Annotated in this window: 112 protein-coding genes (1 of these 112 running past the window's edge); 66 read left to right on the top strand and 46 right to left on the bottom strand. The window is 67.3% G+C overall.

Translation table 11 applies throughout. The features are described from left to right. Positions 1–308: 308 nt before the first annotated feature. On the top strand, positions 309–998 hold the full coding sequence (gene aqpZ / locus FHT36_RS06265; RefSeq protein ID WP_029556870.1) for an aquaporin Z: 690 nt from the start codon (positions 309–311) through the stop codon (positions 996–998). Positions 999–1,097: 99 nt separating this feature from the next. Here aqpZ and FHT36_RS06260 read toward each other — a convergent pair whose 3' ends face one another. Continuing rightward, entirely contained in the window at positions 1,098–2,603 is a 1,506-nt protein-coding gene (locus FHT36_RS06260) for a catalase (RefSeq protein ID WP_169121664.1), read from the bottom strand. Positions 2,604–2,726: 123 nt separating this feature from the next. Between FHT36_RS06260 and FHT36_RS06255 the strand changes: the two genes are divergently transcribed. The 3 genes from FHT36_RS06255 to purN are packed head-to-tail and all read left to right on the top strand — an operon-like array spanning position 2,727 to position 5,427. Beyond that, positions 2,727–3,656, top strand: a complete 930-nt coding sequence (locus FHT36_RS06255; protein ID WP_169121663.1) for a hydrogen peroxide-inducible genes activator — start codon at positions 2,727–2,729, stop codon at positions 3,654–3,656. 41 nt (positions 3,657–3,697) lie between these two features. Then, positions 3,698–4,771 carry a phosphoribosylformylglycinamidine cyclo-ligase gene (gene purM / locus FHT36_RS06250; RefSeq protein ID WP_169121662.1) on the top strand — a complete coding sequence of 358 codons (1,074 nt, stop codon included), beginning with the start codon at positions 3,698–3,700 and terminating at the stop codon, positions 4,769–4,771. Continuing rightward, the gene (gene purN / locus FHT36_RS06245) at positions 4,768–5,427 is read left to right on the top strand and encodes a phosphoribosylglycinamide formyltransferase (RefSeq protein ID WP_169121661.1); all 660 of its coding nucleotides are present in this window, start codon (positions 4,768–4,770) and stop codon (positions 5,425–5,427) included. The genes purM and purN overlap by 4 nt, the downstream gene beginning before the upstream one ends. A 66-nt stretch (positions 5,428–5,493) precedes the next feature. Here purN and FHT36_RS06240 read toward each other — a convergent pair whose 3' ends face one another. The 5 genes from FHT36_RS06240 to FHT36_RS06220 form a co-directional block, all read right to left on the bottom strand. Beyond that, positions 5,494–7,614, bottom strand: a complete 2,121-nt coding sequence (locus FHT36_RS06240; protein ID WP_169121660.1) for a molybdopterin-dependent oxidoreductase — start codon at positions 7,612–7,614, stop codon at positions 5,494–5,496. Between the two features lie 66 nt (positions 7,615–7,680). After that, positions 7,681–8,424 carry a TerC family protein gene (locus FHT36_RS06235; protein WP_169121659.1) on the bottom strand — a complete coding sequence of 248 codons (744 nt, stop codon included), beginning with the start codon at positions 8,422–8,424 and terminating at the stop codon, positions 7,681–7,683. A 170-nt stretch (positions 8,425–8,594) separates the two neighbouring features. Beyond that, positions 8,595–9,302 carry a TerC family protein gene (locus tag FHT36_RS06230; protein WP_169121658.1) on the bottom strand — a complete coding sequence of 236 codons (708 nt, stop codon included), beginning with the start codon at positions 9,300–9,302 and terminating at the stop codon, positions 8,595–8,597. A 180-nt stretch (positions 9,303–9,482) separates the two neighbouring features. Then, a complete protein-coding gene (ndk, locus tag FHT36_RS06225) occupies positions 9,483–9,905 on the bottom strand; it encodes a nucleoside-diphosphate kinase (RefSeq protein ID WP_169121657.1) in 423 nt (140 codons plus the stop codon). Positions 9,906–10,032: 127 nt separating this feature from the next. Beyond that, positions 10,033–10,641: a TetR/AcrR family transcriptional regulator gene (locus FHT36_RS06220; protein ID WP_169121656.1), complete on the bottom strand. Its 609-nt coding sequence runs from the start codon at positions 10,639–10,641 to the stop codon at positions 10,033–10,035. Between the two features lie 141 nt (positions 10,642–10,782). Here FHT36_RS06220 and FHT36_RS06215 point away from each other — a divergent pair, with 141 nt between their 5' ends. From FHT36_RS06215 to FHT36_RS06205, 3 genes are all read left to right on the top strand, one after another. Then, positions 10,783–11,769: an aldo/keto reductase gene (locus FHT36_RS06215; protein ID WP_169121655.1), complete on the top strand. Its 987-nt coding sequence runs from the start codon at positions 10,783–10,785 to the stop codon at positions 11,767–11,769. A 193-nt stretch (positions 11,770–11,962) separates the two neighbouring features. Continuing rightward, positions 11,963–12,985 (top strand): sulfate ABC transporter substrate-binding protein, encoded by a 1,023-nt coding sequence (locus tag FHT36_RS06210; RefSeq protein WP_210257602.1) that lies wholly within the window; start codon positions 11,963–11,965, stop codon positions 12,983–12,985. A 195-nt stretch (positions 12,986–13,180) separates the two neighbouring features. Further along, positions 13,181–13,534, top strand: a complete 354-nt coding sequence (locus FHT36_RS06205) for a ferredoxin (protein ID WP_169121654.1) — start codon at positions 13,181–13,183, stop codon at positions 13,532–13,534. Between the two features lie 24 nt (positions 13,535–13,558). On the opposite strand, the gene FHT36_RS06200 is transcribed toward FHT36_RS06205, so the two are convergent. From FHT36_RS06200 to FHT36_RS06190, 3 genes are read right to left on the bottom strand one after another with little or no spacing between them, the layout of a single operon-like run. Further along, positions 13,559–14,668 carry a histidine kinase dimerization/phosphoacceptor domain -containing protein gene (locus tag FHT36_RS06200; protein WP_229646331.1) on the bottom strand — a complete coding sequence of 370 codons (1,110 nt, stop codon included), beginning with the start codon at positions 14,666–14,668 and terminating at the stop codon, positions 13,559–13,561. Positions 14,669–14,679: 11 nt separating this feature from the next. Continuing rightward, positions 14,680–15,117 carry a response regulator gene (locus tag FHT36_RS06195; protein WP_024277276.1) on the bottom strand — a complete coding sequence of 146 codons (438 nt, stop codon included), beginning with the start codon at positions 15,115–15,117 and terminating at the stop codon, positions 14,680–14,682. Beyond that, a complete protein-coding gene (locus tag FHT36_RS06190) occupies positions 15,110–16,627 on the bottom strand; it encodes a CHASE3 domain-containing protein (RefSeq protein WP_169121652.1) in 1,518 nt (505 codons plus the stop codon). Before FHT36_RS06190 ends, FHT36_RS06195 begins: the two co-directional genes overlap by 8 nt. Positions 16,628–16,914: 287 nt before the next feature. Here FHT36_RS06190 and FHT36_RS06185 point away from each other — a divergent pair, with 287 nt between their 5' ends. Then, on the top strand, positions 16,915–18,318 hold the full coding sequence (locus FHT36_RS06185; RefSeq protein WP_169121651.1) for a glutamine synthetase family protein: 1,404 nt from the start codon (positions 16,915–16,917) through the stop codon (positions 18,316–18,318). 107 nt (positions 18,319–18,425) lie between these two features. Beyond that, positions 18,426–19,532 carry a polyamine ABC transporter substrate-binding protein gene (locus FHT36_RS06180; RefSeq protein WP_169121650.1) on the top strand — a complete coding sequence of 369 codons (1,107 nt, stop codon included), beginning with the start codon at positions 18,426–18,428 and terminating at the stop codon, positions 19,530–19,532. An 87-nt stretch (positions 19,533–19,619) separates the two neighbouring features. Here the strand turns inward: FHT36_RS06180 and FHT36_RS06175 are convergent, their stop codons facing one another. Beyond that, the gene (locus tag FHT36_RS06175; protein WP_169121649.1) at positions 19,620–20,774 is read right to left on the bottom strand and encodes a DegT/DnrJ/EryC1/StrS aminotransferase family protein; all 1,155 of its coding nucleotides are present in this window, start codon (positions 20,772–20,774) and stop codon (positions 19,620–19,622) included. 98 nt (positions 20,775–20,872) lie between these two features. Continuing rightward, a complete protein-coding gene (locus FHT36_RS06170; RefSeq protein WP_169121648.1) occupies positions 20,873–21,880 on the bottom strand; it encodes a Gfo/Idh/MocA family protein in 1,008 nt (335 codons plus the stop codon). Between the two features lie 218 nt (positions 21,881–22,098). Between FHT36_RS06170 and panD the strand changes: the two genes are divergently transcribed. Next, positions 22,099–22,548: an aspartate 1-decarboxylase gene (panD, locus tag FHT36_RS06165; protein ID WP_169121647.1), complete on the top strand. Its 450-nt coding sequence runs from the start codon at positions 22,099–22,101 to the stop codon at positions 22,546–22,548. A 65-nt stretch (positions 22,549–22,613) separates the two neighbouring features. Here the strand turns inward: panD and FHT36_RS06160 are convergent, their stop codons facing one another. Together FHT36_RS06160 and FHT36_RS06155 are read right to left on the bottom strand one after the other, a co-directional pair. Beyond that, complete coding sequence (locus FHT36_RS06160) at positions 22,614–23,309, bottom strand: outer membrane protein (RefSeq protein ID WP_169121646.1); 696 nt, start codon at positions 23,307–23,309, stop codon at positions 22,614–22,616. A 246-nt stretch (positions 23,310–23,555) separates the two neighbouring features. Further along, positions 23,556–24,161: an outer membrane protein gene (locus FHT36_RS06155; protein ID WP_169121645.1), complete on the bottom strand. Its 606-nt coding sequence runs from the start codon at positions 24,159–24,161 to the stop codon at positions 23,556–23,558. 280 nt (positions 24,162–24,441) lie between these two features. Here FHT36_RS06155 and uvrC point away from each other — a divergent pair, with 280 nt between their 5' ends. From uvrC to FHT36_RS06135, 4 genes are all read left to right on the top strand, one after another. Then, on the top strand, positions 24,442–26,718 hold the full coding sequence (uvrC, locus tag FHT36_RS06150; protein ID WP_169121644.1) for an excinuclease ABC subunit UvrC: 2,277 nt from the start codon (positions 24,442–24,444) through the stop codon (positions 26,716–26,718). 100 nt (positions 26,719–26,818) lie between these two features. Beyond that, entirely contained in the window at positions 26,819–27,460 is a 642-nt protein-coding gene (gene pgsA / locus FHT36_RS06145; protein WP_210257646.1) for a CDP-diacylglycerol--glycerol-3-phosphate 3-phosphatidyltransferase, read from the top strand. After that, a complete protein-coding gene (moaD, locus tag FHT36_RS06140) occupies positions 27,457–27,708 on the top strand; it encodes a molybdopterin converting factor subunit 1 (protein WP_169121643.1) in 252 nt (83 codons plus the stop codon). The genes pgsA and moaD overlap by 4 nt, the downstream gene beginning before the upstream one ends. A 5-nt stretch (positions 27,709–27,713) precedes the next feature. Beyond that, complete coding sequence (locus FHT36_RS06135) at positions 27,714–28,184, top strand: molybdenum cofactor biosynthesis protein MoaE (protein WP_169121642.1); 471 nt, start codon at positions 27,714–27,716, stop codon at positions 28,182–28,184. Between the two features lie 2 nt (positions 28,185–28,186). Here FHT36_RS06135 and FHT36_RS06130 read toward each other — a convergent pair whose 3' ends face one another. After that, a complete protein-coding gene (locus tag FHT36_RS06130) occupies positions 28,187–29,032 on the bottom strand; it encodes an N-acetylmuramoyl-L-alanine amidase (protein WP_169121641.1) in 846 nt (281 codons plus the stop codon). Between the two features lie 240 nt (positions 29,033–29,272). Between FHT36_RS06130 and FHT36_RS06125 the strand changes: the two genes are divergently transcribed. From FHT36_RS06125 to FHT36_RS06115, 3 genes are all read left to right on the top strand, one after another. Continuing rightward, a complete protein-coding gene (locus FHT36_RS06125) occupies positions 29,273–30,040 on the top strand; it encodes a glucose 1-dehydrogenase (protein ID WP_169121640.1) in 768 nt (255 codons plus the stop codon). 107 nt (positions 30,041–30,147) lie between these two features. Then, on the top strand, positions 30,148–30,861 hold the full coding sequence (locus FHT36_RS06120; protein WP_024277290.1) for a CoA transferase subunit A: 714 nt from the start codon (positions 30,148–30,150) through the stop codon (positions 30,859–30,861). Continuing rightward, entirely contained in the window at positions 30,861–31,505 is a 645-nt protein-coding gene (locus tag FHT36_RS06115; RefSeq protein WP_169121639.1) for a CoA transferase subunit B, read from the top strand. Before FHT36_RS06120 ends, FHT36_RS06115 begins: the two co-directional genes overlap by 1 nt. Positions 31,506–31,623: 118 nt before the next feature. On the opposite strand, the gene FHT36_RS06110 is transcribed toward FHT36_RS06115, so the two are convergent. Beyond that, positions 31,624–32,472 carry a ChbG/HpnK family deacetylase gene (locus tag FHT36_RS06110; RefSeq protein ID WP_169121638.1) on the bottom strand — a complete coding sequence of 283 codons (849 nt, stop codon included), beginning with the start codon at positions 32,470–32,472 and terminating at the stop codon, positions 31,624–31,626. Beyond that, positions 32,469–33,503 carry a glycosyltransferase family 2 protein gene (locus tag FHT36_RS06105; protein ID WP_169121637.1) on the bottom strand — a complete coding sequence of 345 codons (1,035 nt, stop codon included), beginning with the start codon at positions 33,501–33,503 and terminating at the stop codon, positions 32,469–32,471. The genes FHT36_RS06110 and FHT36_RS06105 overlap by 4 nt, the downstream gene beginning before the upstream one ends. 343 nt (positions 33,504–33,846) lie before the next feature. Here FHT36_RS06105 and FHT36_RS06100 point away from each other — a divergent pair, with 343 nt between their 5' ends. Further along, positions 33,847–34,677: a universal stress protein gene (locus FHT36_RS06100; RefSeq protein WP_169121636.1), complete on the top strand. Its 831-nt coding sequence runs from the start codon at positions 33,847–33,849 to the stop codon at positions 34,675–34,677. Positions 34,678–34,767: 90 nt separating this feature from the next. Here FHT36_RS06100 and FHT36_RS06095 read toward each other — a convergent pair whose 3' ends face one another. Beyond that, entirely contained in the window at positions 34,768–35,472 is a 705-nt protein-coding gene (locus tag FHT36_RS06095) for a DUF1013 domain-containing protein (RefSeq protein ID WP_169121635.1), read from the bottom strand. Between the two features lie 254 nt (positions 35,473–35,726). On the opposite strand from FHT36_RS06095, the gene ispH reads away from it, so the two are divergent. The 6 genes from ispH (at position 35,727) to FHT36_RS06065 (ending at position 44,375) form a co-directional block, all read left to right on the top strand. Beyond that, complete coding sequence (ispH, locus tag FHT36_RS06090) at positions 35,727–36,728, top strand: 4-hydroxy-3-methylbut-2-enyl diphosphate reductase (protein ID WP_169121634.1); 1,002 nt, start codon at positions 35,727–35,729, stop codon at positions 36,726–36,728. Positions 36,729–36,731: 3 nt separating this feature from the next. Continuing rightward, positions 36,732–37,697 carry a homoserine kinase gene (gene thrB / locus FHT36_RS06085; protein ID WP_169121633.1) on the top strand — a complete coding sequence of 322 codons (966 nt, stop codon included), beginning with the start codon at positions 36,732–36,734 and terminating at the stop codon, positions 37,695–37,697. Further along, positions 37,694–38,149 (top strand): ribonuclease HI, encoded by a 456-nt coding sequence (gene rnhA, locus FHT36_RS06080; protein WP_169121632.1) that lies wholly within the window; start codon positions 37,694–37,696, stop codon positions 38,147–38,149. Before thrB ends, rnhA begins: the two co-directional genes overlap by 4 nt. A gap of 72 nt (positions 38,150–38,221) precedes the next feature. Next, a complete protein-coding gene (gene murJ, locus FHT36_RS06075; RefSeq protein WP_169121631.1) occupies positions 38,222–39,781 on the top strand; it encodes a murein biosynthesis integral membrane protein MurJ in 1,560 nt (519 codons plus the stop codon). Positions 39,782–39,956: 175 nt separating this feature from the next. Beyond that, on the top strand, positions 39,957–41,183 hold the full coding sequence (locus tag FHT36_RS06070) for an efflux RND transporter periplasmic adaptor subunit (protein ID WP_169121630.1): 1,227 nt from the start codon (positions 39,957–39,959) through the stop codon (positions 41,181–41,183). A gap of 12 nt (positions 41,184–41,195) precedes the next feature. Beyond that, a complete protein-coding gene (locus tag FHT36_RS06065) occupies positions 41,196–44,375 on the top strand; it encodes an efflux RND transporter permease subunit (RefSeq protein ID WP_169121629.1) in 3,180 nt (1,059 codons plus the stop codon). Between the two features lie 73 nt (positions 44,376–44,448). On the opposite strand, the gene FHT36_RS06060 is transcribed toward FHT36_RS06065, so the two are convergent. Both FHT36_RS06060 and FHT36_RS06055 read right to left on the bottom strand, forming a co-directional pair. After that, the gene (locus FHT36_RS06060) at positions 44,449–44,856 is read right to left on the bottom strand and encodes a response regulator (protein WP_169121628.1); all 408 of its coding nucleotides are present in this window, start codon (positions 44,854–44,856) and stop codon (positions 44,449–44,451) included. Positions 44,857–44,880: 24 nt separating this feature from the next. Continuing rightward, complete coding sequence (locus FHT36_RS06055) at positions 44,881–45,258, bottom strand: response regulator (RefSeq protein WP_169121627.1); 378 nt, start codon at positions 45,256–45,258, stop codon at positions 44,881–44,883. Positions 45,259–45,447: 189 nt separating this feature from the next. Between FHT36_RS06055 and FHT36_RS06050 the strand changes: the two genes are divergently transcribed. Together FHT36_RS06050 and FHT36_RS06045 are read left to right on the top strand one after the other, a co-directional pair. After that, complete coding sequence (locus FHT36_RS06050) at positions 45,448–45,909, top strand: type II 3-dehydroquinate dehydratase (protein ID WP_169121626.1); 462 nt, start codon at positions 45,448–45,450, stop codon at positions 45,907–45,909. A gap of 23 nt (positions 45,910–45,932) precedes the next feature. Further along, positions 45,933–46,868, top strand: coding sequence for a glyoxylate/hydroxypyruvate reductase A (locus FHT36_RS06045; protein WP_169122183.1), 936 nt, complete (start codon positions 45,933–45,935; stop codon positions 46,866–46,868). Here the strand turns inward: FHT36_RS06045 and FHT36_RS06040 are convergent. Beyond that, positions 46,862–47,296, bottom strand: a complete 435-nt coding sequence (locus tag FHT36_RS06040; RefSeq protein WP_169121625.1) for a YciI family protein — start codon at positions 47,294–47,296, stop codon at positions 46,862–46,864. The genes FHT36_RS06045 and FHT36_RS06040 overlap by 7 nt on opposite strands. A gap of 167 nt (positions 47,297–47,463) precedes the next feature. Here FHT36_RS06040 and FHT36_RS06035 point away from each other — a divergent pair, with 167 nt between their 5' ends. Next, positions 47,464–47,952: a hypothetical protein gene (locus tag FHT36_RS06035; RefSeq protein ID WP_169121624.1), complete on the top strand. Its 489-nt coding sequence runs from the start codon at positions 47,464–47,466 to the stop codon at positions 47,950–47,952. A 6-nt stretch (positions 47,953–47,958) separates the two neighbouring features. Here FHT36_RS06035 and FHT36_RS06030 read toward each other — a convergent pair whose 3' ends face one another. Next, on the bottom strand, positions 47,959–48,897 hold the full coding sequence (locus FHT36_RS06030; RefSeq protein WP_169121623.1) for a LysR family transcriptional regulator: 939 nt from the start codon (positions 48,895–48,897) through the stop codon (positions 47,959–47,961). Between the two features lie 226 nt (positions 48,898–49,123). Between FHT36_RS06030 and FHT36_RS06025 the strand changes: the two genes are divergently transcribed. The 7 genes from FHT36_RS06025 (at position 49,124) to FHT36_RS05995 (ending at position 55,805) form a co-directional block, all read left to right on the top strand. Then, on the top strand, positions 49,124–50,578 hold the full coding sequence (locus FHT36_RS06025) for a 4-hydroxyphenylacetate 3-hydroxylase family protein (protein ID WP_169121622.1): 1,455 nt from the start codon (positions 49,124–49,126) through the stop codon (positions 50,576–50,578). Next, positions 50,575–51,090, top strand: a complete 516-nt coding sequence (locus FHT36_RS06020; protein WP_169121621.1) for a flavin reductase family protein — start codon at positions 50,575–50,577, stop codon at positions 51,088–51,090. The genes FHT36_RS06025 and FHT36_RS06020 overlap by 4 nt, the downstream gene beginning before the upstream one ends. A gap of 11 nt (positions 51,091–51,101) precedes the next feature. After that, positions 51,102–51,521, top strand: a complete 420-nt coding sequence (locus tag FHT36_RS06015) for a RidA family protein (protein WP_169121620.1) — start codon at positions 51,102–51,104, stop codon at positions 51,519–51,521. A 229-nt stretch (positions 51,522–51,750) separates the two neighbouring features. Then, positions 51,751–52,782, top strand: coding sequence for a PotD/PotF family extracellular solute-binding protein (locus FHT36_RS06010; RefSeq protein WP_169121619.1), 1,032 nt, complete (start codon positions 51,751–51,753; stop codon positions 52,780–52,782). 182 nt (positions 52,783–52,964) lie between these two features. Continuing rightward, positions 52,965–53,816 (top strand): ABC transporter permease, encoded by an 852-nt coding sequence (locus FHT36_RS06005; protein WP_169121618.1) that lies wholly within the window; start codon positions 52,965–52,967, stop codon positions 53,814–53,816. Beyond that, positions 53,816–54,658, top strand: a complete 843-nt coding sequence (locus FHT36_RS06000; protein ID WP_169121617.1) for an ABC transporter permease — start codon at positions 53,816–53,818, stop codon at positions 54,656–54,658. Before FHT36_RS06005 ends, FHT36_RS06000 begins: the two co-directional genes overlap by 1 nt. Further along, positions 54,648–55,805: an ABC transporter ATP-binding protein gene (locus FHT36_RS05995; protein WP_169121616.1), complete on the top strand. Its 1,158-nt coding sequence runs from the start codon at positions 54,648–54,650 to the stop codon at positions 55,803–55,805. The genes FHT36_RS06000 and FHT36_RS05995 overlap by 11 nt, the downstream gene beginning before the upstream one ends. 40 nt (positions 55,806–55,845) lie before the next feature. Here FHT36_RS05995 and FHT36_RS05990 read toward each other — a convergent pair whose 3' ends face one another. Next, on the bottom strand, positions 55,846–56,499 hold the full coding sequence (locus FHT36_RS05990) for a DUF1028 domain-containing protein (RefSeq protein WP_169121615.1): 654 nt from the start codon (positions 56,497–56,499) through the stop codon (positions 55,846–55,848). 44 nt (positions 56,500–56,543) lie between these two features. Here FHT36_RS05990 and argE point away from each other — a divergent pair, with 44 nt between their 5' ends. From argE to leuB, 7 genes are all read left to right on the top strand, one after another. Next, entirely contained in the window at positions 56,544–57,716 is a 1,173-nt protein-coding gene (gene argE / locus FHT36_RS05985) for an acetylornithine deacetylase (RefSeq protein ID WP_169121614.1), read from the top strand. 11 nt (positions 57,717–57,727) lie between these two features. After that, on the top strand, positions 57,728–58,156 hold the full coding sequence (locus FHT36_RS05980; RefSeq protein ID WP_407077060.1) for a GlcG/HbpS family heme-binding protein: 429 nt from the start codon (positions 57,728–57,730) through the stop codon (positions 58,154–58,156). Positions 58,157–58,279: 123 nt separating this feature from the next. Then, on the top strand, positions 58,280–59,521 hold the full coding sequence (gene argJ / locus FHT36_RS05975; RefSeq protein ID WP_169121612.1) for a bifunctional glutamate N-acetyltransferase/amino-acid acetyltransferase ArgJ: 1,242 nt from the start codon (positions 58,280–58,282) through the stop codon (positions 59,519–59,521). Next, positions 59,518–59,922, top strand: coding sequence for a (deoxy)nucleoside triphosphate pyrophosphohydrolase (locus tag FHT36_RS05970; protein WP_168462312.1), 405 nt, complete (start codon positions 59,518–59,520; stop codon positions 59,920–59,922). The genes argJ and FHT36_RS05970 overlap by 4 nt, the downstream gene beginning before the upstream one ends. A gap of 19 nt (positions 59,923–59,941) precedes the next feature. Then, entirely contained in the window at positions 59,942–60,796 is an 855-nt protein-coding gene (locus tag FHT36_RS05965; protein WP_169121611.1) for a DMT family transporter, read from the top strand. A 27-nt stretch (positions 60,797–60,823) separates the two neighbouring features. Continuing rightward, positions 60,824–61,675: an SDR family NAD(P)-dependent oxidoreductase gene (locus FHT36_RS05960; protein WP_169121610.1), complete on the top strand. Its 852-nt coding sequence runs from the start codon at positions 60,824–60,826 to the stop codon at positions 61,673–61,675. A gap of 136 nt (positions 61,676–61,811) precedes the next feature. Next, entirely contained in the window at positions 61,812–62,924 is a 1,113-nt protein-coding gene (leuB, locus tag FHT36_RS05955) for a 3-isopropylmalate dehydrogenase (RefSeq protein WP_169121609.1), read from the top strand. 133 nt (positions 62,925–63,057) lie between these two features. Here leuB and FHT36_RS05950 read toward each other — a convergent pair whose 3' ends face one another. Next, entirely contained in the window at positions 63,058–63,399 is a 342-nt protein-coding gene (locus FHT36_RS05950) for a rhodanese-like domain-containing protein (protein WP_169121608.1), read from the bottom strand. A gap of 277 nt (positions 63,400–63,676) precedes the next feature. Between FHT36_RS05950 and FHT36_RS05945 the strand changes: the two genes are divergently transcribed. The 3 genes from FHT36_RS05945 (at position 63,677) to FHT36_RS05935 (ending at position 66,629) form a co-directional block, all read left to right on the top strand. After that, on the top strand, positions 63,677–64,009 hold the full coding sequence (locus FHT36_RS05945) for a glycine zipper domain-containing protein (protein ID WP_169121607.1): 333 nt from the start codon (positions 63,677–63,679) through the stop codon (positions 64,007–64,009). A gap of 147 nt (positions 64,010–64,156) precedes the next feature. After that, the gene (gene meaB / locus FHT36_RS05940; RefSeq protein ID WP_169121606.1) at positions 64,157–65,134 is read left to right on the top strand and encodes a methylmalonyl Co-A mutase-associated GTPase MeaB; all 978 of its coding nucleotides are present in this window, start codon (positions 64,157–64,159) and stop codon (positions 65,132–65,134) included. A 124-nt stretch (positions 65,135–65,258) separates the two neighbouring features. Beyond that, positions 65,259–66,629, top strand: a complete 1,371-nt coding sequence (locus tag FHT36_RS05935; RefSeq protein ID WP_246702065.1) for a cell wall hydrolase — start codon at positions 65,259–65,261, stop codon at positions 66,627–66,629. Between the two features lie 184 nt (positions 66,630–66,813). Here FHT36_RS05935 and FHT36_RS05930 read toward each other — a convergent pair whose 3' ends face one another. Further along, on the bottom strand, positions 66,814–67,431 hold the full coding sequence (locus FHT36_RS05930) for a YqgE/AlgH family protein (protein ID WP_169121605.1): 618 nt from the start codon (positions 67,429–67,431) through the stop codon (positions 66,814–66,816). A gap of 170 nt (positions 67,432–67,601) precedes the next feature. Between FHT36_RS05930 and FHT36_RS05925 the strand changes: the two genes are divergently transcribed. Both FHT36_RS05925 and FHT36_RS05920 read left to right on the top strand, forming a co-directional pair. After that, entirely contained in the window at positions 67,602–68,507 is a 906-nt protein-coding gene (locus FHT36_RS05925) for a protein-disulfide reductase DsbD domain-containing protein (protein ID WP_169121604.1), read from the top strand. Between the two features lie 95 nt (positions 68,508–68,602). After that, a complete protein-coding gene (locus FHT36_RS05920) occupies positions 68,603–69,088 on the top strand; it encodes a peroxiredoxin (RefSeq protein ID WP_024277331.1) in 486 nt (161 codons plus the stop codon). Positions 69,089–69,179: 91 nt separating this feature from the next. Here the strand turns inward: FHT36_RS05920 and FHT36_RS05915 are convergent, their stop codons facing one another. Further along, positions 69,180–69,386, bottom strand: a complete 207-nt coding sequence (locus FHT36_RS05915) for a YdcH family protein (RefSeq protein ID WP_169121603.1) — start codon at positions 69,384–69,386, stop codon at positions 69,180–69,182. Positions 69,387–69,564: 178 nt separating this feature from the next. Here FHT36_RS05915 and FHT36_RS05910 point away from each other — a divergent pair, with 178 nt between their 5' ends. Further along, positions 69,565–69,744: a YdcH family protein gene (locus FHT36_RS05910; RefSeq protein ID WP_024277333.1), complete on the top strand. Its 180-nt coding sequence runs from the start codon at positions 69,565–69,567 to the stop codon at positions 69,742–69,744. A 139-nt stretch (positions 69,745–69,883) separates the two neighbouring features. After that, on the top strand, positions 69,884–71,713 hold the full coding sequence (locus FHT36_RS05905) for an ABC-F family ATP-binding cassette domain-containing protein (protein ID WP_169121602.1): 1,830 nt from the start codon (positions 69,884–69,886) through the stop codon (positions 71,711–71,713). A gap of 6 nt (positions 71,714–71,719) precedes the next feature. Here the strand turns inward: FHT36_RS05905 and FHT36_RS05900 are convergent, their stop codons facing one another. The 11 genes from FHT36_RS05900 to FHT36_RS05850 form a co-directional block, all read right to left on the bottom strand. Next, the gene (locus FHT36_RS05900) at positions 71,720–72,205 is read right to left on the bottom strand and encodes a MaoC family dehydratase (RefSeq protein WP_169121601.1); all 486 of its coding nucleotides are present in this window, start codon (positions 72,203–72,205) and stop codon (positions 71,720–71,722) included. Beyond that, positions 72,202–72,666, bottom strand: a complete 465-nt coding sequence (locus FHT36_RS05895) for a MaoC family dehydratase (RefSeq protein WP_169121600.1) — start codon at positions 72,664–72,666, stop codon at positions 72,202–72,204. Before FHT36_RS05895 ends, FHT36_RS05900 begins: the two co-directional genes overlap by 4 nt. A gap of 86 nt (positions 72,667–72,752) precedes the next feature. Beyond that, entirely contained in the window at positions 72,753–73,097 is a 345-nt protein-coding gene (locus FHT36_RS05890; protein ID WP_169121599.1) for a DUF6968 family protein, read from the bottom strand. A 187-nt stretch (positions 73,098–73,284) separates the two neighbouring features. Further along, entirely contained in the window at positions 73,285–73,617 is a 333-nt protein-coding gene (locus FHT36_RS05885; RefSeq protein WP_169121598.1) for a DUF6968 family protein, read from the bottom strand. 1,060 nt (positions 73,618–74,677) lie between these two features. Continuing rightward, positions 74,678–75,139: a hypothetical protein gene (locus FHT36_RS05880; protein ID WP_169121597.1), complete on the bottom strand. Its 462-nt coding sequence runs from the start codon at positions 75,137–75,139 to the stop codon at positions 74,678–74,680. Then, positions 75,127–75,729 carry a DUF433 domain-containing protein gene (locus tag FHT36_RS24820; protein WP_169121596.1) on the bottom strand — a complete coding sequence of 201 codons (603 nt, stop codon included), beginning with the start codon at positions 75,727–75,729 and terminating at the stop codon, positions 75,127–75,129. Before FHT36_RS24820 ends, FHT36_RS05880 begins: the two co-directional genes overlap by 13 nt. 100 nt (positions 75,730–75,829) lie before the next feature. Beyond that, positions 75,830–76,774, bottom strand: a complete 945-nt coding sequence (locus FHT36_RS05870) for an IS1595 family transposase (protein WP_169121595.1) — start codon at positions 76,772–76,774, stop codon at positions 75,830–75,832. Between the two features lie 105 nt (positions 76,775–76,879). Further along, entirely contained in the window at positions 76,880–77,338 is a 459-nt protein-coding gene (locus tag FHT36_RS05865; protein ID WP_169121594.1) for a MaoC/PaaZ C-terminal domain-containing protein, read from the bottom strand. A gap of 9 nt (positions 77,339–77,347) precedes the next feature. Then, complete coding sequence (ychF, locus tag FHT36_RS05860) at positions 77,348–78,445, bottom strand: redox-regulated ATPase YchF (RefSeq protein ID WP_169121593.1); 1,098 nt, start codon at positions 78,443–78,445, stop codon at positions 77,348–77,350. 150 nt (positions 78,446–78,595) lie between these two features. Then, entirely contained in the window at positions 78,596–79,204 is a 609-nt protein-coding gene (gene pth / locus FHT36_RS05855; RefSeq protein ID WP_169121592.1) for an aminoacyl-tRNA hydrolase, read from the bottom strand. A 78-nt stretch (positions 79,205–79,282) separates the two neighbouring features. Further along, positions 79,283–79,885 carry a 50S ribosomal protein L25/general stress protein Ctc gene (locus FHT36_RS05850; protein ID WP_024277343.1) on the bottom strand — a complete coding sequence of 201 codons (603 nt, stop codon included), beginning with the start codon at positions 79,883–79,885 and terminating at the stop codon, positions 79,283–79,285. A 177-nt stretch (positions 79,886–80,062) separates the two neighbouring features. On the opposite strand from FHT36_RS05850, the gene FHT36_RS05845 reads away from it, so the two are divergent. Continuing rightward, entirely contained in the window at positions 80,063–81,124 is a 1,062-nt protein-coding gene (locus tag FHT36_RS05845; RefSeq protein WP_246702063.1) for a c-type cytochrome, read from the top strand. A 3-nt stretch (positions 81,125–81,127) separates the two neighbouring features. Here the strand turns inward: FHT36_RS05845 and FHT36_RS05840 are convergent, their stop codons facing one another. From FHT36_RS05840 to FHT36_RS05830, 3 genes are all read right to left on the bottom strand, one after another. Then, complete coding sequence (locus FHT36_RS05840) at positions 81,128–81,265, bottom strand: hypothetical protein (RefSeq protein WP_168462333.1); 138 nt, start codon at positions 81,263–81,265, stop codon at positions 81,128–81,130. A gap of 82 nt (positions 81,266–81,347) precedes the next feature. Then, positions 81,348–82,475, bottom strand: a complete 1,128-nt coding sequence (locus FHT36_RS05835) for a zinc-dependent alcohol dehydrogenase family protein (protein ID WP_024277344.1) — start codon at positions 82,473–82,475, stop codon at positions 81,348–81,350. A 154-nt stretch (positions 82,476–82,629) separates the two neighbouring features. Then, complete coding sequence (locus FHT36_RS05830) at positions 82,630–83,265, bottom strand: TetR/AcrR family transcriptional regulator (protein ID WP_024277345.1); 636 nt, start codon at positions 83,263–83,265, stop codon at positions 82,630–82,632. 220 nt (positions 83,266–83,485) lie between these two features. Here FHT36_RS05830 and FHT36_RS05825 point away from each other — a divergent pair, with 220 nt between their 5' ends. The 9 genes from FHT36_RS05825 to cynS all read left to right on the top strand — a co-directional run bounded on the left by FHT36_RS05825 (position 83,486) and on the right by cynS (position 91,812). Beyond that, on the top strand, positions 83,486–84,052 hold the full coding sequence (locus FHT36_RS05825) for an OsmC family protein (RefSeq protein ID WP_169121591.1): 567 nt from the start codon (positions 83,486–83,488) through the stop codon (positions 84,050–84,052). Between the two features lie 93 nt (positions 84,053–84,145). Beyond that, the gene (locus FHT36_RS05820; protein ID WP_169121590.1) at positions 84,146–85,279 is read left to right on the top strand and encodes an acyl-CoA dehydrogenase family protein; all 1,134 of its coding nucleotides are present in this window, start codon (positions 84,146–84,148) and stop codon (positions 85,277–85,279) included. Between the two features lie 89 nt (positions 85,280–85,368). Then, entirely contained in the window at positions 85,369–86,232 is an 864-nt protein-coding gene (locus tag FHT36_RS05815) for a sulfurtransferase (RefSeq protein ID WP_169121589.1), read from the top strand. Between the two features lie 22 nt (positions 86,233–86,254). Further along, on the top strand, positions 86,255–86,881 hold the full coding sequence (locus FHT36_RS05810; RefSeq protein WP_169121588.1) for a 2-hydroxychromene-2-carboxylate isomerase: 627 nt from the start codon (positions 86,255–86,257) through the stop codon (positions 86,879–86,881). Next, the gene (locus tag FHT36_RS05805) at positions 86,878–88,056 is read left to right on the top strand and encodes an FAD-dependent oxidoreductase (protein ID WP_169121587.1); all 1,179 of its coding nucleotides are present in this window, start codon (positions 86,878–86,880) and stop codon (positions 88,054–88,056) included. The genes FHT36_RS05810 and FHT36_RS05805 overlap by 4 nt, the downstream gene beginning before the upstream one ends. Before the next feature lie 73 nt (positions 88,057–88,129). Further along, positions 88,130–89,494, top strand: a complete 1,365-nt coding sequence (locus FHT36_RS05800) for a CmpA/NrtA family ABC transporter substrate-binding protein (protein WP_169121586.1) — start codon at positions 88,130–88,132, stop codon at positions 89,492–89,494. Between the two features lie 4 nt (positions 89,495–89,498). Then, on the top strand, positions 89,499–90,338 hold the full coding sequence (gene ntrB / locus FHT36_RS05795) for a nitrate ABC transporter permease (protein ID WP_169121585.1): 840 nt from the start codon (positions 89,499–89,501) through the stop codon (positions 90,336–90,338). Between the two features lie 5 nt (positions 90,339–90,343). Next, entirely contained in the window at positions 90,344–91,279 is a 936-nt protein-coding gene (locus tag FHT36_RS05790; protein ID WP_169121584.1) for an ABC transporter ATP-binding protein, read from the top strand. A 44-nt stretch (positions 91,280–91,323) separates the two neighbouring features. Further along, positions 91,324–91,812 carry a cyanase gene (cynS, locus tag FHT36_RS05785; protein ID WP_051678988.1) on the top strand — a complete coding sequence of 163 codons (489 nt, stop codon included), beginning with the start codon at positions 91,324–91,326 and terminating at the stop codon, positions 91,810–91,812. Between the two features lie 81 nt (positions 91,813–91,893). On the opposite strand, the gene FHT36_RS05780 is transcribed toward cynS, so the two are convergent. The 5 genes from FHT36_RS05780 to FHT36_RS05760 all read right to left on the bottom strand — a co-directional run bounded on the left by FHT36_RS05780 (position 91,894) and on the right by FHT36_RS05760 (position 99,343). Beyond that, positions 91,894–93,045, bottom strand: coding sequence for a DUF4167 domain-containing protein (locus FHT36_RS05780; RefSeq protein WP_169121583.1), 1,152 nt, complete (start codon positions 93,043–93,045; stop codon positions 91,894–91,896). Positions 93,046–93,617: 572 nt separating this feature from the next. Further along, positions 93,618–94,556 (bottom strand): peptide chain release factor N(5)-glutamine methyltransferase, encoded by a 939-nt coding sequence (prmC, locus tag FHT36_RS05775; RefSeq protein WP_348644383.1) that lies wholly within the window; start codon positions 94,554–94,556, stop codon positions 93,618–93,620. 3 nt (positions 94,557–94,559) lie between these two features. Next, on the bottom strand, positions 94,560–95,642 hold the full coding sequence (prfA, locus tag FHT36_RS05770; RefSeq protein WP_169121582.1) for a peptide chain release factor 1: 1,083 nt from the start codon (positions 95,640–95,642) through the stop codon (positions 94,560–94,562). A 77-nt stretch (positions 95,643–95,719) separates the two neighbouring features. Beyond that, positions 95,720–97,987, bottom strand: coding sequence for a phosphoenolpyruvate--protein phosphotransferase (ptsP, locus tag FHT36_RS05765; RefSeq protein WP_169121581.1), 2,268 nt, complete (start codon positions 97,985–97,987; stop codon positions 95,720–95,722). Positions 97,988–98,083: 96 nt separating this feature from the next. Continuing rightward, the gene (locus FHT36_RS05760; RefSeq protein WP_169121580.1) at positions 98,084–99,343 is read right to left on the bottom strand and encodes an aspartate kinase; all 1,260 of its coding nucleotides are present in this window, start codon (positions 99,341–99,343) and stop codon (positions 98,084–98,086) included. Positions 99,344–99,652: 309 nt separating this feature from the next. On the opposite strand from FHT36_RS05760, the gene FHT36_RS05755 reads away from it, so the two are divergent. The 3 genes from FHT36_RS05755 to FHT36_RS05745 all read left to right on the top strand — a co-directional run bounded on the left by FHT36_RS05755 (position 99,653) and on the right by FHT36_RS05745 (position 102,905). Further along, positions 99,653–100,093, top strand: a complete 441-nt coding sequence (locus FHT36_RS05755; protein WP_169121579.1) for an HIT family protein — start codon at positions 99,653–99,655, stop codon at positions 100,091–100,093. Positions 100,094–100,168: 75 nt separating this feature from the next. Then, positions 100,169–101,107 (top strand): NAD(+) diphosphatase, encoded by a 939-nt coding sequence (gene nudC / locus FHT36_RS05750; protein ID WP_169121578.1) that lies wholly within the window; start codon positions 100,169–100,171, stop codon positions 101,105–101,107. Next, the gene (locus FHT36_RS05745; protein ID WP_169121577.1) at positions 101,100–102,905 is read left to right on the top strand and encodes a solute carrier family 23 protein; all 1,806 of its coding nucleotides are present in this window, start codon (positions 101,100–101,102) and stop codon (positions 102,903–102,905) included. Before nudC ends, FHT36_RS05745 begins: the two co-directional genes overlap by 8 nt. Positions 102,906–102,926: 21 nt before the next feature. On the opposite strand, the gene FHT36_RS05740 is transcribed toward FHT36_RS05745, so the two are convergent. After that, complete coding sequence (locus FHT36_RS05740; RefSeq protein ID WP_169121576.1) at positions 102,927–103,793, bottom strand: prephenate dehydratase; 867 nt, start codon at positions 103,791–103,793, stop codon at positions 102,927–102,929. A gap of 2 nt (positions 103,794–103,795) precedes the next feature. Beyond that, entirely contained in the window at positions 103,796–104,581 is a 786-nt protein-coding gene (locus tag FHT36_RS05735; RefSeq protein WP_169121575.1) for a 3-deoxy-manno-octulosonate cytidylyltransferase, read from the bottom strand. 216 nt (positions 104,582–104,797) lie between these two features. Between FHT36_RS05735 and FHT36_RS05730 the strand changes: the two genes are divergently transcribed. The 5 genes from FHT36_RS05730 to FHT36_RS05710 form a co-directional block, all read left to right on the top strand. Then, the gene (locus FHT36_RS05730; protein WP_169121574.1) at positions 104,798–105,397 is read left to right on the top strand and encodes a cytochrome c family protein; all 600 of its coding nucleotides are present in this window, start codon (positions 104,798–104,800) and stop codon (positions 105,395–105,397) included. A 391-nt stretch (positions 105,398–105,788) separates the two neighbouring features. Next, entirely contained in the window at positions 105,789–106,079 is a 291-nt protein-coding gene (locus FHT36_RS05725; RefSeq protein WP_169121573.1) for a GIY-YIG nuclease family protein, read from the top strand. A gap of 400 nt (positions 106,080–106,479) precedes the next feature. After that, positions 106,480–108,390, top strand: coding sequence for an extracellular solute-binding protein (locus tag FHT36_RS05720; protein WP_169121572.1), 1,911 nt, complete (start codon positions 106,480–106,482; stop codon positions 108,388–108,390). After that, a complete protein-coding gene (locus tag FHT36_RS05715) occupies positions 108,387–110,282 on the top strand; it encodes an extracellular solute-binding protein (RefSeq protein ID WP_169121571.1) in 1,896 nt (631 codons plus the stop codon). Before FHT36_RS05720 ends, FHT36_RS05715 begins: the two co-directional genes overlap by 4 nt. Before the next feature lie 96 nt (positions 110,283–110,378). Then, positions 110,379–110,757, top strand: the start of a protein-coding gene (locus FHT36_RS05710; RefSeq protein ID WP_024277367.1) for a microcin C ABC transporter permease YejB. The gene runs 734 nt beyond the window's last position; 379 of the gene's 1,113 nt are visible here — the first part of the coding sequence; its start codon is at positions 110,379–110,381; its stop codon lies beyond the right edge, outside the window.

The following is a 110,757-nucleotide window of genomic DNA, read 5'->3' as shown; positions in this document are numbered from 1 at the left end:
GGGGCTGAACCCGCGCCGACACGGGCCTTTACCTTCCGTTCATCTTTTCGCGAGCGCGGTACGCGATGCTGCGCTGCCGCACGTCAAAAAGGTGCGCGCGAGCCACCCCGATTTGGAGTTGCAGTCTTGATCTCTGCCTTTGGGCGGAGTTGGCTTGAGCTGCGGCGTGTCCTCAGGGGGCGCCTGATTGGAGGCGAGTCCGCCCGGTTTCGTTCGGTCCGGGCGGCGAATTCGGCTCCTGAACTGTGACGGATGCGCGCTCAGTGCCCGGTCCTCGCCGGGAGACAGCGCGCAGGGGAGACTGGGCAATGAATAAATACGTCGCCGAGTTCATCGGAACAGCGGTTCTCGTTCTTTTCGGCTGCGGCTCCGCGGTGCTCACCGGCTACGGCTCGGCACCCATCGGGATGCTCGCCATCGCCTTTGCCTTCGGCCTTGCCGTGACGTCCATGGCCTATGGCATCGGCCATGTGTCCGGCTGCCACATCAATCCCGCCGTCACCATCGGCGTCTGGGCCGCTGGCCGCATCCCCACCTCCGAAGTGCCGAAATACTGGATCGCCCAGATCCTGGGCGGCATCGCCGGCGCCGCCATCCTGTTCATGATCGCCTCCGGCAAGCTGGCCGGCTTCGATGTGAAGACCGCCGGTCTCGGCCAGAACGGCTGGGGCGAGGGCTATATCGGCGGCTACGGCCTGGGCGCGGCGATCCTCGCCGAGCTGGTGGGCACCTTCGTGTTCCTGGTGGTGATCCTCGGCTCCACCTCCAAGGCGGGAATCACCCAGGCGGCGGGTCTCGCCATCGGCCTGTCGCTGGTGATGATCCACATCGTCTTCATTCCCGTCACCGGCGTGTCGGTGAACCCCGCCCGCTCCATCGGCCCGGCCTTGTTCGCGGGCGGCAAGGCCATCTCGCAGCTCTGGCTGTTCATCGTGGTGCCGCTGGTGGGCGCCTATCTCGCCGGCCTCCTGTTCAAGCTCAAGGTGCTTGAGGACTGAGATCTGCAGCCGAAATAAAAAGGGGGCGCGCCGGCAAGGCGCGCCCCCTTTCCGTTTGCCGGGTCGGGGCTCCCGGCAAACCCCCGCTCCGGGATCACGTCACTCGGCGGCGACAGGGCCCGCCGGGTTCTTCTGCTGCTGGGCCGTCTCCGCCGCCTTGGCGCGGGTCTCGTGCTCCAGCGCCGCCTTCACGCCCGCCCCGTATTCCGGGTGGACCTTGGTGAAGAGGGCGATCTGCCGGTCGGCGATTTCCTGCGGAATGCCGTACATGGCCGCCGCGAGGTTGCTGAAGAGCCGCTGGCGCTGGCCGGCGTCGAACAGCTCGAACAGGGCGCGCGGCTGGGAGAAGTCGTCATTGCCGATGCGGTGGCTGTAGCGCTCGGCATCACCCGAGATCTGCAGCGGGGGCTCGGCATATTTGGCGTCCTCGGCGGCGCCGTTGAACGAGTTCGGCTCGTAATAGGCGTCGGTATTCCCGGTCACCTGCGGGAAGAACCGCATGGCGCCGTCCTTGTGGTAGTGATGCACCGGGCACTTGGGGGCATTCACCGGCAGGTGCTCATAGTGCGTGCCGATGCGGTAACGATGGGCGTCGGCGTAGGAGAAGATGCGGGCCTGTAGCATCTTGTCCGGCGAGAAGGAGATGCCGGGCACGATATTGGACGGCGAGAAGGCCGCCTGCTCGATCTCCGCGAAATAGTTCTCCGGATTGCGGTTCAGCTCCATGACGCCGATGTCGATGGGCGGATACTCGCCGTGCGGCCACACCTTGGTGAGGTCGAAGGGATTGTAGGAGGTCTTCTCCGCATCCAGCTCCGGCATCACCTGCACCTGCACCTTCCACTTGGGGAATTCGCCGCGCTCGATGGCGGTGAACAGATCCTCCTGCGTGGATTCACGGGTGCGGCCGACCACCTCGGTGGCCTCGCCATTGGTCCAGTGCTTGTGGCCCTGAAGGGTCTTGAAGTGGAACTTCACCCAGAAGCGCTCACCCGCCTCGTTGATGAAGGAATAGGTGTGCGAGCCGTAGCCGTTCATGTTCCGGACGCCCACGGGCAGGCCGCGGTCGGAGAACAGGATCGTCACCTGGTGCAGGCTCTCCGGCGAGAGGGACCAGAAGTCCCACATGGCGGTGGGGGAGCGCAGGTTGGTCTTGGGGTGGCGCTTCTGGGTGTGGATGAAGTCCGGGAACTTGTAGGGGTCGCGGACGAAGAAGACGGGCGTGTTGTTGCCCACGAGGTCCCAGTTGCCCTCGGGCGTGTAGAACTTGAGCGCAAAGCCGCGCACGTCGCGCTCGGCATCCGCCGCGCCCAGTTCGCCGGCCACCGTGGAGAAGCGGGCCAGCATGGGCGTCTGCGCGCCGGGCTGGAGCGCCTTGGCCTTGGTATATTTGGAAATGTCGCCGGTGACGGTGAGGGTGCCGAAGGCGCCCCAGCCCTTGGCGTGCACCACACGCTCGGGAATGCGCTCGCGGTTCTGGTGGGCGAGCTTCTCGAGGAGCTGATAGTCCTGCATCAGCACCGGACCGCGCGGACCGGCAGTCAGCGAGTTCTGGTTGTCGGCGATGGGATTGCCGGCGGTGGTGGTGAGGGTGGGTCGCGTCATGAAGGGCTCCCTGCTTGGACTCGCGCCGTGACGGCGGCGGATCAACCGGAGCGCAGCATGGCCGCGAGTTGGAATAAGGACAAATCAGATTGCATTGAGTTTTCGATAAGGTAATCTTATCGAGTGCTCTCCACCCGTCAGCTTCGCTACTTCGATGCCCTCGCCCGCCACCGTCATTTCGGCCGCGCGGCGGAGGAATGCGCCGTCACCCAGCCAGCCCTTTCCATGCAGATCCGCGAGATGGAGGAGGCGCTCGGCGTGCGCCTCGTCGAGCGAGGACGGAGCGGCGTGCGCCTGACCCCGGTGGGGGAGGAGGCCGCATCGCGCGCCCGCGGCGTGCTGGCGGCGCTTGCCGACATGGAACGCACCATCCGCGACCGGGGGCGGCTGCTGGAAGGGCGGATGCGGCTCGGCGTCATCCCCTCCATCGCGCCCTATCTCCTGCCGCGCCTGCTGCCGGAGATGGCGGGCCGCTGGCCGGGCGTGGAGATCGCGCTCCGGGAGAGCCAGACCGAGCAACTGGTGAACGACCTCGCCCATGGCGACCTCGACCTCGTCATCCTCAGCCTGCCGGTGGAGCATCCGGCGCTGGAGACCATGGCGCTGTTCGAGGACCCGTTCCTGCTCGCCGTTCCCGAAGCCTCGGCGGACTTTTCGGGCGAGACCGCCGCCGCCGAGGACATCCTCGCCGCCGACCTCCTGCTGCTGGAGGACGGCCACTGCTTCCGCGACCAGGCGCTCAACGTCTGCCGCAAGGTGGACGCCCGCCAGCTGCGGCGCTTCGGCGCCTCCAGCCTGTCGACCCTGGCCCAGCTGGTCGCCAACGGGCAGGGCGTGACGCTGCTGCCGCAGATGTTCGTCGCTTCCGAGGGCGGGCGCATCCCGCGCGTGCGGCTGCTGCGTTTTCCCGATCCCGCGCCGTCCCGCACCATCGGCCTCGTCTGGCGGCGCACCCTGCCGTTCCGGGACGACGTGGAGCAGGTCGCGGCCATGGTCCGGGCCTGCCGCCCGGCTGTGCAAGACGGCGAAGAGCGGCGCTCTGCCTTGCTTTGACCCGCGTTCGCGGCTAAGCCCCGCGCAAAGACGGGGATCCTATGGCTCAGGACGGACTTTCCTACCGCGACGCGGGCGTGGACATCGATGCGGGCAACCGCCTGGTCGATCTCATCAAGCCGCTGGTCAAGGCGACAGCCCGGCCGGGCGCCGACGCGGACATCGGCGGCTTCGGCGGTGTGTTCGACCTGAAGGCGGCGGGATTTGCCGATCCCCTCCTCATCGCCACCACCGACGGCGTGGGCACCAAGCTCAAGATCGCCATCGATACCGGCGTGCACGACACCATCGGCATCGATCTCGTGGCCATGTGCGTCAACGACCTCGTGGTCCAGGGCGCCGAGCCGCTGCTGTTCCTCGATTATTTCGCCACCGGCCGCCTCGCGCCGGATGTGGGCGCCCATATCGTCGCGGGCATCGCGCGGGCCTGCAAGGCGGCCGGCTGCGCCCTCATCGGCGGTGAGACGGCCGAGATGCCGGGCATGTACCGCGACGGCGACTATGACCTCGCCGGCTTCTCCCTCGGTGCCGTCGAGCGCACCGAGCTGCTGCCGCGCAAGGATGTGGGGCCGGGCGACGTGATCCTCGGGCTCGCCTCGGACGGCGTGCATTCCAACGGCTATTCACTGGTGCGCCGCATCGTCGAGCGGTCCGGCCTCGCCTGGACCGACGAGGCCCCCTTCCACAAGGGCCAGAACCTCGGCACCGCGCTCCTCACGCCCACTCGCCTCTATGTGAAGAGCGTCTTGTCCGTCATCCGCGCGACCGGCGCGGTGAAGGCGCTCGCCCATGTCACCGGCGGCGGCATCACAGAGAACCTGCCGCGCGTGCTGCCGGCCGGTACCATCGCCCGCATCGACCTGTCCAACCTCATCGTCCCTCCCGTTTTCCGCTGGCTGGCTAGCGTCGGCGCGGTGGCGCCGGAAGAGATGCTGCGCGCCTTCAACTGCGGCGTCGGCATGGCCGTGGTGGTACCGGTGGAGCGGGAGGAGGAGGTGGCCGACGCCTTCGCCGCCGCGGGCGAGACCGTGATCCGCCTGGGCGTCATCGAGCCCGGCACCGGCGCGGCCCATGTGGTCTATGACGGGGCCGCCGATTTCGGGTTCGCGTCATGAGCGAGGCGGCGCCGAAACGCACCGCGATCCTGATCTCCGGCCGCGGCTCCAACATGGCGGCGCTGGTGAAGGCCGCCGAGGCGCCGGACTTCCCGGCCGAGATCGCGCTGGTCCTCTCCAACCGGGAGGACGCCGCCGGTCTCGACTTCGCCAAGGAGCACGGCGTGCCGACCCTCGTGCTGTCGCACAAGGGCTATAGCGACCGCCTGGCCTTCGACGCGGCGCTCGACGCCTATCTGAAGGCCGAGGGCATCGAGATCGTCTGCCTCGCCGGCTTCATGCGCCTGCTCACGCCCTGGCTGGTGGAACGCTGGCGCAACCGCATGATCAACGTTCACCCCTCGCTCCTGCCCAGCTTCAAGGGCCTGCACACCCACGAGCGGGCGCTGGAGGCGGGGGTGCGCTTCCACGGCTGCACCGTCCATTTCGTGCGCGCCGAGATGGACGAGGGGCCGATCATCCTGCAGGCCGCCGTGCCGGTGGAAGCCGACGACACGCCGGACGTCCTCGCCGCCCGCGTGCTGGCGCAGGAGCACGTGATCTATCCCAAGGGGCTGGAGCTTCTGGCCGCCGGCCGCCTGAAGGTCGCCGACGAGCGGGTGGAGATCACCGGCGCCAAGGGCGGACTGCCGGCGCTGGTTTCGCCGGGGGTTTAATTCCCGGGCGGGTGCCCGCTGTCCCCAGTGCTGGCGGTCCGTGAGATAGGCCGAGGCGTGAGAGCCTCACGCCTCGATCTTTACCACCCGCACCTTGTTGTCATGAAACGCCGCGCCGCCCACCGGCGCCACCGGATCAGCTCCGGTCAGCGTGTTGATGCCGCGCCCGCCGCGATGGGCGCCGGACGGCTGGATCTGCTCGGAAACGACGACGCCGCGCCGCAGCCCGTCGAACAGCCGGACGCGCAGCTCCACCCGCCCGCGCGGGTTCTCTACCGCCACGAGATCGTCCTCCGCGACGCCAAGCGCCGCCGCGTCCTCAGGATGGACCAGCAAAGAGGGCGCGCCCTCCCGCTCCTGCGAGGTGGGCGTCTCGGTGAAGGAGGAGTTGAGGAAGTTGCGGGCTGGCGCGGTGACGAGCCGGAAGGGATGCTCCGCATCCGCCTCCTCGATCACCGCCCAATGGTCCGGCAGGGCCGGCATGTCCGCCACCGGGCCGAACTTGCCCGGCGCGGGGAAGGAGAGGTTCGCCCAGTCCACCGCGAAATGGAAAAGCTTGTCGCGATGGCCGAAGCCATCGAGGAAATGGGCGGTGCGGTAGTCTTGGCCCACGTCCATGAAGCGGGCCTCCTCCAGCGCTTCCACCGGGCCCCGTCCGCTCTCGCGCAGGGTCCAGTCGATGAGCTCTCGGGCAGTCATGGCGAAGCCGGGGTGTTCGGCGCCAAGGCGTGATGCCAGAGCGCAGATCACGTCGTGATTGGTGCGGCACTCGCCCGGGGGCTCCACCAGCTTGGTGCCGATCTGGATGTGGGGATGCCCGCCGGCGCCGTAGATGTCGTCATGCTCGGTGAACATGGTGGCGGGCAGCACGATGTCGGCCATCCGGGCCGTATCGGTCATGAATTGCTCGTGGACCGCCACGAACAGGTCCTCCCGCGCGAAGCCGCGCTTCACCTTCTCCTGCTCAGGGGCGACGGCGACGGGGTTGGTGTTCTGGATGAGGAGCGCCGCCACCTTGCCGCCGCCCGCCAGCGCATCCTCTTCGCCCATCAGGATGGGGCCGATGCGGGACTGATCGAGGGCGCGCACGGTGGGATCGAGCCGGTCCAGCCCCTCGATCATCTTCTTGCGCCAGCCATAGGTGCCGGACATGGAGTGGAGCGCGCCGCCGCCGAGATGCTGCCAGCTTCCGGCCACCACGGGGATGGACGCCACCGAGTGCATGTTCACCGCGCCGTTGCGGCTGCGGGAGAAGCCATAGCCGATGCGGAAATAGGAGGCCGGCGTCGTGCCCACGAGCCGCGCATAGGCTTCGATCTCGGCCACCGGCAGGCCGCAAATGGCGGAAGCCCATTCGGGCGTCCGCGTCGCCACATGCGCCTCCAGCGCGGCGGCGTCGCGGGCATAGCGCTCCATATAGGCGCGGTCGGCGAGGCCGTCGCGGAACAGCACGTGCATCACCGCACAGGCCAGCGCCCCGTCCGTGCCGGGGCGGATGAGGAGGGGGATGTCCGCCTGCTCCATGGTGGGGGTGCGATAGACATCCACCACCGCGATCTTCGCGCCGTGGCGCTTCCGCGCATGGATGGCGTGGGTCATCACATTGACCTGGGTGGACACCGCATTGGTGCCCCAGAGCGTGATGAGGCCGGAGGCCGCCATTTCCCGCGGGTCCACGCCGGCGATGCGGCCGGCACCCGCCATGTAGCCGCTCCAGGCGGGATTGACGCAGATGGAGGAGAAGAAGCGCGAATAGCGCTTCACATGGGTCAGCCGGTTGATGCCGTCGCGCATCACGAGGCCCATGGTGCCGGCGTAATAATAGGGCCAGACGGATTCCGCCCCGTGCTCCCGCTCGGCCTTCAGGAGGCCTTCGGCCACCCGGTCCAGCGCCTCGTCCCAGGAAATGCGGGTGAACTGGCCGGAGCCCTTGGGGCCGGTGCGCAGCAACGGATGGGCCAGGCGGTCCGGGTGGTTCGCCCGCTCGGCATAGCGGGCAACCTTCGCGCAGATGACGCCAGCGGTATAGGGCTGGTCCTTGGAGCCATGCACCCGGCCGATGCGGCCATCGGCCATCACGTCCACCTTCAGGGCGCAGACGGACGGGCAGTCATGGGGACAGACGGACGGGTGGGTCGCAACCGGGCTGTGGGCGGTGTGCGAAACGGTCGGGGCATGGACGTTCATGGCCTTGAGACAATAAAGGGGGCGACGCGTGCCGTCGCCCCCTTTTCACATCTCTTGCGGGGAGGCTCAGGCGCCGTGCCCGGCCTCGGCGGCGCGGTCGCGCCCGCGGTTGCGCAGGACGTAGCCGAGCCCCAGGACGAAGAGGGCGCCGATGGTGCTGGCCACATAATGGGGCAAAGCGGCCGGGTGCAGCCCGTCCTCGGCCACCTTCACCAGTGCGGGGTTCAGCTGCTGCATGTAGCTGAGCGCCATCACGTCGCCCACCAGCATCTCGCCGGCGATCCAGCCGAGCAGCGCAGCGCCGGCCCAGATGAGGATGGGGAAGCGGGTGAGCAGCGAGAGCAGCAATTGCGAGCCGAAGATGATGAGCGGGATGGTGAGCAGCAGCCCGAACACGAACAATTCCCAGTGCCCGCGCGCGGCGGCGGCGATGGCCACCACATTGTCCAGGCTCATGACCGCATCGGCGATGGCGATGGTGCGCACCGCCTTCCACAGGCTGTCCGAAGCCGCGACCTCGTGGGAATCGCCGCCATTGTCGGTGACGAGCTTGATGGCGATCCAGAACAGCAGCAGGCCGCCCACCACCTTCAGGAACGGCACGCCGAGGAGGTAGGACACCGCCAGCGCGAACAGGATGCGAAGGCCCACCGCCGCGCCGGCGCCGAGCAGGATGCCCCATTTGCGCTGTTTCGCCGGCAGCGAGCGGCACGCAAGGGCGATCACCACCGCATTGTCGCCGGACAGCAGCAGGTCGATCCAGATGATCTGCAGAAGGGCGACCCAGAAGGTCGGGGCGGTGAAATCCATCGTCCACTCCATGTGGTGAAGGCTGATGATGCGGGCGAGGCCGGACTGGGGCTCGGCGCGCCGCAGTTATTCTTACGTCGCGTCATGTTGATGACGCGACAAAACTTCCGTTACGTCAATTAAGGGGCAGAAAAAAGGGGCCGGATGCGGCCCCTTTCATGTCGATCGTCTCAGGCTGCGATGTCGTCGTGGGCGTGCGCGCGCCGACCCTTGTACCAGCGCAGGGCCAGCGCGAGGCCGACCACGAGGGCGGCGCCGGCGGCGGAGACGATGCGGTGGAGGTGATGCGTGGTCTCTTCACCCAGGCGCTCGATGATGGCCACGTCCCCGAGCAGCATGTCGCCGGCGACCCAGCCGAGCAGCGCCGCGCCGGCCCAGACCAGCAGCGGGAAGCGGTTGATGAGCGACATCACCAGCGACGAGCCGGCGATGATGAGCGGAATGGAGATGGCGAGGCCGAAGATGAGCAGGAACCAGTTGCCGTCGGCGATGGCGGCCACGGCCACCACGTTGTCGAGGCTCATGACGATGTCCGCCACCGCCACCGTACCCACGGCTTTCCAGAGGTTGTCGCTGGATTGAATGGCCTCTTCGCCGCCCTCGTCAGGGCTGGCGAGGTCCACCGCGATCCACATGAGGGCGAGGGAGCCCACGAGCTTCAGCCACGGCAGGGCCAGAAGTGTCGCGACGATGCCGGTGAAGATGATGCGCAGGCCGACGGCCACGCCGGCGCCGAGGATGATGCCCGTTCGGCGCACCTTCTCCGGCAATGAGCGGCAGGCGAGGGCGATCACCACCGCGTTGTCGCCGGACAATAGGACGTTGATCCAAATGATCTGCAGCAGTGCCAGCCAGAGCACTGGTGAATCGAGCGACATGATCCCTACCCCGGGCCATTTGAGCGTCGGCGTCACTGCGCAATTGTATTCTGCGTCTGGTGCGCCGTATTTTGGATTTTGACGCTACGTTAATCTGCCCGAGAGGAACCCTCAAGAAAAACCGGACGCCGCGGCGCACAAATTCGATCGCGCGCCGCGGAATCCTAATCGAATACCAGTTCAGCCGACGATTTCATTGCCGGAGAAGAACTGGGCGATCTCCACCTTCGCATTGTCGGTGCTGTCGGAGCCGTGGGCGGAATTCGCCTCGATGGACTCGGCGAACAGCTTGCGGATGGTGCCCTCGGCGGCGTTCGCCGGGTTGGTGGCGCCCATCACTTCGCGGTACTTGGCGACGGCGTTCTCGCCTTCGAGCACCTGCACCACCACCGGGCCGGAGGTCATGAAGGCCACGAGGTCACCGAAGAAGGGGCGCTCCTGGTGGACCGCGTAGAAGGTCTCGGCCTCCTCGCGCGTCATGCGGATGCGCTTCTGGGCCACGATCTTGAGGCCTGCATTCTCGATGACGGCATTGATGGCGCCGGTGAGGTTCCGACGCGTGGCGTCGGGCTTGATGATCGAGAAAGTGCGCTCGATCGCCATGGGGGACCGTCCTGTCTGTTCTTGGAAGAGGAATGCCGCGAGCATCCCGCGGATGGCGCGGCTCTTAGCAGGGGGGCGCCGAAGGGGCAAGGGAAGGGGTAATTGAAGGGGCGAGGGGGCTGCCCTCTCAGCGGTCCTTCAGCACACCGTCTATGGCCCGCTCCACGGCGGCGGTGACGTCGAACGCCACCGGCACGCCGAGCACCCGCGGCCAGAACAGCGGCTCCTTGATGGCCCCGAGGAACTGCGCCGCCGCGAGCTGCGGATCGCTGGTGGCGAGGCGTCCTTCGGCGGCGAGGGTGGCAAAATAGGCGCCGAGGCCTTTCAGGGCCGGCTCCTTGCCCACGGCGAAATAGGCTTGGGACAGCTCGGGAAAGCGCGGCGCCTCGGCGATCACAAGCCGGAGCAGCGGCACCACGTCCGGCCGTTCCCAGTGCTCGGTGAGGCGTCCCACATAGGCGCGCAGCACGGCGCGCGGGTCGCCGGCCGTATCCCCGGGCAAGATCGGTGCGCGGGTGAAGTGGGACCATGCGTCGTCGATGACTGCGGCGAACAGCTCCGCCTTGCCGGGAAAGTGCTGGTAGAGCGTGCGCTTGGAGACGGGAGCGGCCGCCGCGACGGCATCCATCGAGGTGCCCTCATAGCCGCGCTCCAGAAACAGCCGGCGCGCGGCGGCGCGGATGCGCGGCACGGTGGTGCGGCGGTCGCGCCCCGGCCGGGCGTCAGCCGGTGCCAAATCTATCGCGGCGCCCGGCATGGGCGGCGGGGAGGGAATGTCGCTTGACATAAGTACACTATACGGTGTAGTTTACATTCATGGCCAGCGCGGGGCCGCTTGGCTGTGCTTCCCTTCTTTCCCCTTCATATGAGGTCCCCCATGGACCATCGCTCCCTCGGTCGCTCGGGCCTGTCCGCGTCCGCCATCGGTCTCGGCTGCATGGGCATGTCTGAATTCTATGGGCCAAGCGACGACGAACAGTCGCTCGCGACCCTAGCAGCCGCTCTCGACCTCGGCATAAATTTCTTCGACACCGCTGACATGTACGGCGTCGGCCACAATGAGCGCCTGCTCGGTCGCTTCCTCAAAGGGCGGCGTGATCAGGTGATCCTCGCCACCAAGTTCGGCAATGTGCGCGGCCCCAATGGCGAGCGCCTCGGCGTGTCCGGCACGCCCGATTATGTGCGCTCCGCCTGCGATGCCAGCCTCGAACGGCTCGGCATCGATACCATCGACCTATATTACCAGCACCGCGTGGATTCCAAGACGCCCATCGAGGAGACGGTGGGGGCCATGAAGGGGCTGGTGGAAGCGGGCAAGGTGCGCTTCCTCGGTCTGTCCGAATGCTCGGTGGCGACACTGCGCAAGGCGCATGCGGTGCATCCCATCACCGCGGTGCAGATCGAATATTCCCTGTGGAGCCGGGATCCCGAAGAGGAAATGCTGGCGGCGTGCCGCGAGCTTGGCGTCGCCTTTGTCGCCTATTCCCCGCTCGGACGTTCCTTCCTGACCGGCGCGGTGACGAGCCCCGACACGCTCGCCGCCGACGATTTCCGCCGCGCCAATCCCCGCTTCAGCGGCGACGCGCTCAAGGCCAACCTCACGCTGGTGGAGGCGCTGAAGGACTTCGCCGCGGCGAAGGGCGCTACCAGCGCGCAGATCGCCTTGGCCTGGATCCTCAACAAGCAGGACAACGTGATCCCGATCCCCGGGACGCGGCGGCAGAAGTATCTTGAGGAGAATGTGGCTGCCACCCGCATCCGCCTCTCGCCGGAGGAGGTCGCCACCCTCGACGCCCTCTTCGCACCCGAGGCCGTGGCCGGCACCCGCTACCCCGCCGCCGCCATGGCCATGCTGAATCTCTGACGCCGGACGTCTGATCCGCTCGCAATTCTTGAAGGCCCGCGACCCGTTCGCGGGCCTTTCCTATTCCCATGGGGAAAGTTTCTGGGAGTCCCGCGCACCGGGAGGTTCACAGTCCGGATTCCACATGATAGACACGGTGCATGTGAATATAACATTTCATCATATGTGAAATGTGAAATCGGGAGCACGTTCCATGATCACCCGCCGCGCCCTCCTCGCCACCGCGCTCGCCGGCGCGGCCGCGGCCCCGTTCGGCGCCGGGCCGTCGCTGGCCCAGCAGGGGCCCAACACGCTGCTGAACGTCTCCTATGACATCTCCCGGGAGCTGTTCACGGCCGTCAATGCCGAGTTCATCCCGTTCTGGAAGTCGAAGACCGGCCAGGAGCTGACGGTGAACCAGAGCCACGCCGGCTCCTCCCGTCAGGCCCGCGCGGTCATCGAGGGGCTGGAGGCGGATGTGGTCACCTTCAACCAGGTGATCGACGTGGATACCCTCGCCAAGGCCGGCTATGTGGCCAAGGACTGGCCGAAGAAGTTCCCCAATTCCGCCTCGCCCTATTATTCCTTCCCGGCCTTCCTCGTGCGCGCGGGCAACCCGAAGAACATCAAGGACTGGTCCGACCTCGTCCGCGACGACGTGAAGGTGATCTTCCCAAACCCCAAGACCTCGGGCAACGCGCGCTACACCTATCTTGCCGCCTATGCCTATGCGCTGGAGCAGAACAAGGGTGACGCCGCCAAGGCGGATGCCTTCGTGAAGAAGCTGCTGGCCAACGTGCCGGTGTTCGACACCGGCGGCCGCGCCGCCACCACAACCTTCGTGGAGCGCGACACCGGCGACGTGCTGGTGACCTTCGAGGCGGAGACCCGCACCATCGAGGGGCTCTATCCCGACAAGAAGCTCCTCACCGTCGTGCCGTCCGTGAGCCTGCTCGCCGAGTTCCCGGTGGCGGTGGTGGACAAGGTGGTGGACAAGCGCGGCTCTCGCGCTTCCGCCACGGCCTATCTCGAGTTCCTCTATTCCCCCGCCGGCCAGACGGTGGCGGCCAAGGCCTTCCACCGCGTGGTGGACCCTAAGGTCGCGGAACAGTTCAAGGACCAGTTCCCGCCCATCCGCCTCGTGAAGGTGGAGGACGTGTTCGGCGGCTGGGAGAAGGTGCAGGCCACCCACTTCGCCTCCGGCGGCAAGCTCGACAGCCTGTTCGTGGGCAAATGATCTTGTGATGCGGCGGGCGCGGGCCGCCGCGCCGTGTCGCATTCCCGCCAGTGTCGCGACCCGCGCCGGCGTCCCCTCGGGGCGCCGGCGTTTCCATTGGCCTATTGCTCTGGTCTGCAACGGCTTTCTGGCGAAAGCCGCGCGGCGGCATGCAATTTGAATGGCTCCAGGAAACCCACCGAGCCGTGAGCCGTCATGTCCGAAGCCGCCGAAGCCGAAGTCCTCGACATTCCGCAGGTCTACACCCACCATGTCTTCTGCTGCTTCACCCAGCGGCCGCCCATGCATCCGCGCGGCTCCTGCGGCGCCAATGGCGCGCAGCCTTTGTGGGAACGCCTGGGGAAGAAGCTGGAGGCCTCCGGCCGCCGCGACATCGCCATGACCTCCTCCGGCTGCCTGAGCTTCTGCCAGGCGGGGCCCATCATGGTCGTCTATCCGCAGGGCATCTGGTACACGCCGAAGACCCCCGAGGATATCGACGAGATCGTCACCTCGCACCTGCTCGGCGGCAAGCCGGTGGAACGGCTCATCATCGTCCCCCGCATCTGACCAAGTCCTTGCGGCGGGAAGCCCTCACGCCTTGCCGCGGTCGGCGAGGCGGAAGGTGAGGCGCACGCAGGTGCCGCGCTCGCGCGGGTCGAATGTCGGCTCGCAGCCGAGCTTCATGGACATGGCCTTGACGATGCGGTTGCCGAGGCCCGTGGACGTCGCCGGCTTTTCCGGCGAGATACCGGCGCCGTCGTCTTCCACGGTGAAGTCGAGCCGGTCGCCCATGCGCTTCAGCTTCACCCGCACCGGCCCCTCGCCGTCGGGATAGGCGTATTTCATGGCGTTGATGACGAGCTCGGTGGCGATGATGCCCAGCGCGACGCCGCGATCGGGGTCGATGTGGATGGGGTCCGCATCGTAGGTGAGGGTGATGCCGCCATGCTCGCGGTGCGCCGACACCTGAAGGTCGTCCAGCAGCGAGCCGATATACTGGTCGAGGGCGACGGTCGCGATCTGGTCGGACGTGTAGAGCCGCCGGTGCACCTGGGCCACGGCGGAAACGCGGTTGCGGGCGGAATTCAGCGCTTCCTTCACCCGCGGATCTTCGGTTGCGCCGGCCTGCACGTTGAGCAGCGAGACGATGATCTGGAGTGAATTGCCGACGCGGTGGTTCATCTCGCGCAGCAGCAGCGCCCGTTCGGCGGCCAGCGCCTCGAACCGGTCGCGGGCGGCGCGGATTTCGGCCTCCGCCGCCTCGTGGGCGCGGCGCATGCGCACCTGCTCCACCGCCAGCACGAAGGCGGCACGCAGCAGTTCGATGAAGTCGGCCTGGACCTCCTTCACCACATAGTCGGCCGCACCCGCCTTGAGGGCGGCGACCGCGAGCCGCCCGTCCTGCGCACCGGTGACGTAGACCACCGGCGGGGCGTTTTCGAGGGCGCGGATGGCGCGCAGGGTGGCCATGCCGTCCTGGCCCGGCATGTAGTGGTCGAGGGCGACCACGTCGAACCGCTCGGTGCCGAGCCGTGCCAGCCCGTCCTCGCCGGAAAAGGCCGGGACCACCTCGAACCCGAGGCGCCCGAGCTGGCGCTGCACCAGCCGCCCGAGGGCGGGGTCGTCATCCACATAGAGCACGCGCAGCGGCGGCGGCGGGGCGGATGCCGCGTCCGGTTGAACTGCCAGAGGGTCGGACACGGCGCATTCCATCAGTCGGTCTCCGGCACCTGGATGACGGAAAAGAAGAGGCCAAGCTGCCGGATCGCGTTGGCGAAATTCTCGTAATTGACCGGCTTCGTCACATAGACATTGGCGCCAAGGTCGTAGCAGCGCTGGATTTCCACCTTGTCGTCGGTGGTGGTGAGCACCACCACGGGCGAGCGCTTGAGATGCTCGTTCTGCTTGATGCGGCCGAGAATCTCGACGCCGGTCATGTCGGGCAAATTGAGGTCGAGCAGCACGAGGAGCGCGCGGCCGCTGCTCTCCCGCCCGCTGCCATCGGCGCCGAACAGGAAGTTGACGGCGCTGGTGCCGTCCCTGAAGGCGACGATCTCGTTGTTCACGCCAGCGCGCCGGATGTTCTTCTCGATGAGGCGCGCATGGCCCTCATCGTCCTCGATCATGATGATGGTGACGTGCTCAACCATGGTCCTTCTTTCCGGTCTCCGTGGGCAGGCGGCGCGGCACCGTCACCTTGAAGGTAGAGCCTTCGCCCAGCTTGGAATCGAGTGAGATGAGGCCGCCCATACGTCGCACCAGCGCGCGCACATGGGCAAGGCCGATGCCTTCGCCGGGGCGATCCTGCCGGCCCGAGCGGCGGAACAGTTCGAACACCCGGCCGCGATCCTTGGGATCGATGCCACGGCCATTGTCCTGAATGACGAAGGTGACGAAGCCGGGCGTGTCCACCGCGCTCACCTCCACGCGGAGTGGCACGTCGTCCCGCCGATACTTGAAGGCGTTGTCGAGGAGGTTGGTGAAGATCTGCTCCAGCGCCAGCCGGTCGGACTGGATCACCGGCAGGCGCTTGATGGCGATCTCGCCGCCGGCTTCGTGCAGCTGGTGGGTCATGCTGTCCCGCAGGTTGGCGAAAAGCTGGCCCATGTCCACGTCCACCGGCACGAATTCCTTCCGGCCTTCTCGCGACAAGGCGAGGATGGCGTGGATGAGCCGGTCCATCCGGGTGATGGACGTCTTGATGAAGCCGAGCGCCTCCTCGAAATCGGCGGCGAGCTCAGCATCGGCCTCCGGGGCGTCGCCCGCCTGCGCCCGCAGCTGGGCGAGGCGCTCGAACAGGTCGCCCCGCATGGCCTCGATCTCGCTGGTGAAGCCCATGATGTTGACGAGCGGTGAGCGCAGATCATGGCTGACGATGTAAGCGAAGCTCTGGATCTCGTCGTTGGCTTCCTTGAGGTCGGCGGTGCGCTCGGCGACGCGCTTCTCCAGCCCCTGATTGGCGGCCTCCAGCTCGCGCTGCGCCGCCTTCAAGGCGTCGATCTGGCGGCGATTGAGGGTGAGGGCGAGGGCGCCCAGGGCGAGCACCACGGCGAGGCCGGCGAGGCTGACCACGGTCAGCCAGACCGTGCTGTCGTGGGAGGCGTCGGTGCGTTCGTCGAGCAGCTCGGTCTCCGCCGCCTTCATCTCCACCAGCAGCGTGCCGAGGCGCGTCATGGCGCCCTCGGTGCGATCGGCCCGGAGGTCGGCGACGGCTCCCTCCAGATCGCCCGCGGTCCGCAGCGCCATGGATTGCTCATAGGACGCAAGACGTTCGGCGATCAGGGTGCGGGCCTCGGCCACGCGCTGCTGCTGCTCGGGATTGTCGGCGGTGAGGGTGGCGATCTCTTCGAGTGTGGGCCCTGTCTGGGCTTTCGATTGCTGGTAGAAGCGGGCAAAGCCCTCCCGGCCGGTGATCAGGTAGCCGCGTTCGGCGCTTTCCGTGCGGCGGATGAGGACCTGCAGCTGCGAAACGGCGTTCATCACCCGAAGGGTATGGGCAACGCTCTCCGCATCCGACCGCGCGCGGTGGATGAGGGTGATGGAGGTCGCGCTGATGGCGACGAGGATGGCGAAGCCGAGCAGCAGGAGCAGTGTCGGTCCCGGGGTCGCGAGACGGTGTGCCCACGGGCGGGGGTCGGTTTGGGTGAGGGCGGCCGTCATGACAGGGACAGACCTTTCGTGATCAAACGGCGCGCGGGCCTGCGCTCCCGCCCGCCAGAGGTGGCCGAGCGGGCCTGGCCCGAGCCGCTCGCGGAAGCCGCCTCACAGAGGGGGCGAACCGCCTGATGTCCCATTTCGTCCCGCCTCTCCGGCTGCGCGGTAAAAGGAAACCTCTCCGGGGTCAAATCGCGCCCGTTCAAGGTGTGATAAGTGCGGACGCGCTTGAAGGTTCCCCACGTTAGCGCTTGGATGCGGCTTGAACGTCGCTTTTGTGAAGACGGAGTATCATGCCGGTCACACTCCCCGGCCGCCGACCCGACGAGGCCTCTGCCGCCGCAGAGCCCGCCGACGAGGTTGCGGCCTATCTTTCCACCTACGGCGAGCCGGAGGTGGTGGAAGTTCTTCTGCCCGACACGTCCGCGGTGCTACGCGGCAAATGGATCCCCGGACGGTCCATCACCAAGATCTGGAAGGATGGGGTGGCCATCCCCCTCTCCATCTTCGGCCTCGACATCTGGGGCTGCGAGGTGGAGGCCACCGAGATCCACCTCGAGACCGGCGACAAGGATGGCCTGTGCTGGCCGGTGGCGGGCACGCTGAAGCCGGTGCCCTGGGCGCCCCGGCCCACCGCGCAGGTGCTCATCACCATGCACGAGCCGGACGGCTCGGCCAAAGGCGCGCCGTGGAAGCTCGATCCGCGCCAGCAGCTCGCCGGCATCGTGGATCGCTTCACCGCGCGGGGCCTCGCCCCCTGCGTCGCCTTCGAGCTGGAATTCTATCTGCTGAAGCCGTCCGACGTACCCGGCGCGCCGCCGGAGCCGGTGTTTCCGGCCACCGGGCAGGCGCGCCAGAACATGTATTCCATGTCCGACCTCGACGCCTTCGCGCCGGTGTTGCACGACATGCGCGCCGCCTGCGAGCAGCAGGGCCTGCCGGCTGACACGGTGATTTCCGAGGCCGCGCCTGGCCAGTTCGAGGTCAATCTCTACCATCGGGTGGATGCGCTGGCGGCGGCGGACGACGCCATATTGCTGCGCCGGCTCATCGATGGCGTCGCCCGCCGCCACGGCCTGCGCGCGAGTTTCATGGCCAAGCCCCTGGTGGATTTCGCCGGCAACGGCATGCATGTCCATGTGAGCCTGATGGAGAAGGCCGGCGGCAATCTCTTCGCCAAGCCGGACGGGGTGGGCGACCGGGCGCTGCGCCATGCCGCCGGTGGCCTGCTCGCCACCATGGCGGAATCCACGCTGCTGTTCGTGCCGAGCTACAACGGGTACCGCCGCCTCGTGCCCGGCTCCTATGCGCCTGTTTCCATCAGCTGGGGCTATGACAACCGCTCGGTGGCGGTGCGCGTGCCCAACGGGCCGCCTGCCGCGCGCCGGCTGGAGCACCGCATCGCGGGGGCGGAAGCTCATCCTCATCTGGTGCTCGCCGGCATCCTCGCCGGCATGCTGGAGGGGCTGGAGCGCGAGATCGAGCCGCCTGCGCCGCTTTCCGGCAATGCCTACGAGCACGAGGCTGAGCGCCTTTCGCCTTCTATGGAGGAGGCTGTGCGGCGGTTCTTCGCCTCCGATTTCATCGCCCGCGCTTTCGGCGAAGACTATCGCCGCATCTACGGCGTGATGAAGCGGGAGGAACTGGCCGCCTTCACTCGCCAGATTCTGCCCTTGGAGTACGACACGTACCTGTGAGCACTGCGGCGCCCCCGTTTCCTGTTGAGCGGTGTGCCGCAACGCAATAGCCTTCCACCACCGGGGACGGCAGAAAAAGCCCGCCCCGCGCAAGAGGAGAACGGCGGATGCTTCGCCAAACGCTAGCTGCAGTCGTCGTGGCCACGCTGGGCCTTACCGGCGTGGCGACGGCCCAGGACAAGGTCGTCAACGTCTTCAACTGGTCGGACTATATCGATCCGACCGTTCTGGAAGACTTCACCAAGGAAACCGGCATCAAGGTCCGCTACGACGTCTTCGACAGCAACGAGGTGCTGGAGACGAAGCTGCTCGCGGGCAAGACCGGCTACGACGTGGTGGTGCCGTCGGGCTCCTTCCTGCAGCGGCAGATCAAGGCGGGCGTGTTCATCCCCCTCGACAAGTCCAAGCTTCCGAACCTGCAATATGCCTGGCCCGAGGTGACGCAGCGCCTCGCCGTCTACGATCCCGGTAACGCCCACGCCGTCAACTACATGTGGGGCACCACCGGCATCGGCTACAACGTGGACAAGGTGAAGGAGCGCCTCGGCGACATCCCGCTCAACACCTGGGACATCATCTTCAAGCCGGAAATCCTCTCCAAGCTGAAGGATTGCGGCGTCTACGTGCTCGACGGTCCGGAAGAGGTAATCCCGACCGCCATGAAGTATCTGGGGCTGGATCCCAACTCCAAGAATCCTGAGGACATCGCCAAGGCCGGCGAGCTGCTGATGACCATCCGGCCCTACATCAAGAAGTTCGATTCCTCGGGCTACATCAACGCGCTGGCGCGCGGCGACATCTGTATCGCCCTCGGCTGGTCGGGTGACGTCTACCAGGCCAAGACCCGCGCCCAGGAAGCCGCCAAGAAGACCAAGAAGAAGCCGGTGAATGTGGACTACGTGCTGCCCAAGGAAGGGGCGCTCATGTGGTTCGACAACTTCGCCATCCCGAAGGATGCGAAGAACATCGACAATGCCCTCGCCTTCATCAACTACATGATGAAGCCCGAAGTGGCGGCCAAGAACTCGAACTTCATCTCCTATGCGAACGGCAACCTCGCTTCGCAGAAGTTCATCGACAAGGAAATCATGGACAATCCGTCCATCTATCCGACGAAGGAGGTCTTCGACCGCCTCTTCATCGTCACCACCAACGAGCCGCCGGTGCAGCGGGTCATCACCAAGACCTGGAACACCTTCAAGCGCGGCAAGTGAGGCGTGGCCGGCTCATGCCGGCCTGAAACGGAAAAGGGCCGCGGGAGATGCCTCCCGCGGCCCTTTTTATTGGTCCGTCCTGCGTTTTCAGGCCGCCAGTGCCCGCTTCACCGCGTCGACGATGCGATCCTGCGTCGCCTCGTCCAGATAAGCGTGCATGGGCAGGGAGATGACCTCTTCCGCCAGCGCCTCGCACACCGGCAGGATGGCGCCGGCGGAGGGGTAGTGGCGATAGGCCGGCTGCAGGTGCATGGGCAGGCGGTAGTAGACGGCGGTGGGCACGCCCTCGGCCTTCAGCTTCTCGGCGAGGCCGTCGCGCACGCCGGGGGAGAGCTTGATGGTGTATTGCGCCCACACTGACGTCGCCCGCGGATCGACCACCGGCACGCCGGCCACATCCTTGAGCAGGTCATTGTAGCGCCGCGCCACCTTCTCGCGCGCCGCGATCTCGTCCTCGAAGATGGCGAGCTTCTCGAGCAGCACCGCCGCCTGGATGGTGTCGAGGCGCGCTGTCATGCCGATGCGCACGTTCTGGTATTTGTCCACGCCCTGGCCGTGCTCGCGCAGGCTCTTGAGGATGGTCACCAGTTCCTCGTTGTCGGTGAGGATGGCACCGCCGTCGCCATAGGCGCCGAGCGGCTTGGCGGGGAAGAAGGAGGTGGCGGTGGCATCGCCGATGGAGCCGGTGCGCCGGTTGTTCCACGTGCCGCCGAAGCCCTGCGCCGTGTCGCACAGCACCTTGAGGCTGTATTTCTCGGCGATCGGCAGGATGGCGTCATAGTCCGCAGGCTGGCCGAACAGATCCACCGGAATCACCACCCGCGGGTCGAGGCCCTGCTCGATGGCCACCTGGATCGCCTGCTCCAGGCTCTCCGGGTCCATGTTGAAGGTGTCTTCCTTCACGTCCACGAACACCGGCGTGGCGCCCACCCACGGCACCACCTCGGCGGTGGCGCAGAAGGTGAAGGCCGGGCAGAACACGGCATCGCCCGCCTTCACACCCCAGGCCATCAGCAGCAAAGCCAGCGCATCCGTGCCGCTGGAGCAGGAGACGGCGTATTTCGCGCCGGCGAACGCGGCGAGCTTCTGCTCGAACTCGGTCACTTCCGGGCCGTTGATGAAGCGGCAGGAGGCGAGCACCGCCTGCACCGCATCATCCACACGGCGGCCGATGCGGGCGCGCTGGGCGGCAAGGTCGATGAAGGCGATGGGGGCGCTGGCGCCCGACGCGGGAGAGGTCATCTCAGGTCCGTTCAGAAGGCCCGGAAGCTCGGGCGTTTCGCAGGCGCGCACCGGCCCGCCGGCGAAAACGCCGGCGCGGCACGCGTTCAGCGGCGGGCTCAGCCCACCGCGCGGCGCTTGGTGGAGGAGGCGCGCGCCGAGGCGGCGGCGCCGGGCAGACAGGCCATGGCGATCTCCAGGCTCGCCACACCCTCTTCACCGGTCACTTCCGGCGGACGACCGGTGCGCACGGAGGAGAGGAAATTCTCCAGCTCCGCGCGCAGCGGCTCGGCATAGGCCACCGGCAGATGCCGGGTGGAATAGGAGCCGTCGGGGCGATAGTCGAAATGCTCGGTCACCTGGCGGGTGAGCAGATCGCCGATCACGTATTTCTTCGAGGTGGCGACGTGGACCGTGCGCGCCTTGAAGGGCGTCAGCCAGTTGGTGTTGATGTGCGCCAGCGCCCCGGTGGCGGTGCGGAACTGGAGCAGGGCGATGTCCTCGCGCTCGGCAATGGCGGCGCGGGTCTGCGGCTGCACTTCCAGGATGTCCGAGCCGGTGAACCAGCGGATCAGGTCGATGTCGTGCACCGCGAGGTCGATCACCACGCCCACATTGGACATGCGCGGCGGGAAGGGGCCGACGCGGGTGATGGCGATGGAGAGCAGGTTTTCGTCGCGGATGGCGTCCTTGATGGCGCGTACCGCCGGATTGAACCGCTCCACATGGCCGATCATGAGGGTGACGCCCTTCTCGCGGGCGGCGGCCACGATCTCGCGGCCCTCCTCGGTGGTGGAGGCGACGGGCTTCTCCACCAGCACCGAGCAGCCGGCCGCGATCACGTCGAGGGCGATGGGGTGGTGTAGATGGGTGGGCGCTGCCACGACCACGGCGTCAAGGCCGAGGGCGAGGAGTTCGTGGTGGTCGCCCACCGCCTTGCAGCCGAGAAAATTGGCGACCCGCTGGGCCTGCGCCTGATCGGGATCCGCAACCGCAACCAGTTCCGCGCCTGGGAGCTCGGCCAGCACGCGGGCGTGATTCGATCCCATGATGCCGATGCCCGTGACGCCGATGCGTACCGGACGGTTCGAGGCGCGCTCCTGATCGGGCGCTGCCGGATGAGCCATTTCAGCCCTCTTCTGCCGTTCAACGATTGCGCGCTCTAGCACGATCATAGTTAAGAAGGCGAGGCAGTGGGTCAAATCCGGCCCCTGGCCCCGTTCAAGAATTGCATCCCCGTGTTACCGCGCGCTCGGGTGCGGGGGATGGCCGCATCCTATTTCCTCCGGCGATGGGCCGGCCTATCACCCGCCGGGACCAGACTGCGGGAGGAGGGGACAGGGGCATGCGCAAGATCGTCGCCGGCAAGCTGCACGGACTGACCGTGACCGGGGCCGACCTCAATTATCACGGCTCCATCACGCTCGATCCCGAGCATTGCGAGGAGGCCGGCATCCTGCCGCTGGAGTTCGTGGAGATCTGGAACCGCAATTCCGGCGCCCGCATCTCCACCTACGTCATCCTGGGCGAGCGCGGCTCGCGCTGCTGCGTCCTCAATGGTGCGGCGGCTCGCACCTGCCAGCCGGGCGACGAGGTCATCATCTGCAATTCGGTCTATGTGCCGGAAGGGGAGATCGTGGCGCTCCGGCCGAAGGTGCTGACCTTCGACAAGGAAAACCGCATCACCGGCCGGCTCACCTACGAGGTCTCCCGCGACAGCGCGGGCGCCTACCGATTCGCGGTGCGCGACGAAAGCGGCTCGGAGAAGAAGGTGCCGCTGCGGACGGACGTCTGAATGGACCGCCTAAAGCAAAAGGCCCCCGGCGATGCCGGGGGCCCAATGCAAGGGGGTGTTTCGGATCAGAACTTGTAGTTCACGCCGAGACGGGCGGTCTGGATGTTGCTGCCGACGGACAGCTGATCGCCGTTGGTGTAGTTGGTCTTGCTGTTGTCGAAGCCGAGGTACAGGTACTCGGCCTTGATCGTCCAGTTGTTGGTGAGGGCGTACTCGACACCGGCGCCGGCGGTCCAGCCCCACTTCAGGTTGCTGTCCGAGAGGCCGAAGGGGTCGGTGTACTTGGTGTTGGCATAGGCCACGCCGCCGGTGATGTACGGCAGGAAGCGGTCCATGGCATAGCCGAGGCGGGCGCGGATGGTGCCGAAGTAGTCGACCTTCTGGTCGATCACGCCGCCGCCGAGCGGGCCACCGAACAGCACGCCGCTGGTGTTGATGTCGGCCCAGTTGAAGTCCGTCTCGACGCCGAGCACGACGTTGTTGGCGAACTGGTAGTTGTAGCCGATCTGCAGACCGCCGGTGAAGCCGTTGGACGTGCCGGGGCTGTAGCTATAGGTGGGCGAAGCGAAGGGGGTGTAGTCGTAGGTGTTGTCGGCCCAGCCCCAGCCCACGTTGCCGCCGATGTAGAAGCCGGTCCAGGAGAAGACCTGCACGGGGATCGGGGCGGCCTTCACCGGATAGCGGGTGGCCAGGTCGGCCGCGGAGGCGGTGCCGGCGAGGAGAACCAGGGCGGTGGCGCCCAGAAGTGCACGCTTCAACATGAGTATCTACCTTTGTGGTTTCGCCGGCCCCTCCCGGAGGAGGTCGCCGTCGGGTGGTTCTTTCTTACAGCTCCTGCCCGGTGCCGTCTGTAGCGATCCGGCCACACCCGAAAAATCAAACCGGGCAGAGATGTGGCCTTTTCCTAACTTTTCTTAATTCCCGTGACACAATGGCGCGTAAACGCGGCATATTTGGGATTGTTCCCATGTTTAGCCGCATTTCTTTTCCTTGCGTTACGTCCCCCGCTAGAATCGATAATTCACGCCGGCGCGAAGAATATTGGCATCCAAGCCAGTATTTACCGGACCAACCGCAGTTGCGAACGTGGCGCTACCCAAGTCTACATAAAGATATTCCAGCTTCGCAGACCAGTTTCGGTCAAATCCTACCTCTGCGCCGAGGCCCAAAGTCCATCCGGTCTGGGTGGAGGAGGAGGTGAGGCTGAAGAAGTTCGCGCTGCCCTGACCATAGGCGAAGCCGCCGGTGCCATAGACCAGCACCCGGTCGAATGAATAGCCGAGGCGGGCTCGCACGGTGCCGAGATTGTTGAGGCTGTAGGCTCCGGCCGACATGCCGGAGAAGGCGAAATCGGTCTCGACGCCGAGCACGAACGGGCTGCCGAACTGGAAATTGTAGCCGGCCTGGAAGCCGCCGAGGAAACCTCCCGGGCTGCTGAAGGACGAGGAGCCCCAGCCATAGCCGGCGTTGGCGCCCAGATAGAAGCCCGTCCATGTGAAAGCTGCCACCGGCTGCACGTAGGGCGCCGGATAGCCGAGGTCGGCCGCTCCGGCCGGCGTGGCGAGAGCAAAGCCCGCCAGTGCAGCGGCGGATGCAAGCAGACGGATACGCATGGATCATCCTCCGAGAGGGGCCGGCCGGTTGGCATCCGGCCTTCCGCGCACCCTCGCAGGTGAAACTTGCCTAATTCTCTGCGGTTGCTGTCGATCGCGCTCATGGTTGATGACGTAGTAACTATCTATGACTTTGCGCTGAATGTGGATTTTTGGCCTTGTGCGGGGCTGGCGCGCGGACCGGCCAAAGAATCGAATGCCGCTATGGTTGACGCCCGGTGAAAGCAGGCGGCCGGCTCCGCCGTTCCCTCCGGGCACCGGGCGCATTACATACGCATCCATGACCCGCCGCCGCCCCGCCGCCCCACCCGAGATTGCCCTTGCCCGCGCCGATGGCGGCGCGCCGAGCGAAGCCTTGCCGCCGGGAGCGGGTGAGGGAGCGGCGGAAGAGACGGAAGAGGCCGTCCTTCTCGAGCTCGAGCCAGCGGACGAGACGCTGCCGGGCGAGGAAAGCCTGGCCACGGGCCGCGCCGCCATCATCCGCGCGGTGAAGCACGCGCCCAACGGGCCGGGCGTCTACCGCATGATCGCGGCGGACGGCACCGTGCTCTATGTGGGCAAGGCCAAGAGCATCAAGAAGCGCGTGCTCAGCTATACGCGCCCCGTCGGCCACACCAACCGCATCGCCCGCATGATCGCCGGGACGGCGCAGATGGAGTTCGTCTCCACCCGCACCGAGCCCGAAGCGCTGCTGCTGGAAGCCAACCTCATCAAGCAGCTGAAGCCGCGCTTCAACGTGCTGCTGAGGGACGACAAGTCGTTCCCCTACATCCTCATCACCGCCGATCACGTCTCGCCGCAGATCGCCAAGCATCGCGGCGCGCGCAATCGTCCGGGGGACTATTACGGCCCGTTCGCCAGCGTCTGGGCGGTGGACCGCACCATCAACGCCCTGGAGCGCGCCTTCCTGCTGCGCTCCTGCTCCGACAGCTATTACGAGAATCGCACGCGCCCGTGCCTTCTCTTTCAGATCAAGCGCTGCGCCGGCCCCTGCACGGGTGAGGTGAGCCATCAGGACTATGCCGAGCTGGTGCGCGAGGCCCGCGCCTTCCTCTCCGGCCGCTCCCGCGCCATCAAGGAGGAACTTGCCAAGGAGATGGAGCAGGCGGCCGAGGAACTGGAGTTCGAGCGCGCAGCGCGCCTGCGGGACCGTCTTGCCGCCCTCTCCGCCGTGCAGGGGTCGCAGGGCATCAATCCGCGCGGGGTAGAGGAGGCGGACGTGTTTGCCTGCCACCAGCAGGGCGGGGCCACATGCGTGGAGGTGTTCTTCTTCCGCACCGGACAGAACTGGGGCAACCGCGCTTATTATCCCCGCGCCGATCGCTCGCTGACCGAGGCAGAGGTGCTCGGCGCCTTTCTCGCGCAGTTCTATGAGGACAAGCCCTGTCCGCGCCTTCTCCTGCTGTCCCACAAGGTGGAGGAGCAGGAGCTTCTGGCCGAGGCCTTGTCCGAGAAGGCCGGCTATCGGGTCGAGATCGCCGTGCCCCAGCGCGGGGAGAAGCGCGACCTCGTCGACCACGCCTTGCAGAACGCGCGCGAGGCGCTGGCCCGCACCCTCGCCGAAAGCGCGACGCAGGCGAAGCTGCTGGAAGGCGTCGCCGCCACCTTCGGCCTCAAGGCGCCGCCCCAGCGCATCGAGGTCTATGACAACTCCCACATCATGGGCACCAACGCGGTGGGCGGCATGATCGTGGCTGGCCCGGAGGGGTTCCGGAAGTCGCAATACCGCAAGTTCAACATCAAGTCGGCCGATCTCGTGCCCGGCGACGACTTCGGCATGATGCGTGAGGTGCTGACGCGCCGTTTCGCGCGCCTGCTGAAGGAGGCGCCGCGGGAGAATGCTCCGAGTGCTTCCGAGGCAGTGCCCCCATCACCCCCGCCATCGCCCGCGAGGGAAGAGGGCGTTCCGGATGCGATGGGCGGGGACACAGAAGACCATCCGGCACCGATCGAGGCCGCCGCAGGGACCGAAGCGTCGCCGGAGCCTGCGCTCGCCTTGGGGGGTGAGGTGAGGGGTGACGACCCCTCCGCCGCACCACCGGCTGAGTCCGAGATGGAAGACGAGCCCGACGCGATTCCCGATGCCACCGGCGCCTCGCCATGGCCCGATCTCGTGCTGATCGACGGCGGCCTCGGGCAGCTCAATGCCGCGCGGAAGGTTCTGGAGGAGCTTGGCATCACCGACGTGCCGCTGGTGGGCATCGCCAAGGGGCTCGACCGCGAGGCGGGGCGCGAGCAGTTCTTCCTGCCCGGCCGCACACCGTTCCGCATGGAGCCGCGCGATCCGGTGCTCTATTATATCCAGCGGCTGCGCGACGAGGCGCACCGCTTCGCCATCGGCTCGCACCGGGCGCGGCGCAAGAAGGACATCACGGAAGCCGGGCTTCAGGCCATTCCGGGGGTGGGGCCGACCCGCAAGCGCGCCCTCCTGCGCCACTTCGGCACGCTCAAGGCCATCGAGCGCGCGTCACTCGCCGATCTGGAACAGGTGGCGGGCATCAATGCCGGTACGGCCAAGGCGGTGTATGATTATTTCCACGAGCGGCCTTCATCATGAGGAGCCTTCAAGGCTTTCGCCGGCCGCCCGCCCGGCCTAAATAGGAACGATGACCTGCGCGATGCGTCCCATCGCGGCCGTGCTTTATCAAGTGGTGCTCATGTCCGACGCAGCGACACGATCCGATGCCCCGCCCGCGACCGAGCGGCCTTCCCGCGGGCATGCCCTGTCGCTGCCGAACATCCTCACCTATTCGCGCTGCGTGGCGGTGCCGCTGGTGGCAGCGAGCCTGTTCTGGTCGGACATCCTCGCCGGCGGGGTCTGGCTGCGCTGGGTGGCGCTGTTCATCTATGTGGCGGCGGCGATCACCGACTTCTTCGACGGCTACCTCGCCCGCGCCTGGTCCCAGCAATCGGCCATCGGGCGGATGCTCGATCCCATTGCCGACAAGCTGCTCGTTTCCACCTGCCTGCTGATGCTCGCCTCCGACGGAACCATCCGCGGCTGGTCGCTGTGGGCGGCCATCGTCATCCTGTGTCGGGAAATCCTCGTCTCCGGCCTGCGCGAGTTCCTGGCCGAGCTTCGGGTGTCCGTCCCGGTCTCCCGCCTCGCCAAGTGGAAGACGACGCTGCAGCTCGTCGCCGTGGGCGTGCTCATCACCGGCACGGCGGGCGAGGCGGTGCTGCCGGGGGTGAACCTCGTCGGCCTGACGCTGCTGTGGATCTCGGCCGTGCTCACGCTCTACACCGGCTATGACTATTTCCGCGCCGGCGCCCGCCATCTGGTGGAGGACGAGCGGTGAAGGTGCTCTATTTCGCGTGGCTGCGCGAACGCGTGGGGCTCGCCGAGGAGGAGGTCGCCCCTCCCGCCGAGGTCGTGACCGTCGCCGACCTCGCCCGCTGGCTGGCTGCGCAGGACGAGGCCCATGCCTACGCCTTCGATAATCCAGCCGTGGTGCGCGCCGCCATCGACCGCCGCCACGTGAAGCCGGATTCCGCCATCGCCGGCGCACGGGAAGTGGCGTTCTTTCCGCCCATGACGGGGGGCTGACGCTCATGTTCGCCGTCCGCATCCAGCGCGAGCCGTTCGACGCCGTGGCGGAAAGCGCCGCGCTCGCCGCCGGGCGGACGGATGTGGGCGCCATCGTGACCTTCACCGGCCTCTGCCGCGCCGATGCCGGCCCGGATGGCGCGGGTCTCGCCGCGCTGACGCTGGAGCATTATCCCGGCATGGCGGAAGAGGAGATCGAGCGCCACGTCGAGGAAGCCCGCCGCCGCTGGCCGCTCACCGGCGCCATCGTGGTGCACCGGCACGGGCGGCTGGAACCCGGCGATCCCATCGTCTTCGTCGCCACCGCCTCGTCCCACCGTGCCGCCGCCTTCGCCGCCGCCGAATTCCTGATGGACTGGCTGAAGACCAGCGCCCCCTTCTGGAAGAAGGAGGAGCCGGCCGATGCCGCCCGCCCCGCCGGCTGGGTCGAGGCCAAGGTCAGCGACGACGCTGCGGCGGATCGCTGGCGGGAATAGGGTCACACGAGGAAGGCGCCGTGAACCCAGCCGGTCTTCTGCGCGATGCCGGCCTCATCGAGCACATTCACCAGAACCCAGTTGCCGTTACGCTCCACGGGCTCCACCATGGTGCCGTCGGAGAGCAATTCCAGAGCATCGAAGCTGACGCCGGGTCCCTTGCGCAGATTGAGGCCGGATGGCGAGCGCACGGTCAGGGTGTTCGGCCCATCCACGGCACGGTCACCCAGCACCTGATTGCGGAAGCGCGCCATGTCGAACGCCGGGCCCGGATCCCATTTGCGACCCCGGGCGATGTCGTCGTGACCGAGGATGGTGTCGACCCTGTAGGTCTTCACCATCTCCCGCGCGATGCCCATGGCGCTGGCGATCTGCGCCTGAGGATAGGGCTCCCAGCCGATTGGCGCGTCCGTGGGCAGGTAGGGGTTCCCATTCTTGTGCGGGGCGATGAACGGCTCGGGGATGGGCACGCCCGTATAGGACGACCAGCCCGCCCCGCTGCGCTTGAGATAGCCCCAGTTGGCGAGCTCGATCCCGAACGACTTGTTGTTGAAGGACGTGAGCCCGCCCCAGGAGGATTCCCCGGCGTGATTGGCGGCCGTGTCGAAATCCACGCACTGGATGACTGTGCCGTCGCGATCCACCACGACGTGCGCCGAGACCTTTTTCGGGCCGTCGCGAAACCACTCGGCGCTGGATTTCGCCGAAGCCCCGTAGGTGAAGTGCACGATGAGGATCGACGGCTGGCGCGCGAAGGCGCCGCCGGTGTTCTGGGCGGGCGACATGATCCGCGTGACGAGCCGGCCGTTCTCGATCAGCCGGTGACGTTGGTCGATGGTGAAAGCCATGGGTGCCCCCTGTTGCGTCCCAACGGCTATGCAATCATTAATTGTATAATTCGGTAAACTCAATCTTAAGCATGTACCGCGTTCGTGATCCGGCAGCCACGCCGTCCGGTCTCGAGCGCTTCCGCCCCGGCCCCCTTGCGCCGCAGCATGGGCCGCGGCTATGAAAAACGGACGCTCGCTTTTCAAGAACCGGCAAACGGTCCCAGGGCAGGTGAGAGAAACGCTACCGGGAAGAATTTCATGGATTTCCGTGTCTCGCTGGACGGGCGCTCCGCGTTGGTGACGGGCGCGTCCGGGGGTCTTGGTGCGTATTTCGCGGGTCGGCTGGCGGCCTCGGGCGCCAAGGTCGCGCTTGCCGCGCGCCGGGCCGAGGCCTGCGCCGTCCTCGCCGACGAGATCAACGCCTCCGGCGGCACCGCCATCGCCGTCGCCCTCGACGTGACCGATCCGGCGTCCGCCGCCGCCGCGGTTGCCGCGACCGTCGAGGCGTTCGGCGGGCTCGATATCCTCGTGAACAATGCCGGCGTTACCGGCACCACGCCGCTGATGGACGAGACGGCGGAGGATTTCGGCCGCATCATCGACACCAACCTGAAGGGCTCCTTCCTCGTCGCCCAGGCCGCGGCGCGGGCCATGGCGGAGGCCAAGAAGGGCGGCTCCATCATCAATGTTGCCTCCATCCTCGGGCTGCGCGTCGCCGGGCAGGTGGCGGCCTATGCCGCATCCAAGGCGGCGCTGGTGCAGCTCACGAAGTCCATGGCGCTGGAATGGGCGCGGCACTCCATCCGCGCCAACGCCCTGTGCCCGGGCTATGTGGAGACCGACCTCAACCGCGACTTCTTCGCCACGGAGGCGGGGCAGGCGCTGGTGCGGCGCATTCCCACCCGGCGGCTCGGCGCCCTCGCCGATCTGGAGGGGCCGCTCCTGTTCCTGAGTTGCGACGCGTCCGCCTACGTGACGGGCACGACGCTGGCGGTCGATGGCGGCCACCTCGTATCGTCGCTTTGAGCCAATCCCGTGTAGGCGATTGCGTGGCGGACCCGCTTTCGCTTCGCTCCATGTCCCAATAAGTTCATCTCGGTGCCAGCGCCCCAGGGAGCGCCCAGGAGGAAGTGATGCGACACAAGGTGTATCCGGACGCGAAGAGTGCCCTGGAGGGCATCGTTTCGGACGGCATGACGATCATGGCGGGCGGCTTCGGCCTGTGCGGCATCGCCGAGAACCTGATCGCGGCGATCCGCGATCTCGGCCCGAAGCACCTCACCGTGGTGTCCAACAATTGCGGCGTGGACGATTTCGGCCTCGGCATCCTGCTCGCCAACGGCCAGATCAAGAAGATGATCTCGTCCTATGTGGGTGAGAACAAGCTGTTCGAGCAGCTCTATCTCGCTGGCGACCTCGAGCTGGAATTCAACCCGCAGGGCACGCTGGCCGAGCGCATCCGCGCTGGCGGCGCCGGCATCGCCGGCTTCTACACCAAGACCGGCTACGGCACGATCATCGCCGAGGGCAAGCCGACCCGCGAGTTCAACGGCCAGCATTACGTGCTGGAGACCGGCCTGGTCGCCGACCTCTCCATCATCAAGGCGTGGAAGGCCGACAAGGAAGGCAACCTCGTCTACCGGAAGACCGCGCGGAACTTCAATCCGATGATGGCCACCGCCGGCAAGATCACCGTGGTCGAGGTGGAGGAACTGGTGGAGGTCGGCGAGCTCGATCCCGAGAACATCCACACCCCCGGCATCTATGTGGACCGCATCGTGGTCGAGGTCGGCGCCGAGAAGCGCATCGAGAAGGTGACCACCCGCAAGCGTGAAGAGGTGAAGTGATGGCCTGGACCCGTGAGCAGATGGCGGCCCGCGCCGCCCAGCAGATCCGCGACGGCTTCTACGTGAACCTCGGCATCGGCATCCCCACCCTCGTCGCCAATGCCCTGCCGCCCGGCATGACCGTGAGCTTCCAGAGCGAGAACGGCATGCTCGGCATCGGCCCCTTCCCCTATGAGGGCGAGGAGGATCCCGACCTCATCAATGCCGGCAAGCAGACCGTGACCGAGGTGCCGGACACCTCCTATTTCTCGTCGTCCGATTCGTTCGCCATGATCCGCGGCGGGCACATGGACCTGTCCATCCTCGGCTCCATGCAGGTGTCCGAGGAAGGCGACATCGCCAACTGGATGGTCCCCGGCAAGATGGTGAAGGGCATGGGCGGCGCCATGGACCTGGTGGCCGGCGCCAAGGAAGTCATCGTGCTCATGGAGCATGTGGAGAAGTCCGGCGCGCCCAAGCTGGTCACGCGCTGCACGCTGCCCCTCACCGGCACGCACGTGACCGACTTCGTGATCACCGACCTCGCCGTGTTCGAGTTCACCAAGCGCGGCGGCACGCTGGTGCTGAAGGAACTCGCGCCGGGCGTGACCCTCGACGAGATCAAGGCCAAGACCGAGGCGAAGTTCGAGGTCGGGCTCGCCTGATCGCGCTTCGCAAGGACGGTTCGGAAAGGCGCCCTTCGCGGGCGCCTTTTTCGTTCAGGGTGCCTCGTTTTTCGCGTTTCCTCCACGCGAACCGGTACCCACTTCGCTCGGAAACGCTTCAGGCGGCGGCTTTTGTCCGGCCGAGGTCGGGCAGGGCGAGGCTGACACCGGCGGCGTCGAGGATGTCGCGCCATTGCGGCCCGCGCAGCACGCCGTATTCCACCTCCCGCTGATGGGTGAGGGGATCGCGGGCGACGAGCGGGTCGTCCACCCGGCCGGGATGCACCATCACCAGCCCGCCATCCGGCACGCCGGCGAGGAAATGGCCGAGCAAAGTCGCGAAGTCATGATCGCCGGAGAAGTCGTAGGCGCCGCCGAACCCGCGGTTGGTCACAAGCCCCGCGCGCGCCGCATCGCGGGCGAAGCCGGTGGAGAAGGCGCCGATCAGGCGGCCCTTGATGTCGAGGCCGTTGAGGGCCCCGCGCGCCGGGGTCACATCCCGCAGGAACGCGCGGGGGGCGTGGCGCGCCGTGGCGGCGATGACCGCCGTGCGGACCACCGGCAGCACATGGACATGCTGGTGGCCGTCCACATGGTCCGGCGGCCGGCCGAAGGCGTCCTGGAAGGCGGCGAACTGCGCCTCCACCTCCGCCGCCACCGCCTTGGCATCGAGCCGGCGCGAGAGGGCCGAGAGCAGAAGTCGGGGCAAGGCGGGGAGGGCGCCCGACGGCTCGGCCATGCCCGCCGTCAGCGGCGCGAAGGCCCCGGTGAGGGTGACATGCAGGCCGATGCTGGCGCCGGTGTCGGCGGCGGCATCGTCCAGCGCCCGCGCGGCGGGGCCGAGACCGTCGAACACGGTCATCACAGAGGTGGCATTGATGCGCCGGTCGGCGATCAGCGCCGCGATGGCCTCGGATACGCCGGGGGAAATGGCGTAGTCGTCGGCGCAGAGGATGACGCGCTTCACTGGTCGCCCCGCGAGGCGAGAACCGCCGGATGGGAGATCACCTGCGCCTGTCCGTGCGCCGGCACGTCCAGCTCCGCCTGGGGCGCGCGGTTGAAGACGTGGTCGGCCACGTAATAGACAGGCCGCGCCTTGATCTCGGACAGGATGCGCGCGATGTACTCGCCCATCAGCCCCATCACCAGCAATTGCGTGCCGCCGATCACCATCAGGCCCACGACGATGGACGGATAGCCGGGCAGGGGGATGCCCCACACGAGGCGTTCCACGACGATCCAGCTGCCATAGAACAAGGCGAGGCCCGCGAGCGCCGCGCCGAACAGGGCGGCAAGCCGCAGCGGGGCCGGCGAGAAGGAGGTGAGTGCCTCCATGGACAGCCCGAGCAGCCGCAGGAAGTTGAACGAGGTGGAGCCGTGGGCCCGGGGCGCCGGGCGATAGGGCACGGCCACCTGCCGGAAGCCGATCCAGCTCGTCAGGCCCTTGAAGAAGCGGTTGCGCTCCGGCATCCGCCGCAGGGCAGCCGCAGCGCGCGGGGAGAGGATGCGGAAATCGGCGGCATCCTCGGGAATGCGGGCCGTGGCCCCGAAATTCAGCAGCTTGTAGAAAGTGTGGACGAAGATGCGCCGGCTCGTCGCCTCGTCGGAGCGATCGGCCTTCACCGCATAGGCCACGTCCCAGCCCTCGTCCTTCCACAGGCCGATGAAGATCGGGATCATCTCGGGCGGGTGCTGGCCGTCGCCGTCCATGAACATCACCGCATCGCCGCGGGCATGGTCGTGGCCGGCCATGAGGGCGGCCTCCTTGCCGTAGTTGCGGCTGAGCGCCACCACCTGCACGTCCGCCCGATCCGCCGGGAGGGAGGCCGCGACCGCCGCCGAGCCGTCGCGGCTGCCGTCGTCCACATAGACGATCTCCACCCGCATCCCGCGCCGCTCCGCCTCGGCCGATGCGACGGCCGTGACGCGGTCGTGGAAGCCGGGAAGGCCGGCGGCTTCGTTGTACAGCGGTATGACGATGCTTAAGTCAGGTGTCATGATACTACCGTCGATCCCGCGCCGGGGATGGAGACCGCATCTAGCCGGGGCTGCGGACAATTACGTAAAATTTTTTCGATCCACGTGGAACCTGGCGGCGGAACCGGCGTTCTCAGGTCAGCGCGATCATCCCCCCCAAGTGATCGTGCCATTGGCGCGGCCGCCTTCCCCCAGGGCGGCCGCGTCGTCATTTCCAGGGGATGTTTGGCTGATCCGGTCATTTCCCGCCGCATGCGTGCGACCCCGAAGACCGGAGCCGATTGCTCCACATCAAGACCCGAGACTTTGGGCGAGTTTAGGGTAAGGTCGCGTCGTTCAAACGGCCGAACGGGGGCCTTCCCACATGATTCGCGACATTCTGGTCAATCTCGCCCAAGGGGTCGAGACGGACGTCGCCTGCGACTACGCGGCGAGCCTTGCCGCCAGCTTCGGCGCCCATCTCACAGGGCTGTCGGTGGCGTATGAGATCGACGTGCCGCCCTTCTACATGGGCGCCCTGCCGACCGACTTCATCGATGCCCAGGTGCTGGAGAACCAGGCCGCCGCCGAAAAGGCGGCCGCGCGCTTCTCCGCCGCTGCCGCGGCTGCGGGCCTGTCGCACGAGGTGCGCAGCCTCTCCGCCTCGCTCGGCGTCGCGGCCAACAGCTTCGCCGAACTGGCGCGGCTCTATGATCTCACGGTCGTCGCCCAGCCGGATCCCGACAAGCCCGGTCCGGAAGAGGTGATCTCCGAGACGGTGCTGATGGAGTCCGGCCGCGCCGTCCTCATCGTGCCCTACGTCCAGACCAAGCCCTTCACCGCCGAGCGCGTCGTGGTGGCCTGGGACGGCAGCCGTCCGGCCGCGCGTGCTTTGGCCGAGGCGCTGCCTCTGCTGCACCGGACCAAGGTGGTGGAGATCTTCCGGGTCGTCACTCATCCCGATGATGAAGATACGGCCGGGACCGAAGTGGCGCGCCACCTCTCGCGCCACGGCCTGTCCGCCACCGTGCGCAAGCTGCCGGTCGCCTCGGGCGAGTCGGTGGCCTCGGCCATCCTCAACGAGGTCTCGGACCAGGGTGCCGACCTCGTGGTGATGGGGGGCTACAACCATTCGCGCCTGCGCGAGATGATCGTCGGCGGCGTGACGCGGGAAATCCTCAACACCATGACCGTGCCGGTGCTGATGGCCCACTGAGGGCGCTCCAGTCTGGACGGTCCCGAAACAAAAATGCCCCGGCCGAAGCCGGGGCATTTTTGTTTCCAATGGTGCAGAGCACGCGAGGCTTCAGTCCTCGTCGTCCTCGGCCTCGTTCTTCTTCGAACCGCCGAGCTTGGCGAACACGGTCTCGAGATCGAGGCTCTCGCGGCCCTTGGGGGCTTCGTCCTCGTGCTCGTCGTGACCGGTGGTGACATCCGCCGGCAGCAGGGTGGCGCCGCGGTCTTCCTGGCCGACGACGGCCGGGCGGTCCTTGGCGGCGCGCTGGACTTCCAGGTCGAGGTCGATCTGGCTGCACAGGCCGAGCGTCACCGGGTCCATGGGCGAGAGCTGGGGCGAGTTCCAGTGGGACCGGTCGCGGATGGACTGGATCGTCGCCTTGGTGGTGCCGACCAGGCGGATGATCTGCGCGTCCTTCAGTTCCGGATGGTTGCGCAGCAGCCAGAGGATGGCGTTGGGCCGGTCGTGGCGGCGCGACACCGGGGTGTAGCGCGGGCCGCGGCGCTTCTTCTGCTCGGGCAGGCGCACCTTGGGGTCGAGCAGGCGCAGCCGGCGGTTGTGGTCCTTCTCCGCGAGGGTGATTTCGTCGCGGGACAGCTGGCCGGTCGAGATGGGGTCGAGCCCCTTGATCCCCTGCGCCACCTCGCCGTCGGCGATGCCCTTCACCTCAAGCGGGTGGAGCTTGCAGAAGTCGCCGATCTGCTCGAAGGAGAGCGCCGTATTGTCCACGAGCCAGACGGCGGTGGCCTTGGGCATCAAAGGTACGTTCGACATGACGGCCTCTTGGGCTTGTTGGTCTATCGGGCCCGTCGGGGTGGGACGTGCCGGTCATGAAAAGAATGCGTCGGGCATATGCGTCTTCGCCTGGCCACCCCACCTTTCGGGGCGGACCGCGGAATGCATCGCATGTGTCCGGGATGGCGCCAACATAAGCGGGCCGGTCACAAGTTTCAATTCCCGCAATGCTGTCGGCTCGGAAATCGCCGCTGAAGCTTGACACCGGCCCAAGGAGGTCGCCAATTCGCGCCATGTCCGACACTCCGATCGTGCCCGACCATGCCGCGCCCGCCGAAAAGCCCGCGCTGAAAGTCCTGCTTGCGGCGCCGCGCGGCTTCTGCGCTGGCGTCGTGCGCGCCATCAATGCCGTGGAGCAGGCGCTCAAGCTCTACGGTGCGCCGGTCTATGTGCGGCACGAGATCGTGCACAACAAATATGTCGTGGAAGACCTGAAGCGGAAGGGCGCCATCTTCGTCGAGGAACTGGACGAGGTGCCGGATACCACCGCGCCGGTCATCTTCTCAGCCCATGGCGTGCCGAAGTCGGTGCCGGAGGCGGCCGCCGGCCGCAACCTTTTCGCCATTGACGCCACCTGCCCGCTGGTCACCAAGGTGCACCGGGAGGCGCAGGTGCACTTCAAGCGCGGCCGCCACATCCTCCTCATCGGCCACAAGGGCCATCCCGAGGTTGTGGGCACCATCGGCCAACTGCCGGACGGCGCCTTCACCCTGATCGAGACGGCCGAGGAGGCCGAGCGGGTGACGCCGCCGGACGCTGAAAACCTCGCCTATGTGACGCAGACCACCCTGTCTCTGGACGACACGGCGGAGATGGTCGCCATCCTGCGCCGGCGCTTCCCCAAGCTCGCCGAGCCGCACAAGGAAGACATCTGCTACGCCACCACCAACCGGCAGGAGGCCGTCAAGGTCATCGCGCCGAAGGTGGATGCGCTGATCGTGGTGGGTGCGCCCAATTCCTCCAATTCCCAGCGCCTGCGCGAGGCGGCGGAACGGGCGGGATGCCCGCGTGCCGCCTTGGTGCAGCGGGCGGCGGACATCGACTGGTCGGTGTTCTCGGGCCTGTCCAGCCTCGGCGTCACCGCCGGCGCCTCGGCCCCGGAAGTGCTGGTGGAGGAGATCATCGACGCCTTCGCCGCACGCTATGACGTGCGGGTGGAGACCGTGACCTCCACCGAGGAAGACGTCTTTTTCCCCTTGCCGCGCGTGCTGCGGCCGGATGCGGCGGCGGAGTAGAGCGTGGCGGTCTATACGGATGTGGCGCCGGTTGAGCTGGAGGCTTTCCTCTCGGGCTACGACATCGGCTCCCTCACTTCCTTCCACGGCATCGCCGAGGGCGTGGAGAATTCTAACTTCCTGGTCCAGACCACGACGGGAAGCTACATCCTCACGCTCTACGAGAAGCGGGTGCGGCGCGAGGACCTGCCGTTCTTCGTCGGCCTCATGCAGCACCTCGCCGCGCGCGGCCTGTCCTGCCCCGAGCCGGTGGCGGCGCGGTCCGGCGCCATCCTCGCGGAAGTGGCGGGGCGACCGGCGGCGATGGTCACGTTTCTGCCCGGCGTCTCGGTCCGCCGGCCCACTGCCCACCATTGCGCCGAGCTTGGGCGGGGCCTTGCCCAACTGCATCTCGCCGGGGCGGACTTTCCGCTGAAGCGGGCCAATGCGCTCTCCGTCGCCGGCTGGCGGCCGCTGTTCGAGGCGGCCGGCGCCGCGGCGGACACGGTGGCTCCGGGCCTCTCCGGAGCGGTCGCGGCCGAGCTAGCCGTGCTGGAGGCGAACTGGCCGCAGGACCTGCCCTCGGGCGTGATCCATGCCGATCTCTTCCCGGACAACGCCTTCTTCCTCGACGACCAGCTCTCGGGGATCATCGACTTCTATTTCGCCTGCACCGACTTCCTCGCCTACGACGTGGCCATCTGCCTGAACGCCTGGTGCTTCGAGGCGGATGGCGCCTACAACGTCACGAAGGGAAGGGCGCTGCTCGCCGGCTACGAGGCCGTGCGGCCCCTCTCGGAGGGCGAGAAGGCGGCCCTGCCGCGCCTCGCCCGCGGCGCGGCCCTGCGCTTCCTGCTGACCCGCCTCGTGGACTGGCTGAACGTGCCGGAGGGGGCGCTGGTGCGGCCCAAGGACCCGCTAGAATATCTCAAGAAGCTGCGCTTCCACCAGGCGGTGGAGCGGGCGCAGGATTACGGTCTCGCTGCATGAAGTCCGTGGAGATTTTCACCGACGGGGCCTGCTCCGGCAATCCCGGCCCCGGCGGCTGGGGCGCGCTGCTGCGCTTCGGCGCCCACGAGAAGCCGCTCTGCGGCGGCGAGGTGCTGACCACCAACAACCGCATGGAGCTGATGGGCGCCATTTCGGCCCTTGAGGCCCTCAAGGAGCCGTGCGCGGTCGAACTGCACACGGACAGCGAATATCTGAAGAACGGCGTCACCAAGTGGATGCACGGCTGGAAGCGCAACGGCTGGCGCACCGCCGACAAGAAGCCGGTGAAGAACCAGGACCTGTGGGAGCGCCTCGACGAGGCGCTCAAGCGCCACGAGATCCGCTGGCACTGGGTGAAGGGCCACGCCGGCCACGCCGAAAACGAGCGCGCCGACGAACTTGCCCGCGAGGGCATGGCCCCGTTCAAGCTGAAGGCCCGCCTCGGCGGCTGAGGCTTTCCTTGCCGCGCGCAGGCCATTAGGGTCCGGCCACCCTTTCGCCAGACCGCCGGCCGCCCGCATCCCATGTTCCGCAATATCCTTTCTGTCGGCGGCCTGACGCTGCTCTCCCGCCTCGCCGGCTTCATCCGCGACGTGGTGATGGCCGCCGTGCTCGGTGCCGGGCCGGTGGCCGATGCCTTCCTCATCGCTTTCCGGCTGCCGAACCATTTCCGCGCCATCTTCGCCGAGGGGGCGTTCAACGCCGCCTTCGTGCCCACCTATGCCCGGCTCAGGGAGCAGGACGGCGTGCCGGTGGCGCGCGGGTTCGCCGACGAAATCCTCACCGCCATGACGCTGGTGCATGCCGTGCTGCTGGCGCTGGCGCTGGGCTTCACGCCGCAATTCGTCTCGCTGCTGGCGCCGGGCCTCGCGGAGGATGGCGAGCGCTTCGACCTGGCGGTGACGCTCACCCGCATCACCTTTCCCTATCTGGCGCTCATCTCCATCGCGACGCTGGTCACGGGCGCGCTAAACGCCTCCGACCGCTTCGCCGTGGCCGCCGCCGCCCCCATCCTGCTCAATGTTTGCATGGTCAGCACCCTGCTCTGCGCCGCTTTGTTCCCCACGGCCGGCCATGCGGCGGCCTGGGGCGTGCTGATTTCGGGCGTGGCGCAGCTGTTCGTCGTGGGAGTGGATGCCGAGCGGCACGGCCTGGGGCTGCGCTTCGCCCGGCCGAAGCTTGATCCGGGCACGCGGCAGTTCCTGAAGGCGCTCGGGCCGGCCATCATCGGTTCGGCGGGGGTGCAGATCGCCCTCTTCGCCGACACCATCATCGCCACCTTCCTGCCGGTGGGCGCGCTCTCCGCGCTCTATTATGCGGACCGGATCAACCAGCTGCCCATCGGCGTGGTCGGCATCGCGGTCGGCACCGTGCTGCTGCCGGAGATGTCGCGGCGCCTCGCGGCGAAGGACGATGCCGGGGCGGCCCATGCCCAGGCGCGCTCCATCGAGCTGGCGGCGCTTCTCGCCATTCCGTTCGTCGCCGCCGCGCTTCTGGTGCCGGACCTGACCATGCGGGCGCTGTTCGCCCGCGGCGCCTTCACGGCGACAGATGCGGCGGATGCCGCGGCAACCTTGCGGGCCTACGGCGTCGGCCTTCTCGCCTTCGTGGTGGTGCGCGCCTTCATCGCCCCGTTCAACGCCCGCGGCGACACCAAGACGCCGATGATCGCCTCCTTGTCCGCGGTCACGCTCAACGTGGCGCTCAAGTTCGCGCTCATGGGCAGCTTCGCCCAGGTGGGCCTCGCCTTCGCCACGGCGGTGGGCGGCTGGATCAATGTGGGCCTGCTCGTGCTGTTCGCCGTACGCCGGGGCTATCCGGTGGGCGATGCGGCCCTAGGCGGGCATCTGGTGCGGCTGGTGGGGCTGCTGGTGGTGGTGGGCGCCGCGCTCGTCGGGGCGCAGGCCGCGGCATCGGCGATCCTGCCCGGGGGGATGGGCGCGCGCGACGAGCTGATGCTGGCGCTGGTGGTGCTGGGGGGAGGCGCCGCCTATCTCGCCGGACTATGGCTGCTGCTCGGCCGGGGCTTTATCGCCGGTGTGATCGGACGGCGGGCGCCTCCGCCCCTACCGCCCGCGGCCTGAGGCCTCGGAAGCCTTCCAAATTTGACATTCCGCAAATCTGCTATTTTGCATCGCACCCGCGCTGTGCTATCGATCCGCCGATTTTCCGGTCTCGGCTCATCGGTTGCGGGAGGTGCCGAACCTTCTCCGAAAAAGATCATGCGCGGACACCCGTCCGTCGAGGAGCCGGATGCCCATGTCGCCTGCCCCGCGTCTTTCCGTTCCCAGCCATTTCGCTTCCGCCGCTGCGGCCGTTCCGGTGCTCGCACTCGCGCTGGCGCTTGCCGGCTGCGGCCAGCCCACCGCGCAGCAGCAGGGTGCCCCCCCGCCGCCCCAGGTGACGGTGGCGACCCCGACCTCCGCGAACGTTACCGACACCGACGAATATGTCGGCCGCTTCGTCGCCATCGACGAAGTGAATGTGCGTGCCCGCGTCTCCGGCTATCTGGACAAGATCGATTTCGTCGACGGCCAACTGGTGAAGGAGGGCGACGTGCTCTTCACCATCGACCAGCGCCCGTTCAAGATCGCGGTGGATCAGGCCCAGGCCAATCTCGCCCAGGCCAAGGCCAATCTCGACTTCACCAAGGCGGACCTCGAGCGCGCCCGCACGCTGCTGGAGGACAAGACCTCCAACGCCATCTCCAAGCAGGCCTTCGACCAGCGCACCCAGGCCGAGCGCACCGCCGCCGCCATCGTGCAGTCGCAGGAGGCGCAGGTCCGCTCCGCCCAGCTCGACCTCGGCTTCACCGAGGTGAAGGCGCCGGTGTCCGGACAGATCGGCGACCGTCGGGTGTCGGTCGGCAACTACGTCACCGGCGGCACGGGCGGCACGCCCACGCTTCTGGCGGTGATCGTCTCCACCGATCCGATCCGCTTCGAGTTCACCATCGACGAGGCCTCGCTGCTGCGCCTCACCCGCCGCAAGGGCGGCACCGACTTCAAGGGCGAGCCTGTCACGCTGAAGCTCATCGACGACAAGGACTTCGTCCACAAGGGCAAGCTCGACTTCCTCAACAACGTGGTCGACCGGGAGACCGGCACCATCCGCGGGCGCGCCATCTTCGACAATAAGACCGGCCTGTTCCGCCCGGGCATGTTCGCCCGCATCCGGCTCCAGTCCTCCGATCCCTATCAGGCGCTGGTGGTGCCGGATGTGGCCATCGGCACGGAGCAGGTGAAGAAGTTCGTCTACGTGGTCGGCCCCGACAACAAGGTCAGCCAGAAGTTCGTGACCCTCGGCCCGCTGCAGGGTGACATGCGGGTGATCCGCGAGGGCCTTGGCCCCGACGACAAGGTGGTGGTGAACGGCCTGATGCGCGTGCGGCCCGGTGTGACCGTGACGCCGCAGGTCGCCGGTGCCGCGCCGGCCCCCGGGGCGCCGGGCGCGCCTGCCGGTTCCTCCTCCGCCGCCTCCAAGTGAGGAGGCGGCATCATGCGCTTTTCCCACTTCTTCATTGACCGTCCCATCTTCGCCTCGGTGGTGTCGGTGGTGGTCATCATCCTCGGCGCGGTCTCGTACCTGCGCCTGCCGGTGGCCCAGTATCCGGACATCGCCCCGCCCGTCATCACGGTGACCGGCCAGTATCCCGGCGCCTCGGCGGAGATCGTTGCCGAGACGGTGGTCGCGCCCATCGAGCAGCAGATCAACGGCGTCGAGAAGATGATCTACCTGTCGTCGAACTCGACGGCGGACGGTCGCTTCTCCATCTCCGTCACCTTCGACATCGGCACCAATCTCGACATCGCCCAGGTGCAGGTGCAGAACCGCGTCGCCATCGCCGCCCCGCGCCTGCCGGCCGAGGTGCAGCAGGTGGGCGTGGTGACGGCGAAGGCCTCGCCCGACCTCCTCCTGGTGGTCAGCCTCTACTCGCCGGATGGTTCGCGCGATCCGCTGTTCATCTCGAACTTCGCCAATATCGAGGTGAAGGACGTGCTGTCGCGCATCGACGGCGTCGGCTCCATCACGGTGTTCGGCTCGCGCGAATATGCGATGCAGGTCTGGCTCGATCCGGACCGGCTCTCCGCGCTGAACCTCACCACCACCGACGTGGTGCAGGCGCTGAAGGCGCAGAACGTGCAGGTGGCCTCGGGCATCCTGAACCAGCCGCCGGTGCCCAACCAGCGGGCGTTCCAGATCGCCGTGCGCACCCTCGGCCGTCTCTCCGACCCGCAGGCGTTCGCCGACATCGTCATCAAGCAGACCGATCAGGCGCTGGTGCGGCTCAAAGATGTGGGCCGGGTCGAGATCGCGGCGCAGGACTACGCGTCCACGTCGTTCCTCGACAAGGACATCTCCATCAATCTCGGCATCTTCCAGCGGCCGGGCTCGAACGCGCTCGCCACCGGAAATGCGGTGGTGGCGGAGATGGCCCGCATCGGCAAGGGTTTCCCGGCGGGTCTCAAGTACGCGATCTATTACAACCCGACCGAGTTCATCCAGCAGTCGGTGGACGCCGTGGTGCACACCATCGGCGAGGCCATCGTGCTGGTGGTGCTGGTGGTGATCCTGTTCCTGCAGACGTGGCGGGCGGCGATCATCCCCATCCTCGCCATCCCGATCTCGCTCATCGGCACCTTCTTCGTCATGGCGCTGTTCGGCTTCTCGCTGAACAACCTGTCGCTGTTCGGTCTGGTGCTGGCCATCGGCATCGTGGTGGACGACGCCATCGTCGTGGTCGAGAACGTGGAGCGCAACATCGAGGCGGGGCTCTCCCCGCGCGATGCCGCCTACAAGACCATGGACGAGGTGGGCGGGGCGCTGGTCGCCATCTCGCTCGTGCTGTCGTCGGTGTTCGTGCCCACCGCCTTCATCACCGGCATCTCCGGCGAGTTCTACCGGCAGTTCGCGCTGACCATCGCCGGCTCGACGCTGATCTCGCTCCTCGTTTCGCTGACCCTCTCGCCGGCCATGTGCGCGCTGCTCCTGAAGCCGCATCGCTCGGCGCACGAGAAGCCCGCTTGGTATGCCCGGCCCATCGTCGGCTTCTTCGGCCTGTTCAACCGCAGCTTCGAGAAGGTCGGCAACGGCTATGCCTGGATGACGGCCCGGCTCGTGCGGTTCGTGGCGCTGGTGCTCGTCGTCTATGCCGGCATCGTCGGATTCGGCGGCTGGCTGTTCGCGACCACGCCGCAGGGCTTCATCCCGCAACAGGACCGCGGCTATCTCATCGTCGTCGCCCAGTTGCCGCCCGGCGCCTCCATGCAGCGCACGGAAGAGGTGATGAAGCGCGCCGGCAACCTCGTGCTCGGCACGCCCGGCGTCGGCCATATCGTCAACATCGCCGGCTTCTCCGGCGCCACCTTCACCAACGCGCCGAATGCCGGCGCCATGTTCGTGATCCTCGATCCGTTCACCTCGCGCGCGGGCCATCCCGAGCAGACCGCGGCAGCCATCCAGAAGGTGCTGTTCGGCAAGGTGGCGTCCATCGAGGAAGCGCAGATGATCGTGGTGCAGCCGCCGCCCGTGCAGGGCATCGGCAATGCCGGCGGCTTCCGCATGATGCTGGAGGACCGCTCCGGCGCGGGCCTCCTCGCCTTGCGCAATGCCACCTATGCCATGATGGGCGCGGCGGCGCAGACGCCGGGGCTGATGCAGGTCTACTCCCTGTTCGAGACCTCGACGCCCCAGCTGTTCCTCGACATCGACCGGCAGAAGGCCCAGCTGCTTCAGGTCAACGTCGCCGACGTGTTCTCGGCGCTGCAGACCTATATCGGCTCGTCCTACGTCAATGACTTCAACCTGTTCGGCCGCACCTTCCGGGTGCAGGCGCAGGCGGATGCGCCGTTCCGGCTCGATCCGAAGGACGTGCTCTCCATCCGGGTGCGCTCGGCCAACGGCCAGACCGTGCCGCTCGGCTCCTTCACCACCGTGCGCGACATTTCCGGCCCCTACCGCGTGCCGCGCTACAACCTCTATCCCACCGCCGAGCTCGACGGCTCCCCGGCCCCCGGCTATTCGCAGGGCCAGGCCATCCAGATCATGCAGGAGCTGGCGGCGAAGGTGCTGCCGCAGGGTTTCTCCTATGAATGGACGGCGCTCGCCTACCAGCAGCAGCGCGCGGGCAACACGGCCATCTTCGCCTTCGCGCTGGGCGTGGTGTTCGTGTTCCTGGTGCTGGCCGCGCAGTATGAGAGCCTGACACTGCCGCTGGCGGTCATCCTCATCGTGCCCATGTGCCTTGTCGCGGCGCTGATCGGCGTGATCCTGAGGGGGCAGGACAACAACATCCTGACCCAGGTGGGATTCATCGTGCTCATCGGCCTTGCGGCGAAGAACGCGATCCTCATCGTGGAATTCGCCAAGCAGCTGCAGGATCAGGGGCACGGCCGGCGCGAGGCCGCGGTGGAGGCGGCGCGGCTGCGTCTGCGCCCCATCATCATGACCTCGCTCGCCTTCATCCTCGGCGTCGTGCCGCTGGTGTGGGCCACCGGTGCGGGCGCGGAGCTGCGGCAGGCGCTGGGCACGGCGGTGTTCTCGGGCATGATCGGCGTGACGCTGTTCGGCCTCGTGTTCACCCCGGTGTTCTACGTCTTTGCCCAGTGGATCGCGTCCATCGGCCGCCGCAAGGAGGCGGCCGTGCCGCCCCCGTCCCACCCCGCTCCGGCGGAGTGAGGACAGCAGGTCTCAAACGCGAACGGGCGGCCCTGGGCCGCCCGTTTTCGTTTCAGCACCGTAGCTGGTTGGATCAGCGCCCCTTGTCGCGCCGCGACTTCAGCCACTTGATGCGGTTGACGATCTGCTGGGGCTGGTAGGGCTTGTCCACGCCTGGCCCGTCTTCGCACAGATTGGTGGCGTGGGCGGCCGCCATGGCGGTGGAGCCGGCCAGGATCACGTCGATCTTCGGGTGCGCCTCGCGCAGCCACTGGGACAGGGCGAAGCCCTCGCGGTCGCCGGTGGCGGACGCATCGGCCAGCACCACTTCGACCCGCTCGGCTTCCACCTCAAGGATGATCTCGGCCTCGGCACCCGTCGCCGCTTCCAGCACCTCGTAGCCGCAGGTGCGCAGATATTCCGCGATCACGTGGCGCACGAGAATGTCGGACTCGACCACGAGCACGACGGGCGGGAGTTCGCTCGGACGGTTGTCGTTCATCAGTCGCCTTTCCTCGATCAGCGATTAGGAACCGGCTTTCCCCTGAAGCTGGGCCTGGATGATCTGCAGCACGCTCTCCACCCGGTAGGGCTTGGCGAGGAACGGCGCGACCACGGCTGCGACCGAACGGTCGAACTGGCCCGAGGTGAGGATTACCGGCAGATGCGGCCGCTCGGCCTTGAGCAGCAGGGCGAACTGGTAGCCGTCCAGCGCGCCCTCGGTATGCACGTCGGAGAACACCACATCCACATGCAGGCCGGCGATGATGGCCTCATGCGCCTCCTCGGCCGAGACTGCCTCGATCACCAGCAGTCCGGCGGAACGCAACTCCGAGGCCGTCACCATGCGCACGAGCGCGTCGTCCTCGACCAGCAGCACGGTGAGAGATACCGGCTCCGCCATCGGCTGGGCTTCCCCAAGTGTCATTTTTGTTGCCCACTCCAAGGTGCAGCTTGAAAACGCGGCGGCCGCGCTTCGGTTCCCCAATACGGTCGATCAAAAAAGCCGATCCGGCTCATTTCATCTTCCGATTGGCAGGATGCCCCTTCCGGCGCGACGTTTGCGGCCTCCTCTCGCAGCAGGACGACCCCCTTGGCCCTGACGATCTTCTTTCTCAACGGACCCAACGCCAACCTCTACGGCCTCGATCCCTCCGGCACCTACGGGCGCGAGAGCTTCCCGGCCATCCGCGAGCGCTGCCTCGCTTATGCGGCCGGACTTGGCGTGTCGCTGGACTTCCGCCAGTCCAACCACGAGGGCGAGATCGTGGACTGGATCCAGGAGGCGCGGCTGAAGGCGGATGCCATCGTCATCAACGCCGCCGGCCTCACCTATACGTCCATCGCCATCCTCGATGCCCTGCTCGCCTTCGACGGGCCGATCATCGAGACCCACATGAGCAACATCTGGAAGCGCGAACCCTTCCGGCACCATTCCTTCGTGTCGAAGGCCGCCACCGGCGTGGTAGCGGGGCTCGGTGCGCTGGGCTACGAGCTTGCCATCGGCGCCGCGGCGAAGCTCGCCGGCGAGCGCAAGGCGGAGGGTGGCAAGTGACGGGACGGGATTCGCGCGGGTCGATGGTGTTCTACAGCGCCTTCGACGACGCAGTGGAGTGGAAGTCCGCGCTTCAGGCGGCGATGCCCGGCCTCGATGTGCGGATCGCCGATGTCGCGACCGGTGCCGTGGACGGGGATCCCGCGGATGTGCGCTATGCTCTCGTCTGGAAGCCGCCGCAGGGGTTCTTCGCGCGCTTTCCCAATCTCGGGCTGGTCATCAATCTCGGCGCCGGCGTCGATGCGCTGGTGGCCCGGGATGACCTTCCCGACGTGCCGATCACCCGCCTGTCAGACCCGAACATGTCGCAGATGATGGCGTCCTTCGTCCTGTTCTGCGTGCTGCGCCATGCCCGCGAGATCCCGACCTTCGAGCGGGCGCAGCGGGAGGGGCGCTGGCACTATGTGCATCCGCGCACGGCGGGGGAGATCCGCGTCGGCGTGCTCGGGCTCGGCGAGCTCGGCTCCACGGCCGCGCTGGAGCTGGTGCGGCACGGCTTCGACGTGCGCGGCTGGTCGCGCTCGCCGAAGCAGCTCGAAGGCGTGAAGACCTTTAACGGTTCCGGCACGCTGCCGGGCTTTCTCGCCGAGGCGGACATCCTCGTGGTCATGCTTCCGCTCACCGGCGAGACGCGCCATCTCCTCGACGCCGAGCGCCTCGCTCTACTGCCGAAGGGAGCGAAGTTCATCAACGTCGCCCGCGGGCCGGTGGTGGACGAAGCGGCGCTGATCGCGGCGCTGCGCTCCGGCGCCATTTCCGAGGCCACCCTCGACGTGTTCGAGGTGGAGCCTTTGCCGCCTGAAAGCCCGCTCTGGGGCATGGAGAACGTGCTGGTGACGCCGCACCTCGCCTCCATCGCCATCCCCGCCAGCGCCTCCGCCCAGATCGCGGAAAACATCCGCAGGGTGGAGGCGGGCGAAGAGGTGCAGAACCGGGTGGACCCGGCGCGGGGCTACTGAGCCCCGTCGCGTCCGGCGAGAATGTCCCGCGCCCGCTCGTGGGGTGCCAGCGATTGCTCGGTGGCGGCATCGCCGAAATCCTCCATCTCGTAGAGGGGGCGGATCTCGATCTCGCTCGGGCCGGGCATGGGGTTGGGGCAGCGCTTCACCCAGGCGACCGCCTCCTCCATGTCCTTGACCTCCCACAGCCAGTAGCCGGCGATCAGCTCCTTGGTCTCGGCGAAGGGGCCGTCCATGACGATGCGGGAGGCTCCGTCGAAGCCGACGCACTTGCCCAGCTTGGAGGGTTTCAGCCCGGCGCCGTCGCGCATGATGCCGGCCTTGGCCAGTTCCTCGTTGAACCGGCCCATGGCCTCCAGCAGTTCGGGGGAGGGCATCAGCCCGGCTTCACTGTCTGCGGTCGCCTTCACGATCACCATCACGCGCATGTCGCTCTCCCTCTGAGGCGGATCGGCTCGATGCTATAAGGACGGTGGACGAACGCCGCCCCCGACACGATGCGGGCAAATTTAACGGGTGAATTGCAGGGTGTCTGGCTGCGGCCGGGCTCCGGCGTGCCGGTTGGGCGTGGCGGGCAGATGCTCAGGGGAATGACATGCGTTTCTGGGGAATCGCGATCGTGGCGGCGGCGGTCATGGCCGCGGGGGCAGCCGAGGCGGGCAAGCAGACCAACACCCAGTTCCGCGCGTTCGGCCAGTGGAAGGTCGAGACCGTGCTGGACGACGGCAAGTTCTTCCTGTGCCGGGGCGTCACCAAGACGTCCGGCGGCATTGTCGGCTTGCTCTATTATCCGAACGGCAAGTGGGCCATCGCCTTCCCGGACCTGAGCCTCAAGCCGGGCAGTAAGGTCTCCGGATCGCTGGAGATCGGCAAGGCGTCGCAGCCGGTCGAGTTGGTCGCCAGCCAGCCGGGCGTGCGCGAGCGCGTGTTCATCACGGATGACGTGCTCAATGCCCTGCGGCAGGGCGGCCGCGTCTCGCTCAAGATCGCCGGCAAGTCCTTCGACTGGGACATGACCGATGCCGGCCAGGCCATCGGCGCGGTGCAGGATTGCTGGACCGCCGGCAAGAAGATCGGCGGCTGAGGCGGCCTAGTCCATGTCTGGCGCGATCGAGCCCGGCGCGAACATGCCGCCGGGCGAGAAGGCGTCGGCGAGGAAGCGGGCGAACACCTCCACCGCCGGCCGCATGGGCTGTCGGCGCAGGGACAGGCGCATGACGCGCACCGGCGCCAGTTGCTCCTTCAGCGGCCGCACGGCCACCCGGCTGCCGTCATAGGCCATGGTGGTGCGCGGCGAGGCATTGTGCAGCGTGTAGCCGCGCTTCTGGCCGACGAGGCCGCGGATCAGCTCGTAGGAGCGTGAGCGGTACGCGATGCGCGGGGTGATGCCGCAGGACTCGAACAGCGAGAAGAAATAGTCGCGCGTGTGGGGCAGGTCGTAGAGCAGGAAGGGCTCGTCGGCCACGTCCCGCAGCGAGACCACGGGCTTGCGCGCCAAAGGATGGTCGGCGGCGAGCACGAGGAGCGGCGGCAGGTCGATGAGGAGTTCGCCGGAAAAATCCTCCGGCACCGCATAGCCATAGGACACCGCGATCTCGAGCCGGCCGGAGAGGATGCCGTCGAAGATCTCCTTCTGGTCGCCTTCCTCCAGCTTCACCGTGATGCCGGGCTGCACCTCCGCGAAGCGGGCCAGCAAAGCGGGCATGAAGCGCGGCGCGATGGTGAGGAAGCAGCCGAGCGAAATCTCGCCCCTCAGGGTGTCGCCCAGCGCCTGTGCGCTCTGGGCGAAATCGCGCGCATGGGCGAGGAGATGCCGGGCCTCGTTCACATAACGCTGGCCGGCGGGCGTCAGCGAGATGCCGCGCGCATGATGGCGGATGAACAGCGGGATGCGCAGCTCCGCCTCGGTCTGGGCGATGGCGGCGGAGATCGATGGCTGGGAGACGTTGAGCTGGCGCGCGGCTTCCGTAACGTTGCCGAGATCGGCGGCCGCCACGACATATTTGAGCGCCCTGAGCGACACGTTCATGTCGCCCGTCCCCTGCAGGCGGGGGCGTAGCAAAGGCGCGGGCGCGGGAGATTGCCGGCAGGGTTCGGCTCGGTCACAGGCGGGGCTCCGGTGAGCCGCCAGTGTCGCGCATTGATCTGGATCAGAAAAGCCAATCTTTTCGCCAAAGATAAAATATTTTATCGATCCCGCGGTCTCGCCCACTCTTGCTCCAATCGTGGGCATGACCAATTCGGGAGCAGGCGTGATGATCAGGACCGGTGCCGCGTACAAGGAAGGCCTGCGCGACGGCCGCGAGATCTGGATCGACGGCGAGCGCGTGGCTGACGTCACCACCCATCCCGCCTTCAAGCCCATCGTCGACATCAAGGCGCGCATGTACGACCTCCATCACGAGGAGGCGACCGCTCCGGCGCTGACCTACGTGGAGGAGAATGCGGTGCATTCCGTCTTCCACCAGCCGCCCACCGAGACCGCGCACTGGGACGCCAAGCGCAAGGGCGTCGATATCCTGCTGAAGGACGTGGGCGGCGTCGTCACCCGCGTCGGCGACGAGACCATCGGCGAAATGTGGTCGCTGCAGGACGGCCGCGACATGCTGGCGGCGATCGATCCACGCTTCGCCGCCAACATCGACAACCACATCCGCCGCGTGGTGGAGGAAGACCCCTTCCACGTCTCCGCCAACACCGATCCCAAGGGCGACCGCTCCCGCCACATCTCCGAGCGCGACCCGGACATGATGGTGCATGTCACCAAGGAGACGGACGCTGGCATCATCATCCGCGGTGCCAAGTACGAGACCGCCGCCGCCTATGCGGACCAGGCCTATCTGAAGCCCACCGTGGGCGCCTGGACGGACGAGAAGGAAAGCGATTACGCACTGGGCTGCATCGTGAAGATGGGCGCGCCGGGCGTGAAGCACATCTGCCGCTCCTCCTTCGCCGGCCGCAGTAACCCGAAGGACTATCCCCTCGCCAATCGTTATGACGAGGTGGATACGCTGGTGGTGTTCGACGACGTTCTGATCCCCTGGGAAGACGTCTTCTTCTATCGCTACACCAAGGCGGCCCAGTTCGTGCGCGGCACGCTGCACCGCTACTCGGCCTATCCTTACGTGCTGCGCCTCCTCTATGTCGCCGACATGATGATCGGCGCGGCGCTGTGGAACGCCAAGCAGACCGGCCTCGACAAGCTTCAGTCGGTGCAGGAGAAGCTGGCGGATCTCGCGGTGTACCGGGAGGGCATCAACGCCCACCTCACCGCCTCCATCGCGCTGGCCGAGAAGAGCCCGGCGGGCCTGCTGATGCCCAACCAGTCCATCCTCTATGCCGGTCGCGTGCTCGCCTGCTCGCAGCTGCCGACCATGATGCATGCCACCCGCGAGCTGATCGGCGGGCAGATCTGCGTGACGCCCAACGTCGCCGCCTTCGAGGCGGAGGGCACGGCCGAGTGGCTGAAGAAGTTCTACACGCTCAACGACAATTGGGAGTCCGAGGACCGGCGCAAACTGCTCGCCTTCGCCCGCGATCTCGTCTCCTCCGACTATGCCGGCCACCGCCTCGCCTTCGTGCAGTTCGCGCAGGCGCCGCACTTCAACCACCTCGCGGCGGTCTACAAGAGCTTCGATTTCTCCGGGCCCCTCGACTTCGTGCGCAAGACCGCGGGTCTTTCGGACAATGTCAAAGGTTCGCTGAAATGAGCGCGGCTGCCGAAATCTCGCCGGTGGATGCGGGCCTGTTCCGCGAGGCCATGCGGCGCATGGCGTCGGGTGTCGCGGTGATTGCCACCGACGGCTCTGCGGGGCGGGCGGGGCTCACCGTCTCCTCGCTGGCCTCGCTGTGCATGGAGCCGCCTTCGGTCATCCTCTGCATCCACGAGCAGAGCAATGCGCTCAAGGTGATCGAGGCCAACGGCGTTTTCGTCGCCAATGTGCTGGCGCATCACCAGTCGCACGTGTCCGACACCTTCGCCGGGCAGGTGCCGCAGTTTCGCGACGACAAATTCGCCTGCGCGGAGTGGCGGGCGGCGCAGAGCGGCGCGCCGGTGCTCGACGGCGCGCTCATGAGCTTCGATTGCCGCCTCGCCACCCATCACGCCTACGGCACCCACCGCATCGTCGTCGGTGCGGTCACCGCCGTCCACGGCCTCGAGGACGAGGCCGAGCCGCTGCTCTATGCCAACCGCGCCTACCGGCGCCTGACCGCTGCATGAGGCCCAGAACCGTGCCGACCCATACCCGCATCCGCCCCTTCAACACGAAGGACGCCTATCCCGAGCAGAAGCTCGACAATGACGTGTGCATGGCGGTGCGCGCCGGCAACACCGTCTATCTGCGTGGCCAGACGGCCATGGATCTCGACGGCAACATCGTCGGCGTGGGCGATGCCGCGGCGCAGACCGAGAACGCCATGGCCTGCGCCAAGGTGCTGCTGGAAGAGGCCGGCGCCAAGCTCGAGGACATCGTCAAGATCGTCATCTACATCACCGACCGGGCCTATCGCGAGCCGGTCTATCGCGTGGTGGGCCAGTGGCTGAAGGGCGTGTTCCCGGTCTCCACCGGCATCATCGTGCAGGGCCTCGCCAAGCCCGAATATCTGATGGAAATCGACATCATCGCCGAGATCCCGGCCGAGCGCGCCTGAGGCCCCCGCGCGCAACGGCGGCGCCGCCGCGCTCCATTTTCCTCGCGCCGCAACTGGCGCGGGGAATATTTGCGTTGCCCCGACAAAATATTGATTTTCAAAATAAAAATCGGCTCGTGGAGGCATTTTTTGCTTCCATCGTCATCCGAATTACGTAGATTTACGTATCGGCGACCTTCGCGGTCACACGAAAATAAACCGCCAGAAGGCGGATCCAGAGGAGAGACGGATGAACGGCAAGATCGTTGCCCTCGGGCTCGCGCTGGCCGCCTTCGTGGCGGGCCCGGCGAGCGCGGCGGAAAAACTGGTGGTGAGCACGTGGGGCGGCAGCTTCCGCGACCTCATCGCGGAGGCCATCGCTTCGAAGTTCACCAAGGATACCGGCGTCGAGGTGGAGTACATCACCGGCGGCACCATCGACCGGCTGAACAAGGCGAAGCTCGCCAAGGGGTCGCCGGAGAGCGACATCACCTTCACCACCGCCCATGTGGGCTGGCTCTACGCCAATGACGACCTGTTCGAGACCCTCGACCTCTCGAAGATGCCGAATGCGTCGAAGCTGGTGCCGCAGGCCAAGGTGAGCCCCTATCACATCGGTGCCTGGGCCTATGTCTACACCATCGGCTACCGGCCGGACCTGACGCCCAAGAACATCAATTTCTCCTCCTGGGCGGACCTGTGGAATCCCGAGCTGAAGGGGATGCTGGCGGCGCCTGATTTCGACCCCAGCCACATCATCGCCGTCTCGGCCCTGCTGGCGGGCGGCTCGCCGGCGGACTGGCAGAAGGGCGAGCAGAAGCTCCTGGCGCTGAAGCCCAATTTCAAGGCCTTCTACACCAACGACGCCAACTCGCAGCAGCTTATCGCCACCGGCGAGACGCCGGTGCAGATCATGCTGTCCATGAATGCCTACTACATGATCGCGCAGGGCGTCCCGATCAAGCTCGTCATCCCGAAGGAGGGCGGCGTGCTGGGCATCGACACCATGGCCATCATGAAGGGCTCCAAGAACCGCGAGCTGGCGGAGAAGTTCATCAACACCGCGCTCGATCCCGAGGTGCAGGGCAAGATCGCCGAGCTGAAGAAGGGATCGCCCACCGTGCTCGGCGCCAAGGTGAGCCCGGAAACGGCGAAGCTTCCCGGCGTCTTCACCACTGCCGAGCAGTGGGACAAGGAGACCATCATCATCGACCACAAGCTCCGCGCGGAGAAGACCGCCGAGTGGCGCAAGTGGTTCTCGGAAAACATGATCGCCAAGTGATCGACAGCTGATCGACGGGTGAGGCGGACAACCGCTTCCGTTAGACTGCCCTGACCCGGAAGCGGCTCCGTAGCGCGGCGGGCAGGGAAGATGGATCCCCTGTCATCTTCCCTGCCTCCGCCGGTGCCTGGCCGCCCGTTTCGACCGGTCTCGATCCGGACCGCAAACCAAGAGCGAGAGCTGTGAACAAGCGCCCCTTCCTCGCCCTGTTCGTCGCCCCCGCGACGCTGGCGGCCATCGCCTCCGCGGCGGCGCTCGCGGCGATCCTGCAATATGCCTTCCGCGCCTACGTGCCGGGCTCGCTCAATCCCGGCGGGCTGACGCTGGACAATTTCTTCGCGCTGCTGCGCCCGCTCTATGCGCAGGTGTTCATCCAGACCGTGTGGATCTGCCTGCTCACCGCGCTCATCACTTTGGTGGTGGCCTATCCGCTCGCCTACGCGCTGGTGCGGACGCGGAACGTGGCGCTGAAATCCTTCCTGCTGATTACCGCCGTCACGCCCCTCTTCCTCGGCGAGGTGGTGCGCACCTATTCGTGGATCATCGTGCTGGGCAATACCGGCTTCATCAATTCAGTGCTGAAGGGCCTGGGGCTCATCGACCGGCCGATACAGATGATGTTCACGACGTTCGGCGTGGTCACCGCCCTCGTCCATGTGACGCTGCCGGTGATGGTCATCATGCTGTCGGCCGCGCTCTCGCACATCGACCGCGACTATGAGAAGGCCGCGACCTCCCTCGGCGCCGGGCCGGTTAAGGCGTTTCTCACGGTGACGCTGCCCCTTTCCATGCCTGGCGTGGTGGCGGGCGTCTCCACCGCCTTCGCCTGGACGTTTTCCGCCTTCGCCACGCCGCAGATGATCGGCGGCGGCAAGGTGAGCATGATCTCGACGCTGGTCTACCAGCTCGGCTTCGCCTCCTTCAATTTCCCCTTCGCGGCGGCCCTCTCCGTCACCGGCCTCGCGCTCACCTTCGCGGTGCTCGCCATGGCGAAACAGGCCATCAAGCCGCTGGAAAAGATCGGAGCCCACTGATGTCTGCTCCGCGCAAGCGTCTCATCTCCGCCAAAGCCGGTGAGCGGATTCTCGCCATCGCCGGCTGGAGCGCGGTGTGGCTGGTGGTGGCCTTCATCATCCTGCCGGCGGTGGTGGTGGGAATCTCCGCCTTCAACGACCGCGCCATCCTCTCCTTCCCGCCGCAGGCCTGGTCCACGCGGTGGTTCGCGCGGGCCTTCTCCTACCGGGACTTCTCCGAGGGCTTTCGCAACGGCCTCATCATCACCGCCTTCGCCTCGTCCATCGCGCTGGTGGTGGGCGCCGGTTTCGCCTTTGCGCTGGACCGCTACAGCTTCCGGGGCAAGATGGCGCTGGAGGCGGTGCTGACGTCGCCGCTGGTGATCCCGCATTTCACCATCGGTCTCGGCTTCCTCATCCTCGCGGCGCAGATCCACGCGACGCGCACCTTCGCCCTCGTCATCGTCTGCCATGTGGTGCTTGTGCTGCCCTTCGTGATGCGGTCGGTCTATGTGTCGCTGCGCAATCTCGACAGCCGGCTGGAACTGGCCGCCGCGAGCCTCGGGGCCCGGCCCGGACGGGCGCTGTTCACCGTCACGCTGCCCTTGCTGATCCCCGGCCTGTTCTCGGGCTGGCTGTTCGCGGCCATCCTGTCCTTCAACGAGTTCACCGCCTCGCTCTTCGTCACCGCCCAGGCGACGCAGACGCTGCCGGTGGCCATGTACAATTACGTCCGCGAATATGCCGATCCGACGCTCGCGGCGCTGTCCGTCATCTACATCGTGGTCACGGCGCTGGTTCTCACCATCGCCAACGCCTTCCTTGGCCTCGGAAAGGTTCTGAACGTTGAGCATGTCCGCTGAACGCATCGATCCCCGGGAGCCCGTCTCCCCCGCCGTCTCCGCGCCCGCCGCGGACGCTGCCGCGCGCGTTGCCGGCGTCCAGATCGACGGCGTCACCAAGCGCTTCGGCGATGCCACCGCCTTGCATGAGGCATGGCTGAAGATCGCCGACGGCGAGTTCATGACCCTGCTCGGCCCCTCCGGCTGTGGCAAGACCACGCTGCTCAACCTCATCGCCGGGTTTCTCGAAGCCGATGGCGGCGAGATCTTCGTCGGCGGACGGCTGATGACCGAGACCGCGCCCTATGATCGCGAGATCGGCGTCGTCTTCCAGAACTACGCCCTGTTCCCGCACATGAACGTGGCGAAGAACGTGGGCTATGGCCTCAGGATGCGCGGCGTGGCGAAGCGCGAGATCGACACGCGCGTCGCCGAGGCGCTGGCGCTGGTGAAGCTCGACGGATTCGGCGAGCGCAAGCCGCGCCAGCTTTCCGGCGGCCAGCAGCAGCGCGTGGCCCTGGCCCGTGCGCTGGTGATCCGGCCCAAGGTGCTGCTGCTGGACGAGCCGTTCTCCGCCCTGGACAAGAATTTGCGCGGCGCCATGCAGGTGGAGCTGAAGGAAATCCAGCGCCGGCTGGGTGTCACCACCATCTTCGTCACCCACGACCAGAGCGAGGCGCTGTCCATGTCGGACCGCATCGCCGTCATGTCGCAGGGCCGCATCCGCCAGGTGGGCACGCCGGACGAGATTTATCGCCGTCCGCTCGACCCGTTCGTCGCGTCCTTCGTCGGCGATGTGAACGTGCTGCCGGGCCGGCTGGAGCGGCGCATCGGCGAGACCGCGACGGTGCTGATCGCCGAAGGGCGGCTCAGCGTCAGCGCGGATACGCTGGAGGGGATTGCCCCCGGCGCCGCCGTGGACCTGTTCGTTCGGCCCGATGCGGTGCGCATCGCGGAAGGGGAGGGGCTGGTCTCCGGCACGGTGGCGACCCACGTCTATCAGGGCTCGCACGTGGACGTTCTGGTGGATGTCGCTGCCGCGCGCGGTGGCCGCGTCACGGTTCGCGTGCCGGGGCACGGTGCCTCGACGCGCTGGCCCGTTGGCACCCGCGTCTCGCTCGATTTCTCGCCCGCCGATGCGGTGGCGTTCGCGTCTGATGTCTCCTGATGCGGTGGCGCGCCGGTTGTCCGACGCGCCGGGTTCGCCCTCAGAAGGCCGGGGCGGAGGAAGGGTTGCGTGCGCGGCTCTCGAAGGCCGGCTGCTCCACGGCATAGCGATCCCACAGGCTGCGCAGCGCGCCGATGGGGTCCTCGTGCCAGTCGACGCGCAGGTCCACCACGGGCCAGTCGTAGGTGCGCGCCACATGGAGGCCCGCCGCATGCTCGTCCCCTGTTTCACCGCCCGCGGCCAATCCGGCCTCCAGCCCGCGCATGAGGCGCTCGGCCAGGGGCAGGCCCTCGCCGGTGAGAAAGGCATCGCGCATGGCCTTGGGGACGCCGTCGTTTACCAGCAGGTTTCCAAGCGCGATGCAGCCGGGCCCTTCGGCCGCCGCCGCGATGGGCAGGGCCTCGGCCCCCGAATGCCATGCCACCTGCCCGTAACGGTCGATGACGCTTGCCTGCCGGAAGGCGGGCTCCGGCGTGCCTGCCAGCAGCGTGGACAGCACGCCCCCGGCGCCGAGCCCCTGCCGCAGCAAAGCAAGGCCGGCCGGGCCGAGGGCCGGGTCGGTGACGTTCTGCGTCGTCACGAGGCCGAGCGGGCTCACCCACGCGCAGCGGCTGGCAACGCAGATGCTGGACGAGGTGATGGCGATGCCGAAGGCGCCCGTATCGGGGCAGCGGGCGGCGATGGAATAGGTCATTCCCGTCTCCTTTTCGGTGATTTTCTAGATATGACGGCCTGAAGATGCAAGTATCTACGGAAGAAATACTTGAAAAAATCATCTCCGTTCCTTCGGTGACGGATACGGAGAATGGCGAGATCGTCGCGCGCATCGCCGAGATCGCCGTGCCGTTCGCCCGCGTGCGCCATCTGCTCAATGCGGCCGGGGACCGCACCGCTCTGCTCCTCTCCATCGGCCCCGAAGAGCGGCCGGGCGTCGTGCTCTCCGCCCATACGGACGTGGTGGCCGTGGAGGGCCAGCCCTGGACCAGCGATCCCTTCATCCTGACCGCGCGGGGAGATCGCCTCTACGGGCGCGGCACCTCGGACATGAAGGGCTTCGTCGCCTGCGTGCTTGCCGCGCTGCCCGCCTTCGCCGCCGCTGCGCTGGAGACGCCGGTGCATGTGGCGCTGTCCTATGACGAGGAGATCGGCTGCAAGGGCGTGGGCGATCTCGTGGCGCTGCTGGCCGCCCTTCCGACGCCGCCGCTCCTGTGCATCGTCGGCGAGCCGACGGGCATGAAGGTGAAGCGCGCCCACAAGGGCAAGACCGGCTGGCGCGTCACCGCCACCGGCCGCACGGGGCATTCCGCCCTGCCGCACCGCGCGGCGAATGCGGTGACCGCACTCGCCCGTCTCGCCGCCCGCCTCGCTGACCTTGCCGACGATCTGCGCGACGGGGCGCGGGACGAGGCCTTCGATCCGCCCTATGCGACGCTGCATATCGGCTCGCTGCATGGCGGCGGGGCGTTGAACGTGGTGCCGGACAAAGCGGTGATGGAATTCGAGCTGCGCAGCATTCCGGGCGCCGACACCCCCACCATTCTGCGCCGCATCGAGGCGCTGGTGGCGGAGGCGCGCGCCGCCCTCAAGGCCGAGGCGGAGGAGGCGGATCTGGTGGTGGAGGAGCTCTCCTCCTATCCTGCCCTCGCCACGGCGGCCGGCAGTGCCGAGGCCGCCGCGGTGGCGCGCCTGTGCGGCGACAACGGGCCGCCCGGCACCATCGCCTTCGGCACCGAGGCGGGGCTTTATTCCGAAGCCGGTATTCCCACTCTGGTGTGCGGTCCCGGCGACATCGCCCGCGCCCACAAGGCCGACGAATGGGTGGGGCGGGATGAGCTGGCCCAATGCGACGCCATGCTGGCCCGCCTCGCCGAACTGCTGCGCCGTCCCGCCGCCGACTGGATCACCCCCTGAAAGGAGCCATGATGACCGAGCAGAAGCCGCTGACCCGTCCCGCCGCGAAGCTCACCCATGCCGGCGCCCTGGTCGCGCTCGCCGCCGCCGTGGCGCGGGCGGAGGAGATGGGCGTGCCGCAGAACATCTCCATCGTGGATGACGGGGGCAACCTCCTCGCCTTCGTGCGCATGGACGGGGCGAAGCTGCTGTCGCGGGAGACCTCCCTCTCCAAGGCCATCAGCGCCGCCTCCCACCGCCAGCCCACGAGCCGGCTCGATCCGGCGCTGGAGCTGAAGCTGGCCATCGCCGCGGGTGGCCGGCTCACCAATCTGGAAGGCGGCTTCCCCATCATCATCGATGGCGTGTGCGTCGGCGGGATCGGTGTCGGGTCCGGCAAGGGAAGCGAGGACGTGGACGTGGCCAAGGCGGCGCTTGCAGCTCTCGGCGCGCAGATCTGAGGCGGCGAAGGGCTCGGCCGGTGCCGGCTTCTTTGCCGGCACCGCTGCGGATGCGGTCGCCAGCGCCCTTGCCTATCGGCTGAAGCTGCGGCACAGGTTGCGCGCCATCAACGGGGACTGCCCATGTCGACCACCGTGTCTCCCCTCGCGCCGAAGTCCGTGCCCGAGCTCAAGCCTGTGCCGGGCGTCACCTTCACCACGGTGGCTGCGGGCATCCGATACAAGGGCCGCACCGACGTTCTGGCCATGGCGTTCGAGCCGGGCACGACGGTGGCGGGCGTCACCACCCGCTCGCTCTGCCCCTCCGCCCCGGTGGAATGGTGCCGGGAGCTGCTGAAGAAGGGCAAGGCGCGGGCGCTGGTGGTGAATTCCGGCAATGCCAACGCCTTCACCGGCCTGAAGGGCCGCGAGGCGACCAGCCTGACCGCCGACCTCGCCGCCCAGGCGTTCGGCTGCAAGCCCACGGAGGTGTTCCTCGCCTCCACCGGCGTCATCGGCGAGCCGCTGGACGCCAACAAGTTCGAGGCGGCGCTGACGGAGGCCGCGGGTCAATTGGTCGATTGGCCGTGGCTCGATGCCGCGCGCGCCATCATGACCACCGACACCTTCCCCAAGCTCGCCACTGCCACCGTGCTGCTGGGCGACGTGCCGGTGACCATCAACGGCATCGCCAAGGGCGCGGGCATGATCGCCCCCGACATGGCGACCATGCTCTCCTTCGTCTTCACCGACGCGCCGATTGCCGCCGACGTGCTGCAGAAGCTGCTCTCCAAGGGCGTGAAGACCACCTTCAACGCCGTCACCATCGACGGCGACACCTCCACCTCCGACACGCTCCTCCTGTTCGCCACCGGCACCGCCAAGGAGCGTGGCGCCAAGACGGTGAAGAACATCGACGATCCCGCGCTGAAGGCCTTCAAGCGCGCGCTCATCGAGCTGCTCGCCGACCTCGCCGAGCAGGTGGCCCGCGACGGCGAGGGCGCCCGCAAGCTGGTGCGCATCACCGTGACGGGGGCCGTCTCCAACAAGTCGGCGCGGCGCATCGCCATGTCCATCGCCAATTCGCCGCTGGTGAAGACGGCAGTGGCCGGCGAGGATGCCAACTGGGGCCGCGTGGTGATGGCGGTGGGCAAGGCCGGCGAACCCGCCGACCGCGACCTGCTCTCCATCTCCTTCGGCGACATCCGCGTCGCCCATGAGGGCGCCCGCGATCCCGATTATGACGAGACCGCCGTCTCCGACTACATGAAGAACGACGTGATCGACCTCACCGTCGACCTCGGCCTGGGGCGCGGCACCGACCGGGTGCTTACCTGCGACCTCACCAAGGAATACGTGGCGATCAACGGGGATTATCGCTCGTGAAGATCACCCTTGTCGCCGCTTGCGCTCTCATTGACGGCGACGGCCGCGTGCTGGTGGCGCAGCGGCCGGAGGGCAAGGCGCTGGCGGGCCTCTGGGAGTTTCCCGGCGGCAAGGTCGAGCCTGGCGAGCGGCCGGAGGAAACGCTCATCCGTGAATTGCAGGAAGAGCTGGGGATCACGGTGAAGGAGGCGTGCCTCGCGCCCCTCACCTTCGCCAGCTATCCCTACGAGACCTTCCACCTCCTGATGCCGCTCTGGATCTGCCGCCGCTGGGAGGGCGTGATCCAGAAGAAGGAGCATCAGGCCCTGCAATGGCTGCGGCCCGGGCGCCTGCGCGACATTCCCATGCCGCCCGCCGACGAACCGCTGATTCCCGCGCTGATCGACCTCCTCGGCCCCTGACTGCCCCATGTCTTCCGGCATGTCTTCCGTAACGGCGACCCGCATCGGCTTCCTCGCCATCCTGCTGTGGGCGACGCTCGCCTTCTTCACGGCTGCGACGGGAAAGGTGCCGCCCTTCCTCCTCACGGCGCTCACCTTCGGCATCGGCGGGGCGGTGGGGCTGGGCGCGGCGCTGGCCGGGCCGGGGCTCGGCGTGCTCAGGCAGCGGCCGCTGGCCTATCTCCACGGCGTTGGCGGGTTGTTCGGCTACCACTTCCTCTATTTCACCGCCCTGAAGCTGGCGCCGGCGGCCGAGGCGGGGCTGATCGCCTATCTCTGGCCGCTGCTGATCGTGCTGCTCTCCGCCTTCCTGCCCGGTGGCGGGCTGCGGCGGGTGCATGTGATCGGCGCGCTCATGGGCTTTACCGGCACCGTGGTGCTGCTGGCGGGCAAAGGCGGCTTCTCCGGCATCGAGATGCGCTTCCTGCCGGGCTATCTCGCGGCCTTCGCCTGCGCCTTCATCTGGTCGTCCTATTCGGTCGCCTCGCGCCATTTCGCCGATGTGCCGACGCAGGCGGTGGCCGGCTTCTGCCTCGCCACGGCGGTGCTGGCCGCCCTCTGTCACATCGCGTGGGAGGACACGGTGTGGCCCGCCTCGGCGGGGGAGTGGACTGCGGTGGCGCTGCTCGGCATCGGTCCGGTGGGGCTCGCCTTCTACACCTGGGACATCGGCATGAAGCGGGGCGACGTGCGCCTTCTGGGCGTCGCTTCCTATGCGGCGCCGGTGCTCTCCACGCTGCTGCTCGTTGCGACCGGCTTTTCGGCGCCGTCCCTCTCGCTGGCGGTGGCCTGCGCGCTCATTGTCGGCGGAGCCTTCGTCGCCACCCGGCGTTGAACGCGCGAACCTGAACGGAGACCCGCCATGACCCATCCCGCGCTGTCTTCCGGGGCTGTCGCCGTCATCACCGGCGGCGCGTCCGGCATCGGCCTTGCCGCAGCGGAAAAGCTCGCCGCGCGCGGGCTGAAGGTGGCCATCGCCGACCTGCCCGGCGAAAAGCTCGATGTCGCCGCGGCGCAGGTGGTCGCCGTGGCGACGGGCGGGGCCGGCGACGTTCTCGCCGTCGCCACGGATGTGAGCAGGCCCGAGGATCTGGAGCGGCTGGAGGATATTGTCGCCGGGCGCTTCGGCGGCACCGACATCCTCATGAACAATGCCGGCGTGCAGCCCGGCAGCGCCATTTTCGGGCCCTTCGCCAACTGGGAAAAGGTGCTGGGGGTCAACCTCATGGGCATCATCCACGGCAGCCGGGCATTCGGGCCGAAGATGATCGCGCGGGGGCGGCCGGGCCTGATCGTCAACACCGGCTCGAAGCAGGGCATCACCACCCCGCCGGGCGATCCGGCCTACAACGTGTCCAAGGCCGGGGTGAAGGCATTCACCGAGGCGCTGGAACACGAATTGCGCAGCACGCCGGACTGCCAGGTCTCGGCGCGGCTGTTCATTCCCGGCTTCGTCTTCACTCCGCTGGCGGCAGGCGGGCGGACCGAGAAGCCGGCAGGCGCCTGGACCGCTGCGCAGACCGTGGACTTCCTGCTGGAGAAGCTGGAGGCCGGGGATTTCTACATTCTCTGCCCGGACAATGACGTGCCCCGCGCGCTGGACGAGAAGCGCATCGCCTGGGCGGCCGGCGACATCATCGAGAACCGCCCGCCGCTGTCGCGCTGGCACAAGGACTATGCGGAGGCCTTCGCGGCCTTCGTGAAAGGGGTCTGAATACCGCGGGCAGGCGTGTTCCTCCTTGCCATCGGCCCGGCGAGGCCCTAGCACTCCGCGCCGAGCCGCCGCCCTCAGGGCGGCCTGAAAAACGGCGCGATGCCGCAGCGTAAATCAAGACCCGAGGAAACTACCCATGGCCACCCACAAGCTCCTCCTTCTCGCCGGCGACGGCATCGGCCCGGAAGTCATGGCCGAGGTGAAACGGGTGGCTCAGTGGCTGGAGCAGGCGGGCCTCGCCTCCTTCGCCATCGAGGAGGATCTGGTCGGCGGCTGCGCCTACGATGCCCATGGCGTGGCCATCTCCGAGGCGGCCATGGTGCGCGCCAAGGGCGCCGACGCCATCCTGCTCGGCGCGGTGGGCGGCCCCAAGTGGGCCGACGTGCCCTATGAGGCGCGCCCCGAGGCGGGCCTCCTGCGCCTGCGCAAGGATCTCCAGCTGTTCGCCAATCTGCGCCCCGCCATCTGCTACCCGGCGCTGGCGGATGCCTCTTCGCTCAAGCGCGAGGTGGTGGAAGGCCTCGACCTCCTCATCGTGCGCGAGCTGACCGGCGGCGTCTATTTCGGCGAGCCCAAGACCATCACCGACCTCGGCAACGGCCAGAAGCGCGCCATCGACACGCAGGTCTATGACACCTACGAGATCGAGCGCATCGCCGCCGTGGCGTTCGAGCTGGCCCGCACGCGCCGCAACAAGGTGACCTCCGCCGAGAAGCACAACGTGATGCGCTCCGGCGTGCTCTGGAAGCAGGTGGTGACCGACCTCCACGCCCGTGCCTACAAGGACGTGGAGCTGGAGCATGCACTGGCGGATTCGCTGGCCATGCAGCTGGTGCGCTGGCCCAAGCAGTATGACGTGATCGTCACCGACAACCTGTTCGGCGACATCCTCTCCGATCTCGCGGCCATGGCGACCGGCTCGCTCGGCATGCTGCCCTCCGCCTCGCTGGGCGCGGTGGATGCGGCGACCGGCAAGCGCGCGGCGCTCTACGAGCCGGTTCACGGCTCCGCCCCCGACATCGCCGGCAAGGGCATCGCCAACCCCATCGCCATGATCGGCTCGCTGGCCATGGCGCTGCGCTATTCGTTCAACGAGGGCGCGGTGGCGGATCGCATCGAGCAGGCCATTGCGGGCGTGCTCGCCTCCGGCAAGCGGACCGGCGACATCGCCGCGCCGGGCATGGAGACCATCGGCACCGAGGCGATGGGCAAGGCCATCATCGCCGAACTCGACGCCGCGACCGCCTGAGCGGCCGCGCTGCCGTTATGACCATCGGCCCCTCCGGCGCGACCGGAGGGGGATCGGCGAGAATAGGCGCCATGCGCCACGCCGAACGAAAGGTGCTCCGGTCTGGCCGGAGCACCCCTAGGGCGCCCGTGCCTCAGCCGCGCTCGACGTCGAAGCCGGCCTCGCGCCAGCCGATGATGCCGCCCTTCATGTGCTCCTCATAGGCAAGGCCCGCCTTCTGCGCCGCCGCGGCGGCCTGCTGCGAGCGCTGGCCCGAGCGGCAGGAGAAGACGAGGCGCTTGCCGGCCGGATCCGGAAGGGCGTCGGGATTCCACGTGCTCAGCGGGAAATTGACCGCGCCGGGAATGCGCTCGGCCTGAATCTCGTTCGGCTCCCGCACGTCCACGAGAAGGATGCTGCCATCGGCGAGTCCCTGACGGACCTCCGACGGGGAGAGGTGGCTGATGGTCCCGCCGAAGGGGTTGCGTTCACTCATTGACCTGTCCTGAACACGAAGCTGTGAGCCGGTTTGTCCCGGGGGCGCGAGCCTGCACCGGAGCGCCTTGCTGATGCAAGAGGTGTTCCCTTGTCGGCGTAGGGACCCGCAACGGAAGTGGGTCTTTACGGCGCAGCTTGCCCGGTTCAGAACCATGAACGAAGCTGCACGATGCCCGAACAGCCCGCTCATCTGGCGTTCATGTGGCCTTTGCTAGATCAGGTGCCATCGCAGCACGCCGCGGGTTTGATGCCCGGCGGATGCGGAAAGGATCAAGATGTCGACCCGTAATGCCGCCATCGGCGCTTTCACCGCCTTCACCCTGGCCGCCGCCGTCCTCGCCGGTTCGGCCGTCACTGCCAGCGCCCAGAACAACACGGTGGGCGGTGCGCTCATCGGCGGTACGGCCGGCGCGCTGATCGGCGGCGCGGTGACGGGCAATGCGGGTGGCGTCGCGGCCGGCGCCATCATCGGCGGCACCACCGGCGCCATCATCGGCAACCAGCAGGATCAGCGCCGCGCCTATTACTTCTGGGGCAATAACGGCCGCTGCTACCTGCGCCAGACCAACGGCAACGTGGTCAAGGTGTCGCGCGGCTACTGCGGCTGACCCTCGATTTTCAGGACTGTTGATCGGTTCCGTTCCCCCGCACGGATCCGATCAGTGGGAGAGGCGCCGGCTTTTGCCGGCGCCTTTTTCCGTTGGCGCGCAAACGCGGTGAGTTGCCTCCCTCACTGCGGCAGCTAGATTGGCGCAATGCCGCCCGAGCCCGCTTCCGCCGACGCCCCAGACCGCCCGCGCACCTCCCCTGTGCCCGATCTCGCCACCCTGGCCGCCGGGGGCAAACGCGCCGTCGCCCGCGCGCTGGCGCTGGTGGAGACGGCCCGAGGCAAGCCTGACCTCGTGGCGCTGCTCGATGCCGCGGCCCGCGCCGGCAAGGCCGAGGTGCTGGGCCTCACCGGCCCGCCCGGGGTGGGCAAATCGACCCTGACCAACGCATTGGTCCGCCGCGCCCGCGCGGCCGGGCGCACCGTGGCCGTGCTGGCGGTGGACCCGTCGTCGCGTCGCACCGGCGGCGCGCTGCTCGGCGACCGGGCCCGCATGAAGACCGATCCCGACGACCGCGGCGTGTTCGTGCGCTCCATGGCGGCTCGCGACCGGCTCGGCGGGCTTTCGGATGATTCGGTCGCCGCCGTGGTGCTGCTGCGCGCGGTCTATGATCTGGTGATCGTCGAGACCGTGGGCGTCGGCCAGTCGGAGGCCGATATCTCCCTCGTCGCCGACACGGTGGTGCTGTGCATCCAGCCGGCCTCGGGGGACAGCCTTCAGTTCATGAAGGCGGGCGTGATGGAACTGCCCGACATCATCGTCGTCACCAAGGCGGATATGGCCGAAGTCGCCCGACGCGCCGCCTCCGAGGTGGCCGGGGCGTTGTCGCTCGCCGGCTCCGCTTCGGTTGGCTGGACCGTGCCGGTCATCCGCCTGTCGGCGGCGACCGGGGAGGGGCTCGACGCCTTCGAAGCGGCGGTCGCGGCGCATGGCGCCTTTCTCGACACGGAAAGCCGCCGCGCGACGCAGCGTTCTGCGCAGGAAGACAAGTGGGTGGAGGAGGCGGTGCGCGTCCGCTTCGGCACCCATGGCCTTGCGCGGGCACGCAAATTCCAGCTGCGGGGGCAGGGGCCGTTTGCCCGCGAAGCGGAGCTTGCGCTGAAATTAACCTCCAGGCAAGACTGATCGGACAATGCTCTTGCGTGTCGCCGGCCGGCAACGGTCCGGCGCCCTATTGGGGACATGAAGTCTCGGCAAGGGCTGGCGTATGGGAATTTGTCGGGATCGATGGCCGAGGGCCGGTCGGGCTTTGTCGCCGCTTCTCGTCGCCACCGCCTTCATCGTCGCAACGCCTTGCGGGGCGGGGGCTGACGACGTATCGGGCCGGGCGCCGAAAGGCCTGACGGCCGGTTCAGGGCTCGGCCTCTGGTCGGGCTCCGCGCGGGCGCTGAAGCTCGCCACGCTCGATCTGCCGCAGCCGGTCGGTACCGGCCTGCCGGAGGTTCCGAAGGAGGCGATGGCCGACGCTGCGAAGCCGGCGCGCCGTGTTGTCGCACCCGGCACCATCGTCACCGCCTCCCTCGCTCCCGTCTCCGATGAGGGCACCCGGGCCGCGGCTGCCGCCGCAGTGGCCGGCCAGCCGGTGCTGGATGTCGCGCGCGGGGAGATCGGCATCGCCGAGCCGTCGGACCTCGTTGCCCCCGCGCTTGCCTCATCCGCAGCGCCATCATCCGATGCGAGCGCTGCCAGCACGGCCGATGACGACGCCTTTGCCTTCCCGCCCCCGCTGGTGCTCTCGGAGCATGAGCAGGTCGAGCCGCCGACCCACCGGGACATGTCCGGTGCCTATGTGGAGCTGGCGCTCGATATCCTTCTGGAGCTGCCCCTCATCCAGGACGCTGCGCGGGTTGCTGCAGCAGAGGACGTTCCTGCGGAAGTGGAGCTGGCGCGTCGGGCCGCCGAGACGCTGGCGCGGGAGGCGCAGCCTGACGAATCCCTGAACGAGTTCGGCGGCAGAACCGCGCTTGTGCGCCCGGTGCCGCATCAGGACCCGGTGGCGGTGTTCAGCCGCGATCCGGTGCTGTTTCCGGCCCTGGCCTTCCAGTATGCCGCTTTGGCCGAGCACGGCTATGTGCCGCATCCCGCCCCCCACGCCGAGGGCGAAGCCAATCTCGTGTCACTGGACAGCACGGTGGAGCTGGAGACGCCGCCCAGCGACGGCATCTGGCCCTCGCCCGCCCAGCGTCTGGAGCTCGGCGGCGAGAAGCTGGCGCGGGCGCAGAAGTGCCTCGCGGAAGCCATCTATTTCGAGAGCCGCGGCGAGCCCAAGCGCGGCCAGATCGCGGTGGCGCAGGTCATCGTGAACCGGGTGTTCTCCGGCTATTACCCTAACGACGTGTGCGGCGCGGTCTATCAGAACGCCCACAGGCACCTCGCCTGCCAGTTCACCTTTGCCTGCGACGACGTGCCGGACGTGGTGCGCGAGCCGGACATGTGGGTGCAGGCCAAGGAAATCGCCGCCGATATGCTGGACGGAAAGCTGTGGCTCGCGTCCATCGGACGGGCCACGCACTACCACGCCTATTGGGTGCATCCGAGCTGGGTGCGGGAAATGCGCAAGCTGGACAAGATCGGCGTGCACACCTTCTACCGCCCGCGCCGCTGGGGCGACAGCTACTGAGGAGCCGGCCCGCGGCTCAAGCCCGCGCGGCGCCTGAGCGGAGCAACGTCCCAACCCCGCGCGGCGCCTGAGCGAAGCAACGTCCCAACCCCGCGCGGCGCCTGAGCGAAGCAACGTCCCAACCCCGCGCGGCGCCTGAGCGAAGCAACGTCCCAGCCCGCGCGGCGCCAGAGCGGAGCAACGCTCAGGCGTGCCCGGCGTCGCTGGAGAGCATGCCCGGGACGATGCCGAGCTTGCGCAGGGCGCTGTCGTATTTCGTCTCCACCCCGGCGCCGAAGATCAGGTCCGGATCGGCCGGGCAATTCAACCAGCCATTGGCCTGGATCTCCGTCTCGAGCTGGCCCGGCGCCCAGCCGGCATAGCCCAGCGCCAGCACCGCGCTGCGCGGTCCGCGCCCGCCGGCTATGGCTTTGAGGATGTCCAGCGTCGCGGTGAGGCAGATGCCGTCGTCGATGGTTAGCGTGGAGTTCTCGACGAAATAGTCCGCCGAATGCAGTACGAAGCCGCGTCCCGTCTCCACCGGCCCGCCGCGCAGCACTTTGACGGTGCCCGCGCTCTTCGGCAGCAGGATGCGCTCGGAGGCGGGAACCACGTCCAGCTGGACGAGGAGGTCGGTGAAGTCGATGTGGCTTGCCGGCTGGTTCACCACGATGCCCATGGCTCCTTCCGGAGAGTGGGCGCACATGTAGACGAGGGTGCGGGCGAACTGCTCGTCGCGCATGGTCGGCATGGCGATGAGCATCTGCCCATCGAGGAAACCCGATCCCCCGCCTTCGATCGTTTGGTTCTGGCTCGCAGTCATGGAGAAAGGGTACCGCCGTTCGGCCGTCTTGGAAATGCGGATTGCGTTGCAGGTAGCGCCGAGGCCCTGCCGAAAGGCCGCGAGTCCCGCGGCGGGTCACACGCTTGTGCACGCGATTGGTGAGGCAAAGGGCTTTGCGCCGAAGCCGCGAGCGGGTACCCGATAGGCCCATGACATCGACCCCTCAGCGCGCCCTCGGCGCTCGGCCGGCGGTCCGGCCCGCCTTCGTTTTGTCGTCCCGTGGCGTGTTGGCCCGTGCACTCCTCGCCGGCGCCATGCTTGCCGCTTTCTCGCCGGCCTCATGGGCTGCGAGCGCGCCTCCGGTGAAGGTGCCGGGCGCGGATGTGGTCCTGATGGCGGGCGCGGTCTCCGGCACGACGGCGGATGCGGGCATCGAGCTGAAGCTCGCCCCCGGCTGGAAGACCTACTGGCGCTATCCCGGCGACAGCGGTGTGCCGCCGACGCTGGACTGGAGCGGTTCGGAGAACGTCGCCCGGGTGGAGATGGAATGGCCGGCGCCCAAGCGCTTCGCCGATGGGGGCGGGGGCTTTTCCATCGGCTACAAGGGCGCGGTCCTGTTCCCCCTGAAGGTGGAGCTGAAGGACAAGGACAAGCCGGCCCGGCTTTCTCTCGCGTTCGATTTCGCCGTGTGCGAGGCGCTGTGCATGCCCGCCCGCGCCGACCTCTCCATCGCGCTTGGCGGCGACGCCGGCGCCGAGGGTGCCCGCATTTCGGCGGCCCGTGCGGCCCTGCCGGTGGAACGCCCGCTGGGGGTTGCCGAGCCGACCTCGGTGCAGAAGGTCGAACTGGACGCCAGCGCCACGCCGCCGCGTCTCGTCATCGAGGTGAAGGCACAAAATCCCAAGGCCGATCTGTTCGCCGAGGGGCCGGATCGCTGGGCCTTGCCGCTGCCGCAGAAGACCATGCTGCCGGACGGCGCCGCCCGGTTCGAGCTGCCCCTCGACGGCATTCCCGCCGGCACCGATCCCTCCGGGACGCCGCTCACGCTGACCCTCGTGGACGGCCCGAAGGCGATCGTGACAACGGTGCCTGTTCCGAAGCTGCCGCCGCGCTGAGCTGGGCCGATCCGGCCCGCAGCCAGCGCTTTTCTCCCGGTCAAAAGCCCGTATTGTCGGCGCGGGCGCGAACGCCCAAGACTGTGGAGAAGACGATGCCCATTTCGGTCGGCGACAAACTGCCCAACGCCACCTTCCGTGTTCCCACCGAGGACGGCCCCGTGCCGAAGACCACCGACGAGATCTTCAAGGGCAAGAAGGTGGTGCTGTTCGCGGTGCCGGGTGCCTTCACCCCCACCTGCCACAAGAACCACCTGCCGGGCTATGTGCACGAGGCCGATGCCATCAAGGCCAAGGGCGTGGACGCCATCGCCGTGGTGTCGGTGAACGACCCCTTCGTCATGGGCGCCTGGGAAAAGGCCTCCGGCTCCGACGGCAAGATCGTGTTCCTGGCGGACCCCGACGCGTCCTTCGCGGCCGCGCTCGACCTCACCTTCGATGGCTCGGCCGCCGGCCTCGGCGTGCGCTCCAAGCGCTATTCGATGGTGGTCGAGGACGGCGTGGTGAAGACGCTCAACGTGGAGGACGTGCCCTCCAAGGCCGACGCCTCTGGCGCCACCGCGCTGCTCGCCCAGCTCTGATCCTTCGTTCTGACTGACGGATGCCGGGCACGCCCGGCCTCCGCGCCTTGGCCCCCTCCTCAGGAGGGCCGGCCTCGCGCCCGCCCCACGCTCAGGCGATGATGTCGGGGAACAGTTCGTCCTCGATCTGGCCGATGCGGTCCTTCAGCTGCAGCTTGCGCTTCTTGAGCCGCTGGATCTGCAGGATGTCCGCTCCCGACACGCTGGTGAGCGCCTCGATCGCCGCATCGAGATCCCGATGCTCCTGCTTCAGGCGTTCCAGGTGGACCTTGAGATCCCGTTCCTCGTCGCTCGTCATGCCCGGTCCTGTCACCGGCGCGCAGGTCCGCCGCCCGCTCGCCCCCAGTTGGAATGACTATGGCACGGGTATGCCGCGCCGCAAGATGGGAGGTCGACGGAGGTGGCGGAAAGGCGGTCGACTCTTCGTCGGCTCCGTGACAGACTGATGTCGTGTTGCAGACAGGGAGTGGCTAAGAATGTCCATCCAGTCGCACCTTCAGGAACTGAAGCGGCGTCACGCGGCCATCGAGCAGGAGCTCAACCGCGAAATGAACAGCCCCGCCTCGGATCCTCTTCGTGTCGCAGAGCTGAAGCGCAAGAAGCTGGTTCTCAAGGACCAGATGTCGAAGCTGAATCCGACTTCCACCGTACATTGATGGCCTGAGAGATGTGCTCGCCGCCTGCGTGATGCAGGGCGACGCGCACCTCTTTGCGTCCTGTGAGACGAGCGGCGCAAAGTGTCGTTCCGCGCGAACGGCCTTTGCGTTCCGGACCGGAGGGCTTTAATCCGGCCCCATGGCTCCTCCGCTCGTTCTCCTTCAGGATATCCATCTGCGCTTCGGCGCCACCCCTTTGCTCGACGGCGCGGAGCTTTCCGTGTCGGCGGGCGAGCGGGTGTGCCTCGTCGGTCGCAACGGCTCGGGCAAGTCCACGCTGCTGAAGGTGGCGGCGGGGCTGGTCGAGCCGGATTCCGGCACGCGCTTTTTCCAGCCCGGCACCACCGTGCGCTATCTCCAGCAGGAGCCGGACTTTTCCGGCTATGCGACGACGCTGGCCTATGTGGAAGCCGGGCTTGGACCGGGCGACGATGCCTATCGCGCCCAATATCTCCTCACCGAGCTGGGCCTCACCGGACAGGAAGACCCCGCTCACCTCTCCGGCGGCGAGGCCCGCCGGGCCGCTCTGGCGCGCGTGATCGCGCCGGAGCCGGACGTGCTCCTGCTGGACGAGCCGACCAACCATCTCGATCTGCCGGCCATCGAATGGCTGGAAAGCGAGCTGAAGGGGCTGAAGTCCGCCATGGTGCTCATCAGCCATGACCGGCGCTTCCTCGAAACCCTCTCGCGCGCCACCGTCTGGCTTGATCGCGGCCAGACCCGGCGGCTGGAGCAGGGCTTCGGCGCGTTCGAGGCGTGGCGCGACGAGGTACTGGAGCAGGAAGAGACGGAGCGCCACAAGCTCGACCGCAAGATCGTCGCAGAGCTGGACTGGCTGCGCTACGGCGTCACCGCCCGCCGCAAGCGCAATGTGCGCCGGCTGGGCCTGCTGCATTCCATGCGCAAGGACCGCCGCGACGAGCGCCGCGCGGTGGGCAACGTCAAGCTGGCGGTAAGCGAGGCGGAGGCCTCCGGCAAGCTCGTCATTGAGGCGAAGCACATCGCCAAGGCCTTCGGCGAGCGGGAGGTGGTGAAGGACTTCTCCACCCGTATCCTGCGAGGCGACCGCATCGGCATCATCGGCCCCAACGGCGCCGGCAAGACCACCCTCATCAAGCTGCTCACCGGCGAGCTTGCCCCCGATTCGGGCACGGTGAAGCTCGGCACCAATCTCGAAGTCGCCAGCCTCGACCAGAAGCGCGCCGCCCTCGACCCCGGCACCACCCTGCGCGATGCGCTGACCGGCGGCGGCTCGGACCAGGTGCAGGTGGGCGGCGCGCCCAAGCATGTGATGGGCTATCTGAAGGACTTCCTTTTCACCCCCGAGCAGGCCAACGCCCCGCTCTCGGTGCTCTCCGGCGGCGAGCGCGGCCGGCTGATGCTGGCGCGGGCGCTGGCCTTGCCCTCCAATGTGCTGGTGCTGGACGAGCCCACCAACGACCTCGACCTCGAAACCCTCGACCTTCTGCAGGAGATGGTGGCGGACTATCCCGGCACCGTCATCCTCGTCAGCCACGATCGTGACTTCCTCGACCGCACCGTCTCCAGCGTCATCATGGCGGAGGGGGATGGTGTGTTTCGCGAATATGCGGGCGGCTATTCGGACATGCTGTCCCAGCGCGGCCGTGGCGTGGAGGCGCGGGACAAGAGCACCCCCGCCGCGAAGGCGAAGGGTGGCGAGCAGAAGCCGGACGCCGGCAAGGGCACGGGCGGCGCCGCAGCCGGGGGGAAGCGCCGCCTCTCCTTCCATGAGCAGCACGCCCTGAAGACGCTGCCCAAGACCATGGACGACCTGCGCGCCAAGCTGGAGAAGCTGGCTGCCGAGATCGCCGATCCCGCCCTCTATGCCCGCGATCCGGCGCGCTTCGACAAGGCCTCGGCGGCGCTTGCCGAGACGCAGGCGGCCCTCGACGCCGCGGAAGAGGAATGGCTGCGCCTCGAAATCCTGAAAGAGGAACTCGAGGGCTAGGCCCGCTCAGGGGCGGCGGCGCATCAGCACGGTGCTCTCGAAGTCGATGACGAGATCCCCGTGCTGGTTGGTGCCTGAATTGTAGGTGCGCAGGAAGCCCCATTGGGGCCGGGACTTGATGGTGATCTTGTCCCGCACCTCGGTGGCGAACGATATGGTGTCGCCGGCATAGACCGGCTTCAGCCAGCGCAGCTTGGTGAAGCCCGAGGCCGGGCCGAAGGAGCCTCCGCCCGGCACGCCTTCTTCGCCGGGTTTGGAGGCCTCCTTGGGCAGCGCCATGTTGGAGGCGACGAAGCACTTCATCCACATGGCGGCCGTGTGCCAGCCGGAGGCCACCAGCGCGCCGAACGGGCTGCGCCGCGCGGCCTCCGGATCCACATGGAACGGCTGGGGATCGTAGAGGCGGGCGAAAGCCAGCATCTCCGCCTCGGTGAAGGTGTGGTTGCCCAGCGCGGCGGTGGCGCCCGCCTCGACTTCCTCGAAATACATCATGCGAGGCGCGCTCCCGGATTGCGACGGCCGACCATGACCACGCAGGTCTGGTCGAGTGCGGCGCTCTTGTCGGCTTTCAGAAGCTCGAAGCGGAAGGTCACGAGGCCCATGTCCGGGTTGCTCTTGGAGGTGCGGCTCTCCAGCACCGTGCGGCGGAGCGTGAGCACGTCGTCGGGAAAGACCGGGGCGAGCCACTTGTTCTCGGTGACGCCGGGCGAGCCCATGCCGGCGGTGCGCAGCAGGAAGCCGTCGCAGATAAGCCGCATCATGATGGCGCAGGAATGCCAGCCGCTGGCGGCGAGCCCGCCGAGCAGGGACGCCTTGCCAGCCGCCGCGTCGAGATGCATGGGCTGGGGATCGAACTCGCGGGCGAAGGCGAGGATCTCCTCCTCCGTGACCTTGTGCGAGCCGAACGTCTTCACCTCACCGATGATGAAATCTTCGAAGAAGATGTCGGGCAAGGCGGCCTCCCTGTCGTTGGAGGCCGATGGAAGGCGAGGATGACGCAAACGTCAAGCTGGGCGTGGGGATGACCGGGGCGTCCGGCTCAAAAGAGCTCCTTGTCGCGCCCCACCAGAAGGTCGCGGAGGTTCGGAGTGACCGGGAAACCATAGCCGCCTTCGCGACCGGGCGCGTAGAGCACGCCGTCGTCGTGATACTCGGACACGTAGAGGTGCACGCCGACGCACATCATGGAAAGAATGAGCGCCTGCAGGGCATCCACCCCGTGGATGACCATGCTCTTGGTCTCATCCGGCCAATCGATCTCGAAGCGGCAGCCCCAGGACTCTCCAATGTCCTCCACGAGGTGTTCGGGCTGGTAAAGGCGAATCTCCACCGGCGTGTCGCCGGACTCGCCCCTGATGAAAAGGGTGTGCGTGAGGATCACCATGGCGGGGCTCCGCGGAGGGCTGAAATCAGAAGCTCATCTTGTCGACGCCGATGATCACGCAGATTGCTCGGAACGGGCCGTCCTCGCGGTGCCCTCTTCGGGATTGGCGGAGCGCGGCGCGGCTTCCGTCTGACAGGAAAGGAATAGATTTCCGACCCGATCATCGGCGTCGCTATGAGCTGGTATGCTAAAATGACATTTTATCGATGCCGACAAGAAGATCGCGAATATTGTTTGGGACCGGAAATCCATAGCCCTCCTCGGTCTCGAAGGCGCGCAGCGATCCTTCCCGATGATAGGCGCTTGTATAGATGTCAGCTCCGATCATTTTGAGCGCTAACGAGAGAGCTTGGAGAGCGTCCATGCCATTGGGCATCATGACCTGTGTTCCCTCCGGCCAGTCGATTTCATAACGGCATCCCCATGCCGGCCCCAGAAATTCAGGTTTGAATACCCTGATTTCTATTTTTCGATCCCCATTCTTTTTGTGTAGGTAGAGATTGTGCGTAAGTATCAACATAAGTTGAAATTCCTAGAAAGGGAGTGGCGGAATTGGGTGGCCCTGCAGGCAAGCGGCGTATCGGAACGATGCTTGCTCGTGGCCGGGCCGTGACTTCAGCATGTTGCAATAGAGCGTGTCTTGTTTGAGTCGAAAATTGCATTCTGCCTCCAAGGCTGGAGAAATTCGGCGCATAGAGACTGAAATATTTTGTCCTACTGGTTTTATCCGTATGGTTCCTGGCGCAGCGCCTCCGGCCCATCGCCCGCCACCCGGCTCGCCACTGGGGATACGCGGCTGGCTGGGATCATAGCCGCCCTTCAATGCAAGCTTGAGGCGCCACGTCGCGACATCGAGGTTCAGCCGCCGCGTGAGGCGGCGCATTCGGTCGAGGGAATCCAATTCTGCATCTGTCTGCGACACAGCCGCTCTCCTCCGTCAATCCGAAGGAGACGATTTAGGAATATATTGGCGATTATATACCTGACGAACCACGGCGAATCGGGTAGTGTCACGCTTGCCTCACAACCAAGGAGGGGGCGATGGCTGGTGCGACGAAGATTTTAGCCTGCGACGTGATCAATCAGGCGGCCGGAGGTAATCAGCCCGTCACAGACAAAGACATTATCGCGTCCTGCCCAAAGTGCGGGAAAGTCGCGCTGAGCGATTGTATTGTCAGCCAAGACGTTGAGACGACGTACGTTCACATGCGATGCGGAAGCGTTCTCTTAGTTATCAGCGCGCCTAACCCTGACGGCAAACCGTGGCCCGGCAGAGGGATGCGGCTTGGAGACTTTGTGCTCCGCAATCCCGTGGAGCTCAGTTTCCACGGTTTGGTGATCGACGCGTCTCCGAACGCTCTCGCTAAGGCCAGAAATGAATAGGCGCAACGCGGGGCCATTATCCGTCTTCCCGTCGCATATCCATTTCACAGGACGCACCTCCAATGAAAAAGCCCGCCTACTTGGCGGGCTTCTTTGATTCCGGCTTGCCCTTAAGCGTGGGCTTGGGCGTAGGTGGCGACGATGCTACCTTGCGTAGTGCTGCGTCGAATCGCTCTTCCGATTCGTCGCATTCAAGCTCACGGGCCGCTTGCCGGAACCGCTCCGCTTGCGCCGACGTGTCGCTTGGGTTCTTTCCGTCCATCCCAATGCCTCACAAGAAACAAGCGATTCTGTTGATTTGCTCGGTATATATATGGTCGCTTCTCGCTGTTCGCGATCTTGCTGATCTTGGGATAGATCGCCGTTAGATGAGCGATCTTGTGCCAAGTCGGCATCTGCGCGCCCCACAGATAGAAGCAACCTATCTTGTGCTGCACCACCGCGCAAAGCTCCGCTGACTCCTTGTGAAATTTCGCGTCATGGCTAAGCACCACCCACCGCCGCGCGCCGACAATGGCAAGCCATTGGTCGTCAGGCATGTCCTGTTCAAACTTCTGCTTGAAGTGAGACTCCACCGCAAACGGAGGCTTCATTCGCTCGACTTCCTCAGGGAAGCGGCGCCCAAAACACCGATCGAAGTAGAGCGTTAATGAACCCACGTGTTTGATTGCCTGAGGTCAACGCCCTCGAATTCAAGGGCCTTTTCGACCATTGGCTTCGATAGAGCATAGTCATCGGCGATCTCAGAAAGAGTATCGCCTGCGATCCACCTGCCCTTTAGCGCCCAAGTCGGGATGCCACCAACGGATGGCGCCCCAAACGAGACGCGAGGATCTATCACAATAGGAGACGAGCGCCCCCCAAGGTACCAGCGGAGAGCGAGCCCATTGTCATATTCAAATTGCTCAAGCCGCCCCAAGATTTCTTCCCAAGCGATTTGACCGCCTTCGCTGACTAAAACGACGCGCCCCTTCTCGGCCTTTGGCTCAAACTCCTGATAATCCAAGAGCAGTTGCCGGCCGTTCATTTTGAACCGATGTTCAGCAAAGGGGAATTGGCTTTTCAGCTGCTTACTGACATAAGCGCGCGCCGCTGCGATATCCTTTAGTTTCACCCCACCCTTTCGGGCGGCGGCCACAACCGCGACTTCGATAAGCTGCATATATGACAAGGGGGCGCGGTGGTCTCGCTCCGACAACGTTTTGCGCCCTCCGACCTTATGCCAATCAGCAATGGTCTGAGTCGACACATGCGCATACCTAGCCGCTTCCCGAACTTGGTAGTTCGGGACATAGAGGCGCTCCCTCCATGGCTCAGCGGCAATGCTAGCTGCCGTCACGGCGATATCCTTAACATGGGCGCTCGTGAGATGTTTTATAGGTAAGGCGCTTACCAGAGGCACCAGAAAGGGCGCGAGCCGCTCGCGCCTGATCGCCGATGCCAACGGCTACGCGATTGTTGTACCGAAAATCGAACTCGGCAAGGTAGCGGTGCAGGTGCTTCTCGGAGCAGTGCTGATACACGCCCTTCATGCCGCGCTTGAAGATGGAGAAGACGCCTTCAATCGTGTTCGTGTAGGCCTCGCCGCGCACATACTCGCCTGCGGTGTGGCGCACGCGGTCGTGACGGGCAAAGGTGGTGCCGACTTCGTTGTAGAGGCGGCTTTCGTCCGTGTTGAGGACGGTTTCCTTGTTCACGTTTTCGGCGACGATCTGGCCGACCTGCACCTTGGTGGCCTTGTCCACGTGGAAGGTGCGAACGCTGCCGCCACGCTCCACAAGACCGACCACAGCTCGCTTGCCAGCCGGACCTTTGCCTTTACCCTTGAAGGGCTCACCGCTGGTGCGAACCGTGGGCTGTTCCTCGGTCTTGCCGAAATAGGTCTCGTCAGCCTCCACCACCATGCCGTTGCCGCCCATGGGGGCCAGATCGCCGGAGCGCATGGCTTCGCGGATGCGGTGAGCCATGAACCAAGCGGTCTTGTATGTCACCTCAAGCACGCGGTGCAGCTGGTGGGCGCTGATGCCCTTCTTGCTGGCGCACATGAGGTGAACAGCCTGGAGCCACTTGTGTAGCTCAACATGACTGCTCTCGAAGATCGTGCCGACGCGCACCGTGAACTGCTTGCGGCAGGAGGCGCACTTGCGAAGGCCGATGCGGGTCTTCGTCAGATCGTAGTGCTTTTCCATGTTGCCGCAGTGAGGGCACACCGGGCCAGCCGGCCATAGGATTTTTTCCACATGCGCAAACGCTGCGGCTTCATCGTGGAAATAGGGCTGGGACAACACGGACATGGCTAACTCCTTGATCTAGAAGCTAGCCCCTTCGGCCTGGTTCGTCAAGTATATAATCGCCAATATATTCCGATACGCAACTAATGCGTGCTACCGGCCCCGCCGCTATCGCGCATCCGGTGCCAGATGCTTCAGCTCGAAGCGGATCACCTCGGTCCCATCTTCCCGCCGGGCGCTGCCGGTGCGGTGGTAGATGGTCCAGCCGGGCCGGCTGCCGCTGGGGCGGGCGTCGAGGATTTCGGTGAAGAAGGTGATGGTGTCGCCGGCGCGCACCGGGGCGAGCCATTTCAGGTCGGTCATGCCGAAGCCGACACCCACCGGCGCGATCACCGCCGCATGGTCCTCCGGCAGGCCCTCAGCCGCCGCGCCGTGGGCGCGCACGAACAGACCCATCCACATGGAGGCCGTGTGCCAGCCGGAGGCGATGAGGCCGCCGAAGGGCGAGGATGCCGCGGCCTCCGCATCCACATGGAAGGGCTGGGGATCGTAGGCGCGGGCGAAGCGCACGATCTCTTCGGCCGTGAAGGTGAAGCGGCCGAGTAACTGCGGCCCGGCCCCGACCATCGCGGAGCCTCAGTTGGCGAAGCGGAAGTGCAGCACGTCGCCGTCGGCGACCACGTAGTCCTTGCCTTCCAGGCGGAAGCGGCCGCCCTCGCGGGCGCCGGCCTCGCCCTTGAACTTCACGTAATCGTCGAAGGCGATGGTCTCGGCGCGGATGAAGCCCTTCTCGAAGTCCGTATGGATCACGCCCGCCGCAGCCGGGGCCTTGGTGCCTTTGGTGATGGTCCAGGCGCGGGCCTCCTTGGGCCCCACGGTGAAATAGGTGACGAGGTGCAGCAGGTCGTAGCCGGCGCGGATCACCCGGTTGAGGCCCGGCTCCTCCAGGTCGATGGCCTCCAGATACTCCTTCTGCTCCTCGGGAGGGAGAACCGCGATCTCGCTCTCGATCTTGGCCGAGACCACCACCGCCATGGCGCCTTCCAGCTTCGCCCGCTCGAACACCTGGGCGGAGAGGGAATTTCCCGCCTTGGCGGAGGTCTCCTCCACATTGCACACATAAAGAACGGGCTTTGCGGTCATCAGTCCCAGCTGGGAGAACATCCTCTCCTCTTCCGGCTTCACCTCGGCGAAGCGGGCGGGCTTGCCCTCGCGTAGCAGCACCAGGGCGCGGGTCATGAGGTCGAGGGTGTCCTTGCCCTCCTTGTCCAGGGTCCTGGCCTTCTTCTCCAGCGCCGCGGCGCGCTTCTCCAGGGATTCGAGGTCGGCGAGCATCAGCTCGGTCTCGATGGTCTCGATGTCGTCCACGGGGGCGATCTTGCCTTCCACATGGGTCACGTCCCCATCCTCGAAGCAGCGCACCACATGGGCGATGGCGTCGCACTCGCGGATGTTGGCGAGGAACTGGTTGCCGAGGCCCTCGCCCTTGGAGGCGCCGCGCACCAGGCCGGCAATGTCCACGAAGGTGAGGCGGGTGGGGATGATGGCGCCCGAGCCGGCGATCTCCGCCAGCGTGTCGAGGCGCGGGTCCGGCACCGCCACGTCACCCACGTTCGGCTCGATGGTGCAGAACGGATAGTTCGCGGCCTGCGCCGCCGCCGTCTGGGTGAGCGCGTTGAAGAGGGTGGACTTGCCCACGTTGGGAAGCCCGACGATGCCGCATTTGAAGCCCATGGAACGCTCAGGAGTTGCACCCGCCCGCCGGTGCGGCTGCAGGATGGAGATAAGGATCAGGCCGCGCTGCGGCCGTTGGGGATCGCATAGCCCCTCGGACCTCGGGTGCGCAACCCGCCCGGCCAGGGGCGCATGGGCCAAGGCGCGGCCTCAGCCCTTCTCGCCGATCCTTTTCTGCTCGCCGAAGCCCTGGGCTTCGAGGAAAAGGTGGGTGCGGTTCTGGAATTCGTCCGGGCGCTGCTTCACGAGCAACTCGGCGAAATCGGCGCAGGCGTCGCTCACGGCATCCACCCAGCTCTTTTCGGACTTGGCGAAGTCGTTGAGCACGTAGGCATGCACCAGCGCCTTGTCGCCGGGATGGCCGATGCCGAGGCGGATGCGCCAGTAATCGTTGCCGCACTGGGCGGTGATCGACCTCAGCCCGTTATGGCCGGCATTGCCGCCGCCCTTCTTGATCCGCACCTTGGCGGGGGGCAGGTCCAGCTCGTCGTGGAAGACGAAGATGTGGTCGAGGGGGATCTTGTAGAAGCGCTGGGCCTCGGCGACGGCCCGGCCGCTTTCGTTCATGAAGGTCTCGGGAAAAAGCGCGATGACCTTCTCGCCGGCGATCTCGCCTTCGGCTGCCGCGGACTGGAAGCGGCGGCGCAGCGGGCCCAGGCGATGGCGGCGGCAGATGGCGTCGAGGGCCATGAAGCCGACATTGTGCCGGTTGCCGGCATATTTCGGGCCGGGATTGCCGAGCCCTGCGAACAGGAACATGAGGCGGATCTCCGGCCCGGAAAACGGGGAGCCGCGGCTTCTAGACCAGCGCGGCGCCCGGGATCGTCAGCGATCCGCTCAGGCCTTGGGCTCTTCCGCCGCCGGCTCCTCCTCGGCGCCCACGGGGGCGACGATGGTGGCGAGGGTGTCGTCGCCCTGGCCGGCCCAGGTCACGCCCGCGGGCAGCTTCTGGGAAGACAGGTGGAACGCGTCACCATAGGCGGCGCCGGTGAGGTCGACCTCGATGGCTTCCGGGATGGACTCGGCCGGGCATTCCAGCTCGACGGTGTGGGCGACCACGTTCAGGGTGCCGCCGGCCTTGAGCGCCGGGGAGGCTTCCTGCTTCACGAAGTGCACCGGCACGTCCACGGTCACGGTCGTGCCCTTGGAGACGCGGAGGAAGTCCACGTGAACGGGGAAGTCCTTCACCACGTCCAGCTGGTAGTCGCGCGGGATGACGCGGTGCTTGGTGCCGTCCACGTCCACCTCGAACAGGGTGGTGAGGAAGTGGCCGGCATAGATGATCTTGTTGATCTCGATGAAGTCGAGCGAGATCGTGATGGGGTCCTGCTTCTCGCCGTAGATCACGGCGGGCACACGCCCGGCGCGGCGCTCGGCACGGGCGGCCCCCTTGCCGGCCCGCGGGCGCGCCACAGCCTTCAGTTCCTTGATGGCAGTCATGGCACTTGTCCTAACTTTAATATGTGTCCGATATGGCGCGCGGTCCGCAGCGGACACGCGCCTTCGACCGTCGGCACGCCTCCAGGGGGGCGCATGCCGCGGACGAAGGCGCGCTTATAACGGTGCGGCGGCGCCAAAGCAACAATCGCGGGCGTTTGCGCCCGGCAGGGGGATGCCATGGGGGCCTGGGTCAGCTTCACGACGGGATGGGTTGTGCGGGCCGGCGCCATGGCGGCGCTGGTGCTTGCCGCGGGGGCGGCACTCGCCCAGCCGGCAACGGTCCCGCCCGGCGAGGCGGCGAATGCCGCTGCCGCCAACGCCCGCATCGCCGTGTGGGACATCCCCGATGTGGACCTCCTGCCCGATGACGCCTATGGGCAGCTGGTGCGCTACGGTCGTTCCGTGCTGGAGGCGACGGCGCGCCATGTCGGCCCCGATGCGGCGAACCCGGCCATGCGGTTCGCCGGCAACAATCTCGCCTGCGTGAACTGCCACCTCAACGCCGGGCGCAAGAAATTCGGCCTGCCGCTGGTGTCGGCTTCAGCGGACTATCCCGCCTATTCCACGCGCACGGGCAAGGTGGCGACACTCGAGGACCGCCTCGACAATTGCATGATGCGTTCCATGAATGGACGGCCCATGCCGCGGGATGCCCTGCCCATGCAGGCGCTGGTCGCCTATCTGCGCGTGCTCTCCTCCGCCCTGCCAAAGGACGCGCGCATCGAGGGCGCTGGGGCGGGCGCCGTCCCCGAACTCGACCGCCCCGCGGATCCGCAGCGCGGCGCGCGCGTCTACGCGCAGAATTGCCAGTTCTGCCATCGCTCGGGCGGGGAGGGGCTGCGGCGCAATCCGGTGGATGCGAACTTCGGCTATGGGGTGCCCCCCCTGTGGGGGCCCGACAGCTTCAATGACGGCGCCGGCATGAACCGTCTCATCACCATCGCCAATTTCGTGCACGACAACATGCCCAACGGCACCGACTGGCTGATGCCGGTGTTGTCCGCGGAAGAGGCGTGGGATGTGGCCGCCTATGTGGTGAGCCAGCCCCGCCCGTCCCGTCCCGCCTTCGCGGCCGACTTCCCGGACCTGCTCGCGAAGCCAGTGGACACGCCCTACGGGCCCTATGCGGACGGTTTTCCGCCGAGCCAGCACAAATATGGCCCGTTCGCCCCCATCCGTGCCGAGATCGCTCGGCTGAAGGCGACGCTGGGGCATGTGCCCAATCCAGAGGCGCGGTAGGGGTTACCTGGGCGTCGAGGACTGGCAGGCGCCGGGCTTGCCCACCGGCGTGCCCTGGCCGAACCAGTTGCCGCACTTGTCGCAGCCGGAAACGGCGATGGCCAGCGCGGCGACGGCGGCGAGACGGATGGCGACGCGCATGGCTTCTCCTTGAAACGCGAGCGGCAGATTAGGCGATCCACCGCGGAAGGGAAGGGGCCGCGCCGCCGCGGCCCCTCGCTCCTCAATAGACGATGACGTGCCGCACTACCTCGCCGCGGTCGAGGCGGTCGAAATTCTCGTTGATGGTGTCGAGCGGCCCGGTGGAGGAGAGCAGGCGGTTCACCGGCAGCTTGCCGCGCTTGTAGAGCGCCATGAAGCGCGGGATATCGCGCGGCGGCACGCAGCTGCCCATGTAGCTGCCCTTGATGGTGCGCTCCTCGGCGACGAGATGCACCGGCGGCAGGGAGATGCGGGCGTTGGGATTGGCGAGGCCGCCCGTGGTGGTGGTGCCGCCGCGGCGGGTGATCTTGTAGGCGAGCTCGAAGGCGGGGGCGGAGCCGGCCATCTCGATGGCGTGGTCCACGCCGCCGCGCGTCGCCTCCTTCACCGCCTCCACGATGTCCGGATCGCTGGCGAGGAAGGTGTCGGTCGCGCCGATCTGGCGGGCAAGGTCGAGCTTCTGGGGCGACAGGTCGAGGGCGACGATCTGGTCGGCGCCCGCCGCCACCGCGCCCATCACCGCCGAAAGGCCGACGCCGCCGAGGCCGACCACAGCGACACTCTGGCCCGGCCGCACGCCGGCCGTGTTCACCACCGTGCCGACGCCGGTCATCACCGCGCAGCCGAACAAGGCGGCGTCGATGAGCGACATCTCCTTGTCGATCTTGATGATGGAGCGGCGCGAGACCACCGCATACTCGCCGTAACCGGCGATGCCGCACAGGTGGTAGATGTCGGTGCCGTCATCGCACTTCAGGCGACGTCCGCCGCCGAGCAGGGTGCCGGCGCCATTGGAGGCCTGTCCCGGTCCGCACAGTTGCGCCCGGCCTTCCATGCAGGAGGGGCAGGTGCCGCAGGTGGGCACGAAGCTCATCACCACATGGTCGCCGGCGCTGAGATCGTCGACGCCTGGGCCGGTCTCCACCACCACGCCCGCGGCCTCGTGACCGAGCACCATGGGGAGCTGGCGCGGACGGTCGCCGTTGATGACGGACAGATCGGAATGGCACAGGCCCGCCGCCGCCACCTTGATGAGCACCTCGCCGGCCTGGGGCGGTGCGAGCTGAACCGTTTCAATCGAGAGCGGGCGCGTGTCCGCATAAGGCTTGTTGACCGGAGACGTGCGCAGGACGGCGGCGCGGATCTGCATCTTTTCCTCCCGATGCTGTTACCGCGTTTTCGGACGCCGTGGGGCGGAGCGTCAAGCGCGGGAGACTGCGCATTTCGCAGGGGGCGTGGGCCGTCTCCTGCTCCGGACGCATGGAGCGTGGGCGGGAGCGGGCGGGAAGGTGGAGATGCGTCCGTCAGGCCGCTTCAGCCGCCATGCCGGAGAGCAGCAAGTCGGCGGTCTGCCCCGCGAGCAGGGCGACGTTGGCGTCCTTGGTGATCATGGCGGCGACGATGGCGCCGTCGATCAGGACACCCAATTGGTGGGCGGCACCGTTGGGGTCGCGCGCGCCGGCCTCGGCGGCGAGGCGGGTGATGGTTTCCAGCACCACCTTCTTATGGGCGAGGGCGATCTGGCGCATGCGGTCGTCGGCCTTGTCGTGCTCCGCCACCGCATTGATGAAGGGGCAGCCGAAGAAGCGGGCGTCGCCGAACCATTCGCGCAGCACGGGGAAGATGCGGCGCAGGCGCATCTGGGCGGTTGCCTCGCCTTTCAGCAGTTCGCCGAGAAACCAGTCGCGCCAGGCCGCGCCCTCGCGCTCCAGCACCGCTTCCACCAGCCGTTCCTTGGAGCCGAACGATTTGTAGAGGGTCGCCTTGGCCGTCGCTGCCTCGGCAACCACGGCGTCCACGCCCACCGCATTGATGCCGTGCTGGCAGAACAGCCGCGTCGCGGCCTGAAGGATACGCTCGCGCGCCTTCGGCTCGGCCTCGCCGGCGTCCGGGGCGGCGTGGGGATTGGCCTTAGGGCGGCTTGCCTTCGTTTGCTGCATCGCTTCTCACCAATGTGCCACTTTCGCGTGCACTCAGACAGACCTGTCTGTTTTCTACAGGCACGAACCGTGCCGGACAAGCGCCGCCGACTTTTCCCGCAGTTCCTTATTTCTCATGAGGAAACGCAGTTTTCCTTCAGTCCGTCGCGGCCCTCGGTGGATCTGGCATAGCGCGTGCATAAGACAGAACGGTCTGTCTACACGACCCAAGGAGATCCTGATGACTGCGCCCCAGACCGCACTGACCGGCTGCCTCGCGCCAGAAGCGACCACGGGCTGCCTTGCGCCCATCGACAAGGAAGGCCTCGCCAAGCTCATCGCGGCCGGCAAGGCGGACCCCAAGGTCATCAAGACCCTGAAGTGCAAGACCGTCGCCGAAGGCCGCTTCCGCCACGCCAATTACATCCGCAATCTTGAGCCCTATATCGTTGATGAGCCCCCGGGCCTGCTCGGCGACGACACCGCCCCGAACCCCTCCGAGGCGTCGCTGGCCGCGCTCGGCTCCTGCCTCGCCGTGGGCCTCCACGCCAATGCGGTGCATCGCGGCTGGACCGTTCGCAAGCTGGAGTTGCAGCTGGAGGGCGACCTCAACATCACCGCCGTGTGGGGCACGGGCGACGTGAGCGAGAAGCCGGTCGGCTTCACCGACGTGCGCGTGAAGGTCGACATGGAGTGCGACGGGGTGCCGAAGGAGGAGATCGACGCGCTCATCTCCCACGTCACCAAGTGGTCGCCCGTCGCCAACACCTTCGTGCGTCCGGTGAACCTGGAGGTGGCGCTGGGCTGACCAGCCGGCGCCGAACGCCCCGGCCGTCTTCGGCCGCATCCTGCCCGGCGCTGTCCGGGCAGGCTCCCGCCCAATCCCTCGTCGAGGATCGCCATGTCGCTGCCTGTGCCGCACGCCGCCGTCACCGCCTTGTCGCCGCATGATCCCGCTGCGGCCGATCTCGATGCCGGCATCGCGCTGGCCGAGATCGGCAAGATCGCGCGGACCGACCTTTCTGCCTGGGCGCGGGCCATCGACGAGGGCACCTATCCCGCAACGCTCCTGCATCGCTTCGCCGACGCCGGAGCCTTCCGTCTGCATCTGTCGCAGGGCCACCGGCTGAGCAATGCCATCGAGGGCATGTCCCGCGTGTCCGAGGTCTGCGCCGCCACCGGCTTCATGGCGTGGTGCCAGAATACGTTGGTCTGGTACCTCATAAATTCCGAGAACGAGGCGCCGCGCGCTAAATATCTCGCCGCCGTCGCCACAGGCCATGTGCTCGGCGGCACCGCTTTGTCCAACCCCATGAAGTCCTTCTTCGGCATCGAGACGCTGAAGCTCAAGGGCACGCGGGTGGAGGGCGGCTACAAGGTGAAGGGCATCCTGCCCTGGGTCTCGAACCTCGGCCCCGACCATTTCTTCGGCTGCATCTTCGCCGTGGACGGCGCCGCACCGGTGATGGCCATCATCGATTGCGCCGAGCCGGCCGTGACGCTGAAGCCCTGCGAGCCGTTCCTCGGCATGGACGGCACCGGCACCTACGGCGTGCAGGTACGCGACCTGTTCATTCCCGACGACATGGTGCTGGCGCACGACGCCATGTCGTTCGTGAAGAAGATGCGGGCCGGGTTCATCCTGCTCCAGGCCGGCATGGCCATCGGCCTCATCCGCGATTGCATCGCCATGATGCGCGAGGTCGAGGAGCCGCTCGGCCACGTGAACCGCTATCTCGACGTCCAGCCCGACCAGCTCTGCGAGACGCTGGCGGCCATGGAAACGGAAGTGAACACCCTCGCCGAGACGCCGTTCGATACGAGCCCGGACTATTGGCGCCGTGTCGTTTCCGCCCGCCTGCTGGCCGGCGAGAAGAGCGTCGAGGCCGCCCATAACGCCATGCTCCACTGCGGTGCCCGCGGCTATGTGCGCGCCTCCCGCTGCCAGCGGCGCCTGCGCGAGGCCTATTTCGTCGCCATCGTCACGCCGGCCACCAAGCAGCTGAAGCTGATGCTGGACCAGATGCCGGCCTGAGGCCAGCCGCCCGTTTCAAAACATGAGGGGCGCAAAGCCCCCGGTGCCTTCCGAAAGAGTGTCCTCCTGACCCGCAAGAGGGGATCACCATGAGCGCAATCCTGATTTCGCCGCCCGATCTGTCGACCCTCATCCTGTCCGAGCCCACCGTCGTCATCGACACCCGCGACCCTGCGAGCTACGCCGCCGGGCACATCCCCGGCGCGGTGAACCTGCACGAGATCTTCACCTTCCTCGCCACCTCGACCCCCGAGGGCTATGCCGAGCTGACGGAAAAATTCGCCGACGCCTTCGGCAAGGCCGGCCTCTCCGGCAAGGAGACGGCGGTGATCTACGAGCAGTCGATGAATTCCGGCTTCGGCCAGTCCTGCCGCGGCTATTTCCTGCTGACCTTCCTCGGCTATCCGAAGGTGAAGGTGCTGCATGGCGGGTTCGCCGCCTGGACGGCCGCGGGCCTTCCCGTCTCCACGGACGTGCCCGAGCCGAAGGCCGCCACCTTCCCGGTGGACCAGGCGGCCGGCGAGGTCATCATCGATGCCGGCGCCATGCTGAAGGCGGTGGAAGACCCGGCCGTCGCCAAGCTCGACGTGCGCGATGTGGACGAGTGGATCGGCGAAAGCTCGTCGCCCTATGGCAAGGATTTCTGCCCCCGCAAGGGCCGCATACCCGGTGCCAAGTGGATCGAGTGGTACCGCATGATGAAGCCGACTGCCGAAGGGCCGCGCTTCAAGTCCTCCGCCGAGATTCTCGCCGAGTGCGCCACCGTGGGCATTTCGCCCGAGACCCCCGTCTATCTCTACTGCTTCAAAGGGGCGCGGGCCTCCAACACCTTCCTCGCGCTGAAAGAGGCGGGGGTGAAGGACGTGAAGATGTATTTTGGCTCCTGGAACGAGTGGTCGCGCGATCCGTCCCTGCCCATCGAGGAGGGGCACCCGGCCGCGGCCCTCGGCTGAACCGAGCCAAAGGAGCCCCGCCGTGCCCGAGATCATCTGCTATTTCAGCCCCCAGTCCGGTTATGCCTATCTGGGGCACGGTCGCCTGCGCGAGATCGCGCGCGCGGCGGGCGCCGACATCCTGTGGCGTCCCGTCGACATCCTGAAGGTCTTCGCCGAGGGCGGATCCACCGCCCCGGCGAAGCAATCGCCCCAGCGCAACGCCTATCGCAAGCAGGACATCGTGCGCTGGGCCAAGGTGCGTGGCATCTCCATCAACACCGAGCCGAAGTTCTGGCCCACGGATACGCTTCCCGCCTGCCGGCTCATCGCGGCGGCGCAGCTTGAGGGCATCGACCCCGCCGATCTCATCGGCGCCTGCCTCTCCGCCGTCTGGGTGCGGGACATCCAGATTTCCGAGCGGGACAACCTTGTCCGCCTCTCCAATGAGGTGGGCCTGGATGGCGAGAAGCTCGCCACTCTTTCCGACAGCGTGGAGGCGGCCGACAAGATCGCCCGCAATACCGCCGCGGCCATCGAGGCCGGCGTGTTCGGCTCGCCCACCTATGTCGTCGATGGCCAGATGTATTTCGGCCAGGACCGGCTGCTGTTCGTCGCCGCCGCGTTGGGTGTCGCGCAGGAGCCGGTGGCACAGGAGCATCTGTCGTGAGCGCGCCGCTCGTCATCATCGGCGCAGGGCAGGCGGCGGCGCAGGCCGTCACCTCCCTCAAGGCGGAGGGCTATGGGAAGCCCATCATCGTTATCGGCGACGAGCCCTATCTGCCCTACCAGCGCCCGCCGCTCTCCAAGGCCTATCTCGGCGGCGAGATGACCGAAGACCGGCTGGAGCTGAAGGCGCCCGCCTTCTATGCCGAGGCCGGCGCCGAGATGCGCCTCTCCACCCGCGTCACCCGCATCTTTCCCGCGGGCAAGGAGGTGGAGCTTTCCGATGGCGCCCGCCTCACCTACGGCGCGCTGCTGATCGCCACCGGTACCCGCGCCCGGGCGCTGCCTGTGCCGGGGGCGGAACTGTCGGGCGTGTTTTCCATCCGCAGCATCGACGATGTGAAGCACTTCCGCGCGGCGGCGCAGCCGGGCGCGCGGCTGGTCATCATTGGGGGCGGCTATATCGGGCTGGAGACGGCCGCCAAAGCGAAGATGCTCGGGCTCGACGTGACCGTGGTGGAGGGCGCGCCGCGGCTCCTCGCCCGCGTCGCCTGCACAACCATCTCGGATTTCGCCCGTGTGCTGCACGAGGGCCACGGCGTCACCATCCTCACCGGCACCGGCGTCGCCCGTATTCTGGGCACGGACGGCGTGACGGGTGTGGAGCTCGTCGACGGGCGGGTGCTCCCGGCCGATCTCGTGCTCTCCGCCGTGGGCGCGGTGCCCAATGGCGAAATCGCCGCCGATGCCGGCCTCGTTATGGAGAACGGCATCCGGGTGGATGAGACGACCCGCACCAGCGTGCCCGACATCTATGCTGCCGGAGACGTGGCCAATTTCCCGAGCAAGCTCTACGGCCGGCGGGTTCGCCTTGAATCCGTGCAGAATGCGATCGATCAGGCCAAGGCTGCCGCAAAAGCAATCAGCGGTGGAGCGGTTGCATACGATCCGGTGCCCTGGTTCTGGTCCGATCAGTATGATGTGAAGCTGCAGATCGCCGGCCTTCTCGACGGGCACGACCGCACCGAATGCGAGGGCGACGTGGCCGCGGGACGCTTCTGCGTCAGGTACTTCGCGGGGGATCGCCTCGTCGCGGTCGCCTCCGTCAACGATCCCAAAAGCCACATGCTGGCGCGCAAGGCGCTCGCCACCCCGCCGCCCGTCCCCGTTCCCGGGTGAGCGTGGCACGGGCATTGCCCTATCCCAGCGTCACATTCGTCCGGTCCATCGCAAGCCCTCACGGAGAGCCCTGATGTCGATGTTTTCCAACCCGTTCTCGCTGAAGTCCACGCTGCGCCGCTGCCTGTGCGGGCGGCACGCGAGCGCGGAGGAGCATGCGGCAGCGGAGCGGGCTGCGACGCTCTCCGATGAGGCGCGCTACAAGGAGGTGGTCGCCTCCGGCCTCATGCGGGCGCTGTTTCCCAACGACCTGAAGCGCCGCGCCTTCCTCAAGGCCGTGGGCACCTCCACCGCGGCGGCGGCCCTCGCCACCTTCTTCCCGCTCGATGCCGCCACCGAGGCCTTCGCCCAGACCGGCAAGCCGGAGAAGACCGATCTCAAGGTCGGCTTCATCCCCATCACCTGCGCCACGCCGATCATCATGGCCCATCCGATGGGCTTTTATACCAAGCACGGCCTGAACGTGGAGGTGGTGAAGACGGCCGGCTGGGCCGTGGTGCGCGACAAGACCATCAACAAGGAATACGACGCCGCGCACATGCTGGCGCCCATGCCGCTCGCCATCTCGCAGGGGCTGGGCTCGAACCCGATCCCGTTCGTCGCGGCGGCCATCGAGAACATCAACGGCCAGTCCTTCACGCTCGGCATCAAGCACAAGGACAAGATGGACGTGAAGTCGTGGAAGGGGCTTAAGTTCGCCATTCCCTACGACTTCTCCATGCACAACTACCTGCTGCGCTATCTGCTGGCGGAGAACGGCCTCGACCCGGACACCGACGTGCAACTGCGCGTGGTGCCCCCGCCGGAGATGGTGGCGAACCTGCGGGCCGAGAACATCGACGGCTTCCTCGCGCCGGACAACGTGGCCCAGCGCGCGGTGTTCGATGGCGTCGGCTTCATCCACTCTCTGTCCAAGACCATGTGGGACGGCCACCCCTGCTGTTCCTTCGCGGCCAGCCGCGAATTCATCTCCACCATGCCGAATACTTACGCAGCCCTGCTGCGCGCGATCGTGGATGCCACCGGCTATGCCTCGAAGGCGGAGAACCGCAAGGCCATCGCCGAGGCCATCGCGCCGGCGGCCTATCTCAATGCGCCGCCCATCGTTCTGGAGCAGGTGCTGGTGGGCAAGTACGCCGACGGGCTCGGCAACATCAAGGACGACCCCAAGCGCGTCGATTTCGACCCCTTCCCGTGGGATTCCTTCGCGGTGTGGATGCTGACCCAGATGAAGCGCTGGGGCCAGATCAAGGGCGAGGTGGATTACACCAAGGTGGCCAACGAGGTCTTCCTCGCCACCGATGCCGCCAAGGTGATGAAGGAGATGGGGCTGACCCCGCCCGCCACCACCATGAAGTCCTTCTCTGTAATGGGGAAGGTGTTCGACCCGGCAAAGCCCGCCGAATATGTCAGCTCCTTCGCGATCAAGCGGAGCTGAGCGGATGAAGAGCCTCGGCGTGCGCGCCGGCCTCCTCTCGGTGCTGCTCTTCGTCGCCTTCTGTGCGTTGTGGCAGGTCGCCGTCACCCCGAGCGCGAGCTCGGGGCCGGCGCTCGATCCCGAATATGCCAAGCTCATGGGCATCGCGACCCAGGGCGCCAAGTCTGCCATGCCGGGGCCGCTCGATGTGGCGGGCAAGCTCTGGGACAACCTCAAGCGGCCGTTCTACGACAACGGTCCGAATGACAAGGGCCTCGGCCTCCAGCTTCTCTATTCCATCGGCCGGGTGTTCATCGGCTACGGGCTGGCGGTGCTGGTGGCGGTGCCCATCGGCTTCCTCATCGGCATGTCGCCGCTGGCCTACCGGGCGCTCGATCCCTTCATCCAGGTGCTCAAGCCCATCTCGCCCTTGGCCTGGATGCCGCTCGCCCTCTACACCATCAAGGATTCCTCCCTCTCGGCCATCTTCGTCATCTTCATCTGCTCCGTCTGGCCCATGCTCATCAACACCGCCTTCGGGGTTGGGGCGGTGCGCAAGGAGTGGCTGAACGTGGCGCGGACGCTGGAGGTGGGGCCGTGGCGCCGCGCCTTCACCGTGATCCTGCCGGCGGCGGCACCGACCATTCTCACCGGCATGCGCATCTCCATCGGCATCGCCTGGCTGGTCATCGTCGCGGCGGAGATGCTCGTGGGCGGAACCGGCATCGGCTACTTCGTCTGGAACGAGTGGAACAACCTCTCCATCGCCAATGTGATCGTCGGAATTTTGCTCATCGGCGTCGTCGGCATGGCCCTCGACCTCATTCTCGCGCGCCTGCAGAAGCGCGTGACGTTTCCGGAGTGAGGGCCATGGAGAACGCCAAGACCGAGAGCGATCCCAAATTCATCTCCATCGAGGGCATCGCCCGGCGCTATCCGGCGCCGGGGGGCGGCTCCACCACCATCTTCGAGGATCTGTGGCTTCCCGTGGCGCGGGGCGAGTTCGTCTGCATCATCGGCCACTCCGGCTGCGGCAAGACGTCGGTGCTGAACATCCTCGCCGGGCTCGAGGAGCCTTCGGACGGCGTGGTGGTGGTGGACGGGCAGGCCATTTCCGGCCCGAGCCTTGATCGCGCGGTGATCTTCCAAGGCCATGCGCTGCTGCCGTGGAAGAGCGTCATCGGCAATGTGGGCTATGCGGTTTCCTCCCGCTGGCGCAAGGCGGGACGCGCCGAGGTGGAGGAGCGCGCGCGCCGCTTCATCGATCTCGTCGGCCTCAAGGGCAACGAGCTGAAGCGGCCGGCGGAACTCTCCGGCGGCATGCGCCAGCGCGTGGGCATCGCCCGTGCACTATCCATCGAGCCGAAGATCCTGCTGATGGATGAGCCCTTCTCCGCCCTCGATGCGCTCACCCGCGGCACGTTGCAGGACGAGGTGCGGCGCATCTGCAAATCCACCGGCCAGACGGTCGTCATGATCACCCACGACGTGGACGAGGCCATCTACCTCGCCGACAAGATCGTGCTGATGACCAACGGGCCGGAGGCGATGATCGCCGAGGTGGTGGAAAATCCGCTGCCCATGGAGCGGGCCCGCGACAGCATCCACCGCGAAGAGAACTATTACGCGGTGCGCAACCACCTCGTGGACTTCCTCGTCTCCCGCAGCCGCACGTTCAAGGCGGAGATGCCGGCGGGCTACGACCGCCGCCACCCGCCCGTGGTGCGTCTCGGCCGCCGGCCGGAGCCCGCGCCCGCACCGGCCAACACCATCCCCTTCCCCGCCATCGCCAGCGCGCGCGACTGACGGGCCTGCCTCTTCGACCGAACCCAAGCGGAGACCATAAGAAAATGAAGCGCGAGCAACTGACCGAGAAGCTCCTCGACATCAAGCGCGAGAAGGGCTGGACCTGGAAATACATCTGCGACGAGATCGGCGGCATGTCGCCGGTGCTTGTCGTCGGCGCGCTGCTGGGCCAGATGAAGCTGGTGAAGCCGCTGGCGAAGAAGGCCGCCGAGCTGTTCGGCCTCTCCGAGGTGGAAGAGCGGATGCTCAACGAGGTGCCCATGCGTGGCGCGGGCACGCCCATGCCCCCCACCGATCCGCTGATCTATCGCTTCTACGAGCTGGTGATGGTCAACGGCCCGGCCTGGAAAGCGTTGATCGAGGAGGAGTTCGGCGACGGCATCATGTCCGCCATCGACTTCAACATGGAGATGGTGCGCGAGCCGAACCCCAAGGGCGACCGGGTGCAGATCACCATGTCCGGCAAGTTCCTGCCCTACAAATATTACGGCAACGAGCAGGGCATCCCCGACTACGGCTTCAAGGAAAGCTGAGCCGGCCCTTCGCCGCGCGGCCAAAGAAAAACCCCGCCGGGTGACCGGCGGGGTTTTTTGTTTCGGTCGAAAGGACCAGACCTATTCGTTGAACAGCACCGGCTGCTCGGGCGCCGGCGCCTCGGCGGCAGCCTCGGTGCCTTCGCCGGCCCGGGTGCGGAAGCGGCGGCGACGCGGACGCGGGGCATCGGCCTCGGCGGCCTCTGCACCCTCCTCGCGGGGCGTCTCGCCCGCGGCCTTGGGCTCGGCCTTGGGTTCCGCCTTGGCCTCGACCTTCGCTTCGGCCTTCGGCTCCGCCTTGGGCTCGCGGGGCTCTGCCTTCGGCTCGCTCTTCACTTCGGCCTTGGGCTCCGGGCGCTCCTTGGGAACGGCAGGCGCGCCGGTGATGAAGGACGGCAGGCCGAGGTCTTGCTCCTCGACGCGCGGGGCGCGGGGCGGACGGGGCTGCTCGGCCTCCTCGCTGCGCGGGGCGCGAGGCGGGCGCGGCTGCTGGTCGCCATCGTCGCTGCGGGGCGCACGCGCCGCGCGGGGCACGAAGCCCTCGCCGTTGTCGTCGCGGTTGCGACGGCGGAACTCGCGCGGCTCGCGCTGTTCCCTCGGCTCGCGCTGCTCCCGGGGCTCACGCTGCTCGCGCGGTTCCCGGTTCTCGCGGGGGTCCCGATTCTCGCGGAACTCGCGGTTGTCGCGGGCCTCGCGCGGCTGGTACCCCTCGTCGTCATCCCGATTGCGGCGGAAGTTGCCCTGCCGGTTGTCGCGCTGGCCGCGATCGTCCCGCTGGCCACGGTCATCCCGCTGCCCACGGTCATCGCGTGGGCCCCGGTCATCCCTCTGACCACGATCGTCGCGCTGGCCCCGATCATCCCGATTGTCGCGGGACTGGTAGGGCTGCTCGCTGCGGCCATAGGGCTGGTCGTTGCGACCATAAGGCTGGGGCGCGTCGAGGGAGGACACGTCGTCCCCGTCCTCGTCGTCGCCGTCCTCGTCGCGGCCGAAGCCGTTCACCGGGGCGAACTGACCCTGCAGCGAGGCGATGAGGCGCAGGTAATGTTCCGCATGCTGGAAATAGTTCTCAGCAGCGACGTGGTCGCCGGAGGCCTGAGCGTCGCGGGCGAGCTGCTGGTACTTCTCCGCAATGTGGTGGGCCGTCCCACGCACCTTCACATCCGGGCCGTTTGACTCATACACCCGCGTCAAAGGGTTTGAGCTGCGCCGGTTGTTGTTGCGGCCGCGCATGCGCTTCTGCTGACCATTTCTCATATGGATCGATCTCTACTCGCCCGGCGTTCACGCCGCCGTCTGCGCCCGGCCGCATCGCGCCGGTACAATCCGCATATCCCGCCGGGCTTCCCGCTCCGGCGGTGCGCGTCTCATGAAACGAACCCTCGAAATTCCACCCCATCGGAATGGACCCGTGGCACGCTGCTCTGTCCGCAGGACAAGACCGTCAGAGCCGCGGAAGCCGCCTGCGCCGGCGTCCGCGCTGGACCAAAGCGAAAGTCGTCAAGAAATCAGGATCAGTCCGATCATCGAGCCCCGTTCCGTGCCCCCAGCACGGGCGCCGTTACACGAGATGTGGCAACCCGAGACGTCATCGCCCAAGACGCCACCGACATTCGCCACCGACATTCCGTGAGTCGCGCGTATCCAGCACCGTGAAACGATCCAACCGCAGGATGCTTGCATGAGCTGCGCCATCGCGCGCTCCACGCTCTCGCATCCTCAGCGACCGAAACATCCGTTTGAGATTTCGGAAGCCCGCATCAGCCCTCTGGACCGATGCCCCGGTTCGATTCCTGCGACTGACACTAGCCATTTCCCTCAAAGGTTCCAAGCCTTTTTTCGTCAGCCGTCCGGTTTGCGGCCCCGTGCCACCGGGCGCAAAGGGCGCGCGGGATGCCTCCGAGGTCGGCGCGCGCCGGGCCGAGAACCCTCAGCCCTGCGCATTGAACGAGGGCCGCGACAGCCGGTTCCTGCCCCGCGCCAAGTTCGAGAACAGCCACGCCGTCGGGCTTCAGCAGGCGCGGCAGGTCGGCGGAGATGGCGCGGTAGGCGGCGAGGCCGTCGGCTCCGGCCACCAGAGCCAGATGGGGATCGTGGAGGCGCACATCTATGGCAAGCCCAGCCATTTCGTCCTCCGCGATGTAGGGCGGGTTGGAAACCACGAGGTCAAAGCCACCGACGAGTGCGCTGCCCCAGTCGCCGACGACAACAGACGCGCGGTCCGCAAGGCCGTTCGCCTCGAAGTTGGCCAGGGCCGTCCGGGCCGCGTTCTCCGAGCGATCGACGGCGATGCCTGTTGCTGCCGGCCGCTCCGCAAGCAGGGCGGCGAGGATGGCGCCCGTGCCCGTGCCGAGGTCGAGGATGCGCAGCGGCGCGGTGCGGTCGGGAAAGAGGGACAGCGCCGCCTCCACCACCGTCTCCGTGTCCGGCCGCGGCACCAGCGTGTCCGGGGAGAGGCGGAAGGTGAGGCTCCAGAACTCCTTCTGGCCGAAGATGCGGGCCACGGGCTCCCCCGCAAGCCGCCGGGTGAGGAGCGCCTCGGCCGCGGCAGACATCTCGGGCGTCGCGGAAGTGGTGCCGCGCTCTAGAAGCTCGCCCGGCGCGCATCCGAGGGCATGGGCCAGCAGCAGCCGTGCATCCCGTTCCGGTGTTTCCACGCCACCGGCGGCGAGGCGCGCGGTCATCTGCCGGCGCAACTGGGCGATGGTCAGGTCGGCCGCGGGTGTGTCGCCGGGGCCCGGCACGGCTCAGGCCTCCTCGGCCGCTGCGAGCAAGGCGGCCTGATGCTCGGTCAGCAGCGGTTCGATGATGTCGTCGAGCGCGGTGCCGGCGATCACCTCCTCCAGCTTGTAGAGGGTGAGGTTGATGCGATGGTCGGTCACGCGCCCCTGCGGGAAATTGTAGGTGCGGATGCGCTCGGAGCGGTCGCCGGACCCGACCTGCCCCTTGCGGTCGGCGGCGCGGCCGGCCTCCTTGCGCTGGCGCTCTTCGTCCAGAAGGCGGGACCGCAGCAGGGCCATGGCGCGGGCCTTGTTGCGATGCTGGGAGCGCTCGTCCTGCACCGCTACCACCGTGTTTGTGGGGAGGTGGGTGATGCGCACCGCCGATTCCGTCTTGTTCACATGCTGGCCGCCGGCCCCCTGGGCGCGGTACACGTCGATGCGCAGGTCGGATTCGTTGATGTCCACGTCCACATCCTCCGCTTCCGGCAGGACGGCGACGGTGGCGGCGGAGGTATGGATGCGTCCGCCCGCCTCGGTGGCCGGCACCCGCTGGACCCGGTGGACGCCGCTCTCGAACTTCAGCCGGGCATAGGCGCCCTTGCCGTGGACGGCGGCGACGATTTCCTTGTAGCCGCCCATGGTGCCCTCGCTCTCGGACAGCACCTCCACGCTCCAGCCCTTGTCGGCGGCGTAGCGCGTATACATGCGGTAGAGGTCGCCCGCGAACAGCGCCGCCTCGTCGCCGCCGGTGCCGGCGCGCACCTCCAGAATGACGCCGCGCTCGTCCATGGCGTCCTTGGGCAGAAGCGCGAGGCGCACGGCGGTCGTCAGTTCGGCGATCCGCGCATCCAGCCGCTCCACCTCGGCTTCGGCCAGGGTGCGCATCTCCGGGTCGTCGGCCGAATCGGCGAGCAGTTCCCGGGCGCCCTCCAGGTCACGTTCCGCGCCGCGCAGGGCCCGCACCTGCTCCACTACGGGGGAGAGATCCGAGAACTCACGCCCGAGGCGGACGAACTCTTCCCCCTCGGCCCCGTGGGACAGGGCGGCCTCGATCTCGGCATGCCGGGCGACCAGCTGGTCGAGTTTGGCGAGGGGCAGGGTGTTCATAAGGGGCTGACGGATCCGGACGGTTTGGGGGAAAGGGCAAGAAAAGGGGCAAGAGCGGAGGCGCGCAAGGGCGCCCGCTAGAGCGGCAGGCCGCAGTCCCGCGCGAACTTGGTCAGCACGGCGCGTGGATCGGCCGCGCCGGTCCGGTCCTCGAGCAAGGGCAGCAGCACCTTGCGGGCGGCCGAGACGTCGGTCTCAAGCAGCATCGCCTTGACCGGCCCCATGGCCGCCGGGGAGACCGACAGGGAGCGGTAGCCCAAGGCGGCAAGAGCGACTGCCTCGAGTGGCCGGGAGGCCAGTTCGCCGCACAGGGTCACGGGCTTGCCATGGCGGATGCCCGCCTCTGCCACCAGCCGGAAGGCCCGCAGGGCAGGGGGCGAGAGCGGATCGAAGCGGTCGGCAACCCGCACATTGGCGCGGTCGGCCGCATAGAGGAACTGCACCAGATCGTTGGAGCCCACCGACAGGAAGTCGGCCCGGGACAGAATCTCGTCCAGCTGGAAGAGCAGGGACGGGACCTCCACCATGGCGCCCACATAGACCCGGTCCGGCAGGCCGTGCCCGTGCCGGCGCAGGTGCGTCAGCTCCCGTTCCACGAGGGCCCGGGCGCGATCGAACTCCTCCACAGCGGCCACCATGGGGAACATCACGCGCAGTTCCCGTCCGGCGCCAGCGCGCAGCAAAGCGCGCATCTGGCTGCGCAACAGGCCCGGCCGGTCCAATCCGAGGCGGATGGCCCGCCAGCCAAGGGCCGGGTTCTCCTCCTCCACCGTCCGCATGTAGGGCAGCACCTTGTCGCCGCCGATATCGAGGGTGCGGAAGGTGACGGGGCGGTCGCCCGCGGCGTCCAGCACCGCGCGGTACAGCTTCAGCTGTTCCGAGATGCGCGGGAAGGCCGACGCGATCATGAACTGAAGTTCGGTGCGGAACAGGCCGATGCCCGCAGCGCCGGTCTCAGCGATGTGCGGCAGGTCCACCAGCAGGCCCGCGTTCAAGTTAAGGTCCACATGCACCCCGTCCTTGGTGACGGAGGGGCGGGTGCGCAGCGCGGCATACTGTGCCTGCCGGCGGGCGCGGAAGCGCACCTTCTCGGCATAGGCCTCCTCGACGTCCCCCGGCGGGCGCAGATGCACCTCGCCGGCCTGCCCGTCAACGATCACAGGGTCGCCCTGGTCGGCGAGGCCAGCGGCATTCTCCACTTGGCCCACGGCGGCAATGCCCAGCGCGCGGGCGACGATGGTCACATGGCTGGTGGTGCCGCCTTCCTCCAGAACGAGGCCGCGAATGCGGGTGCGGTCATAATCCAGCAGGGCCGCCGGGCTCATGTTGCGGGCGACGAGGATGGCGTTTTCCGGCAGCGCCTCGCGTTCTGAACTGCGGGACCGGCCGGTCAGTTCGCGCAGGAGGCGGTTGGCGAGGTCGTCGAGGTCGTGCAGGCGCTCGCGCAGATAGGGGTCGGAGGCGCGCATCATGCGGGCGCGGGTATCCGACTGCACCCGCTCTACCGCGCCCTCGGCGGTGAGGCCGGAGAGCACGGCCTCGCGCATCTTGTGCATCCACCCCCGGTCGTGGGCGAACATGCGGTAGGCTTCGAGGATGTCGCGATGCTCGCCGGCCTTGGAGAGGCCGTCGTCCTCCAGCATCAGGTCGATGGAATGTCTGAGCTTGCCGATGGCGGCGTCGAGCCGGGCGGTTTCCTTCACCACGTCGTCGGCGATGACGTTGGTCACCCGGATGCGCGGTTCATGCAGCACCACATGGCCAAGTCCAAGCCCGTCGGCGAGGGCGACGCCCTTGAGGTGGAGCGGCCGGCGCACGGCGGGTTCGGCGCCGGGCTTGGCCAGCGCCGTCAGTTCGCCCGAGGCGATCATCTCCGCCAGCACCATGGCGGTGGTCTGGAGGGCCTCGATCTCCTCTTCCGTATAGGTGCGGCGGGCGCGGTTCTGCACCACCAGCACGCCCAGCGTGTTGCCGCCGCGCAGGATCGGCACGCCGAGGAAGGAGTTGTAGACCTCTTCGCCCGTCTCCGGACGGTAGGAGAATTCGGGGTGGGACTGTGCGTCCAGCAAGGCCAGCGATTCGGCCTCGCGCGCAACATGGCCGACGAGGCCCTCATTCACGCTCATGACGGTCAAGTGAACCGCATCCCGGTTCAGACCTTCCGTAGCGTACAGCTCAAGGGTCTGATCGACGCGCAGCACGTAGACCGAGCAGACTTCCGCCACCATGTTGGCGGCGATCAGCACAACGATCTTGTCGAGGCGGTCCTGCGCGCTGACCGGCTCCGCCATCACCTCGCGGAGGCGCCGGAGCAGCACGCGCGGACCGCCGAGCGCGCCACGCATCGGCCGCATCCTTAAAAAATGAACGGGTTCAGTAACCCCGCGAGGCTATCCAACGGATGGCGCGCCCCCGCAGGGCTACCGTCAACGGTTCCGCCCTCAGCTGTCCAGCCCGTATAGCGAATGGAGAGTCCGGACCGCAAGTTCGGTATAGGCCGCATCTATCAGGAAGGAGATCTTGATCTCCGACGTGGTGATGGCGCGGATGTTGATACCACGGCCCGCGAGCGCCTCGAACGCCTTGGCGGCGACGCCGGCGTGGGAGCGCATGCCGATACCGATGACCGACACTTTGGTGACGTCCCCGGCGCCTTCGATCGCCTGGAAGGCGATGGAGTCGCGGGCCCGCTCGATCACCGCCTTGGCGCGCTCGAAATCGGCCGTGGGGACGGTGAAGGTGATGTCGGTATAGCCGTCCGCCGACACGTTCTGGACGATCATGTCCACATTGATGTGCGCGTCCGCCAGCGGGCCGAACACGGCGGCGGCGATGCCGGGCTTGTCGGCGACGCGGCGGATGGAGACCTGGGCTTCGTCCTTGGAGAAGGCGATGCCCGTGACCACCTGCGATTCCATCTGGCTTGCCACGATTTCCTCCTCGTCGCAGATGAGCGTTCCCGCCTTCTCGACCTCGCGCATCTCCGGCGCGTCGGGGTCCACAAGGCTCGAGCGCACGAAGGTGCGCACATTATGCACCATGGCGAGCTCCACCGAGCGCACCTGCAGCACCTTGGCGCCGAGCGAGGCCATTTCCAGCATCTCCTCGAAGGCGATGCGGTCGAGGCGGCGGGCCTTGGGCACCACGCGCGGGTCGGTCGTATAGACGCCGTCCACGTCGGTATAGATGTCGCACCGCTCGGCCTTCAGCGCCGCGGCCACCGCCACCGCCGAGGTGTCCGAGCCGCCGCGGCCGAGCGTCGTGATCCGCCCTGTGGGCAGGTGCATGCCCTGGAAGCCGGCGATCACCGCCACCTCGCCGCCCTCGATGGAGGTGGCCAGACGGTCGGCGTCGATGTCCATGATGCGGGCGGAGCCGTGGGCATCGTCGGTGGAGATGGGGATCTGCCACCCCTGCCAGGACCGGGCGGAAATGCCCATTTCCTGCAGGGTGATGGCCAGCAGACCACTGGTCACCTGCTCGCCGGAGGCGACCACCGCGTCATATTCGCGCGCGTCGTAGAGCGAGGAGGCATCCTTGCACCAGGCGACCAGTTCGTTGGTCTTGCCGGACATGGCGGAGACCACGACGGCCACCTTGTGGCCGGCCTCCACCTCGCGCTTGACGTGGCGCGCCACGTTGCGGATGCGCTCGATATTGGCGACCGATGTGCCGCCGAACTTCATGACAAGCCGAGCCATCGCTCGTGCCTTTCTTCGCCTGATATCCTTGGGGTTGCACGCGTGCGGCGCCGCTTGCGGCGGCCGGCTTCAGCTCCGCATCATTTTCGCCGGCTGAGCCGGGCACGCGATGCCTGGGGTGCGGAGGTGGCCGAGCGGAACATCCCTTAAGTCCTTGCGCGCGGGGTTCTCGAAGGTCGCGCAGCTGTTGGGGCGCCTCCATAGCGGCAACGGCGGGCCGGGGCAACCGCTCTGCGCAAAGCCGGAAAACCCGCTTGCGGCGCGGGGAGGGCGGAGGCATCAACCGTCTGTCCCACCGGAGCCCCGCCCATGACCGAAGACGCCTTCACGCTCGACCCCCGCCTCGCCGCGGACGGCCCGGCCGTGGGGGACCTGCCGTTATGTCATGTGCGGCTGGTGGAGGACCGGCGCTTCTTCTGGGTCTCCCTGACGCCTCGCCGGGCGGGCATGTCCGAGGTTTTCGACCTCGATACCGAAGACCGCCTGAGGCTGATGGAGGAGATCGCCCTCGTCTCGCGGGCGGTGAAAGACATCACGGCCTGCGCCAAGCTGAACATCGCGGCACTGGGCAACATGGTACCACAACTCCACCTACACATCATCGCCCGCAATCCCGGCGACGCGGCCTGGCCGGGCGTGGTTTTCGGCACCGGCACCCGCGAGCCGCTGAGCGATCTGGAGCGCCAATCCCGCCTTGAGGCCCTGCGCGGACGGCTCGATGTGCACAGCCCAGACTTGCCGGTGGGATAGCCTTGCCTCGGCTCCGGCTGCGTGCGACGGTCGCCGACAATTCTCAGCCTGCCGCCTGCCGGGGTCGCCTGGTCCATGTCCTTCATTTCCCGCCCCGATCTCGGCGCCTGGCCGACCCTCGGTTATGTGGACAGCCCGCTTGACCGCGCCTGCCACCTGCGTGCCAGCGCCGCCGATCTGCTCGATCATCCTTCGGCTCGCTTCTACCTGCTGGGGGGAGAACTGGTCGCGCTGAAGGGCGCCGGCCCGGTGTTCGATCCCCTCTTCGAGAGGGCGGAAGCTGAGGCTCGCGGGCGCGGAGAGGCACTGTTCCTCGGCATCGAAGGCGACGGTGCGCCGCGCTTCGCCATGGGGTTCGATCCCGGCCTGCGGGAGACGCTGGAGGGCGAGGGGCTCACGGTTACGGACCTGCGCACCATTGCCGTCAGCGGCCTGATCGCGCCGCAACACCTCGGGCCTGTGGCCTGCGGCAAGGCACTGCGCGCCTGGCATACGCGGCACGGCTTCTGCGCCAATTGCGGTGCCGCCTCGCGCATCGTGGACGCCGGCTGGCGGCGGGATTGCCCCTCCTGCGGGGCCCAGCACTTTCCGCGCACCGATCCCGTCGTCATCATGCTCACCGCCCGCGGCGATCGCTGCCTGCTCGGCCGCCAGCCGCATTTCGCGCCGGGCATGTGGTCGACGCTGGCCGGCTTCGTGGAGCCGGGCGAGACCATCGAGGACGCGGTGCGCCGCGAAACGCTCGAAGAAGCCGGGGTCCGGACCGGCAAGGTGCGCTATCTGGCGAGCCAGCCGTGGCCCTTCCCCATGTCGCTGATGATCGGCTGCATCGCCGAGGCGACGAGCGAGGAACTGGTCATCGACCGGAACGAGCTGGAGGATGCCCGCTGGTTCGGCCGGGATGAGGTGACGCTGATGCTCACCCGCGCCCATCCCGACGGGCTGTTCGTGCCGCCGCCCATCGCCATCGCGCACCACCTGATCCGCAATTTCATCGAGGGCGGGCATGCTTGAACCGGCGGCGCCCGAAGGTGCTCCACGCCCGGCGCGCCTTGCCCGTCTGACGCATCTGCTCGACCGCTTTTTCCCTGATTCCCGCCGTGGCACGCGGACCGGTCGCCGACCGCCCTCCCTCGTCTACGGCCTCGACGATAAGGTGCCGCCCGCGGCGCTGATCCCGCTCGCCGCCCAGCACGCCATGCTGGCCGTGACCTTCCTGATCTACCCCGTGCTCGCCGCCACCGAGGCGAAGCTGCCCGCCGACCAGATCTCCGCGATGGTTTCGGCCTGCGCCATGAGCATCGGGGTCGCGACCATCATCCAGTGCATGCGAACCCGCTTCGGCTCCGGCTATCTCGCCGTGCACATCCCCGCGCCCGGAGCGATCCCGCTGGCGGTGCAGGCGCTGGCGCTGGGCGGGCTGGGGCTTATGGCGACGACGACGCTCCTCGTCGGCATCGCGCAACTGTTCATCGCCCGGCTGGTGCGGCCCCTCCGCGTGCTGCTGCCACCGGAAGTGTGCGGCGTCGCGGTGAGCATGCTCGGCGTCTCGCTTGCGAGCCCGGCGCTCAGGCGGGCGCTCGGGCTCGACCATGGCCCCATGGTGGAGGAGAATGCCGTTCTCTCCAGCCTCGCGACCGTGGGCATCATCGTCGCCATCACCGTGTTCGCGCCGCGGCGACTGAAGCTGTTTGCGGTGTTCGCGGGGGCGAGCATTGGCTGGATCGTCGCGCTCTCGCTGGGGGCCGGACGTCCCGAAGCGCCGGACGCCATTGCCGCGGCGCCGCTCCTCGCCTTGCCGACCCTGACCCTGCCGTCCTTCCAGTTCGCCCCGGCGCTGTTCCCGCTGATGGCGCTGCTGGTGGTGATGAACCTCGTGGACGTGCTCTCCGTCACCGTATCGCTGGAAAAGATGAACGATGCCGACTGGCGCCGCGCCCACATGCCGGCGGCGCAACGGGCGGTGACGGCCTGCGGCATCGGCAACATCCTGAACGGGCTTACCTCCGGCTTCCAGTCGGGGCTCTCGTCCTCCTCGGTGGGCCTCGCCTTCGCCACCCAGTCCACGGCCCGCGTCATCGGCTTCACCGCCGGCATCATGATCTTCGCCATCGCCTTCGTGCCCAAGGCGATCGTGGCGCTCACCCTTATCCCCTCGCCGGTCATCGGCGGAATTCTGCTCTACACCTCCGCCTATCTGGTGGTGGCGGGCATGGACCTCGTGACCTCCCGCCGCCTCAGCGAGCGGCGGGTGTTCGTGGTCGGGCTCTCGGTGCTGGCGGGCCTCTCCGTGGCGCTGCTCCCCATCACCCGCCAATTGCCGCTGATGTTGCAGCCCTTGTTTTCGACGCCGCTGACGGTGGGGGCGCTGAGCGCCATCATGCTCAACCTCCTGTTCCGCATCGGCATCGCGCAGGAGGCGGTAGAGGAAGTGCCGGAGGGGGCGCACGCTTTCCCGTTCGTCCGGGATTTCCTTGAAAATCAGGGCGATAACTGGGGCGCCCGGCGCGACGTGATCGCCGCGGCCATCCCAACGGTCGCCCAGGCGCTGGAGCTGGTGGCCGACAGCGGCATCGCCGAAGGCCCCATCGAGCTGCGTGCGCGGTTCGACGAGAGCCACCTCGATGTCTCGGTCGTCTATGACGGCATCGTCATGGAGGCGCCGAAGGAGCGACCGTCACCGGAAGCGCTTTTGGGCGACGCCCAGGAGCAGGCCTCCTTCGCCGCCTACATGCTCACCCATCTGTCCGACCACGTGAGCTTCGGCCGCACCGGCGGCCGCGCCCGCATCATGGTGCGGTTCGACCACTGAGCTCAAACGCCAGCGGCCTGCTCAGATCGACGGATCTGAGTCTCCGAACCGCGCCCGGTAGGGGTGCGCGGGATAGACGCCCAGGATGCGCATCTCCCTGGAGAAGAAGGCCAATTCCTCCAGCGCCAGCTTCACGGACCGGTCGTCGGGATGGCCTTCCACGTCAGCATAGAATTGGGTGGCGGTGAACTGGCCGTCGAGCTGGTAGGACTCCAGCTTGGTCATGTTCACCCCGTTCGTGGCGAAACCCCCCATGGCCTTGTAGAGCGCCGCCGGCACGTTGCGGACGCGGAAGACGAAGGTGGTGATGACCGGCCCGCGCCCTGCCGGAGCCCAGTCGGCGCCGCGGGTCAGGATGATGAAGCGGGTGGTGTTGTGGGCCTCGTCCTCGATGTTCTCGGCGAGGATTTCGAGGCCGTAGATGTCCGCCGCCAGGCGGGAGGCGATGGCGGCCCGGGACAGGTCGTTCGCCTCGGCGATCTCGCGGGCGGAACCTGCTGTATCTGCACCGATAATCGGCGTCAGCGACAGGGTGCGGATGGCCTTGCGGCACTGGCCCAGCGCCATCACGTGGCTCTGCACGGTCTTCAGCGTGGAGAGGCTTGCGCCCTTCACCGCCATGAGCTGGTGGGAGAGCGGCAGGAAGTACTCGCCGACGATGGAAAGGCTCGACTGCGGCATCAGATGATGGATATCCGCGACCCGGCCCGCCACCGAATTCTCTATGGGAATCATGGCGTAAGCCGCGGCCCCGTTCTCCACGGCGGCGAACGCGTCCTCGAAGGTGGGGCAGGGGACGGCTTCGAAGTCGGGGAAGACCTCGCGGCAGGCGATGTGGGAATTGGCGCCGGGCTCGCCCTGGAAGGTGATGCGTCGAGTCATCGGCATGCTCATTTTTCCTGCGCGAGAAGGGCCCGTGCCCTTTCCAGATGGGACGGGGTATCGACCCCCAGCGGCACCGCGTCAACCACCGCCACGTCGATCCGCATACCGGCCTCAAGTGCCCGCAGTTGCTCAAGTTTCTCCCGCTTCTCCAGGGGCGACGGAGGCAGGGAGACGAAGCGTTCCAGAGCCGCCCGGCGATAGGCGTAGAGGCCGATATGGTGGTATAATGGCCCCTCTCCGAAGGGGGCGGTGGCGCGGGTGAAATAGAGCGCGCGCAGCAGCCCCGGCGCCAGTGGCGAGCCCACCACCTTGACCACGTTGGGGTCGGTACGCTCCTCGGCCAGGGTGATTTCGGCGGCCAATGTCGCGATGTCAGCCGAGGTTTCCAGTAGGGGAATCAGTGCCGTTCGGATGGTGTTCGGTAGAATCGTCGGCAGATCGCCCTGCACATTGACCACGATCTCCACCTTGCCCGCCGGGTCGAGGGTGGTGAGCGCCTCGAAAATGCGATCCGAGCCGGAGGGGTGGTCTGAGCGCGTCATCACCGCCTCGAGGCCGGCGGCGGTGACGGCGGCGGCGATCTCGGGGGCGTCGGTGGCCACCGCCACCCGGCCGATGCCGGCTGCGACCGCGCGCCGCGCCACCTCGACGATCATGGGGCGGCCGCCCACGTCGGCAAGCGGCTTGCCCGGCAGGCGCGTCGCGGCCATGCGGGCGGGGATGAGCACGAGCACGCGCCCGGCCTGATGCCCTGCGGGGGCTGGGGCGGGGGAAGGGGTGTCGGCCGGCATGGGGCGGGGTCCGGAAGGCCGCGCCGGGACAGACGCGGGGAGTGGCATTGGGGCGCGCCTTATACGGGTTGCTTCGACCGGTTCAAAGTGCTTAGTGTCGCCGACGGTTCGTGGGGCTCCCCCGCGCGCCATTCATCGACATGCTTGGGGCCGGGCAGCGCGCCGTTTCGGTGCAGCGCCCGGTGGGACACAGGACCTCCGAGGGGCGTAGCGCCGATGGACAGTTTTGAATTGAACAAGATCGCGGGTGCTGTTCTGGGCACGCTCACGCTGACCCTCGGCCTCGGGATCGTGTCCGAAATCCTGTTCACCCCCGAGGCGCCGGCCAAGCCCGGCTTCGAGATCGCCGTGCAGGAAGGCGCAGCCGCTGCCGGCGCGCCCAAGGCGGCGGCCGAGGTGCCGATCGAGCAGCTGTTCGCCACCGCCTCCATCGAGAAGGGCCAGGCCGCGGCCAAGAAGTGCGCTGCCTGCCACAACTTCCAGGAAGGCGCCGGCGCCAAGGTCGGCCCCGACCTCTACGGCATCGTGGGCCGTCCGGTGGCTTCCGCCGCCGGCTTCGCCTATTCCGCGGCCATGAAGGCCAAGGGCGGCGACTGGACCGCGCTGGCGCTCAACACCTTCCTCACCAATCCCAAGGCCGCCGTGCCCGGCACCGCCATGGCCTTCGCCGGCATCGGCAAGGAAGCCGAGCGCGCGGACCTGATCGCCTATCTCAACTCGCTCTCGCACGATCCCAAGCCACTGCCGACCGCCGCCGCCGCTCCGGCTGCTGCGCCGGCCGCCGCCCCCGCCGCGGCGCCCGCCGGGCACAAGTGATCTGATCGGGAGGGCTCAGCGCCGGGCGTTGCCTCCGGCCTGAACCGCTCTGGACGATTGAAAGCCCTCTCCCGCTGCGCGGGGGAGGGCTTTTTCGTTTGGGGCGGTCTGTGCCCCCTCGCACCGTCATGCCCGGGCTTGTCCCGGGCATCCACGTCGGGCCGATGGGACGGTGTCCGGACGGTGTTCCCGGCCGATCCACGTGGATGGCCGGGACGAGCCCGGCCATGACGGCGGTGAGGGGACTGGGTCAGAGGAACGGCCGACAGGCGTCCCCCCCGCATGGTCCATCCGGCGCGCTCCCGTCCGCTATCGCGCCGTCGCCCGGCCAAGACGGCGGTAAGGCCAGTACGGGCTTGCCGAAGCTTAAGGTCCGATCCAAGTTCTGCCCATGCGCGGGGGCTGGGTTTACATCCTCACCAACCGTCCGAACGGCACGCTTTATGTCGGCGTGACGAACGATCTGGTCCGTCGCATTTTCGAGCATCGTGAGGGGGATGTCGACGGCTTCACCAAGCGTCACCGCCTGACTCAGCTGATCTATTTCGAGCGCCACGACGAGATTGCGCGGGCCATCCAGCGCGAGAAGACGATGAAGCATTGGCCGCGCGCCTGGAAGGTCGGCCTCGTGCTGGAGATGAACCCTGAATGGCGCGACCTTTACGACGAGATCGCGTCCTGATTTGCCGCTGTCATGCCCGGCCTTGTGCCGGGCGTCCTCGTCGGGCCGATGGGACGGCGCTCGGAAGGTGTTCCCGGCCGGGCCACGTGGATGGCCGGGACGAGCCCGGCCATGACGGCTTGTTCGGGATGGACTTGGCGGTGACCTCGGCGGGGGGAGGCCCGCCATTTCACGCCATTGTCATCCCCGGTGCTTTCGCTCGGGCGGGAAGCCTTCCGCATGGGGAGCGCCCCAAGGAGCCGATATCCAGCTGTCCTCAAGGCTTCCCCAGCGGCGGTGTGCAGGTCGCCACGCCCCCGCGCCTGCCAGCCCCCGCCTGTCGCTGCCATGTTTCTGCCGTCGCGGCGGGTGCCATAATCGGCTATTCCCGGATCGAAGCGCGATCCAACCGGAGTTGCCGATGCTTGCGTCCCTCGCCCGCCGCTTTGCCCTCGCCGCCGCGCTGAGCCTTGCCTTCGCGGCGCCCGGCCGCAGCGCGGAGGAGGCGAAACCGGCGCCGGACCCGGCCGCTCCCGCCTCCGCGACCACACCCGCCACGCCGGTTTTCAAGCACGGCCTGTCGCTGATGGGCGAGCCGGCCTATCCGGCCGGCTTTCCCCATTTCAAATATGTGAATCCCAACGCCCCCAAGGGCGGCCTGCTGCGCCTCGCCGAGGATGGCACGTTCGACAGCTTCAATTTCGTGGTGCCGCGCGGCACGCCCGTGGCCGGCATCAATTTGATCTACGACACGCTCATGGTTCCCGCATCCGACGAGGTGGCGAGCGAGTACGGGCTGATCGCCGAGGGGGTAAGCTACCCGGCGGACTTCTCCTCCGTCACCTACCGCATCCGGGCGGATGCGTGCTGGCATGACGGCAAGCCGATCACCCCCGAGGACGTGGTGTTCTCCTTCGAGGCGCTGACCAAGAACAACCCCAACCAGCGCTTCTATTACAGCCACGTCACCAAGGCCGAGAAGACCGGCGACCGGGACGTGACCTTCACCTTCGACCAGGCCGGAAACCGCGAGCTGCCGCAGATCGTCGGCCAGCTCACCATCCTGCCCAAGCACTGGTGGACCGGCACGGACGCCAACGGCAAGCCTCGCGACATCGCGCAGGGCTCGCTGGAAGTGCCGCTGGGATCGGGGGCCTATCGCGTCAAGAGCTTCATCGCCGGCCGCTCCATCACCTATGAGCGGGTGAAGGACTATTGGGCGAAGGACCTCAACGTGAACGTCGGAAAGGATAATTTCGACGAGATGCGCTACGAGTATTTCCGCGACGACACGGTGATGCTCGAAGCCTTCAAGGCCGACCAGTATGATTTCCGCGTGGAATCCTCGGCCAAGAACTGGGCGACCGCCTATGATTTCCCCGCCCGCGCCGATGGCCGCGTGGTACTGGAGATGTTCGAGAACCGGTCATCCGGCGTGATGCAGGCCTTCATTCCCAACCTGCGCCGCGACAAGTTCAAGGACCCGCGCGTGCGCCGCGCGCTGAACTATGCGCTCGATTTCGAGGGCATGAACCACACCCTGTTCTTCGGCCAGTACAAGCGCACCAACTCCTTCTTCTCCGGCACCGAGCTTGCCTCCTCCGGCCTGCCGCAAGGCCGCGAGTTGGAGATCCTCAACAGCGTGAAGGACAAGGTGCCGCCGCAGGTGTTCACCACCGCCTACACCAATCCCGAAAGCGGATCGGAAGAGGCGCGGCGGGCGAACCTGCGCGAGGCGGCGCGGCTGTTCAAGGAGGCCGGCTACGAGGTGAAGAACCGCAAGCTGGTGAACGCCAAGGGCGAGCCCTTCACCATCGAGTTCCTGCTCTCCAGCCCCGCCATGGAGCGCGTGGCGGTGTTCTATCGCCCGGCGCTGGAACGTCTCGGCATCGAGGTGAGCATCCGCATGGTGGACACCTCGCAATACATCAACCGCGTGCGCTCGCGCGATTACGACATCATCGTCTCCGGCTGGGGACAGTCGCTGTCGCCGGGCAACGAGCAGCGCGAATTCTGGGGCTCGGAGGCCGCCGACCGGGACGGCTCGCGCAACCTCGCGGGCATCAAGGACCCGGCGGTGGACGCGCTGATCGAGAAGGTGATCTACGCCTCCGATCGCGCCGACCTCGTCGCCGCCACCCATGCGCTCGACCGCGTGCTCCTGTGGAACGAATACGTCATCCCCGCCTGGGGGCTGAACTATACCCGCACGGCGCGCTGGGACCGCTTCGCCCACCCGGCGCAGCTGCCCACCTATTCCTTCGCCTTCCCCGACATCTGGTGGTTTGATCCGGTCAAGGCGTCGAAGACCGGCGCAGGAGCGGGCAAATGAGCCTCACCCGCCGCACGCTGCTGGCGTCCTCCTGCGCGCTCCTCGTGCCCGCTCTGGCCCGGGCGCAAGGCGCGGCCCCGCCGTCGGCGGCAGAGTCCGCGGCAGGGGAGGGGGGCACGTCCGCCGCCGCGGTGGAGCGGCACGGCATCTCCTTCTTCGGCGACCTGAGATATCCGGCGAACTTCACCCACTTCGACTATGTGAACCCGGACGCGCCCAAGGGCGGCCCCTTCTCCCAGCTTGGCCGGGCCACTTACTATAACCAGTCGCTCACCACCTTCGACACGCTGAACCCCTACAACCAGCGGGGCAACGGCGCGCAGGGCATCGAGCTGATCTACGATACCCTGATGACCGCCGCCGGCGACGAGAAGAGCGCCATGTACGGCCGGCTCGCCTCCTCCGTGGTCATCGCGGACGAGGGGCTCACCTACCGCTTCAAGCTCAGGCGCGAGGCGCGCTTCCACGACGGCACGCCGCTGACCTCGGCGGACGTGGTGGCGACCTTCGAGGCGTTCAAGGCGGAGGGTTACGAGACCATCCGCATGGCGCTGCGCGACGTCACCTCATTCGAGGCGGACGGGCCGAATGAGGTGGTGTTCCGCTTCAAGCCGGGCCGCGCGCGGGACGTGCCGCTGACGGTGGCGGGGCTGCCCATCTTCTCCAAGGCGTTCCTGGCCAAGCACCCCTTCGGTCAGTCCTCGCTGGAAGTGCCCATGGGCTCGGGGCCGTACCGCATCGGCCGCTTCGAGCAGGGGCGCTATATCGAGTACAATCGCGTGCCCACCTATTGGGGCCGCGATTTGCCGGTGATGAAGGGTCGCTTCAACTTCGATCAGGTGCGCTACGAATATTTCCGCGACCGGGTGGCCGGCCTCGAGGGCTTCAAGGCGAAGGCCTATCTCTTCCGCGAGGAGTTCACCGCGCGCGAATGGGCCACCGGCTACGATTTCCCCGCCGTGCGCGAGGGCCGGGTGAAGGTGGAGACGCTGCCGGACGAGAGCTTCTCCGGCGTGCAGGGCTGGTTCTTCAACACCCGCCGTCCGAAATTCTTCGACCGCCGCGTGCGTGAGGCGCTCGGGCTCCTGTTCGATTTCGACTGGACCCGCAAGAACCTGATGTATGACAGCTACACCCGCACCGTCTCCTTCTTCCAGAATTCGGAGATGATGGCGCAGGGCCTGCCCTCGCCGGCGGAGCTGAAGCTGCTCGATCCCTTCCGCGACCGCCTGCCGGAGGAAGTCTTCGGCGAGCCCTACGTGCCGCCCCAGTCCGATGGCTCCGGAGAGGACCGCAATTTGCGCCGGCTCGCCCTCAACCTCCTCAAGGAGGCGGGCTACACCGTGCAGCAGGGCCGCCTCGTGGACGCCAAGGGCGAGGCCTTCACCATGGAGTTCCTCGACAGCGACGGCAGCATGGAGCGCCACACCGCCCGCTTCATCGGCCATCTGAAGAAGGTGGGCATCGAGGCCTCCTTCCGCATCGTGGACCCGGCCCAGTTCCAGCAGCGGCTGCAGAATTTCGACTTTGACCTCGTGGTGCGCCGCTACAGTTTCGCGCCCTATCCGGGGGACGAACTGCGCGCCTATTTCTCCACCGAGGCGGCGCGCACGCGCGGCTCCTACAATGTGGCGGGTATCGCCGACCCGGCGGTGGACGGCCTCATCAACGATGCGCTGGCCGCCGCCGATGCGGCCGCTCTCGTCACCGCCTGCCGGGCGCTGGACCGGGTGCTCAGGGCCGGCCGCTACTGGATTCCCCAGTGGTATTCGGGCCAGAACCGCATCGCCTACTGGAACCAGTTCGCCCACCCGGCCACCAAGCCGCGCTACGAGCTGGGCGTGCTCGACACCTGGTGGAGCACCGGAACCGAGCCCGCCCGTGGCGGCTGAGGGGGCGCGCCGGATGGATTATTCTTCATGTGAAGCGGCAACCTTTTCCCGCCAGAATGGTCTAGCCTCACCAGACGTGCCGCAACGGGAAACCTGATGCTCGCCTACATCGTCCGCCGCATCGCCCTCATGGTGCCGACCATTCTCGGCATCATGCTGGTGTCGTTCGTGGTCATCCAGTTCGCCCCCGGCGGACCGGTGGAGCGCGTGATCGCGCAGCTGACCGGCGAGGACGTCTCCGCCACCTCCCGCGTCTCCGGCGGCGGCAGCGATTTCAGCGGCGCGGGCGCGGCGGCGCAGGCGGGGGCGGCGGCGGAGATGTCGTCCAAGTATCGCGGCGCCCAGGGCCTCGACCCGGCCTTCATCAAGGAGCTGGAGAAGCAGTTCGGCTTCGACAAGCCACCCCACGAGCGCTTCCTGAAGATGATCACGGACTATGCCACCTTCAACTTCGGCAAGTCCTATTTCCGCGACA

It is taken from the genome of Xanthobacter sp. SG618, from assembly GCF_012932745.1.
In the GTDB taxonomy this organism is placed as follows: domain Bacteria; phylum Pseudomonadota; class Alphaproteobacteria; order Rhizobiales; family Xanthobacteraceae; genus Xanthobacter; species Xanthobacter flavus.
Note: the sequence above shows the minus strand (reverse complement) of the source record. Positions and strands in the feature narration are given on the sequence as shown.

Coding starts and splice junctions, on each gene's coding strand:
- FHT36_RS05760 (WP_169121580.1), bottom strand. CDS start 99,343: ATGGCTCGGCTTGTCATGAAGTTCGGCGGCACATCGGTCGCCAATATC.
- FHT36_RS05905 (WP_169121602.1), top strand. CDS start 69,884: ATGGCTCCTCCGCTCGTTCTCCTTCAGGATATCCATCTGCGCTTCGGC.
- FHT36_RS06065 (WP_169121629.1), top strand. CDS start 41,196: ATGCGCTTTTCCCACTTCTTCATTGACCGTCCCATCTTCGCCTCGGTG.
- FHT36_RS06095 (WP_169121635.1), bottom strand. CDS start 35,472: ATGTCGAACGTACCTTTGATGCCCAAGGCCACCGCCGTCTGGCTCGTG.
- FHT36_RS06100 (WP_169121636.1), top strand. CDS start 33,847: ATGATTCGCGACATTCTGGTCAATCTCGCCCAAGGGGTCGAGACGGAC.
- FHT36_RS06000 (WP_169121617.1), top strand. CDS start 53,816: ATGTCTGCTCCGCGCAAGCGTCTCATCTCCGCCAAAGCCGGTGAGCGG.
- FHT36_RS05885 (WP_169121598.1), bottom strand. CDS start 73,617: ATGTTGATACTTACGCACAATCTCTACCTACACAAAAAGAATGGGGAT.
- FHT36_RS05790 (WP_169121584.1), top strand. CDS start 90,344: ATGGAGAACGCCAAGACCGAGAGCGATCCCAAATTCATCTCCATCGAG.
- FHT36_RS05965 (WP_169121611.1), top strand. CDS start 59,942: ATGTCTTCCGTAACGGCGACCCGCATCGGCTTCCTCGCCATCCTGCTG.
- FHT36_RS05945 (WP_169121607.1), top strand. CDS start 63,677: ATGTCGACCCGTAATGCCGCCATCGGCGCTTTCACCGCCTTCACCCTG.
- FHT36_RS06130 (WP_169121641.1), bottom strand. CDS start 29,032: ATGGCTTTCACCATCGACCAACGTCACCGGCTGATCGAGAACGGCCGG.
- FHT36_RS05950 (WP_169121608.1), bottom strand. CDS start 63,399: ATGAGTGAACGCAACCCCTTCGGCGGGACCATCAGCCACCTCTCCCCG.
- FHT36_RS05995 (WP_169121616.1), top strand. CDS start 54,648: ATGTCCGCTGAACGCATCGATCCCCGGGAGCCCGTCTCCCCCGCCGTC.
- FHT36_RS05925 (WP_169121604.1), top strand. CDS start 67,602: ATGACATCGACCCCTCAGCGCGCCCTCGGCGCTCGGCCGGCGGTCCGG.
- FHT36_RS06010 (WP_169121619.1), top strand. CDS start 51,751: ATGAACGGCAAGATCGTTGCCCTCGGGCTCGCGCTGGCCGCCTTCGTG.
- ntrB (WP_169121585.1), top strand. CDS start 89,499: ATGAAGAGCCTCGGCGTGCGCGCCGGCCTCCTCTCGGTGCTGCTCTTC.
- FHT36_RS06175 (WP_169121649.1), bottom strand. CDS start 20,774: ATGACCTCTCCCGCGTCGGGCGCCAGCGCCCCCATCGCCTTCATCGAC.
- FHT36_RS06230 (WP_169121658.1), bottom strand. CDS start 9,302: ATGTCGCTCGATTCACCAGTGCTCTGGCTGGCACTGCTGCAGATCATT.
- purM (WP_169121662.1), top strand. CDS start 3,698: ATGGCTCAGGACGGACTTTCCTACCGCGACGCGGGCGTGGACATCGAT.
- FHT36_RS06025 (WP_169121622.1), top strand. CDS start 49,124: ATGATCAGGACCGGTGCCGCGTACAAGGAAGGCCTGCGCGACGGCCGC.
- FHT36_RS06030 (WP_169121623.1), bottom strand. CDS start 48,897: ATGAACGTGTCGCTCAGGGCGCTCAAATATGTCGTGGCGGCCGCCGAT.
- FHT36_RS06185 (WP_169121651.1), top strand. CDS start 16,915: ATGCCGGTCACACTCCCCGGCCGCCGACCCGACGAGGCCTCTGCCGCC.
- FHT36_RS05990 (WP_169121615.1), bottom strand. CDS start 56,499: ATGACCTATTCCATCGCCGCCCGCTGCCCCGATACGGGCGCCTTCGGC.
- ptsP (WP_169121581.1), bottom strand. CDS start 97,987: ATGCGTGGCGCGCTCGGCGGTCCGCGCGTGCTGCTCCGGCGCCTCCGC.
- FHT36_RS06170 (WP_169121648.1), bottom strand. CDS start 21,880: ATGGCTCATCCGGCAGCGCCCGATCAGGAGCGCGCCTCGAACCGTCCG.
- pgsA (WP_210257646.1), top strand. CDS start 26,819: ATGTCCGACGCAGCGACACGATCCGATGCCCCGCCCGCGACCGAGCGG.
- FHT36_RS06120 (WP_024277290.1), top strand. CDS start 30,148: ATGCGACACAAGGTGTATCCGGACGCGAAGAGTGCCCTGGAGGGCATC.
- FHT36_RS06180 (WP_169121650.1), top strand. CDS start 18,426: ATGCTTCGCCAAACGCTAGCTGCAGTCGTCGTGGCCACGCTGGGCCTT.
- FHT36_RS05840 (WP_168462333.1), bottom strand. CDS start 81,265: ATGCGCGTCGCCATCCGTCTCGCCGCCGTCGCCGCGCTGGCCATCGCC.
- FHT36_RS06040 (WP_169121625.1), bottom strand. CDS start 47,296: ATGCGCGTGATGGTGATCGTGAAGGCGACCGCAGACAGTGAAGCCGGG.
- FHT36_RS06115 (WP_169121639.1), top strand. CDS start 30,861: ATGGCCTGGACCCGTGAGCAGATGGCGGCCCGCGCCGCCCAGCAGATC.
- pth (WP_169121592.1), bottom strand. CDS start 79,204: ATGTTCCTGTTCGCAGGGCTCGGCAATCCCGGCCCGAAATATGCCGGC.
- cynS (WP_051678988.1), top strand. CDS start 91,324: ATGAAGCGCGAGCAACTGACCGAGAAGCTCCTCGACATCAAGCGCGAG.
- FHT36_RS06160 (WP_169121646.1), bottom strand. CDS start 23,309: ATGTTGAAGCGTGCACTTCTGGGCGCCACCGCCCTGGTTCTCCTCGCC.
- FHT36_RS05870 (WP_169121595.1), bottom strand. CDS start 76,774: ATGTCCGTGTTGTCCCAGCCCTATTTCCACGATGAAGCCGCAGCGTTT.
- FHT36_RS06105 (WP_169121637.1), bottom strand. CDS start 33,503: ATGACACCTGACTTAAGCATCGTCATACCGCTGTACAACGAAGCCGCC.
- FHT36_RS05835 (WP_024277344.1), bottom strand. CDS start 82,475: ATGCAGATCCGCGCCGCCGTCCTGCGCACGTCTCCGGTCAACAAGCCT.
- FHT36_RS06135 (WP_169121642.1), top strand. CDS start 27,714: ATGTTCGCCGTCCGCATCCAGCGCGAGCCGTTCGACGCCGTGGCGGAA.
- uvrC (WP_169121644.1), top strand. CDS start 24,442: ATGACCCGCCGCCGCCCCGCCGCCCCACCCGAGATTGCCCTTGCCCGC.
- ychF (WP_169121593.1), bottom strand. CDS start 78,445: ATGGGCTTCAAATGCGGCATCGTCGGGCTTCCCAACGTGGGCAAGTCC.
- FHT36_RS05725 (WP_169121573.1), top strand. CDS start 105,789: ATGCGCGGGGGCTGGGTTTACATCCTCACCAACCGTCCGAACGGCACG.
- FHT36_RS05930 (WP_169121605.1), bottom strand. CDS start 67,431: ATGACTGCGAGCCAGAACCAAACGATCGAAGGCGGGGGATCGGGTTTC.
- FHT36_RS05825 (WP_169121591.1), top strand. CDS start 83,486: ATGACTGCGCCCCAGACCGCACTGACCGGCTGCCTCGCGCCAGAAGCG.
- nudC (WP_169121578.1), top strand. CDS start 100,169: ATGTCCTTCATTTCCCGCCCCGATCTCGGCGCCTGGCCGACCCTCGGT.
- FHT36_RS06260 (WP_169121664.1), bottom strand. CDS start 2,603: ATGACGCGACCCACCCTCACCACCACCGCCGGCAATCCCATCGCCGAC.
- FHT36_RS06125 (WP_169121640.1), top strand. CDS start 29,273: ATGGATTTCCGTGTCTCGCTGGACGGGCGCTCCGCGTTGGTGACGGGC.
- FHT36_RS05720 (WP_169121572.1), top strand. CDS start 106,480: ATGCTTGCGTCCCTCGCCCGCCGCTTTGCCCTCGCCGCCGCGCTGAGC.
- FHT36_RS05980 (WP_407077060.1), top strand. CDS start 57,728: ATGACCGAGCAGAAGCCGCTGACCCGTCCCGCCGCGAAGCTCACCCAT.
- FHT36_RS06020 (WP_169121621.1), top strand. CDS start 50,575: ATGAGCGCGGCTGCCGAAATCTCGCCGGTGGATGCGGGCCTGTTCCGC.
- leuB (WP_169121609.1), top strand. CDS start 61,812: ATGGCCACCCACAAGCTCCTCCTTCTCGCCGGCGACGGCATCGGCCCG.
- FHT36_RS06240 (WP_169121660.1), bottom strand. CDS start 7,614: ATGAACGTCCATGCCCCGACCGTTTCGCACACCGCCCACAGCCCGGTT.
- FHT36_RS06055 (WP_169121627.1), bottom strand. CDS start 45,258: ATGGCGGAGCCGGTATCTCTCACCGTGCTGCTGGTCGAGGACGACGCG.
- FHT36_RS06190 (WP_169121652.1), bottom strand. CDS start 16,627: ATGACGGCCGCCCTCACCCAAACCGACCCCCGCCCGTGGGCACACCGT.
- ispH (WP_169121634.1), top strand. CDS start 35,727: ATGTCCGACACTCCGATCGTGCCCGACCATGCCGCGCCCGCCGAAAAG.
- FHT36_RS05960 (WP_169121610.1), top strand. CDS start 60,824: ATGACCCATCCCGCGCTGTCTTCCGGGGCTGTCGCCGTCATCACCGGC.
- rnhA (WP_169121632.1), top strand. CDS start 37,694: ATGAAGTCCGTGGAGATTTTCACCGACGGGGCCTGCTCCGGCAATCCC.
- argE (WP_169121614.1), top strand. CDS start 56,544: ATGCAAGTATCTACGGAAGAAATACTTGAAAAAATCATCTCCGTTCCT.
- FHT36_RS05820 (WP_169121590.1), top strand. CDS start 84,146: ATGTCGCTGCCTGTGCCGCACGCCGCCGTCACCGCCTTGTCGCCGCAT.
- FHT36_RS05830 (WP_024277345.1), bottom strand. CDS start 83,265: ATGCAGCAAACGAAGGCAAGCCGCCCTAAGGCCAATCCCCACGCCGCC.
- FHT36_RS05740 (WP_169121576.1), bottom strand. CDS start 103,793: ATGCCGATGACTCGACGCATCACCTTCCAGGGCGAGCCCGGCGCCAAT.
- FHT36_RS06215 (WP_169121655.1), top strand. CDS start 10,783: ATGGACCATCGCTCCCTCGGTCGCTCGGGCCTGTCCGCGTCCGCCATC.
- meaB (WP_169121606.1), top strand. CDS start 64,157: ATGCCGCCCGAGCCCGCTTCCGCCGACGCCCCAGACCGCCCGCGCACC.
- FHT36_RS05755 (WP_169121579.1), top strand. CDS start 99,653: ATGACCGAAGACGCCTTCACGCTCGACCCCCGCCTCGCCGCGGACGGC.
- FHT36_RS05915 (WP_169121603.1), bottom strand. CDS start 69,386: ATGACGAGCGACGAGGAACGGGATCTCAAGGTCCACCTGGAACGCCTG.
- FHT36_RS05735 (WP_169121575.1), bottom strand. CDS start 104,581: ATGCCGGCCGACACCCCTTCCCCCGCCCCAGCCCCCGCAGGGCATCAG.
- FHT36_RS05800 (WP_169121586.1), top strand. CDS start 88,130: ATGTCGATGTTTTCCAACCCGTTCTCGCTGAAGTCCACGCTGCGCCGC.
- FHT36_RS05910 (WP_024277333.1), top strand. CDS start 69,565: ATGTCCATCCAGTCGCACCTTCAGGAACTGAAGCGGCGTCACGCGGCC.
- FHT36_RS06210 (WP_210257602.1), top strand. CDS start 11,963: ATGATCACCCGCCGCGCCCTCCTCGCCACCGCGCTCGCCGGCGCGGCC.
- FHT36_RS05730 (WP_169121574.1), top strand. CDS start 104,798: ATGGACAGTTTTGAATTGAACAAGATCGCGGGTGCTGTTCTGGGCACG.
- FHT36_RS05715 (WP_169121571.1), top strand. CDS start 108,387: ATGAGCCTCACCCGCCGCACGCTGCTGGCGTCCTCCTGCGCGCTCCTC.
- FHT36_RS06060 (WP_169121628.1), bottom strand. CDS start 44,856: ATGAACGACAACCGTCCGAGCGAACTCCCGCCCGTCGTGCTCGTGGTC.
- FHT36_RS05865 (WP_169121594.1), bottom strand. CDS start 77,338: ATGGTCGGGGCCGGGCCGCAGTTACTCGGCCGCTTCACCTTCACGGCC.
- purN (WP_169121661.1), top strand. CDS start 4,768: ATGAGCGAGGCGGCGCCGAAACGCACCGCGATCCTGATCTCCGGCCGC.
- FHT36_RS05780 (WP_169121583.1), bottom strand. CDS start 93,045: ATGCGCGGCCGCAACAACAACCGGCGCAGCTCAAACCCTTTGACGCGG.
- FHT36_RS06195 (WP_024277276.1), bottom strand. CDS start 15,117: ATGGTTGAGCACGTCACCATCATCATGATCGAGGACGATGAGGGCCAT.
- FHT36_RS05845 (WP_246702063.1), top strand. CDS start 80,063: ATGGGGGCCTGGGTCAGCTTCACGACGGGATGGGTTGTGCGGGCCGGC.
- FHT36_RS05850 (WP_024277343.1), bottom strand. CDS start 79,885: ATGACTGCCATCAAGGAACTGAAGGCTGTGGCGCGCCCGCGGGCCGGC.
- FHT36_RS05920 (WP_024277331.1), top strand. CDS start 68,603: ATGCCCATTTCGGTCGGCGACAAACTGCCCAACGCCACCTTCCGTGTT.
- FHT36_RS05900 (WP_169121601.1), bottom strand. CDS start 72,205: ATGATGTATTTCGAGGAAGTCGAGGCGGGCGCCACCGCCGCGCTGGGC.
- prfA (WP_169121582.1), bottom strand. CDS start 95,642: ATGAACACCCTGCCCCTCGCCAAACTCGACCAGCTGGTCGCCCGGCAT.
- FHT36_RS05890 (WP_169121599.1), bottom strand. CDS start 73,097: ATGGTGATCCTCACGCACACCCTTTTCATCAGGGGCGAGTCCGGCGAC.
- FHT36_RS06070 (WP_169121630.1), top strand. CDS start 39,957: ATGTCGCCTGCCCCGCGTCTTTCCGTTCCCAGCCATTTCGCTTCCGCC.
- panD (WP_169121647.1), top strand. CDS start 22,099: ATGCGCAAGATCGTCGCCGGCAAGCTGCACGGACTGACCGTGACCGGG.
- FHT36_RS06155 (WP_169121645.1), bottom strand. CDS start 24,161: ATGCGTATCCGTCTGCTTGCATCCGCCGCTGCACTGGCGGGCTTTGCT.
- FHT36_RS06035 (WP_169121624.1), top strand. CDS start 47,464: ATGCGTTTCTGGGGAATCGCGATCGTGGCGGCGGCGGTCATGGCCGCG.
- FHT36_RS06205 (WP_169121654.1), top strand. CDS start 13,181: ATGTCCGAAGCCGCCGAAGCCGAAGTCCTCGACATTCCGCAGGTCTAC.
- FHT36_RS05745 (WP_169121577.1), top strand. CDS start 101,100: ATGCTTGAACCGGCGGCGCCCGAAGGTGCTCCACGCCCGGCGCGCCTT.
- FHT36_RS06045 (WP_169122183.1), top strand. CDS start 45,933: ATGGTGTTCTACAGCGCCTTCGACGACGCAGTGGAGTGGAAGTCCGCG.
- murJ (WP_169121631.1), top strand. CDS start 38,222: ATGTTCCGCAATATCCTTTCTGTCGGCGGCCTGACGCTGCTCTCCCGC.
- argJ (WP_169121612.1), top strand. CDS start 58,280: ATGTCGACCACCGTGTCTCCCCTCGCGCCGAAGTCCGTGCCCGAGCTC.
- FHT36_RS06235 (WP_169121659.1), bottom strand. CDS start 8,424: ATGGATTTCACCGCCCCGACCTTCTGGGTCGCCCTTCTGCAGATCATC.
- FHT36_RS05815 (WP_169121589.1), top strand. CDS start 85,369: ATGAGCGCAATCCTGATTTCGCCGCCCGATCTGTCGACCCTCATCCTG.
- ndk (WP_169121657.1), bottom strand. CDS start 9,905: ATGGCGATCGAGCGCACTTTCTCGATCATCAAGCCCGACGCCACGCGT.
- aqpZ (WP_029556870.1), top strand. CDS start 309: ATGAATAAATACGTCGCCGAGTTCATCGGAACAGCGGTTCTCGTTCTT.